This window comes from Clostridium sp. TJA020, assembly GCF_058310295.1.
In genome coordinates this window covers 57,672-141,645 of the sequence record NZ_JBZEFC010000007.1, presented here as the reverse complement: position 1 = coordinate 141,645, position 83,974 = coordinate 57,672, and the positions used below count along the sequence as shown (strand labels likewise).

Below are 83,974 nucleotides of genomic sequence, written 5' to 3'. Positions count from 1 at the left end.
TATCCTTTATATGGATCGAATTCCCAGTTACTTAATTCTCCAAGACCTACTGTATCTATATGAGCATCATAAGCAATTAGTTTTTTTCCAGTTCCCATATAACCTAAAACATTACCCATTCCATCTATTTCTACTTTATCAAATCCTAATGATTCCATTTCCTTTGCTATTCTTCTAATAACACCTTCTTCTCCAGCGCTTTCTCCTGGAATAGCTATTAAATCTCTCAAAAACTTTGTCATTTGAGGTTCGTATTCCTTTGATAATTTTTTAATTCTTTCGAAATCCATAATTTCTCCCCCTTATTCGTAAAAATCTTTATCTTTTTTTCTCACTTATTTATATCAGCAATATCTGTGCCAAGTTTTTTATTATAAAAAAGATTATAGTATATGTTTTAACACAAATTTTTACCTATTTTTTATTAAATTTATATATTTTATTTATAAAAAAAATGAAGATTATCAAATTGATAATCTCTTTCTCAATTTGATAATCTTCAAAAATCATTTTATAAGCCACTTTTATGGAAAAAATCACTTTTTTATCATTTTGATAATTAAAATTTCTAGCATTTGCTTTAAATTTTTATGTTAAACCATTTAAAAATAATATATTTTAAAATTTATATTCACTTTTTATTCTATTAGTGGTAAAATAAACCTGTTGTTTGATTCTCATTATTTGAGGATTATTTTCATTTTTACATTCTTTTATTTTTGTTTTAGTTTTAAGGTAACCTAGAATATTCTTCTAGGTTACCTTTTAATTTTATTGAATATTTTTATATAATATTATTTTAATGTACTACTCTCCTTGATAAATTTATTTTTTATTATTAAAATTAAACAAAACAATATTATAAAACTTAGGAAAAGAGGACATTAAAATGGAAGAACATTTAATTAATTATGATTCTTTAATGATTCTAGCTATCGTAGCTTTCTTCACGCCATTTTTAGTGGCAAAATTAAAAAAACTAAAAGTTCCTTATCAAGTTGGCGAAATATTTATAGGTATAATACTTGGTAAAAGTTTTTTAAACATAATACATCCAGATGTATGGATTATATTTTTATCTGATTTAGGTCTTGCTTATTTAATGTTTTTAAGTGGACTTGAAATAAACTTTGATGACTTAAAATTGGTTGAAGGTGAAACTTTAAAAGATTCCAAAATTTTTGTAAGTATAAAAATGTTTGTAATTTCAATTGTTATATCATTTATTTTATGTTTTATATTAAGATTTGTTGGAATATCTAACGGAAGATTATTTTTCACCTTCTTATTTACAGCAGCAGCTCCTGGGCTACTTGTTCCAATTTTAAAAAATAAACAAATTATAAGTAGTGAATTTGGTCAATCTTTATTGATTTTTGGTATTATAGCTGAATTTGTATGTTTAATAGGAATTTCATTTATTTCTTCAGTTTCTATTTATGGATTATCTTTAAAAAGCTTTGAATTTTTAATAATATTTTTAGCAGCTATATTTATATATTTACTTACTAAATTTATATTTAAAAAAAGAGATATTTCTTTAGTAGCATTTAAAAATTTACATTTAAGTGTTAGAGGTGCCTTTGTACTTGTTTTAGTACTTGTTGCAATATCTCAAAAAGCTGGTAGTGAAATAATACTTGGTTCATTTTTAGCTGGAATAATATTTTCTCTTTTAGCTGGAAAAGCAAAAGAAGAAATTTCTCACCAATTAGATGTTATTGGTTACGGATTTTTAATTCCAATATTTTTTATAATGGTTGGTGTAAATATAGATTTACATTCTATAATTGAAAACCCAAGTTCTATAGCTAAAATACCTGTATTTTTAATAATATTATTTTTAGTAAAATTAATACCTTCCTTATTACTTAAGAAAAAGTATGGTATAAGAAATGCTATAGCATCATCAATGATACTTACAGCACAACTTAGTTTAACTATAGTTGGATCTCAAATGGCTATGCAACTTGGTTATATTAATGAAGCAGATTATTCTGCATTTATAGTTACTACTGTTATTTCATGTATTATATTCCCTATATTATTTGAGAAACTTTTAATTTTAGATAAAAATACAGCTAAAACATCTGAAAAATCAGATAAAATAATAATACGTGAACTTGTTTTAAGTAGTGAATATTTTATAGGTAAATCACTTAAAGAATGTAAATTACCTATAGGATGTAGAATATTTTCTATTGTTAGAAATAACGAAGAAATTATGCCAAATGCAGATACTATTCTAAAAAAAGATGATATTATCATAATAGCTGGAATTAAAAATTCTGTTGAAGATACTTTAAATATGCTTACTGTTTGTGATCTTCATTTACCTGAAAATTAAAAGATAAGGAGTTTAAAAACTCCTTATCTTTTTTTATAAAATTTTATTTAAACTTAAATCCTTTAAAGCATTTTTTATATTTTCAATATTTTCTTCTAAACTACTTTGTACAGCTGCTGTTATAGCACCTTCAACAAGAGCACAATCTGTAATTTGAATTTTTTCTTTATCAAATTCTTCATCTAAAAAATCTATTGCCATTTCAGTATTCATATAAGCACTGCCTAAATCAAAAAGGATTAAAACACCATCTTCTGAATATACTTTTTTAATTCCTTCTGATATCTTTTCCATATCAGTACCTATTCTTCCATCAGAAGTACCACCAGCATCTATAATAGGAACATTAGGTGCCATTTGAGCAGCCATTTCTACTACCCCTTTTGCAATATTTTCACTATGTGATATTATAACTAATCCTACCATATATTATTAATCTTCCTCTCAAAACTTAATTTAAAATTTATAAAAAATTGTTTTGTAATTGTCTAATTCTCTTATATTTCTTCATATATAGTTTCTAATATATAATACATTGATGTTGCACCTGCATCTTGGTGTCCAATACTTCTATCTCCTAAATAGCTTGCTCTTCCTTTTGTAGCTTTTATTTCCTTTGTAAATTCAACACCTTTTTTTGCAGCATTCTTACCTTTTTCTAAAACAATCTTTGGATTGTCAGAGTTTTTTAATTCTTCTTCCATAGCTTTTATTGCAGGCTCTAAAGCATCTATCATTGTTTTTTCGCCTTCTACTGCTTTACCTCTTTGTTTAATTCCATCAAGAGCTGCCTTAAGAACATTTATAAAATCATATATATCAATATTATCTTTATTATTAACCATCATGGAACCTTTCATAAATGCAGTTCCATAAAGGGGTCCTGATGCCCCTCCTACATTAGATACTAATGCCATTCCAGTCTTTTTAAATATATTACCTATATTACTTCCATCATCATCTTTAAGTTTATCCACAACAGCATTAAATCCTTTGCTCATATTTAATCCGTGATCACCATCTCCTATAGCTGCATCAAGTTCTGTAAGATATTCTTTTTTTAAATCTATTTTTTCGTTTATTTTTCCTATTACTTCTATAACCCTTTTACCATTCATTTTTATTCCTCCATAAAACCTTCTATTATATATTTATCTTAAGTGTTTTTATAATATTTTCTAAAATACTTTAAATGCAGGTGTATCTGCTTTTGAATCTAAAAGTTCTTTTAACTCTTCATCAAGCTTTAATATTGATACTGAACATCCAGCCATTTCTAAAGAAGTCATATATTCACCTACAAGAGTTTTATAAACCTTAATTCCTTTTTCATTAAGCATTTCTCTAACTTTTTTATTAATTATATATAATTCCATAAGTGGTGTTCCAGAAAGTCCATTTACCATAACTGCAACTTCTGAATTTTTTTCTATAGGCATATCAGATAATATCTTATTTACTAACTGCTCAGCTATATTATCTGCTGATGAAATTTTTTCTCTATGTGTTCCTGGCTCACCATGAATACCCATTCCTATTTCAATTTCATCTTCTCCTAAAGTAAAATTTGCTTTTCCAGCAGCAGGAACTATACAAGATGTTAATGCCATTCCCATACTTCTTACATTTTTTATTACTTTCTCTGCAACATTTTTTACTTCCTTAAGACTTGCTCCCTTTTCAGCTTTTGCTCCAGCAATTTTATGAACAAAAATAGTTCCAGCAATTCCCCTTCTTCCTGCTGTGTAAAGACTATCTTCAACAGCAACATCATCATTTACAACAACATAATCAACATTTATTCCTTCCATTTCAGCCATTTCTTTTGCCATATCAAAATTCATAACATCACCAGTATAATTTTTTATTATAAGTAATGTTCCAGATCCATTATCTACAGCTTTTATAGCTTCATATACTTGATCTGGAGTTGGTGATGTAAATACAGCTCCACAAACTGCTGCATCAAGCATTCCATAACCTACATATCCCCCATGTGCAGGTTCATGACCACTTCCTCCTCCACTTACTAAAGCTACCTTTCCCTTGTCTTTAGAATTTTTTCTAACTAACACATCAAAACCATCTAATTTTTCTAAATAATCTTCATGCGCATAAACAATTCCTTGTAACATATCCTCTAAAACATTGCTTGGATCATTTATTAACTTTTTCATATATATTCTCCCCTTTTTATATATTATAAATTTTAATATTTAACTTTAAAAAATATTTTTAAATATAAAAACTATAAAATTTTTATTTTATCTATTAACCATTTTTCTTATTAAGCATTATATCTAATATTGTATTATCAACATTTTTAAGACCATTTTTTATTAACTTTTCTATACTCTCAATAGTTTTTTCTACATCTTGTGATACAATTCCATCATTTGATGTTGCAGTAATTCCATTCATAGCAAGATTTGCACATTGAATTGCTGCATTTGTACCAGTAGCTATTTTAAGAGCGCATGTTTGCTTAGCTCCATCACATATCATTCCTGAAACATCTGATAGCATATTATTTATACAATATTTTATATTTTGCAAGTTTCCTCCAAGTAAATATGTTATCCCACATGAAGCCCCTGTTGCACCTGCAATTCCTGCACCACAAAGTGGTGATAATCTTCCCATATGCTTTTTTATACGAATGGTTACCAAATTACTTAATACTAAAGCTCTTGCTAATTCTTCATCTGACTTTTTCAAAATATATGCCGTTTCTGCAACAGGCATAGAACAAGCTATTCCTTGATTTCCACTACCAGCTGTTGTCATAATAGGCATAGTACAACCATCCATTCTGGCATCTGATGCTGCTGCTGATGCTGCAATTATTTTATTTGATGCATCATTTGAAAATAAATTAAAATTTCCTTTTTCAATAATTTTATTTCCAACTTCTAACCCATATCCGCCTTTTAAACCTTCCGCTGAAACTTTACCATTCATCTTGGCACTTTCTAAAATAAATTTTATATCTTCAAACTTGCAATTTTTTGCAAAGTTATAAATTGACTCTATTTTAAATAAATTATAATCTTCATCTTCTTCATTATTTAAATTATCTATTTTCTTATCAAGTAATATTTCTTCATCTTTTTTTATTAAAGTTACATTTGTATGTATGTCCTCAATAACTACTACACACTTTGATTTTTCACCTATAACTTCTACTTCTATATAAAGACTTTTATCTGTATCTTTTTGTGTTATATTTATAATATTTTCTTTTACTATTTTATTAGCTTCTTCAAGCTCTTCTTTTTTAAAATTTGATAAAATAGTTAACTTTTTATAAGATTTTTTTATTACAACACCTAGTGCTGCTGCTATTTCTATACCAACTTGTCCAGTTCCAGGTATCCCAACTCCTAATGCATTTTTTATTACATTAGCACTTAATTTTATGTTTATAAATTTTATTTTTTCATCTAAATTTTCAGATGCTATAGAAGCTGCATAAGCTATAGCAATTGGTTCTGTACAACCTTCTGATGGTATAACTTCTCTCTTTAATGTTTTTATATATAGGTCTCTCATAAAATGCCCTCCAGTTAAAATTAGAAATTGGTCTTTTATATTTTTATTATATCATTATAATCTTAATTTTTGTAATCAATTACATTAATATTTTATTATAAACTTATAATATAAATAAAGTTTTACACCAAATTTTTTTTATATTTATAATTATTTTAATCATCACTGCAAACACACATAGAATTCATAATTTCAATTATTTCTTCCTTTGATAATGATTTATAATACTTATCATAATGGTCTTCTGAACAAAAACTTCCTATTTTATTTTCATATCCATTATCTTTAATCTCTTTTTTACAATATAAACATCTTTTCATATTAAAGTCCTCCCTTTCATGATATTACTTTAACATTTTTTATTTTAATTAATATACTACTTTAAGATATTGTTTACAATCTTAATAAAAAAAATATTTTTATAACCTTTATAGAATTTTATTTTATTAAAAATATATTATTAAATAACCTTAATTATTTTTTATTACAAAAACTCTACTAATTATCATTAGTAGAGTTTAATTTAATCATATAAAAATTATTTAATTTTATCTAAAACATATTGTTTATATTCATTAAAAGTCATATTTTCTATAGTTGCACCTTTATTAACTTTTCCACTTACAAAGTTATATTCTGCAGAACCATAATTAAAAGATGGACTTAAAACAGAAATACTTGATTCTGTTGTTCTATAAGTTACCTTATAACTTAACACTTCTTCACAGAAATTAAGTATTTCTAAATAATTTTTTATATATCCTGCACTTATCATTTTAACAACAAAAGAAAATAAGTTATATCCTCCAAGTAATTGTTTCATATTTCCACCATGCATATTAAATACTTTATCTGTGCTATAAAAGTACTTCATATCTCCAAATGTAAGTGTTTTAAATTCATTATTTATTTCTAATCTATCATCTTTTATTTCTTCTAAATCTTTTTCTATAGTTTCCCAAGGAATTGATTTTAATATTGCATTATTATTTATTGTTTGTGTAAAATTATCTATTGCATTATCTATATATTTATTTACGCTTATTACTTTTTCATCTATATATAAAGTGTATTTTCCATTTTCATATACTAAACTTATTTTATTATCCATATATTACCCTCACTTCTTATGTTACTTAATAATAATTATTATATAATATTAAACTATTTTAGTCCATAATTTATTTTAATTAATACCTTACTAAAATTTATTATATTAACTTATCTTCTTTTAATAACTTATATAAAGTTGGATTTAAATTAAACTCTTTCATTAAATTTTCCACTTCATTTAATGACTTAAGCTTTTTATCTTTTGATATATTAGACTTTGATGCTCTAATTAAAATATTTTTTGGTGAATGTGCTATATCAATAAATTCTAAAAGCTGAGTTTTATAACCTAAAGTTTCTAAAAGATTTCCTCTTACTGCATCTGTCATAAGTGCAGCTACCCTCTCTTGTATTATTCCATACTTTGTTAATATTTTTAAATTATCTGTTTCTATTTGACTATTAAACTCATGTTGGCAGCAAGGAACTGAAAATATCATTTTAGTATTCCACTTTATTGCATTATAAAGTGCATAATCTGTAGCTGTATCACAAGCATGTAATGTAATTACCATATCAACTTTATTATTATATTTAAATCCATTTATATCACCAAGTTCAAAGTGCAAATTAGTATAATTATATTTTTTAGCTATATCATTACACTTTTTAATAACATCTTTTTTAAGGTCTAATCCTATCATTTTTACATTTATATTTTTAATTTTTACGAAATAATAATAAAGTACAAATGTTAAATATGATTTACCACAACCAAAATCTAATATTGTAAGATCATTATATTCATTTTTCTTTATCTCATCATCAATTATTTCTATAAATCTATTTATTTGCTTATACTTATCATATTTTGATTTAACTGCTTTTCCTTCTTTAGTGAATATACCTAAATCTATTAAAGGTTCTATTATCATTCCTTCTTTAAGAATATAATTTTTTTCTTTATTATGTGATTTATTACATGATTCACATAACTTTTTATTATCAACTTTTTTCTTTCCTAAAAATACTTTTCCCTTTTTAGAAATCTTAATATTTATATTACAATTTTCACTAAAAGCATCAACTTGCTTATAATTTTCTTCTATTATTTCTAAAAGCTTACCTTCAAACTTATCTTTCTCAATATTTTCATGAAAAACTTGTTTATCTGTATATTTTTCTATTTGATAATATTCTTTATTGTTTTTTTCTTTTAATTCAATATTTATCTTTTTATATTCTATTTCTTTGTTCATCTTATTACTTATAACTATTTTAAAAGCTTTTTCATTTGTAATTTCTTTTATAGCTCTTTTTAATTCTTCCATTAAGTTCACACCTTACTTTTTGTTTTCTCTCTAAAATAAATTATGTCTATACATAATTAAATTTATTATATTAAAATAATACAACACTCTAAGAAAAAAATATATAAAAATAAAGTCTTATTATAAAACAAAAGATGCTGCAAAAAATTTATAGCATCTTTTTTAAAATTTATATCCAAAGCTTTTATTTCAATTTATTAATTAATTTTTTAGCATCTTTTTCGCATAAAGGTTTTGAAAATAAATATCCTTGTATATATTCAACATTCATTTCTTTTAATATGTGAAGTTGCTTGTATGTTTCAACTCCTTCTGCAACAACTTTAATTTCTAATGACTGTCCTATATCTACAGCTAACTTTACTAATTTTTTATAATCATCACTTTTACTCATATTTTGTATAAATTCTTTATCTATTTTTATACCCGATATAGGTAATTTAATTAAATAATTTAATGATGAGTATCCTTTTCCAAAGTCATCTAAATAAACCTTAACTCCAAATTTTTTTAACTTTTTAAGTTTCTTTATATTAAACTTTATATTTTTAATTAAAGTGTTTTCTGTAATCTCTATACCTAAAAGATTTGGATTTATATTTATTTCTTTTAATAAATTTTCAATTATATCTGTAAAATTTTCATACATTATTTGTATTTCCGAAATATTTACAGATACAATTATAGGATCTTCTCTATTTTTATTTATTTCCTTTGAAAATACTAATGCTTTTTTTAATATATATTTTCCAAATATATTTATCATATTAACTTGTTCTATATAACTGATTATTTTTTCAACAGGAACATTCTTAAATTTTTCATTATTCCATCTTAGTAAAGCTTCAAATCCTATTATTTTTTTATTATAAGTATATTGTGGCTGATAATATAATTCTAATTCATTATTTTTTAAAGCTCTTTTAAGTTCTCTCTCTATTTCTAATTTAAATAATCTTTCTTTCTCAAATTCTTTAGTGTAAAAGGCATATTGATTTTTACCTCTAATTTTAGCTTTATATAAAGCAAAATCTGCTTTTTTTAATAAATCTTCAATTTTATTATCTTTAATTTTATCCGTTAAAATTCCAAAGCTTGCTGATATTGAATTTATTTTTTCTCTTTTTCTAAACTGATAATTTAAAGTCTTTATAATTTCTTTAACCTTTTTTATTAAAAACTTTTCGTTAGTTACATCTTTATAAATAATTATAAATTCATCTCCACTAATTCGTGCTACAAAAGCATCATTACAAACCCGTTTAAATATATTAGAAATCAATACTAAAACTTTATCTCCCCAATAATGCCCAAAGGTATCGTTTACCTTTTTGAAATCATCAATATCTATGGAAATTAATGAAGCATACTCTGTATCTTTCTTAATTTTTTTTAAATATGTATATATACTTCGTCTATTATTTAATCCCGTAAGTGAATCAGTAAATATTAACTTTCTTAATTCATCACTATAACCTTCAAAATTAACTATATCCATGTAAATAACAACTATTCCTATGACATTATTTTTATTGTCCCAAACTGGAATTTTATGAACTTCTATTGTTCTCAATTCTCCATTTATTATTTTTTCTCTAATAAATTGAATATTATCCCTTTTATTAATAACCATTTTATCTTCTAATATTATTTTCTCTATGAGTTCTTTTTTAAATTCATATCTCCAATTTTGCCCAATAATATCCTCTCTTTTAATATTATAATAATTCAAAAAATTATCATTTACTTCAAGTATTGAACTATTATTATCTTTTAAGATAATAGCAAATGGTATATTTTTTATTATAATATTCAAATTATTTTTATCCTTTTTTACTTTATATAATTCTTGTAATATTTCAATATTTTCAATTCTCTCTAAATACTTTCTAGCCTCTTTAGAATTAATTATATTCTTTAGACTTTTTTTACTCATATACTAAATTTACATCTCCTTATTATATTTAATTAAATAATATTTTTAATTAAATAATAAAATATACAAAAATTACTAATCTATTTTATTTTCGTACTAATACATATATTAATCAAGTATATATTTTTAAATAATACATTAATAATAAAAGCGATAAAAACTAATATTAATAGTTTTTATCGCTTTTATTAATTATATATAAATATTTAAATTGTTGGGCATATCTAAAAAATTATAAAAAAAAACCACTCAAAATAAGAGTAGCCAAAATCTAAACTAAAATAAATATATTGTGTATTTACATATATTCTGAATTAAAAACAAAAAGTATGTTTACTTTTTGGCAACTGGCTAACATAGTTTTTAAAATAAAAACCTTAGTCCCTATAGCTTTGCGTCCTTAAATTTCTCTAAGTTTGCCTATTTATTTTTACTATTAAATAGTACTATATTTTTATAAGCTTTTCAAGTATTTATTTTAACTAACATTATTTTATTATTCCTAAATCAGTTCTGAAATAAGCTCCTTTAAAAATTATATTTTCTACATTTTTGTAAGCTTTATATCTTGCTTCTTCAATATTATTTCCTATTCCTAAAACAGATAAAACTCTTCCACCACTTGTAACTAAGTTACCACTTTCAAGTTTAGCTCCTGCAATAAACACTTTATCATCAACATTTCCAATACTTATATTATATCCAGTTTCGTATTCTAAAGGATATCCTTCTGACGCCATAACTACATTTATACAAGTTTCATCTGAAAATTCTATATTTAAACTTTCTAAATTTTCATTCATAGCTGAATATATTATATCTAAAAAATCACTTTTCATAAGAGCTAAAACTGATTGTGTTTCAGGATCTCCCATTCTTACATTATATTCTAAAAGTTTTACACCATCATTAGTTATCATTATCCCAAAGAATATTATTCCTTTAAAATTAAATCCTTCTTCTTTTATTCCTTCTAGTGTTTTATCCATAATATTTTCTTTAAAATCTCTTAATACCTCATCTGTAACATATGGATTAGGACAAATAACTCCCATTCCACCTGTATTTGGACCTCTATTTTCATCATATATTTGTTTATGATCTTTAGCTGATATAAATGGCACAATAGTATTACCATCAGTTATAGAAAGAATTGATGCTTCAATACCTTCTAAAAATTCTTCTATTACTACTTTTTTACCTGCTCCATTGAATACATCTAATACCATAAAATCTTCAATTGACTTTAAAGCTTCACATTTATTGTTACATATAACAACACCTTTTCCAGCTGCAACTCCATCTGCCTTAATTACTACTGGATATTTACAATTATTTAAATATTCTTTTGCCTTATACACATCATAAAATACATTATATTCTGCTGTTTTCACTCCATATTTTTTCATAAAGTCCTTTGAAAAAGCTTTGCTCCCCTCAAGCATTGCAGCAGCCTTATTAGGTCCAAAAATTTTTAATCCTTCTTCTTCAAATCTATCTACTATTCCATTTATAAGAGGCTCTTCTGGTCCAACTATAGTTAAATCTATATTATTTTCTTTTGAAAACTTTATTAGATTTTCTATATCAGTTATATTTACATTTTCACATTTATCCTCAATTGCAGTCCCCCCATTACCTGGAGCTACATATATTTTATTTACCTTTTTATTTTTTGATATTTTCCATGCTATTGCATGTTCTCTTCCACCTGAACCAACTAAAAGTATATTCATATTTTAAAACCCCTTTTACTATATTCTAAAAAGCTTTAATTAATGTTTAAAATGCCTAATACCTGTAAACACCATTGATATACCATGTTCATTACATGCATCTATAGATTCTTGATCTCTTAAAGAACCTCCTGGTTGTATTATTGCTTTTATTCCATACTTAGCTGCTTTATCTACAACATCTCTAAAAGGGAAAAATGCATCTGATGCCAAAATTGTTGCTCCCTTTCCTCTTCTTAGAGCATCTTCTGTTGGCCAAATTCTATTAACTTGTCCTCCCCCAATACCTAATGCAATTCCATCATGTGCTACTACAATAGCATTTGATTTAACATATTTTACAACCTTCATTCCAAATATTAAATCATTCATTTCTTCTGAAGTTGGTTTTACTTCTGTAACAACTTTTAATTCATTAAAAAGATTTTTATCTTCTTCTTGTACTAATATTCCTCCATCAACTGTAACCATATACTTATCATCTTTTGGAAGATTTTCGAATTCAAGAACTCTTAAATTTTTCTTTTGCTTTAATATTTCTAATGCATCATCATCATATTCTGGTGCAGCAATAACTTCTAAGAAAATTTTAATCATCTCTTCAGCTGTTCTCTTATCAACTTTTTTATTAAAAGCTACTATTCCTCCAAATATTGATGTAGGATCAACTTCATAAGCTTTAATATAAGCTTCGTAAGTATCTTTTCCAACTGCCACTCCACATGGTGTATTATGCTTTAATGCACAACATGATGGTTCATCAAATTCATTAGCACATTTCCAAGCTATATCTACATCTTTAAAATTGTTGTATGAGAGTTCTTTTCCGTTTAAAACATTAAATGTATTCATAGCTCCATCTAGCATAGTTGATTCATAAAAAGCAGCACTTTGATGAGAATTTTCACCGTATCTTAATTGTTGTTTTTTTCTAAACGAAACTGAAAGATATTCCGGATATTCTATATCATCTAATAAAAAGTTTGAAATTGCAGCATCATAAGCGCTCATTAAATTAAATACTCTTCCTGCTAATTTTTTTCTAAGTTTATAAGAAACATCATTATTTTTTTCCATTTCATCCATTACAATTTTATAATCATTTTTATCAGATATAACTACTACATCTTTAAAATTTTTAGCAGCGGCTCTAAGCATTGTTGGTCCGCCAATATCAATAAATTCTACTTTTTCATCAAACTCTAAATTTTCACGAACTTTTTCAAAAAATGGATATAAATTTACAACAACATAATCTATTGTACTTATTTCTTTTTTGTTTAGCGTATTCATATGTTCTTTATTTTCTCTTATTGCTAATATACCTGCATGTATATTAGGATGTAATGTTTTAACTCTTCCATCTAACATTTCTGGAAAATCAGTAATTTCATTAACTTCAATTACTGAAATTCCATTTTCCTTTAAATACTTATATGTTCCACCAGTTGATATTATTTCAACATTTCTATTGATTAAAAACTTTGCAAATTCTAATATTCCCTCTTTATCAAACACGCTAATTAAAGCTCTCTTTTTCATTAAATTATTCCTCTCCTTTTAAAATATTTACTTTACCCTCTTTAATTTTCACTTTTCCTTCGCTTATATATTTAATAGCTAAAGGAAGTAATTTATGTTCTTTCTTCAAAACTCTATTTTGAAGTATTTCTGGAGTATCATTAAAATAAACTTTAACAGCTTCTTGTAATATTATTTCTCCACCATCTATCTCATTATTTACAAAATGGACTGTACATCCAGATATCTTTACTCCACTTTGTATAACTTTTTTATGAACATTTAATCCATACATTCCCTCACCACAAAATGAAGGAATTAATGATGGATGTATATTTATTATTTTGTCTTTATATTCTTCTAATAATTTTCCTTCCAATATAGAAAGATATCCTGCAAGAACTATTAAATCAATTTCTTTCTTTTTTACTAATTCTAATATTTTATAAGAAACTTTATCTCCAAATTCTTTTTTAGATACAATAAACGTATCTATATTATGTTTTTTAGCCCTTTCTATTGCATATATACCTTCACGACTTCCTATAACCATCTCTATTTTACAATTCAAAAAACCATTTTCCACACTATCTATTATTGATTGAAGATTACTTCCACTTCCTGATGCCAGTATTGCTATTTTAAACAAATCCCTTCACCTCCAGAAGTTATACTTCCTATTTCATAAGCAACTTCTCCCATCTCTAATAAATCTCTTAAAATATTTTCAGTATCCTCTTTATCAATACAAATTACAAAACCTATTCCCATATTAAAGGTATTGTACATATGACTTTTTTCTACTCCACGATTAATTATTTCCTCAAATATTTTAGGTAATGGATAACTGTCAGTTTTTATAACAGCAGTTAATTCTCTTCCATTAAACATTCTAGGAATATTTTCTATAAAGCCACCACCAGTTATATGTGCCATACCTTTTATTTCATATTTTTCAAGAAGAGAAAGTATTGGTCTTACATATATTTTTGTTGGTTTAAGTAAAGTTTTCCATATAGACTGTCCATCAAAATTTTCATCTAAATCTTTAAATAATTTTCTAACTAATGAATATCCATTAGAGTGTATTCCTGATGATACAATTCCTATAAGACTGTCACCAGCTTTTATATTTTTTCCACTTATTATTTTGTCTTTCTCTACAATCCCAACAGCAAATCCTGCTATATCATATTCTCCATCTCTATAAAACCCTGGCATCTCAGCAGTTTCACCACCTATTAAAGAAGTATCAGATAACATACATCCTTCTGCAACTCCTTTTACTAAGTCAGATGAAACTCTAGAATCTAATTTTCCACAAGCAATATAATCTAAGAAAAATAATGGTTTTGCTCCATGACATAAAATATCATTTACACACATAGCTACACAGTCAATTCCAACAGTATCATATTTTTTAGTTTTAAAGGCTATATCAAGTTTAGTTCCAACTCCATCTGTTCCTGATACTAAAACAGGCTTTTTATATCCTTCAGGAAGTTCAAACATTCCAGCAAATGAACCTAAACCATTTAAAACTAATTCCCCCATAGTTTTATTTGCATATTCTTTTATAAGCTTAACTGATTTGTATCCTTCTTCAATATTTACTCCACTTTCTTTGTAAGTTATCATTGCTCAAACCCTACCTTTCAAGATTATCTTCTATATCTTCCATAGGTGCTGAAACTGGATAAATTCCATTAAAACATCCAACACAAAAATTTCTTCTTCCATTAAAACTATCATACATTCCTTCTAAACTTAAATATCCCAAATAATCACAACCAATATCATCTTTTATTTCTTCTAAAGATTTATTTGCGCCTATAAGTTCACTTCTATATGGAGTGTCTATTCCAAAATAACAAGGATATTTAACTACTGGTGAAGCAACTAAAAAATATACTTCCTTAGCTCCAGCCCTTCTTAATGATTCAATTAAATGTTTTGATGTTGTTCCTCTAACTATAGAATCATCTATAAGAACAACTCTTTTTCCTTTAACATTTACTTTTAAAGGATTAAGTTTTACAGCAACAGCTCTTTCTCTCATTTCTTGTGAAGGAGTTATAAAAGTTCTTCCTATATATCTGTTTTTAACAAATCCAATATTATAAGGTATATTAGAAGCCTTTGCATACCCCATAGCTGCTGGTATTCCTGAATCAGGAACTGCAATAACAACATCAGCTTCTAATTGATGCTCCTTATAAAGTTTTTCTCCTTGCTTAACTCTACAACTATAAACATCAAGACCATCCATTATAGAATCAGGTCTTGCAAAATATATATACTCAAATGAGCAAGTTTGACAAACAGTATTTTCTGAATATCTATAACTTTTAATTCCACTATTATCTATTATTATTATTTCACCTGGATTTACATCTCTTATAAATTCTGCCCCTACTGAATCTAATGCACAACTTTCTGAAGATAATATATAATTCTCTTTATATTTACCAATACATAAAGGCCTTATTCCATTTGGATCTCTAACTCCTATAAGCTTATCTTTTGTCATAATAACCATAGCGAAAGAACCTCTAACTGCTGATATAGCATTGATTACAGCTTTTTCTATACCTCTTTTTGCTCCTCTTGCTATAAGACTTGTAATAACTTCTGAATCTACTGAGGTATGAAAAACATGTCCACCATCTTCTAAAAGTTCTCTTATAACATTAGCATTTACTATATTTCCATTATGAGCTGTTGCTATTTGACCTAATTTTGTACTACTTAAAAGAGGCTGTGAATTTTCAATTGTTTTAGCTCCTGCAGTTGAATATCTAACATGACCTATTGCTATATTTCCTTTTTTTTCTCTTAAAAATTCTATATCATCATTTTTAAAAGCATCCGTGATTATTCCAAGCCCCTTATGTGCAATAATTTCCTCTCCATTTGCTACTGCAATTCCTGTGCTCTCTTGCCCTCTATGTTGAAGTGCATAAAGACCATAATAAGTTAATTCTGAAACATCTATCCCATCTTTTGAATAAACCCCAAATACTCCACACTCATCTTTAAATTTATCGTTTTGAGGATCTATAATATATTCTTCTCTAGAATTAATCATAAAATAATACCTCTCTTTTTTTAAAATTACCCTTTAATTCTATTTAATATTTCTTTGTATGCTTCCTCTACATTTCCTAAATCTCTTCTAAATCTATCTTTATCTAATTTTTCTCCTGTTGTTGCATCCCAAAATCTACATGTATCTGGTGAAATTTCATCAGCAAGTAAAATTTCTCCTTTTTCATCTCTTCCAAATTCTATTTTAAAATCTATTAAATTTATATTTTGTTTCTTAAAAAATTCTTTTAATAAGTCATTTATCTTATTTGTCATATCATAAATCTTATTAAGCTCTTCAAAAGTTGTAGCTCCAATTGCTACTGCATGATAATCATTTATAAGTGGATCTCCTAAAGAATCATCTTTATATGATAGTTCAAAAACTGTAGTTTTAAGATTAAATCCTTCTTCAATTCCTAATCTCTTTGCCATACTTCCAGCTGCCACATTTCTAACTATTACTTCAAGTGGAATTATAGAAACTCTTTTACAAAGCTGATCTCTATCATTTAATTTTTTTATAAAATGAGTCTTTATTCCAGATTCATTTAACATTTGAAAAATTTTTGATGTTATTGAATTATTTAAAATACCTTTGTTATTTATTTGAGATTTTTTTTCTCCATTAAAAGCTGTTGCATCATCTTTGTAATGAACTATAACTTCATTTTCATTTTTGCTTCTAAATATTTGTTTTGCCTTTCCTTCATATAACATTTCTAATTTTTCCATTATAAATCAACTCCTTTTGAATTTTCTTCTATAAACCTTTTTTTCATTCTTCTTCTAAAGTCAACTAAATCGTCTTTTGTATTAGGATATTTAAGTGAAAGCATTTGTACAGCAAGCATTCCTGCATTATAACTATTATTTATACCAACTGTTGCAACTGGTATTCCCTTTGGCATTTGAACGATTGATAGAAGTGCATCCATCCCCTCAAGTGCTGCCTTAACCGGAACTCCAATGACTGGAATTGTTGTATGACTTGCAATAACTCCAGGAAGATGTGCCGCTAGACCTGCTCCCGCAATAATTATTTCACACCCTTTATCTTCTATTTCTTTTAATGTTTCAATTAACTTTTCTGGTACTCTATGTGCTGATAAAATAAACGCTTCATATTCAACATTAAATTCTTTTAAAGCATTGGCAGCTCCTCTCATAATCTCTATATCTGATTTACTCCCAAAAAATATAGCTACTTTCATTTATAAAACACCTCTTTTATTTAAAATAATTTACTCCTGCTTTAAATATTTTTTGATCAAAGTTTCCTAATATATTTTTATAAAGATTTTCCCCAACTCTTTCTGAGTGCCCCATCTTACCAAAGATTCTTCCATCTTTACTTGTTATACCTTCAATTGCAAAAACTGAACCATTTGGATTAAATGGCATATCCATTGTAGGTTCTCCATTTAAATCAACATACTGAGTTGCAACTTGTCCATTATCTACAAGTTCTTTTATAAGATTTTCATTTGCTACAAATTTACCTTCACCATGAGATATTGGAATTTGATGAATATCTGAAACTTCTACTTCACTAAGCCAAGGAGACTTATTTGAAACTATTTTTGTATTTACTATAGTTGACATATGCCTATTTATATCGTTATAAGTTAATGTTGCTGAATCTTCATCTATATCTCTTATCTCCCCATAAGGAAGTAATCCTAATTTTATAAGTGCTTGAAAGCCGTTACAAATTCCTAAAATTAATCCATCTCTATTATTTAAAAAATTCATAACACTATTCTTTATTTTTTCATTTCTAAATATAGTTGCTATAAATTTAGCTGATCCATCTGGTTCATCTCCAGCTGAAAAACCTCCTGGTATCATTATTATTTGAGCTTTATCAATTTCTTCTTTCAATTTATCAATAGATTCTAATAACATCTCTTTATTTAAATTTCTTATAAGTACTTCAGTAACAATTGCTCCTTCTTTTTCAAAAGCTTTTTTGCAATCATACTCGCAGTTTGTACCAGGAAATACTGGAATTACAACTTTAGGATTTTTAATTTTAACTTTTGATGATTTTATTTTAAAATTATTTTTTTCTTCTATTTTTATACCGCTTATATCGCTATTTTTACTATTTATTTTTGATTTAAATACATTTTCTAACTTTTCTTCATATGCTTCTTGTAAATAATTCAAATTAAATTCTAAGTCATATTCGTTACATCTAATATAATTACTTTCTAATGTTTTACCTATTACTTTATAATTTGTTCCTTCAAAATCTTTCTCTATATTTATATCTTTTTTAACTTCTAAAATTAAACTTCCATAGTTAAAACCAAATAACTCATCTTTAGAAACATTACTAAATTCTACTCCAATTTTATTTCCTAATGCCATCTTTGTTATTCCTTCAGCCACTCCACCAAACTTAATTGAATATGCTGAAATTACTTTTTTATCACATATTAATTCATGTAATTTATTAAAATTATTTTTTAATATATTTATATTTAATGTTCCATCTTCTATTTTTTTAGATTTTAACATTATAATTGTTGAGTTTTTCTCCTTAAGCTCTGGTGAAATAATATTTTTAGCTTTCTCAACAGTTACTGCAAATGAAATAAGACTTGGTGGAACATCAATATTTTTAAAAGTTCCTGACATAGAATCTTTTCCACCTATTGCTGGAATTTCTAAATCTTTTTGTGCTTTAAATGCCCCAAGTAATGCACTAAATGGCTTTCCCCATCTTTCTTCATCATTTCCTAACTTCTCAAAATATTCTTGAAGCGTTAACCTTATTTTTTTATAGTCTCCACCCATAGCTACAACCTTTGTAACTGATTCTATTACAGAATAATATGCCATATGAAACGGACTCCAAGTTCCAAGATAAGGATTAAATCCATATGTCATAATTGATGCATCTTTACTTTCTCCATTTAACACTGGAATTTTTGCTGCCATTCCTTCTGCTGGAGTAATTTGATACTTCCCTCCAAGTGGCATAAGAACTGTATTTCCACCAATAGTTGAATCAAATCTTTCTATAAGCCCCTTTTTGCTACATACATTTAAACTTTTTAATACATTAATCCATTTTTCTTTTATATCTACATTTTCTACATCATATGGATATTCTTCTATTTTATTAATCTTTATATTAGTTTCTTGAGTTTTTCCATTTGTATCTAAAAAACTTCTTTTTATATCAACTATTATTTTACCTCTCCAAGTCATTTTAAGTCTTTCATCATCTGTAACTTCTGCAACAACTTTAGCTTCCAAATTTTCTTCTTCTGAAAGCTCTATAAACCTTTTAGCATTTTCCCTTTTTACTACAACAGCCATTCTTTCTTGTGATTCTGATATAGCAATTTCAGTTCCATCTAATCCTTCATATTTTTTTGTTACTTTATCTAAATCTATATTAATACCTCTACAAAGTTCCCCTATTGCAACCGCTACTCCACCAGCTCCAAAATCATTACACCTTTTAATCATTTTAGAAACTTCTTTATTTCTAAATAATCTTTGTATTTTTCTTTCAATTACTGGATTTCCTTTTTGCACTTCAGCACCTGAAGTTTCTATTGAATCTTCTGTATGTTCCTTTGAAGAACCAGTCGCCCCACCAATTCCATCTCTTCCAGTTCTTCCACCAACAAGTATTACTACATCAGAAGCATTTGGCGTTTCTCTAACAACATTTTCTTTTGGAGCCGCTGCAATTACTGCTCCAATTTCCATTCTCTTTGCCACATAATTTGGATGATATACCTCATCAACTTGACCTGTTGCAAGTCCTATTTGATTTCCATAAGAACTATATCCATTAGCTGCCCCTAGTGTTATAGTTCTTTGTGGAAGTTTACCTTTTAAAGTTTCTTGTATGCTAACTGTAGGATCAGAAGCTCCTGTAATTCTCATTGCTTGATATACATACGTTCTTCCAGATAAAGGATCCCTTATAGCTCCTCCAAGGCAAGTTGCTGCTCCTCCAAAAGGTTCTATTTCCGTTGGATGATTATGTGTTTCATTTTTAAACATTAAAAGATATTCTTCTATACCTTTATCAGTTTCAACATTTACTTTTATTGAGCAAGCATTTATTTCATCTGATAAATCTAAATCATCAAGTAATCCCTTAAGCTTAAGTTCCTTCATTGATAAAGTTGCTATATCCATAAGGCTTATTTTTCTATTTGTATTTTCACCATATACAAATTCTCTTGATTTTATGTAATTTTCATATGATTTTTTTATTGGGTTTGTATATTTACTTTCTTCTATTTGGATTTTTTTGATAGATGTTTCAAAGGTAGTATGTCTACAGTGATCAGACCAATAAGTATCTATTACTTTAATTTCAGTAATACTAGGATTTCTATTTTCTTCTTTAAAATAATCTCTAATCATAATTAAATCTTCAAAACTCATTGCAAGTCCTTGAGTTTTATGAAAATTTTTCAATTCATTATCCTTTTTAGTTATAAAATCATTCAATATTTCAATATCTTTAGGAATAATTATATTATTTACCAATTCATTTGAATATAAAGAAACTTCTCTAGAATCTACTGGATTTATATAATATTTTTTTATTTTTTCTATTTCATTCTTTGAAAGATTCCCTTTTAAAACAATAACTTTTGAAGATTTAACCTCTGAATTGTTATTAGATGTTAATAGCATTATACATTCTTTTGCAGAATCTGCACGTTGATCATATTGCCCTTGCAAATATTCAACACAAAAAGCAATCTCATCTTCTTTTAACTTTATAATATCTTCATAAACATTATCAACTGGTGGTTCTCTAAAAATAGTGTTTAATGCCTCTTTATAATAAATTTCTTCTAAACTTCCTATTACATATTTATTTAATACTCTTACATTAATTAAATTATCTACTTTTAAATTTTCCTTAAAATCTTTTAAAAGTATATTTGCCTCTATATCAAAGCCATCTTTTTTTTCAACAAATATTATTTTATTATTAACCATCTTATCCCTCCACCATATTTTTATTAATCCTTTTATAAATACCTCTTTTTGTAAATTCAGAATATCACTCCGTAGCAAAAAAGTCAACATTATTCATTTTATTTATTTTAATATTCGTATTATAATACGTATATTAATTTAATATATTCTTTTTAAAATACGTATTTAATACATTTTTTATTTTAAAATAAAAAAAAAGCTGGTGATATCACCAGCAAGTTTCAACCTACGTAACCTCCTCTTTATGTAGAAGGTCATTTTTATTATAAACAAATTTAAAATTATTTATGCTAATAAGATAATTTAAAATATATTTTTAATTATCTTTTTAATCCATGCAATAAATCCTGTTTCTTCTTCTTGATTATTTTCTTTAACTTCCTTTGTTTCTGGGGCCTTTATTTCATTTGTTTTCATAATGAATTTTACACTACCATCCATTTTATTATTTTTTCCTGTAAAAGTATCATATTCATTAGATAATTTTACAAGCTCATCTTTAACTTCAATTACATCTTCAACCTTTTCTGTTGCCTCTTCTCCTTTATTACTTAAAGTTTTTATTCCCTTTTCATTAAATTCCTTCATACCATTATTTAATTTTTGACTTCCATCAGCAAGTTGATTTACTCCATCCTCTAATTGTGGTAAACTCTTTATTAACTCTCTTGCTCTTTGTACATTTCCTTTTTCTAATGATGATCTAGTTATTCGAAGTATATCTTCACTATCTTTTAAATCCTGTTGCATTGAAAGTAACTTATTACCCAAATATTTTACTTCCTTAATATTTAATTCTCCATTTCCACTACTTAATACAGCCTTAATACTATCTATTGTTTTTTGTGAAGAATCTAAATCATTATAAAATTTATTTATACTTTCTATTAAATTTTTATTTTCTTTTATTCCATTAATCATTTTATTTATTGATTCTATATTATTTTTATTTAATTTTATATCTTCTGATAATAAATTTAAGTTATTCTTTAATCCTTCTATAGCTTTTATATCATTTTCATTTAAACTTAAAATACTATCTCCAATTCCTTTTATTATTTTTTGATTATTATTGTCTTTATAGCTTGAATAAAATTTCGCTATATTAGCTCTTGAGCTTTCATTTGAAAGAACACTACTAGTTGAATTTAATATTGGATCTAATTCTTTTAAATCCTTTATACTTGCCATAATGACTTTCATATTTTCTCCATATCCATTTATTTTTTTAGCATCTAATTGTATTTGATCTTTTGTAAAATCTTTTTCTGTTAGACTATTTATTACATTTTTTAATTGAGCCCCTTGACTTCCATAGACTCCATCAATATATTTATTCACCTTTGCTTTTGCTTCTGCTAATGGTATTTTATTTTGATTCATTTCACCAATAACCATTGATTTCATTATCAAATAACTTGATCCATAAACCTTCATATCTGATGCCATAGCATTCATATTTTTTAGATTTTCATTACTCAACATTTTTTGAATATTTTTTATTTTTGAATTTATATAACCTAAAAAATTATTAGCCTTTTTATCTAAGCTTCCACCTGGTGTTGAATTTATAGCCCCATCTAATACTTTTTCCATTGGTTCAATTGAATTCTTTGCTTTCCTTGCTGAATTTATTAAATTTTGACCTCTTTTTAAGTTTTGTCCACTTATAATATTTGTCATATTATTTAATTTTTTTAAAGTTTCAGGATTTATATTTTCATATCCCTCTTTTAACTTCGTTATATCATTTAAAAGCTTATTAAAGTTGTCATCTTTTGAAAGCCCTCTAAAAGTATTAATTGAAGCTTCTAAAAGCTTTTGGTTTTGTAATATTCCTTCTCCATCTTTTATTAAAGTATTAACTTTATTAACATTATCCTCTGTAAATAAAGATAATACTTCTTTTGTTTTTGCTGTGTTTATATTTTTTGCAAAATAAGCATCATCTATTAATTTATTTGCTTTTGATACCTGTTTATCTGAATTTATAATTCCAAGAGCTTCTTTTAGATTATTGTTATTTAATTGTCCCTTTCCTTTATCTAATTCTTTTTTAGCTTTAAGTAACCCTTCACTTAAGGTATTAGTTCCTTTAAGCAATTCATCTGATGCATCATTTAATTTATTTAAAGAATCTTTTATTTCATCTATTGAATCAGCAGCTTTTAATTTACTTAAATCAGGTAACTGTGTTGTTGCAGTTATCATTATAGGTCCAAGTTCAAAATTCTCTACATATCCTTCTATTACTAACTTATCTTCAAGATTTATTTCTAAATCTTTATCATTTAAATTTAAACTTTCTTTAAGACCTGGAAATGCAGCAAAGGCTACAATATTATTATTTCCTTCTGATATAATTGTTCCTGAATTTACTTTTAAATCTTTAAATTTATCAATAGGAAGTTTAACTATAGTTGCTGTAGTTAATGGTGTATATATCTTTCTTGTTTTTCCATTAATATTTACATTTTTTGATGATTTATTTTTAAATTCTAATTCTATCCTTATTTTTCCTGACTTACCTGCAATCTCATTTTCCTTAACCTTTTCATCATTAATAAAATAATTTATTTTTACATCAAGTGGAATTTCTTTATCAGTATTTCCGCTATAATAAAGATCACTTCCATTTACCTTCCACTTAAGCTTATCTCCATCCTTAATTGGCTTGTCATCGCCTTTTATATTTTCTATATTTTTAAGACTTGTCTCATCTTCTATATCTAAATTTCCTGAATCTGTGTGTATCCAGTTAGTAACTGTTGTTTTCTCTACCTTACCATCAGAACTTAGATTTACATATACACTTTCATCTTTGTTTATTTCACTAGCTCCCGCAATTGTACTTGTAGCCATAGAACCTATTATTGCTAATGCTATTACTTTTTTAGACATTGATTTATACATAAATATCTCCCCCTGACTTATAAATTTTAACCACGCCATTTTAATGATGTTTTGTTTATTATTCCTTCTGAAACTAATAATAAAGATGGTAATATTAAAAGAATTACTGCCATACTAATTAAAGCTCCTCTAGAAATTAAAAAACAAAGACTTCTAATTAATGACATATCTGATACCATTGCTACAGCTCCTGTTGCTCCAAAAAAAGTAAGTCCAGATGTAACAATAGATTTTGCTGATCCTTTTACCGCTATAAGTATAGCTTCATGTTTTTCATATCCCTTTCTAAGTTCTTCTCTAAACCTAGATGTCATTAAAATTGCGTAATCAACTGTTGCTCCAAGTTGTATTGTTCCAATTACTATACTAGCTACAAAAGGAATTTCATTTCCAGTATAATAAGGAATACCCATATTTATAAAAATAGCAAATTCTATAGCAGAAACTAAAAGTATTGGTACTGATATTGATTTAAATACTATTAGTATTATCAAGAATATTGCTATTATTGAATATACTGATACCATTTTAAAATCTCTATCTGAAGTTGTTATTAAATCCTTTGTAAGAGGTCCCTCACCAGCAACTAAAGCGCCTTTATCATAACTTTTAACGATATCTATAATTTCATCAATTTGTTTATTTTCTTCATCTTTTGCTGCCTTATATTCTGAATTTGCAAGTATAAGATTATATCCACCACTTTTAAATATCTCCCTTATATTTTTAGGAATAAATTCTTCTGGAACTGCTGGACCTATTAATTTGTCATAAGATATTACTGATGTTATTCCTTTAACATCCTCTATTTTCTTTGTTATTTCCTTAACCTTATATGGTTTTACATTTTCATTAACTAAAATAAAATGTGTTGTCATCATATTAAACTTATCTTTTAATTTATTTGTTGCTACTATAGATGGCATATCCTTTGGCAAAGTTTCATCTAAATTATAATAAACCTTTGCATTATTTGAACCATATATAGCTGGAACTAAAAGTATAAAAAATATTGCTATAAAAACTTTATAGTGAGTTGTTACAACTTTTGATAAATTATCAAAATTAGGAATTATAGTTTTATGTTTATATTTGTGAATTAATTTATCAAAAGTAAGGATTAATGCAGGTAATACTGTTACTGAACATATAACTCCAATTACAACACCCTTAGCCATAACTAAACCAATATCTCTTCCAAGAGTTAAGTCCATAGCACATAAAGCTAAGAAACCAGCTATTGTAGTTAATGATGATCCTGATATTGAAAGCATTGTTGTTTGAATTGCTTCTGCCATAGCTTGCTTTCTATTCTCAAACCTTGTAAGTTCTTCTTCATACCTATGCATTAAAAATATTGAGTAATCCATAGTAACTCCAAGTTGAAGTACAGCCGCCAAAGCTTTAGTTATATAGGAAATTTCACCAAATATTATATTAGTACCAAGATTAAATAGTATTCCAATTCCTATTGATACTAAAAATATTATAGGTACAAATGTAGATTCCATAGAAATTAATAAAACTACTAAAGAAATTATTACTGCCAATATTACATAAAACGGTGTTTCTTTATCAGCCAAATCTTTTGTATCTTTAAGAATCGCTGACATACCACTTAAAAAGCACTGGTTATTTGTTACTGATTTTATTTTTTCAATTGCATTTAATGTATTTTCTGATGCAACTGAATCATTATATTTTATAATGACCATAGTTGAATCACCATTAAACATTTGTTTTTTAACATCATCTGGTAACATATCTTTAGGAACTGATATGTCTAGTGCATCATCTATCCAAATAGCATTTTCTACACCTTCAATATTTTTAATTTTTTCCTTAAGTTTTACTACATCCTTATTTGGCATGCCTTCAATTATAAGCATTGAAGTTGCAGCATCTGAATAAACATCATCAAGTACTTTTTGACCCTTAGTAGAATCTAAATTCTGTGGTAAGTAACTTAAAATATCATAATTTATTTTCGTATTTATAAAACCAAAAATAGCTGGAATTATTAATACTGCAGTTACTATTAAAACTGTTTTTGTGTGATTAGAAATCCACTTCCCAAAATTCTTCAATATTATCCCCCCTTATATGACTATTAGTCATTTATTTTTATTATACCATTATATGTATTAACATCCAAATATTTTGATTAAAATTTTATAAAGTTTTAAATAAACTTAAAATTTCCATTTAAATTTTCTGTGAATTATAAATACTGTTTTAAATATTAAACTTATTGTATAATAACTTTATAATATTAAATTTTAAGTTTAATATTTAACTTGAAGTATCTATATTAGCTATATTGCTTTATAAAATTTATAAATTAATAATAGTAAATATAATAAATATTTTTAAAGGAGCGTTTTTATTGTTTGGTTATGTAACTCCTCTAAAACCAGAATTAAAAATTAGAGAATATAATCAATTTAAAAGTTATTATTGCGGAGTTTGTTTAAGCATTAAAAATCTTTATGGAAACATTCCTAGAGTATCTTTAAATTATGATATGACTTTCTTGGCACTACTTTTAGATGGATTAATGAATGAAAAATTAGATTTAAAATTAAAAAGATGTATGGCTCATCCTACAAAAAAAAAGCCAATTTTATTAAATAATACTGCGTTAAACTATGCAGCTACTATGAATGTAGCTTTAGTTTATTATAAATTATTAGATGATGTTTATGATGATAATTCATTAAAGAGTAAATTTTTCCTTAATATTATGAAACCTTATCATAAAAAATTTCCATCTTCTATAAAAAAAATAAACTTATCTATTGAGGAAAATTTAAAATACCTCACAAAACTTGAAAATGATAGAAACTTTGTTTCTATAGATGAAATATGTGACCCTTTCAGTAAAATTGTAGGTATTATTCTTAAAGAATTTCCTTATAAGTTTAAAGAAGATTCATTAACTTTAAGGGAAAATCTTTATACTTTTGGCTATTCTTTAGGTAAGTGGATATATTTAATAGATGCTTTAGATGATTTAGAAAAAGATATGAAAGAAAAAAAATTTAATCCAATAAATTTTTTATACAACAAAAATAACTTAACTTATGATGAATTACTAAAAGAAATAAAAAAAAGAATTGAATTTAATATTTTTAATTCAGCATATACTTGTAGAGAAATTTTATCTAAACTTCCTCTTAATAAAAATAGAGAGATTTTAGAAAATATAATTGACCTAGGTATGATGGATAAATACATTAATATAACAAATAAATGTAAGTGTAAAAAGAAAGGTAGTGAAATTTAAATGAATCCTTATGAAGTACTTGGCTTAAAAGAAGGAGCATCACAAGAGGAAATTAAAAGTGCATATAGAAAGCTTGTAAAACAATATCATCCAGATCAATATGGTGATAATCCCCTAAAAGATTTAGCACAAGAAAAGCTTACAGAAATAAATGCAGCTTATGATATGTTAACAAAAGGAAATAATAATTCAAGCTATAATACAAATAGTAATTATAACAATTCATCTTATAATAATCAAAGTAACAATGATATATATACTTTTCAAGAAATTAGAAGACTTATACAAAGTAGAAACATACCTTTAGCTGAAAATAAATTAAATTCAATATCTAACAGAAATGCTGAATGGAACTTCTTAATGGGAGTATGTCATCTTCAAAAAGGATGGTATGATTCAGCTGTTAATTATCTACAAACAGCTGTAAATATGGATCCTAATAACTTTGAATACAGTCAAGTATTAAATCAAATAAACATGAGAGCTAGTAATTATGGAAATCCATACAGAACATCTGGTGCAGGTAATGCAGATGCTTGCAATTGTTGTTTAAACCTTTGGTGTTTAGATAGTCTTTGTGAATGTTTTGGTGGCGATCTTATAGGTTGCTGTTAATAAGTTTTGGAGGCTTATTATTATGAAAAATTTAAAAGCTAAAGATTTAGCATTAGGTGGTATACTAACTTCATTAACTATAATTGTATTATTTATTAATATTCTTATACCAATAAATACTTTTGCTATTCTTACAATTTCATCTTGTTTTGTTCCTATAGCAATTATTAGAAGTAATGTACAGGTTGGAATCTTTGTTTATATAGCTTCATCTATAATAGGGTTCTTTTTAGTTCCATTAGATATAATGATTCCTTTTATACTTTACTTTGGAATTTATGGTTTAGTTAAGTTTTATATTGAAAAACTAAGAAATATGCCATTAGAAATATTATTAAAATTATCATTTTCAAATATAATGCTAATTTTAGGCTATATTTTATTCACAAAATTTATAGCACCTATAAATTTAAATATTCCTATATGGATTCTTATTATATTAGCTCAAATTGCATTTCTTATATTTGATTATGCCTTAACATTAATAATAACGTTTTATATTTCTAAATTTCATAATAAGTAAAAAAACAAAGCACTATTATTTTATAATAGTGCTTAATGTTATTCAAAAAATTTATATTTAATCATGTAAACTTCATTTTTAATTAATTGAATTTAATATTTTTTTAAGTATAATATCAATTACCTCTCCTAAAATTATTATTACAAATAATCTTGTATATACAAATAAAATATATGTTAAAATAACTAAACCGATTCCTGCATATCCAATTAATAAAATTGTGACTTTATTTAAAGAAATAGTACTATCCCTATTTAACTGATTTGATAAATTATCTATACTATCTATACATCCTTGAAATTTACCTTCAAAAAGAAATGCAATTACTCTATCAATAATAAATATACTCCAAAAAATAACGCTTAATTCATTTCTAAAAGCAAAAATATATATAAGCAACATAATTATACCTAATGTAGGTAATATATAATCCGCAACTATTTTTCTTAATTCTTCCATAATTAAATTCTCCTGTAACTTTAAATATTTTCGCTTATAATTATGATACCAATTATTTTGTATATATTGCAATAATTTAATCAAATATATAAAAAAAGATATACAATTTTGATTATTGTATATCTTTATAAAAATCATAATAACTTATAAAGCTGTTTTTCTAACAAAACACCTTCTTTAGCTTCATAGTCATATTTAATACTATATTCTATACACCCTTTTACAAAATCTGCTGAATTCTTAACTCCATCTTCTAATGTGTTTTTATTTAGTAATTCAGTACATAAAGTTGCTGTAAATATGTCACCTGTTCCTGGATAAGATTTTTCTAATCTTTCATGCTTTATAATGCTTAAATTTTCTCCTTCTAAAATAGCAATTCCTATTTTATCATTGCAAGGAACCGAAGTTATAACTATATTTTTAGCTCCAATTTTTCTTAAATCTTTTAAAATATCCTTTATATCTTCTTCTTGAAAATTTAAAAAATCTTTTTCTTTTCTTCCTGTCAAATATAGTGCTTCTGTAAAATTTGGTGTAATTAAATCACTATATTTTAAAATCCTCTTTAGCTTTTCTACATAATCATTATTAAACCCATTATAAAGAGTATTATTATCTCCAAATATAGTATCTAATATAACTAGTCCATCCTTTTTTTCTTTTAAAAATAATTCTACTTGTTCTATTTTTTCTTTATTAACTAAATAACCTATTAAAGTTAAATCAAAATTTATTTTATTTTTATTCATGTTCTCTAGTGATTGCTTAATAAAATTTTTACTATCGATTTTTGCTATACTTTTAAAACCACCTGTATGGCTTGATAATACTACAGTCGGAATAGGACAAACCTCTATTCCCCTAATACTCATTATAGGTAATATGTTTGTAATAGATGCTTTGCCAATAGAACATAGGCTGTGTATTACTAAAGCTCTATTTATAGGTTTCTTCAAAATTTATCTCTCCGTTCCGATTAATTCATTTGCTTTATAAATATTTTACTAGCTGATTTTATAGCTATTGATAAAGGTATTGCAATAGCTACTCCTATGGTAGTTGTTGTTATTGATGTTAGAAGTGATGTTACAGCTCCTTGCCATCCCTTAAATATTATCCAATTAAAAATAAAATATCCAACTAATGATACTATACCTCCAGATATAAAACCAATCATATTTTGTACTATATTTTTCCCCTCTTTACCATTCATAAAACAAATCTTACCTGCAACATATCCTGTTAATCCTTTAATTATAAACGTAGGAATTGTCCAAAGTACAAATGCAGGATTTAATGCATCCATAAGTGCACTACCTATAGCTGCAGGAATAAAAGCTTTTTCTCCAATTAATACTGCAACTATAAATATAACTGTTGTTCCTAGATGTATCATTGACATCCCAGCACCTATTGGAATTTCAATATGAATATAAGTTCCTAAAAATACTAAAGCTGAAAACATTGATAACATAACAAGCTTTTTAGTGCTCATTTTTTTCATTTTAACTTCCCCCCATTTATTTTTTAATCTTCTTTTATGTTATGCTTTTAAAGTATCAACTGTCAAATGTACCGATACATTATAATAAATAAATATTATAATTACCTATAAACTTATTTATTTCAAAAAAAAATAGGGCTGTAAAACAGCCCTTATATTTTAATATTATTTCATTAATTTTGTAATCTTCTTGCTAAGTAATAATAATACTATTCCAAGTACTATACATACTCCTGATATTGAACCAAATATTTCTAAAGGTCCTAATGTTTCTAATCTTGATGCTATAACACCAGCTAATAAATTTGCTACTCCTGTTGCAGCAAGCCATAATCCCATTAATAATGAAGCATACTTAATTGGTGCAAGTTTTGATACCATTGATAAACCAATTGGTGATAAACATAACTCTCCAACAGTATTACAGAAATATGTTAATACAACCCACCACATACTTGCTTTGGCTACTGGATTTTCAGCGCCTCCAATTGACATAACTGCTCCTACCATAAATAAGAAACCAATTCCTAATATTATCATACCCATTCCCATTTTAACTGGTATTGATAAATCACCTTTATCTCTATTAGCTAATCTAATCCATAACTTAGCTAATATTGGTGAAAGTATTAAAACAAAGATTGGGTTACATGATTGGAACCATGAAACTGGTATTGTCATTCCAAAAAGTTCTCTATTAGTTAATTTTTGAGTAAACATTGTTAATGAACTTCCTGCTTGCTCAAAGCCTGTCCAGAAGAAAATAACAAATGCTGCTAATATTATTATAGATAATACTCTTCTTTTTTCTTGCTTAGTTAAAGGTTCATTACTTGCCTTTTTATTTTCATTTTTAGCTTCTTCCTTATTAATTCCTCCAACATGAGATAAATATTTTGGTGAAAATACCATAAATATAATCGCACCTAGAACCATACCAATAGCAGCTGCTAAAAATCCATATTTAAATCCATAATGCATAACACCATTTGAAGTTGTTGCGAAGATATTTTCTGCTAATAATCCACATATTAAAGGTGCTATTAATGAACCTAAGTTTATTCCCATATAAAATATTGTAAATGCTGAATCCTTACGCTTATCACCTTTATCATAAAGTTGACCAACAACAGTTGATATATTAGGTTTAAAGAATCCATTACCAGCAATTAATAACGCTAATCCTATGTAAAGCCCTACTCTACTTCCATTAACAAATAATGAGAAGTTACCTATGGCCATAATAATTGCTCCAATTAATATAGCTTTCTTTTGTCCTAAAAAATTATCTGCAAGCCATCCTCCTATAATTGGAGTAAAATATGTGCATCCAGTATAAATAGCATATATAAAAGCCCCTGAACTTACACTATAACCTAAACCACCTTGTACAAGACTTACTGTTAAGTAAAGCATTAAAAGTGATCTTAATCCGTAATAACTAAATCTTTCCCACATTTCAGTTAGGAATAATAAGTAAAGACCTGCTGGATGTTTTAATCTACTTTTTGTAGCAGGTACATCTAATGTTGTCATAAAAATTCCCCTTTTCATTTATCTTTTGCTTCAATTTTGCAATTTGTTTTTGAAAACTTTCTTTAATCGATGATAAAATTATAGCATTTACAGAAAAATAATTCAAGTTATTTCTTCCTTTTATTTAATTCAATTAACTTTTTTATGAAATTTATATATTTTATAAGGGTATTTTTTATTAATTTAATAATAAAATATCATTTTTTTAATTTTTCTTTATTAATCCTTTAATTTTTTTATTGTATTTCCATACAGTACATTTGATTTTTTATGTAATACACTTGCAAGTTATAATAATATAAGATTCATTTTAGAGTTGATAATTGACACTTTATTAATAATAAATAAAAATTCAAACATAAATTTAATTTAAATTCTTCTGTTATACCTGAAATTTTCTTAAAATAATAAAAATAATTATTTTAGAATATTTACAAAAGAATATATAATTTTGTATTAATAAATTTAATTGTCTTTTTAATAAAATATAAATTTATTTCAAATAAAAAATTACAAGTATAAACTATAAATTAGAATATACTTGTAATTTAATATTCGTAAAATCATTTTATTTTTGATACTATTCTTAAAATATCACTCAAACTTATTTTATGTTTTGAATTTATCTTTTCTATATATTTTATTAATTCTTCATCTGTATTTTTATTAAAGATTTTTATATCCTCATTATTTAATTTTATATTTAACTTTGTATCCTCAAAATAATAAATTATACCCCTTACCTTAATATTATATCCTATTTCTTTTATGTACTCATTAATATTATTCATTTGCTTTTTTAATATAAATATAGGATTATTTATTTTTTTGAAACCAAATTTATTTTCTAGTTTCCACTTATTATCAAAATCATTTCCTCTTATAATTCCATTACCATTCCTACTATATATTATAAAAATCCCTTTATCATTTATACATAATGTATCAATATAATTTATTCCACTTTTTAAAGATATTTTTACATTATTTAATATATAATTCTTATTATCTAATCGCCTTAAAACAGCAGGTTCTATTTTAATATCTTTATTTTTCCGTTTATTTAAATCAATAAACCCATTTTTAAACTGTTGTTTTTTTAAATATTTATTTTTGGAATAACTATATGTTAATACTAAAGATATTAGTATTATAGTAAAATCATAATATTCATCTAAAATTTTATAAACATAAAAAAAGCTATCTATTACTTCAAATAATAATTTAACTATAAATATAAATATTATAAAAGTAATTATAATTGAAAATTTATTAAGTTCTACTTTTCTAACTAATTTTTCTTCTTTAATATTAGTAACATCTATTAGTATAGCCATTTATTTCACCTCATTACATAAATTAAAGGCTAGAAATTATTTCTAGCCCTTATTATTATGTACCAATATTAAAATTATTATATAAAATTATACTATTTTAATTATTCAACATGAGATGCTAAATCTTGAAGTTTTTCCAGTGCTAATGCTGCTCTTTCATCATCATCTACAAGAACAACTAAAAAATCTCCAGAAAGAATTTTTGTATTTCCTTTTGGTATAATTTCTTTTCCACCTCTCTTTATAGCAACTAAAAGACATCTATTTGGCCATTCTATATCTTTTATAAATTTACCTTCAACTTTACTTCCCATAAATACTGAAACCTCTAATAATGTTTTATTAACATAAGCCTTACATTCTTCACTATCACAATCTAAGTTACCACATTTTTTAAGTCGTCTTTCTAAAAGACTTTCATATATAGGTTCTGATTTTAATATATCAGAAGTAACATATGAAGCAATTACAACTACAGTAAGTGCTAATAAATGTTCAAATGATCCTGACATTTCAGTAATCAAAACAATTCCTGTTATAGGAGCTTTAACTATTGATGCAAAGTGTCCTGCCATAGCAAGTATTATAAAATTAATTATATATATTACCGGTATATTAGCTGCCTTACAAACAACTATTCCAAATATATTTCCAACTATTGCTCCTAATACTAACAATGGAAAGAATATTCCTCCAGGAGAATTAGAACCGAAACTTATAAATGTAAATAAGTATTTAACAATTAAAAATAAAAGTAACATCCAAATAGTGAATCCTCCATTTACAAGACTCATAATAAGAATATGTCCCCCACCTAAAAGAAGTGGTGCTGTAAGTCCAATTATTCCTGCACATATGAAAGGAATCATTACTTTTATTTGAACTGGAACATTTTTAAACTTACCATATATATCTTGTGTTTTAAGTATTCCTTTGCTAAAAATCGCACCAGTAATTCCTAATATAATTCCTAATAATATTAACGCCCAATAATATTTTAATGGAAATACTTTTACATCTGAAAAACCTAGAGCAGGTTCAATTCCTAAAAAATTTTTACACATAAAATCTGCTGCTATAGAGGCTGACATAGCTGAAAGTAAAACCAACGGAGAAAAATTTTTATGTACCTCTTCTAATGCAAATATAACTCCTGATAAAGGAGCATTAAAAGCTCCAGCAAGACCTGCACTTGCACCACTTGTTATTAAAAACTTATCTTCAATATTTATTCTTTTACATACCTTTGAGAAACCTTGCCCTATTGATGCCCCCATTTGAACTGATGGACCTTCACGACCTACTGATAATCCAGCAACTAATGCCATAGTTCCACCAACAAATTTAAAAACTAAAACTCTTAACCAATTAGCCTCAAGCCTTTTCATAAGTATGCCTTCTACCTGCGGTATACCACTACCTGATATCATAGGATCCTTTTTAACTAAACATCCAACTATAAATCCCATAATTCCTAAAACTACAAAAACTAAAATTATGTCTAATGGATTTCCTTTTGCATAAACGTAAAATTTAATTAGTAGAGGAGATAACTTTTCAACTAGCACTCTATTTGCAACAATTACTAATCCTGCAATTAATCCAATAAGTGCAGATTCCCATATTAATCTAATTTTCAAATTATTTCTATGGGGAAAAATTTCTTCTACTCCATCTTTATTTTTTTTCATTAATAATTCCCCCTTAAATACAGTCTATTTTTAATTATATATTTTATTTATAATAATAGAAAATTATATTAATCTCTTAAATTGCTACTTGGTATCATTTTATTTGATTTAATTTAATTAAATCTAAATTAACATATATTTCTTTAAATATCTCTTAATATCTATTATTATCCTCTAATTTCTAATATATATAATTTAATTTTTTGTAAACTAAAATATAAAGAGAGAGTATTTACCTCTCTCTTTATATTTTATAACTATTTTTTAAAATTTATATGGCTATTTCTTCTTTACTTTTAAGAATTTCTATTATCTTATTTGATTTCATTTCTAATATTCCACAATTCAAAACAATTTCCTTTGATTTATTATAATTATTAAAAATTTCTACTGCATTATCAAAATCATTAAAAACCTTCCAATAACCACATATTAAACATTTCTTTTTATTACATTCCATAAAATCAATAACATCATCTAATGGTATCCCTAAAAATATTCCAAGTTCATGAGGACAATGAATCTTTTCATATCTATAAACTAAAACATTTAATATATCTTTGATATTAAAATTTAAATTAATTGTATATCCTAATTTAATTAAAAACATTTTTATCTTTTTTGAACTTATAACTTTTTTTAATTTTTCCTCTGAATATATAAGTAATATAATAGCGTTTTCATCTTCTCTTAATACAATATAATCTAAGTCTATCTTATTCATAAAAGTTTTTTTATAATTTCTCCAAATTAAATATTCTTTACTTTTCTTTTTTAAAGTTATAGTTGAAGATGGCTTAAAGCCACTTACTACTGGTGCTAATAAAAATAACATATATTTATCAAAGTATTCAATATCACTAACATAATTTAATTTATCCATAAATAATTTAACTTTATTCCCCATCTTCAACTCTCCTTTTACTTACATTTCACCTATTCTTTTTCCAATTTCTATCAATTTATCCCTGTCGTCACCTTCTGGAAATTCTTTAACTATTACTTCTCTTTCTAATAACTCAGCTCCTGAACCTTCCATTCTTTCTTCCCAATTTGTCATAAACTCTCCATTTCCCCATCCGTATGAACCAAAAAGAACCATCTTCTTTCCTGATACTTCGCCTTCTATTAATTCTACAAATGGTTCCATTTCGCATTCTTCTATAACTTCAACTCCCATTGATGGTGAACCTAAAATTAAAACATCACAATTTTTAACATCATCTATTGATGCATTATCAACAGTTTTTAACTCTACACTTGCTCCTGAATCATTTAATCCTTCTGCAATTAATTTTGCCATTTCTTCTGTATTTCCTGTTCCTGACCAATAAATTATATTTGCTTTCATATAATTCTACCTCCTAATTGATATTGATTATCATTATTTAATGATATTTTATTCTATCCTTTATATATTGTCAATAGTTTAATTTTAAAAATAAAAAATCACTTCCATAAACATGAAAGTGATTTTTATATAAGTAATAATATTTATTATTTTGATATTCTTCTTCCTAACTCAACTAGCTTGTCTAAATCTTCTCCTTCTGGTTCTCCCTTTACAACTACACTTTTTTCTAAAAGTTCTGCTCCATTATCTTCCATTCTTTGTTCCCATTCATCCATGAAGGCTCCGCCTCCCCATCCATATGAACCAAAAAGAATCATTTTCTTTCCTGATACTTCTCCTTCTATTGATTCGATAAATGGTTCAACTTCTGTTTCTTCTAAATTTTCAGCTCCCATAGCTGGTGAGCCTAAAAGAACTATATCGCAATCTTTAATTTCATTTTCTGATGCAGAATCCATAGTAAATAAATTTACTTCTGCCCCATTTTCTTTTGCTCCACTAGCTATTAATTCAGCCATTTTCTTAGTGTTTCCTGTTGATGAATAATATATAACATTAATTTTCATAATATCTACCTCTTTCTAATTAATAATAATTATCTACTAATAATATACATTAATTATCCATTTCAGTCAATAGATTTTGGAAAATTTCTTATAATTTTACTCTGATTTATTTTAACTTACCATTTTCCATAATTAAAATCCTATCTGCAACGTTGTTTGCAAAATCAATATCATGTGTAATTATCATTATTGATATTCCATCTTCATTTAATTTTTTTATTATCTTAGATACTTCTATTGTTGTTTCAGGATCTAATGCAGATGTTGGCTCATCAAAGCATAATATTTTAGGGCTCATAGCTAATGCTCTTGCAATAGCAACTCTTTGTTTTTGTCCTCCTGAAAGTTCATTTGGATAACTATTTTCTTTTCCATTCATTGATAAATTATCAAGAAGTTTTAAAGCTATTGCTTTAGCTTTATCTTTGTCCATTTTTAAAACTTTAATAGGAGCTTCAATTATATTTTCAATAACAGTCATATGTGGAAATAGATTAAAATTTTGAAACACAACTCCTATGTCCTTTCTTATTTCTTTCAATAATTTACCTTCTGAATATTTTCCATCAGCAAAGAAAGTTTTATCATTTATAATAATTTTTCCATTATCACACTTTTCAAGACCTGTTACACATCTTAATAATGTTGTTTTTCCTTCTCCTGATTTTCCAACTACAACAACTGTTTCACCTTTTTTTATATGTAAGTCTAAATTTTCAAAAATATTATTATTTCCAAAGCTCTTTTTTATTCTTTCAACCTTTAACATAAAATCTTCTCCTTACTTATAATAATTGTACTTTTTTTCTAAAACTTTAAATATGTTAGTTAAGATTAAAACTAATAAAATATATACTATTCCTACAAGCAACAATGGTAATAATGATGCATATCTATTTGTAGCAATTTTTCCTACCATTAATATATCTTGAAGCCCTACTATATAAACTAATGATGTATCTTTTATAAGGGTTATAATTTCATTTCCTATGGCTGGAATAACCCTTTTAAATGCCTGTGGTAAAATTATTCTTTTATATATATTAAATTCTGAAAGTCCTAACATACTTGAAGCTTCAATTTGTCCTTCATCTATTGATTCAATTCCAGCTCTAAATATTTCTGTAAAATATGCTGCATAATTTAAAATAAAAGCAACTACTGCTGCATCAAATCTATTAAATTTTATTCCTATTAAAGGTAGTCCAAAAAATACAAATATAATCTGTAAAAGAAGTGGTGTTCCTCTCATAAGTAATATATAAGTATCTATAATACATCTACTAACTTTTGTTGCTTTCTCTCTAAAAATTGATATTAAAATACCAAAAGGAATCGAAATTAAAGCCGTTAAAATAAATATACTTAATGTAATTTTCAATCCATTTAATAACTGTGGTAATAATACTTCTATATTCATCTTAAAATTCTCCCTTTAATATAATATCTTTTCCAAACCATTTTTTTGATATTGCACTTGCTGTTCCATCTTTAATAACTTCTTTTAAACCTTTGTTTATTTCTTCTTTTAATTTTTCATCATTTTTCCTAATACCAACAGCAAAATATTCTTCACCAAAATTTTCATTTAATACTCTATATTTATTTGCTCCTCTAGCATTAATATAATACCTAGCCAGAACCTCATCTGCAACTACAGCATCAATTCTCTTTGCATCTAAATCCATAAGAGCATCATTATTAGATTGATATGCTATATAATTTTTTCTATTTAAACTATTTAAAAATTTCTTATCTTTTGATATTGCGTCTGCTGCACTTGAAGCTGATTGAACCCCAACATTTTTATCTTTTAAATCCTTTTTGTCTTCTATATTACTATTTTTTCTAACTATTATTACTTGTTTATCTGATATATAAGGAATGGAAAAATCAACTTGTTTTTCTCTTTCTTTAGTTATTGAATACCCACTCCATATTAAATCTATATCTTTATTTCTAAGTTCTGTTTCCTTAGTAGTCCAATCTATAGGTTGAAAGATTATTTGTTTATTTATTTTTTCTCCCACAGCTTTTGCAAGATCTATATCAAAACCAACAACTTTTCCAATATCATCTTTAAATCCCATTGGTACAAAAGTATCATCATATCCAATTATAATTTTGTTATTATATTCTGTTTTATCCTCTTTATTTAATAAGTTAACTATAAAAATTATACTTATAATTACTAATATCCAAATAAATATTTCTATAAAAATTTTCCTCATAAACTCCTCCTAAAACTTTTATTATTTAATACTTTAACACGCTAAATTATTAAAGTCAATATATAAAAATAAACTCCTAGAGTTATTTTTCTAGAAGTTTATTTATTAAGTAATTCTTTTAAAGTGCCACTAACTTGTTCCGTATGCCCAACAACTGTATCATTAACTTTTTTTTCTATATCTTTTGTATCTTTCTCTAATTCTTCTTTTATATCTTTATATTGAGTTGATACCTTTTTAGATTCATCTATTTTACTTTTAATTTCTAATGTTTCTGGTAATTCTAATTTTAAAGATATGTCTTTGCCTATTTCTTCTACGTTAATTTCTTCATTTTGAGCTACATCTGTTTTTATTTTATTATCTCCAGCACACCCTGCTAACATAAAAACAGATAATGTTAAGACCATAACTATTATAAATTTTTTCATTGTGTCCTCCTCGCTTAAGATGTTCTTAATTTGAGATATTTTAATTTTATGATTATATTTAATAAGTTTTCAATAACATTTAATTAAGTTTTACACAATGTTAATATAAAATCCCTAGAAATTCATATTTCTAGGGATTTTATTCTAATTATTACTATCTTTTAACATTTCTCCTATTGCAGCTATACTTCCAAGTGATGATAAAGTTTCATTTGGTAAAATAAGTTTATTAGCTGGATTATTGGCCATCTCTTTAAGAGCTTCAACTTGTTTTAAAGCAATTACTCTTTCATCAGTTCCTGACTCTATAATAGCAGAGTTTATTTTTCTAACAGCTTCTGATTCTGCCTTTGCTATTTCTTCTATTGCTTTTGCTTTACCTTCAGCTTCTAATAATTGAGATTCTTTTAAACCTTCTGCTCTTCTTATTTGAGCTTCCTTTTCAGCTTCAGCTTGTAATATTTTAGCTTGCTTTTCTCCTTCAGCCTTAGCAATCTGTGATTGTCTTAACCCTTCAGCTTGAAGTATCATAGCTCTCTTATCTCTTTCAGCCTTCATTTGTTTTTCCATAGCATTTTGAATTTCTGCTGGTGGAATTATATTTTTTATTTCTACTGATAATATTTTAATACCATATGCATCTGTAATTTCATCTATTATAGTAAGTAATTCTTGATTTATTTTATCTCTTCCTGATAAAACTTCATCTAATGACATATTACCTATTAAATTTCTTATATTTGTTGTTGCTGAATAAATTATACCAGCTTTAAAATCTTCTATATTATAAACTGCATCTTTAGCATTTAAAAGTTTATAGAAAATAACATTATCTACTGAAATATTAACATTGTCTTTTGTTATAACATTTTGAGGTGGTACATCAATTATTTGTTGTTTAGTTGAAACTTTCTTTCTTACAAAATCAGCAAAAGGAATAGTAACATGCCAACCTGGTTCTAATACTCTATGGAATTGCCCGAATCTTTCTACTACGTATAAATAACCTGTATTTACAATCTTTATTGATGATAAAATAACTGTTAGTATTAATAATACTAATATTATAGAAACTATTATAATTCCCATAATTATTCCTCCTTAAATCCTTTTATTTTAAATTTATTTCCCTCAATACCTGTAATTATAAATTTTTCACCCTTTTTTATTTCATTTCCTTCATTTATAGCAGACCAATATACTCCCCCAACTTTTATCATTGCTGTTTCTGCTATATTTTTTTCTGCTTCAAATTTCATTCCAATATAAGTTTCCTCCATAGTTTGATTTTTAGTTAAACAAACTTTAAATTTTTTCTTAGCCCAAGGATATCCAATTCCAATTGCTATAACACTAACTATACCAAATATAATTATTTGTGCTAAAAAACTTATACTAAAAAGATTAGCAAACATAGCTACTATTGCTCCAAGTCCTATCCATGAAAATAAAAAAGCACTAGTTGCTAAGTCTATTCCCACCATAATAATAGCAATTATTATCCAAAATATAGTCAAAGCCATTAATATCCCTCCTTTTTTTAATTATATGTTTTTTAAAGTTAAATATCCTTAGGAATATATAATTTAATTATAATTAAATTATATATTCCTTATTACGTTTTTTCAATTTATAACAAACCTCTTTAAATGTTATTAAATACTATTTAAAATATAATTCTAAATCATATCTTCTATTTTCATTGATTTTCTAATATTTTCATCTTATTATTGTTATATGTAAAGTAAAAACTAATATTAAATATTGAATATAAAATATATAACGGAGATGATAAATGTGGATTTTATAAAAATAGCATCAGCATGTCCTAAGACTAAAGTTGCTGATGTTAATTATAATGTTAGTCAAATTATAAAATGTATGAAACTTGCTAAAGAGAATTCTGCTAAAGCTATTGTTTTCCCTGAACTTAGCATAACTTCATATACATGTGGAGATCTTTTTCTTCAAGATAGATTAATAAATGAATCTTTAAAAGGACTCGTTGAAATAATGCTTGAAACTTCTAATACAGATATGATTACTATAGTTGGTGCTCCTATTTTAGATAATTGTACTCTTTATAATTGTGCTGTGGTTTTATTTAAAGGTAAAATTCTTGGAATAGTGCCAAAATCATATATACCAAACTATAGCGAATTTTACGAAAAAAGATGGTTTACTGAAGGTGTTTCTATTATAAATAGAACTATAAGTCTACCATTTCAACAAGATATACCATTTGGTACAGATCTTATATTTACTTGTGATAATCTTAGTTTTGGATGTGAAATATGTGAAGACTTATGGGTAACTATACCACCAAGCTCATACCTTTCTTTGTTAGGAGCAAATGTAATATTTAATCTTTCAGCTTCAAATGAATTAGTTTCTAAGGCAGATTACAGAAAAGATTTAATCAAAAATCAGAGTGCTCGTTCAATTTGCGCATATGTATACTCATCAGCTGGAGTATTTGAATCAACAACTGACCTTTTATTTAGTGGTCACTTACTAATATCTGAAAACGGAACTTTATTAAAAGAAAATAATAGATTCCAAAGAGATAATGAAATTATTTATGCAGATATAGATACTTTCAGATTAAAATCAGAAAGAATGAAAAATTTAAGCTTTAGAGATTCTTCAAAATTTACTCCATTTAAAGCAAGAAAAATATATTTTGATTTTGATTCAATAGAAAATAATAATTTCAATAGATTTATTGATAAACATCCATTTGTTCCTTCAAAAGAATCTGAGATGGAAGCTAGATGCAAAGAAATATTTAATATTCAGTCAGCAGCTTTAGCTAAACGACTAGAACATGTTAATTCAACTAAAACAGTTATAGGTATTTCTGGTGGATTAGATTCAACACTTGCATTACTTGTTATTGTTAAAACTTTTAAACTTTTAAATATTGATAATAAAAATATTATAGCTATTACAATGCCAGGATTTGGTACTACAGATAGAACATATAATAATGCTTTAACTTTATGTAAAGAACTTGGATGTGATTTACGTGAAATAAATATAGTTAAAGCTAGCCTTCAACATTTTGAAGATATAGGTCATGATAAAGCTATACATGATGTTACTTACGAAAATGTTCAAGCAAGAGAAAGAACTCAAATACTTATGGATTTAGCTAATAAAGAAGGTGCTATTTTAGTTGGTACTGGAGACCTTTCAGAACTTGCCCTTGGTTGGTGTACATATAATGGAGATCATATGTCAATGTACTCTGTTAATCCATCAATTCCAAAAACATTAGTTAGATATTTAGTAAATTATGTTGCTAATAATGAATCAACTGAAAAAATTAAAGAAACATTGATTGACATATTAAATACACCAGTTAGTCCTGAACTTCTTCCAAAGGATAAAACTACTGGTGAAATAACACAAAAAACAGAAGATATAGTTGGTCCATATGAATTACACGATTTCTTCCTTTATCACTTTATAAAACATGGCTCATCTAAAGAAAGAATATTATTTTTAGCTGAACATGCATTTAAAGATGATTATTCAAAAGAAACTATAGAAAAATGGCTTGATAAATTCTTATGGAGATTTTTCTCACAACAATTCAAAAGAAGTGCACTTCCTGACGGTCCAAAGGTTGGGACAATTTCTTTAAGTCCTCGTGGAGACTGGAGAATGCCATCTGATGCGTCAGTTAATTCTTTTAAATAAAAAAATATATTTTTAAATTATTTAACCTCTAAAAGTTATTCAAAAAAATAACTTTTAGAGGTTTATTTAAGTTATAAGTTTATTTTATTATATTTTCTTAAATTAATTTATTACTATTTATTTTTATACATATATTTATTATCTACAAACTACTTCTGCTAAAAGAGCTTGTATTTCATATATATTAACTCCCTTACTAAATTGTTTTTCTATAGGTTCTGCAATACCAGAAATCCAAATTTTCAATTCAGAATCTAAATCAAAATGACCTGATGATTCTACTGAAAAATGAGTTATACTTTTATAAGGTATACTATGATATTCTATCTTTTTCCCAGTAGCTCCTTGAACATCTATCATTATAAGCCTTTTATCAGTAAATATAAGTGTATCTCTTATAAGTTTATATGCTTTTTGTACAGTTTCACCATTCCAAAATAACTTTCCAAAATCTTTTATAACACTTTCTCTTGAAATCTCTGAAGCATTTCCTAATATTCCACCTAATAATCCCATATTAATTCATCCCCTTTAAATAATAAATTTATTCCTTTTCTCTAACTTCTTTTAACTTAGCATCTACTAATCTTATAAGTTCTTTTCTATCTTCTTCATCATTAACTACATCCATCTTATCCATGTCTATAATCAATACATCAGAAGCCTTATAGTAATTTTTAACCCAGCCATCATAATCTTTCCACAAGAACTCATAGTATTCCTTTAAATCATCATCTATTTCAAATTCTCTTCCCCTAAGCTTAATTCTATTTAACACTGTTTCAAATGAACCCTTTAAATATACCATTATATCAGGAGCCTTTTTTGGTAACTCCTCTAATTCTTGCATCATATTATGTAAAAGATTTTCATATATTGACATTTCAAGATCTGATATTCTACCAAGTTCCATGTTTTTCTTAGCAAAATACCAATCTTCATATATTGATCTATCTAAAACATTATTATTATGAACTAATGCATCCTTTATACTTTTAAACCTAGTATTTAAAAAATATAATTGTAAAAGAAATGGATACCTTTTCTTTTGAATTTCTTCTTCACTTTCACTATAAAATAAAGGTAATATAGGGTTATCATCTACACTTTCATAAAATACATCTGAATTAAAATGTTCTCCTAATATTTTTGATACTGAACTTTTTCCAAGTCCTATCATTCCTCCAACAACTATCAACATATCTCACCTGTCCTTATAAATTTATCCTTACAAATTCTCTATGTTATTAAGAATACAAATTTTATCTTTTTAAGTCAATGTTTTTCATATTATATATCTTTAATGTATTATTTTCATACATTTTTATCCATGGATATTATGTAATAGATTACTTATTTAAATATTCTAAACTTCCTTTACAATTGTATGTTTTATAAGATATACTTAGTAGGTTGATAAAAATTGTACGGTACAAATATAAATATTCAAATTTACAAACGAAGGGAAATTTAAATGAACGATTTAAAATTTAAAGATTTAAACTTAAAAGAAAGTATACTAAAGGCTATAGATGATTTAGGATACGAATCACCATCACCAATACAGGCTCAGAGTATACCACTAGCTACGGAAGGATATGATTTAATCGGGCAAGCTCAAACAGGAACTGGAAAAACTGCTGCTTTTGCTTGTTCAATACTTAATACTTTCGAAAAAACTAAAAATGTTGGAGCTTTAATTCTTACTCCTACAAGAGAGCTTGCTATACAAGTTTACGAGGAACTTAACAAGCTTACTAAATATGATAAAATAAAAGTATTACCTGTATATGGTGGTGACTCAATAACTAAGCAAATAAAAGCTTTAAGCCAACATGTTGATATAGTTGTTGGTACTCCAGGTAGAGTTCTTGACTTAATTAGAAGAAAGAAACTTAACTTAAGTAAAGCTAATTACTTAGTTTTAGATGAAGCTGATGAAATGCTTAATATGGGATTCATAGATGATATTGAAAGTGTTATAAATGAACTTCCAGAAGATCGTCAAACACTATTATTCTCAGCTACAATGCCACCTCAAATAAAAAAACTAGCTAATAAATATATGAAAAAAGATGCTAAACACATAGAAATCAAAAAAGTTGCTATGACAGTATCTAAAATTAAACAACATTATTTTGAAGTTAGTCCTAAAAATAAATTTGAAGCATTATGTAGAGTATTAGATTTCGATACACCTGAAATAGCTATAGTTTTCTGTAAAACAAAAAAAGGTGTTGATGAATTAGTTCAAGAAATGCAATCTAAGAACTATGTTGTTGAAGGAATGCACGGTGATATGTCTCAAGCACATAGAATGAAAACTTTAAAGAGATTTAAAGAAGGTTCATTAAACTACTTAGTTGCAACTGATGTAGCTGCAAGAGGAATAGATGTTGAAGGTGTTACACACGTTATAAACTATGACCTTACTCAAGATGTTGAAAGCTATGTTCATAGAATCGGAAGAACTGGTAGAGCAAACAGAGAAGGTACTGCTTATTCATTTGTTACTCCAAGAGAATCTAGAATGATGAGAGATATAAAAAGAGTAACTAAAGCTAATCTTATTGAAGGTACTATCCCTACTGTTGATCAAATAGTAGAGAAAAAATTATTTAATAAGTTCTCAAATATAGAGGGAATATTACAAAATAAAGCTTATAAGAAGTATTTACCTTTAGCTGAACAAATAGCAGAAAACTTTAATCCTGTAGATGCAATAGCAGCATTACTTAAAATGCAATTTGATAATGAAATGTCATTTGATTATAAAGAAAATGCTTTATCTACTCCAAAATCAGAAGATGTTAGATTATTCTTCTCAATTGGTAAAAGAGATAAATTAAATGCTAAAACATTAGTTAAATTTATTGTTGATAGAGCTAAAGTTAACGGTTCTAAAATAAATAAAATAGATATACTTGAAAACTTCTCATTTGTATCTGTTGAGCCTGATATATCAAAAAAAGTTATTACTAAATGTTCTGGTATAAAACTTAACGGTAGAAGAGTTAATATCGAAGTTGCTACAAAAAGAAAATAATATTTTAAGCGGTGATTTTTAATCATCGCTTTTTTAATTTTATTACAGTATTTATAAATAATTATATATTTAACTTTTTAAACTTATTTTTATAACCTAACTATATACTGATTTTTATAATATATTTATCTAGTTACTTTTCTTAGTCTTATATTTTGTTTTTACTTAATCCATTTATTTAATATAATTAAATATTAGAATTTTATTGAATCATTTTTTCATATTCATTATTAAAATAAAAAAAGAGTAGTTCTTAAAAATCTAACTACTCTCTTTCAACTCTTATATTCAATCATAAGTAAACCCTTTCTTTTCAATTTATCCTTTTGTAGATAATTTTTCTGATAATTCTTTAAGTTCAAACAAACTTAATTTTGAAAGGTTTCTTCTACTATACATATTATTATTTGTAGCTTGTTTTATTTTTGAAATAAATTTTTCTCTATAATTCATTTATCTTCCTCCCTTCTAAACCCATTATAAAATATATTATACATACTAATATATTATCGTCAATAAAAAAAGCGCCAGAAATTCTGACACTTTTTTCTAGCCTAAATATGCTGCAGCACTAAGTGCTGCTATATTACCTTCTCCAGCTGACTTTATATATTGATAAGGCTTTCCTACACAATCTCCAGCTGCAAAACAGCCTTTTATATTTGTTTTCATAAGTCTATCAACCTTTATATGTCCATCTTCAATCTCAAGTCCTGGTACAAGTTGAGCTGGTGGTACTGCATTTTTTAATACAAACACACCATCTGTTTCTATTTCTTTATCTCCATTTAAAATAACTTTAGAAACTTTATTATCTCCAACAATTTCAACTGGTCTATCATCTACTATTGTTATATTATCATTAAGATTATATTCCCCTTTATACATAGGTATAAAGAATACTTCACTTGCTAATTCACTTACAAAATTAGCTTCCTCTTCGCCTTCTTTTGTATAACTTATAATAGTTACCTTTTTACCTTTATAAAGAGGTGCATCGCACGTTGCACAATAACCTACTCCTCTTCCTAAAAATTCAGTTTCTCCTTTTAAAGGTCTAGTATATTCAATACCAGTTGCTAATATTATACTTTTAGCCTCATACATCTTTTGATTAACCATTAAAGTGAAATAATCACCCATAGCATAAATATTATTTACTCTTTCATTAGTTATAGAAATTTCCATTTTCTCTAAATGATTTTTAAATTCATTTAAAAGATCTTTTCCAGTTCCCTTAGAAAATCCTAAATAATTATTTACTTTTGGTGCTTTTTCTAATTTATCACTTAAGTTATCATTACCAAATATTATAAATGATTTATTTCTTATTTTAGCATTTAATGCTGCTGATAACCCGGCTGGTCCACTACCTATTATTGCGATATCATATCTTTCGCTCATCTTAAGCCTCTTATTTATTTCTTTCTATTAAAGATTTAATTTGCTCTTTTGGTAAAAATCCAACAACAGTATCTACAACTTTTCCATCTTTAAATACTTTTAATGTTGGAATACTTTGAATTCCATATTGATTAGCTACTGATGGACTTTCATCTACATCTACTTTTACAAATTTTATATCTATCATTTCTGATTCTAAATCTTCTAATATTGGAGCTACCATTTTACATGGTCCACACCAAGTTGCAAAAAAGTCAACTAAAACTAATTCTTTTGAGTTTAAAACTTCTTCATTAAAATTATTATCTCCTATATGTTTTGGCATACTTTTTCCTCCTCATCATACCCCTAAGGGGTATCATCTTTTTTTTCTTATAATACTCTTTTTTTCTACAATAGTCAATACTATTTTTAGCTATTTATTATTTATTATTCCAAAGAAAATTTATAAAAAAACTAGCCAGAATTATGACTAGTTCTATAATAATTTTATTATCTTTTCTTTATAGTTTTCTAAATCTTCTTCAAATACCCCTTTTACTTTTAATGGGGATTCACCTACCACTATAATTTTCCCTTGGAAATAAATACACTCATCAACATCATGAGTTACAAATATTATAATTCTTTTATCATTTTTAAATATTTCCTTAAACTCATGCATTATTAAGTATTTAGTTTTATAATCTAAAGATTTAAAGGGTTCATCCATAAGTATTAAATCTGAAGGCTTACCAAGCGCTCGTCCTATATTTATCCTTTGTTTCATACCACCACTTAAATTATCTGGATATAAATTTTTCCACTCTAATCCATCAATTTTTTTTAGTATTTCATTTATTTTTTCATCAAGCTCTTTTCCATTATAATAATTTATAAGTGATAATTTTAAATTCTCATATACTGTAAGCCATGGTATTAATCTATCTTCTTGAAATATATAGCTTACATTTTCTATATTTGATCCAATAACTTCTCCTTTATCAGCCTTTAAAAGACCTGAAATTATATTTAAAACTGTACTTTTTCCTTTTCCAGATTCTCCAATTAAACAATTAATTTTACTATTATCAAAGCAAAAATTAAAATTATCTAAAACTACTTTATCACTAAACTTTTTACTTATATTTTTTAATATAACTTTATCCATCTCTTTGCCACCTATAAAATTTTCCTGTCAAAAACCTATTAAAAAGATCAAATAAAATTGATATTATAGCTATAATAATTATCCAAGCAAATATACCTGGAGTATTAAAATTAACTTTTTCTAATTGAACAGCAGAACCTATTCCATATTTAGGTTGTCCATGAACTTCTCCAGCTATTACAACTTTAAAAGCCAAAGATATAGTTGGTACTAATATTTTTAATATATAGAATATTATATTAGGTATATATACCTTTCTTATTCTATATATTTTAGGAATTTCATATATTGTCATCATTTCTTCTAACTTTTTATCATTCTTAATTAATGTATTAACTATACCATCATAAAGTATAGGAAAAACTATGGCTATTCCAACAATAAATGGCGCATTATCTTTATCAAACCATATAAGAACTAAAACTACTAACACTAAAGTTGGTATTGTTTTTCCTATAGAATTTAGTGGCTTTAACATATTATTTATAAAGGGGTACATACTAGACAGTACCCCTATTATAATAGCTGCTAAAAGTGCTACAATAAAACTTATTATAGTTCTATAAAAGCTTGAAGCAACAATTAAAATAAAATCTTTTTGAATTATAATTTCTTTTAGTGATTTAATAACTTTCTGAAGTTTTGGAAGATAAATTTCATTATTAATATAAGTTGCAACTAATTGCCATATTATTACTAATAATACTCCACCTAATATAACTTGTAATTTAGTCTTCCATGTAAATTCCTTCATTTATAGCTTTTCCACCTACTGATTTTTTATCAAATTCATATAATTTTTTAAAGAATATATTATATTCATTTTTTGAATCATCAATTGATACATATTTTAAATTAGATTTTTCCATAGCTTTTCCTATTACATCTTTGTTAGTTGATACTCCTACTTCTGATGCAATTTGACCTATTGAATTTTTATTTTCTACTGCATACTCAACACTATCATCTAATTTGTCTAAAAATTCCTCTACAAATTCTTTATTATTCTTTATTAAATCTTCTTTTACTATTACAGTAGCTTGAGGAAATCCATATTTTGAATTGTTTTGTTTTTCCCATTCTTCATTTAAATTAAGAATTATGTTTAATTTTTTCTTAGCTAAAACACTGCTTAAGGCTGGTTCTGTAATTACTGCAAACTTAGCTTTTCCTGATAAAATAGTTGGTGCAAGTTCCTGAACACCATTTAAATAAGTAAATTCTAAGTCCTTATCTAAGTTAAAGCCTAATCCTTTTAATATATCTCTAGTTACTATATCAGGAGTAAGACCTTTTCCTATATTGTATATATTTTTTCCTTTTAGATCTTTTATATTTTTAATATTTTCTGTTGAAACTAAATAAAAAGAGCCCCATCCTGTTGTTGCTGCAATTTTATAACCTTTTTCTTTATTATATTGTATTGCTGCAAGATTTGAAGGAACTATTGCTATATCTGGTTCCCCTTTCATAACTGATGTTGATAAAGTTTCTGGTGTCTTCTCTATAGTATAAGTAACATTATATCCATCTTTTATTTTTGGATTATCTTTTATAAGTTTAGCTGCGCTAATAGCTGGTAATCCATCAGGAATAGCAACCTTTATTTCTTTAGTTTGTATTGGCTTTTCATCCTTAGCACTATTCTCACTTTTTCCACATCCAACTAATACAAAAATTGATAATACTGCTAATAACAATGCTGTAATTTTATTTTTCATATTATCTCCTCCTCACTTAATATTATTTGTTTTTAATATAAATAATATACTTATATTTTAGAAAACTTTTCACTTTAAGTTAAATTATATCAAAGTTTTATTGTTTACTCTATAAAATTACCATGTATTTATTTTCATTATTTTGATTACCATATATTTAGTAGCTATTTTTATTTAAAATCATAGTCTGTATTGAGGTGATAAAATGTATAAAAAAAGTATTGATTCCATATTAAAGGAATTCTCTACTGATAAAAATAATGGTTTATCAGATGAAGAAGCTAAAAGACGTTTAGAGAAAAATGGACCTAATAAACTATCTTCTAAAAAACCCAAGACACTTTTTAATATTTTTCTCTCACAAATAAAAGATGCAATGATATATATCCTTATAGGAGCCGCAATAATTTCTAGCTTAATGGGAGAATATAGCGATTCTATAATAATACTTATAGTTATATTTATTAATGCAATTATTGGTGTAATACAAGAATCTAAAGCTGAGAAAGCACTTTCTGCACTTAAGCAATTATCTACTCCTAAAGCACTAGTTAAACGTGATGGCAATATAATCGAAATCCCATCAGAAGAAGTTGTAGTTGGTGATATTGTAATAATAGATGCAGGGAGATATATCCCTTGTGATTTAAGGTTAATTCAAACTGCTAACTTAAAAATAGAAGAATCAGCTTTTACCGGTGAATCATTACCATCTAATAAAAATGCCGATAAATTATTTTCTGAAGATATACCTATTGGCGATAGAACTAATATGGCTTATATGTCTACTCTTGCTACATACGGAAGAGGTATTGGTGTTTGTGTATCTACAGGAATGAATACTGAAATTGGTAAGATTGCTAAAATGATAGATGATGAAGATGAAGAATTAACTCCTCTTCAAAAAAAATTATCTGGTCTTGGTAAAGTACTTGGAATTGCTGCTATTATTATTTGTTTACTGATTTTTGGAATTGGAATAATTCAAGGAAGAGATTTATTTGAAATGGCTTTAACAGCAATAAGCTTAGCTGTTGCAGCAATACCTGAAGGTCTTCCTGCAATTGTAGCAATAGTTCTTGCACTTGGAGTTCAACGAATGATTAAGCAAAATGCAATAATAAAAAAGTTACCAGCCGTTGAAACATTAGGCTCTGTAAATATTATTTGCTCAGATAAAACTGGTACTTTAACATTAAATAAAATGACTGTAAGAAAAATATTTGATAATTCCACATTAATGGATGTTTCATCAATAAATAATTTAAATGATAACTTAAATCTATTATTTGAAGCAATGGTTTTATGTAATGATGCAACATCATCAGATAAAGGAGCAACAGGTGACCCTACTGAAATAGCTCTTTTAGATGTAGGATTAAAATTTAATATTTTTAAAGATGATTTAAACTCAAAATATACTAGAGTTGATGAAGTTCCTTTTGATTCTGACAGAAAACTTATGAGTACAATTAATAAATATGAAGATAATTATAGAGTTCATACAAAAGGAGCAATAGATTCTTTATTTAAAGTTTGTAATAAAATTCTATTAAACGGTGAAATTAGAAACTTAACTGATGAACTTAAAAATGAATTACTAAATAAATCAAATCAAATGTCAGATGAGGCCTTGAGAGTTTTGGGTGCTGCTTATAAGGATATTCCTTCTAAAAGTATAGAAATTGATAGTATAGAAAAAGATTTAATATTTTTAGGACTAATGGGTATGATTGATCCTCCGAGAGAAGAAGTTAAAGATTCAATTTCTCTATGTAAAACTGCTGGTATAAGGACAATAATGATTACAGGAGACCATAAAAACACAGCTTATGCCATAGGAAAAGAACTTGGAATATCAAATGATTTTAATGAGTGCATTATGGGTAGTGAATTAGATACTATGTCTGATAAGGAACTTGAAACTAATATAAATAAGTACAGAATATTTGCTAGAGTATCACCAGAACATAAAGTAAAAATAGTTAAAGCTTTTAAAGCACATGGTAATATAGTTTCAATGACTGGTGATGGAGTAAATGATGCACCATCGTTAAAAGCTGCTGATATAGGCGTTGCTATGGGAATTACAGGAACTGATGTTGCTAAAGGTGCTGCTGATATGATATTAACAGATGATAATTTTACTACTATAGTAAATGCAGTAGAAGAAGGTAGAAATATATATGCAAATATAAAAAAATCTATATCATTCTTACTATCTTGTAACTTTGGAGAAATTATAGCATTATTTATTGCTATTCTGTTAAATTGGATAGCTCCACTTCAACCTATTCATATTTTGTGGGTTAATTTAATAACTGATAGTTTCCCTGCCCTATCACTTGGAGTAGATCCTTTAGATGATGATGTAATGAAAGATTCGCCACGAAATCCAAAAGAAAGTATTTTTACAAAAGATACAATAATTTCTTTAATTATAAATGGATTATCAATAGGTTTAGTTACATTAATAGCTTTTAAAATGGGACTTAATTACTATAAAAATTCAATAGTTCATGCTCAAACAATGGCATTTGTTGTACTTAGCGTATCACAACTTTTCTTATCTCTTTCAATGAGAAATAGCAGAAAGTCTATATTTGAAATTGGATTATTTAAAAATAAATATTTATTGCTTTCTATACTTCTAGGAATAGTTCTTCAAATAGCCATAATATCAATTCCTTTCCTAGCTTCTGTATTTAAAGTATATTCTTTGTCTATTAATGACTTTATTTTTGTATTTTTAATTTCTCTTGTACCTTTAGTAATTAATGAAATTGGAAAATTAATTTTACGTATTACAACTAAATAAAAAAGTGAGCAAAATTTTGCTCACTTTTTTTAATTCTTTAACTTAGTTCCTTCTGGAGTTTGTTCTATTAGACCTTCTTTCATTAATCCACCTAACGCCATCTTGAAATAATTTTTACTTGTCTTAAATATTTCTCTAATTTCTTCTGGATTAGACTTATCATTGTATGGCATAACTCCACCATTTTCATTTAAGTAGTCTAATATTAATTCTTTAATTTCTGATCTAGCATCTAATCTTTTTTTTCTAGTTGTAAGTCCAATTGTTCCATCTTCGTATATTCTTTTAACTCTAGCCTTAAGAACTTGACCTGGATATATTGTTTCTATATGCTCATTTCCTAATATTATTCCCCTATACTTTCCATTTACAGCAACTTTTATAGTTGTTGATGATCCTTTACCATATGATATAACTTCTACTTCATCATCAACATTAAATCCTTCTCCTTGATCTAAATAATCATCAACATCTGTAGTTGCTGCAAGTCTTCCTGTTTTATCTATATATGCATAAAAAAGATACTTCTTTCCAACTAATAGCTTAAATCTTTGCTCCTTCATTGGAATAAATAAATCTCTTTCTAATCCCATATTACAAAAAGCTCCAAAATCATTTTGATGAACTACTTCTAAATAAGCAACTTTCCCAACTTCAATTAATGGTTTTTTCATAGTTGCAACAGGTCTATTATTAGAATCCATATATGTAAATACTTCTACTTCATCTCCTAAATTAACTTCTACACCATTTAATAGTGCCTTAGGTAATAATATTTCATTTCCTTTTTCATCTTTTAAGAAAAATCCAAAATCTCTTTCCTTTGCAACTTCAAGCTTATTATATTCTCCTATTTTTATCATTTTTCCTCCTAAGTTAAATATATTCTTTACTAATTTCAATATAATGTTTGGCTGATTTTCTTATACTTTCTATTTCTTCTTCTGTTAATTTTCTTACTGCCTTTGCTGGTCTTCCCATAATAAGAACACCTTCTTCAAAAGTTTTATTTTGAGTTACAAGTGAGCCTGCTCCAACAATAGAATTCTTAGATATTTTAGCTCCATTTAAAATTATAGAATGCATTCCAATTAAAACATTATCTTCTATATTACAGCCATGTACTATAGCTCCATGACCAACAGTTACACCATTACCAATAGTAATTGAATAGCCTGGATCCCCATGTAAAACGCAATTTTCTTGAATATTAGTTCTATTTCCAATTTCTATTTTACTCATATCCCCTCTTAATCTAGCTCCAAACCAAATATTACAATCTTCTCCGATAGTAACATCTCCTATTATATCAGTGCTTTCTGATAAATAAGCACTTTCATTTATTTTAGGTTCAATTCCTTTAAAACTTTTTATCATAATATTCTCATCTCCATTTTAAACATTTATTTTATTTTATCATTTAAATAAATTATTGTCATTATTTTATCATCTATATCACTATATATAACTATAATCAATTTTAAAGGTATTAAATAATGGGAAAAAAATCATATAATATTTTAAATCCAAAACAGATTAATATATTTTATGGCATACCAAATGCTTATACATCTTACTCTACTGGTAAAGTATCACCTTATGAGGCATTTAATTATTGTTATCATAATAAACTAAATTTTTTAATTACTACAGATCAAAATAGCTTTTTTAAAGATGAACTTAAAAATTCTAACAAATGGCTATCCCTTCAAAAAATAAGTAATAAATTTTATAAAAAACATGAAAGTTTTATACCATTAATAGGTTTTGAAGCTAAAACCCTTCCTTACGGCGATATGTACATTGTTAATTCTAATTCCTATTTTTTAGGTGAAGTAAAAAATATAAATTTACTAATATTATGGATGCTTAGAAATCATGATGCATTTTTAATAATGAAAAATCCTATAAAAACAACTGTTTCATTGCCTTATAATTCTATTTTAAATAGCATAATAACTTCAGTCGAAGTTTGTAATGGTGAATTTGGTAAAAGATATATAAGAAGAGAAAAATATTATTTTATGCTTTTAGATAAAGGATGGAAGCTCGGGGCTGTAAATAGTCAAAATAATAAAACTTTAAATTTTGGAGACTTTGATAATTTAACTGGAGTTGTGTGTACAAAATTTAATAAAGAAAATTTAATAAATGCTTTTAGAAAAAGACATACATTTTCCTCAGAAAGTCGAAGCCTAAAACTTTATTTTTTTGCAAATAATACTTTTATGGGTGGAATAATAAATAAACCAATTTCTTCTTTAAAGTTTTCTATAATTTTAGAAGACCAATATTTTAAAATAGAAAAGATAGAAATAATAACAAACAAAGGTACTACTCTTCATTCAATAGATAATATAAAACTTCATAAAGTTAAATATCTTTATGAACATATTATTGAAAACTCTCAAAGCTGGTTCTTAATAAAAATATATCAAGAAAATAATAGGGTTGCTATAAGTTCCCCTATATTTATACAATAAAAAAATCCAAAGCCCTAACTTTGGATTTTTATTTTTTTAAATGTTTAGCTCTATTTGGCTTAGCCTTTGATTTAATAACTATTTTCTTTTCTATTTTAGGACCACCAGTTTGATGTATGTCCATAAACCATAAGAAAGCTACTATTATAATAACTGTTATACCTAAACCTACCCATTGGTTTTTCACAACACCTAACATTTGTACAATAAATAATACAATTGCTACAGCTAATGGTATAAACTTGTTTATACGAATTTTTGGAAATAAAAATTTCTTACAAAGAGCGTATACACCAAGTATTATTGCTATCATTACTACAATATATAATATTTGTAAAACTATATTTAGCATTTTGCTTGCCCTCCTATTTTTAACTATATAAATATCTTAATTTAATTTGCAAATCTTTTCAAGTATAAAGGTTAAAAGATTGCCTTTTTTCAATTTTATATTTAATCTATTTATAAACAGGTATTTTCTTATTAAAATAATAATATTCCTTTAAAATTTTAAACATTTATCATTTTTGCCTTTCTGAATTAAATGTTTTTTGATAAAATATAGTGTGACTATAGAGCAAATAAAAATTTATAGATTATTATCCAATGAGGTGGTTTAATGGCTGTAAATACACATTTACAATTAGATGATTTAGACTTACAAATATTAGATTTATTAATAAAAGATTGCAGAACACCATACCTAGAAATAGCTAGAATATGTCATGTAAGTGGTGGTACTATACACGTCAGAATGAAGAAAATGGAAGACATGGGTATAATAAAAGGAACTCGTATAATACTTAACCTTCCAAAACTTGGTTATGATGTTTGTTGTTTTGTTGGTATATATGTTGATAAAACATCTTCATTCGATACAGTTATAGATCAAATACAAAGCATAACAGAAGTTGTTGAACTTCATTTAACTACTGGTAATTATTCAATGTTCGCAAAATTATCATGTAAGAATATCGAAGATTTACAAAATATATTATTAAATAAAATTAATAATATATCAGGTATTCAAAGAACTGATACATTTATTTCTCTATCACAACCTATAGATAGAAATATAACTCTTTAAATTTTAGTATAATACTTCCTTAAATAGGTCAAAATATTATAGACAAAATTTATTTTGAAGGAAGTGTTTATTATGAAATTTCTTGATAGGTTAGCACTTTTATTAGTTATAATAGGTGCAATTAACTGGGGACTAATTGGATTCTTTCAATTTGATTTAGTAGCTGCATTATTTGGAGATATGTCTGCTATAAGTAGAATTATATATTCTTTAGTAGGTATTGCAGGACTTTATGCTATTTCTTTCTTTGCAAAAAGCAGATATATAAATGATTAATAAAAAATATATGAGAGGCTTTAAAGCCTCTCATATATTTTTTATCTAAATCCTAAAATCAAACCAACCTGATAAACTATAGTTGATACTATAAGTGCAACTAAAAACGTTCCTACAGCTGCAAATATAGTCCATTTCAATGAATTTGTCTCTCTCTTTATTGCTCCAAGTGCTGCAAGACACGGTGTAAATAAAAGTGTCATTACCATATATGACATTGCTGAAAGTGGTGTAAAATGTGCTGCTATTGCTGATGTAAGTTCTGCTCCTTCTGAAACTCCAGCATATAACATTCCTAGTGTCGCAACAACTGTTTCCTTAGCAATTATTCCTGAAAAAAGTGCTACTGAAGCCTGCCAAGTTGCAAAGCCTGCAAATGTATAAATTGGTGCTATAAAAGTTCCTATTCTACCTAAAATTGAAGCTTCTCCATATTGTTCAACTCCAAATGGAAGTACAGATAATACCCAAATAACTATAACTGCTGGAAAAATTATTACTCCTGCCTTTTTAGCAAAAGCACCACCTTTTTCCCATGTTAAAGTAAGTACATTCTTAATTGAGGGAACTCTATAACTTGGAAGTTCCATAACAAAATATGATGACTCACCTTTAAAAATAGTTTTACTTAATATTTTTCCACAAATTAATGCTATAATAATTCCTAATATATAAAGACTTACAAGTATAAGTGCTGCATGTGTTTGAAAAAAAGCATCAATAAATACTAAATATATTGGAAGTCTAGCTCCACAAGATACAAATGGATTTATAAGTATCGCAATCATTCTATCTTTCTTACTTTCTAAAGTCCTAGTTGCCATAATTCCTGGAACATTACAGCCAAATCCAATTATCATTGATATAAATGTTTTACCGTGAAGTCCTAATGATTTCATAATTCTATCCATTATATATGCAGCTCTCGCCATATAACCACTGTCTTCTAAAAACCCCATTAATAAATACATAACCATAATTAGTGGTAAAAAACTAAGAACTGCTCCAACTCCTGCAAATACACCATCATTAACAAATCCTGTTAAAAATTCTGGTGCCCCCAAAGCTTCAAGTTTTCCTACAACAATTTCTCCTAAATCTCCTATTAAACCTCCAACCCACTCTTGTAGAAAACCTCCAACTTTAAAAGTAATAGCATATAAAATATACATAATTACAGCAAATATAGGTATTCCTAAAAATTTATTTGTAACTATCTTATCAATTTTATCTGATAATGTTTTTTTAGAATTTTTTGGTTTATTTAAGATACCTTTAGTTATGTTGCTTATATAACTATATCTATCATCTACGATAGCCATTTCTGGATCTATTCCCTCTAATTCTGTATATTCATCAATCAACTTATCTGATAAAGTAATAATATCCTTATATCCCTTATCTTCTATATAATCTTTTATATAATTATCGTTTTCTAATAATTTTAAAGCTATCCAATCTGATTCATAATCAAATTTAATATCATTAAAACTAATTTTATCTTTTATAATATTTACCTTATTTGATAATTTATCATTTAACTTTAAAATATTTTTTTTATCTTTATTTAAATTAACTGAACTCTCTATTAATTCCTCTATCCCTATTTTTTTAGTTGCAACAGTTTCTACTACTGGTATACCTAATCTTTTAGATAATTCTTTTGAATCTATATTTATTCCCTTTTCTTTTGCATTGTCCATCATATTAAGAGCTAATACTACATTTGCTCCAAGTTCTAATAATTGAACTGTTAAATATAGATTTCTTTCTAAATTTGATGCATCTACAACATTAATAACCACATCTGGTTTCTCTTTTATAATATAATCTCTTGCAACTATTTCATCTTCTGAATATGCACCTAAACTATATGTTCCTGGTAAATCAACAACAGTATATTCCTTATTTTTATATTTTAATATACCCTCTTTCTTTTCTACAGTGACTCCTGGCCAATTTCCTATATGTTGTCTTGATTTTGTTAAAATATTAAATATACTGCTTTTACCACAATTAGGATTTCCCGCTAAAGCTATTTTCATTATTTATATCCCCCTAAAAATTATTCTACAATTATCTTTTGTGCCATTATCTTACTTACTGCAAATCTTGATTCATTTACTCCTAAAATCATATATTCTCCATCATTTTTTATTATTTCTATTAAACTTCCTTTATTTATTCCCATTTCATTAATTCTTTTACTAAATTTATCATTAAGTTTAACATCTTTTACTTTTACTTTTTTTCCTTCTTCCACAAATGTTATTGGAATCATATACATTCCCCCTTATATTAAAATAGCATCAGCTTCTTCTTTCCTTAAAGTTAACTTATATCCCCTAAGTGATACCTCAATAGGATCCCCAAGTGGAGCCTTTCCTGTTACTTCTATAGAAACTCCAGGTGTTACTCCCATATCCATAAGCCTTCTTTTTATTGAACTATCTTTGTTGATACCTTTAACTATTATTTTATCTCCTACATTTAAATTTCTTATCTTATCCATAAATCCACCTCATTTAACCTTATATTATTAGTTTTAAACCCTTATCTGTAACTTCCCATTTTATTATTGGATTAAGTGTCTTTTCATTGCATCCACAACTACAACCTTTACATTTCTCAGTTGTACAACTTTCTCTTTTTATGTATCCTCCACTTTCTAATTTCTTTTTATATTCACTTATAATTTCTTCACTTATATCCAATGCTTTAGATATTCCTTCAACTGAAAAATCATTATTTTTATACATATAATTAATTATCTCTTTAATCAAAAAAACACCTCCTTTTTTTGATAATGATTATCACTATTTATAATATATTTATCTTCCATTTATTTGTCAATTTCTAAAATTACCAGTATATTTTAATTATCCTTTAAATACTCCTGTTAAACTATAAATACTTTATAATTTATATCAATTGAAATTTATTATCATTTATTCAAATAAAAAAACTTAGACTATATAAAATAGCCTAAGTTTTTTCTTATAATTTATAATTTTTTAATTTCTTCAAATAGTTCTAAAGCTGCTTTTCTAGGACCCTCTTTTTCTTGTCCTTTAACACCAAGACAAGTTCTTATTTGACCTACTTTAACATTTGATTTAAACATTGCATCAAAATATTTATCTAATAATTCATTAGTTTCATCTTGTTTTTGAGCTGGTCCAAATGGATTTGCAAAATATGATTCAACCAATCCTGTTTCTGATGTAGTTCCTTTTGCCATTCTTGCACCAAATCTAAATACATTTATAGCTTCTTTAGGTGTTTTGAAATAGCTTATTGATTTTTTATCATCTTCTACCTTTTCGTAATTATTAGCATAATAGAATAAATCAACTTTATATCCTTCAATAATAGCATTATATGGAGCTACAGGAACAACTAATCTTGCATTTATTTTATCTGGATTCATAAATATACTTCTATCCATTTCTTTAAATGCATAACCTTGATCTAAGTCATCAAGTCTAACGAAAGCACCTATTTCTGTTCCATAACCATATATATCTCCGTCTTTAAGCTTAAATGTTCCCATATCATCAAATATTATAGTCATATCTGATATATATTCCTCACTTAAAGTTCTAAATGCTTCTAAGCTTTCTGATTTTCCTGCACCACTATCTCCCATTATTGCTACATTAGCTGTTTTTCCATCTTTTAATACTATATTTACCATAGCTCCATGTATTGGAAGATTTCCTCTTTTTATCATTATTAAATTATGAAGAGTTAATGTCATCTTTTTCATATAGCCAAAATAATCAATTTCATCTGAATAGCTTACATATCCAAGCATTATATCATTTTTCTCATCATCATAAAATACAGTTTTAGGCTTCTTGTCTTCACCTTTTCCACCAAATATATAAATCATATCAGGCTTTCTTCCTCTGCATTCTTCTTTTCTTGCCATTTCAAAAAGGTTACATAAAGTAACTCCATGTTCCATAAAATCTCTATGAAAATATATATAAGCTAAAAGTTCTCCAACCTTTGCCGGATAACAGAACCAATGGTCTTTACTCATTCTAGAGTACTTCAATGGATTTTGTTTTGTCTCACTAAACATTCCTGTTCTAGTATTTCTCTTAGGATAAGTTATAAATGGCGTTTCTAATAAAATACTATCTATAAATGGTATATCTTCTAAAACTTCATATCCTTTTGGAATTGGCCATATTATATCATTTATCATAATACAAGAGTTTCCACCTGCTGGTATTTGTCTAAATACTTTAGGTTGAACTCCTAAAACATTTTTTTCTACCTTTCTATAGAAACGCAATATTAATTTTGATAATCCATCATTGGCTTCAGTAAAACTTACTTGAGCTAATCCATTCTCCACTTTTCCTCCATGAATTAATGTATATCTTTCAAGTCTTCTCCAAAATAAATAAAATTCTTCTACAAATCTTATAAATTCTTCTTTCTTTTCTAATAGCCCTTTATATTCACATTTAAATTCATATATTTCTTCTACACTCATAACAGTTAGAAATTTTAGTATTTTAGATAAATTATCTCTTAATACGCTAGTTTCTCCACTATTTAACTCTGTCTTTAAATATCTATAACTTAATGAATTTTTTCTTTTAGCTACTCTTAAATAAGATTCTAATACTCTTCTGAAGCCTTCACTTTCCAATAAGTCTTCAAACGTCTTACAATATTTAGCAGTAAAATTAATAATAACTTTATCATTGCTTATCGAAAATTCTTTTTGCATATAATTGCCCCCTTTATGCAATTTTATCTACATAAAAATTGCATTTTTTTATAAATTCCATTAATTTAAACTCATTATAACATACTTTTTGAAATTTTGGGAATAAAAATTTTTCATTTTTTATTTAAATTCGACAAAATACAGATTTTTTCTAAATTTCAAGCAATATTTTTCGTGTGTTTTTATTCACTTATTATATTAACTAATACTGCATAAATTATGCATTATTTAAAATTTTGTTAAAAAAAGAGTTGTTTAAAACAACTCTTAACCTACTTTTATCATATTTTTTATAACTTCATTTCTAACTTTTTCTGTTAAACTTTTTTCTTCCTCTTTAGTTAATGAATCTGTATATATTGGTTTACCAAAAACAATAGTAACTTTTCCTGGAATAAACTTTCTATTATCTTCAAAACATTTTGATGTTCCATCAATTGAAAATGGAACTATAGGTGATTTTGCTTTAACAGCAAGTTTCATACTTCCTTTTTTAAATTCATGAACTTCACCATCTTTTGATCTTGTTCCTTCTGGAAATATAGCCATATTATGTCCTTTTTTTAAATATTCTACTCCTTTTGCTATAACTTTTATTGCATCTCTTGGATTAGACCTATCTAAAGCAACGCAATTCATATTTGCAACCCAAAATCCTAATACAGGAACCTTTAAAACTTCTTTTTTGGCAATAAAACCAACCTCTCTTTTACTTGCATGTTTAAGTACAGGTATATCTAAAATACTTTTATGATTTCCTATAAAGGTACATGTTTCTTTTGGTATGTTTTCATATCCCTTTACTTCTATATTCATTCCTGTCATTTTTATAGTAAATTCACTCCATTTTCTAAATACCTCTTGTCCATATTTAAAAGCTTCTTCCTCACCTTTTGTTTTATATATATGCTTAAACTTAATTCCTTTTAATCTAACAAAAAGCATATATATCCCATATTTAATAAATTTAAATATTTGCATAATTTCACCTCTTATAAAATTTATAAAAATATACATGTTTATTAAAATTTTTATATTATTTAATAAACTTATCCTTTATCATTATACAATATGATGATAAACTGATACAGTAAATATTAAGATTGGAGGAACAAAATGAAAAAATTATTAAAATCATCTCTTCTAATAATTATTTCTATGTTATCACTAACTCTGTTTGGATGTAAAGATTCTAATACTAACAATAAAACTTCAAATACATCTAATATGACTGTACATTATATAAATATCGGGCAAGGAGATGCTGAGCTTATACAAGTAAACGGTAAAAATATGCTTATTGACTCTGGTTCTAGAACGAATGAAAAAGATTTAATTTCTTATTTGGATAAGTTAAAAATTAAAAAATTAGATTATGTAATTGCAACTCATCCCCATGAAGATCACATAGGAAATATGGATAAAGTTATAGATAAATATGAAATTGGTAGCTTTTATTCACCAAAAATTACTCATACAACAAAAAGTTTTGAAAATATGATAAATTCTTTAAAGAAAAAAAATCTAAAAATAAATGTAATTAAAGAAGGTATCGATTCTATAGACTTAGGTAAAAATACTAAGGTTGAAATATTTTCTCCTAAAAGTGGGGGGTATGGAAAAGATACCAGCATGAATAATTACTCACCTATAATGAAAATAACTTATGGTAAGAATTCATTCTTATTTACTGGAGATGCTGAGAAACTTGAAGAAAATTATGTTTTAAATAAAAATTATAACTTAAAATCAGACGTTCTTAAATTAGGACATCACGGTTCTTCAACATCAACATCTTATAAATTTTTAGAAAAGGTTGACCCTTCAATAGGAATAATATCCTGTGGAATAGATAATAAATATGGTCATCCTCATAAAGAAACTTTAGCAAATTTAAAGAAGTTAAAGGTTAAAATTTACAGAACAGATAAAGATGGTACTATAGTATTAGAAAGTAATGGAAATAAAATAACAAAAATAAATTAATAAAAATAATAAAGAAAACACTTAATGTTATTTTAAGTGTTTTCTTTATTTTCTGTATTTATAATTTCTAAATTTTCCTCTATTTTTATATCTTGTTTAGTAATATCTTCTTCTAAATCTAATTCCTCATCTTCTATTTTTATATACTTTTTCCAATTAGTATATATGTAATAAAGATTTACAACGTCTTGTTCATTATAAAGAAGTATTTTTTCTATTTTTTCTTGTGGCATTCTTTTAACATAGTCGCTATCTTTCATAACTTTATGGAAAGTCTTAGCTAAGTTAGATCCACTTATAACCTCTCCTTGTCTATCTATATTAAATATCTTTTCTAGCTTTTTAAGCCCTATAGAGGTTTTCATATCCTTTTCATATGCTTTTTGAAGATCTATTGATATAAATTCTTCTTTAAAGTTATATGATATTTTATTTTTATTGAATAAGTAATTTATAACTGTAAAATCATTATTACCTGAAAAAGTAGATATTGCTTTTTTACCATTTTTCTTCATCTCTTCAAAATATCTTAATGCTAGATTCAATATATCAATACTTTCTCTCTTATTTTCTATCATATATTGAGTTACATAAAGAGCATTATTTTGTTTATTATATACACAAGCTCCAAAAACACCTATGCATTTAGGCTTCTTATAAACATAATGTTCTAAATCAAAGAAAATAATTTCTTCTGGTAAAATCTCTCCTTCTTCATATAAAAAATATTCTTTTTCAAATTTATCTACAGGTATAATGTTTTCCTTTATAATCACAGTATCACTCTTTCTTATTCAAATTGTATATTCCCTACATTAAGATTATACGTTACATCTTTTCTTTCTACAATAACATTTATCCTTTCTGATAACTCTTTATCTGATGTAACCTTTCTTAAAAGTTCTTTTGTTGGATTCATACAATATGGATTACCTACTTTACTAAGCATAGTATAGTCTCCTGCAGTATCTCCGTATGCATAACTTTTTTCTAAATCTATATCATATTTTTCTTGTAATTCTCTTATTGCTTTTTCTTTACTTTCACTATCCCACATTGGAATAACATCACCAGTATATTTACCTCTTTTATCCAATGTATATTCTGCACCTCTATAATCATTAAAACCATGCTTTAATGACATCTCTTTAACTAATTCAATAGGTGAACCAGAAACTGTTATAAGAATATGTCCTTGTTCTTTATGCCACTTAATTCTATCTCTTGTAAAAGTATATACTCTATCACCTTTTTGTTTTATAACTTTTTTAGCTATAAATTCTATCTGATGCTTACTTAATCCTTTTATAGCATCCATATATACATCTATCATTTTTAATAAATATGTATCATAATCTCCCTGTCTTCTATCCCATTTTTCAAAATCTTTTCTAACATCATTATACCATTTTTCAGGTTCAATAATCTCATATCTTATCATCTTCTTAAATACTTCTGTTATTAAACCTTCTCTATATAATGTTCCATCAATATCAAAAAAAGCTGCTATATTTTTAGCCATAATAAGACCTCCTTTTTCTTAAGTTATATATTTCTTTATATTATACATATAATTGTATCTTTTGCAAAACATCTCCTATTAATCATTTATTTTTTGTCTTACCAAAATTTTTATGTATATTATTTTTACATTAAACATTGACTTCTAAATCCATATAATGATATTATAATTATATGATAATGATTTTCATTGCGAGGTGTTATTTTATGGAATTAATAAATTTAAAACCAGGTGAACATGGTATTATAGAAAATATTTTAGGTGATAATAAATTAACAAAAAGATTATTAGCTTTAGGTTGTATAGAAGGAACTGAAGTAACTTTAAAAACTGTTGCTCCTCTTGGCGATCCATTAGTTATTAATTTTAGAGGATTTGATTTAGCTATTAGAAAAAAAGACGCTAAAAACATAATTTTATCAGCTTAATATGGTTTATTGACTTTAGGAGGGACAAACATGAAAACTATAGCATTGCTAGGGAACCCAAATGTCGGTAAAACTACTCTTTTTAATGCACTAACAGGCTCAAAACAATACGTTGGTAACTGGCCAGGTGTTACTGTTGAAAAAAAAGAAGGTTATTTTGATGACTTAAAAATAGTAGATTTACCAGGTATTTATGCAATGGATACTTTTTCTCACGAAGAAAAAGTTGCAAAAAAATTTTTAGAAGAAGATAATGTTGATGTTATATTAAACATTGTAGATGGATCTAATTTATCCAGAAATCTTTATTTAACGACTCAACTTAAGCAATTTAACAAGCCAATTGTACTTGCTATAAATATGATTGATGTAGTTAATAATAAAGGATATGAAATTGATTATAAAATTTTATCAAAAGAATTAGGAGTTACTGTAATACCAATTATAGCTGCTAAAGGTGAAGGTATTGATTTAATAAAAGAAACATTAAATAGTAACGACTTTATAAAAACTACTGATAATTCTAAGTTCAAATTTGAAAATGAAAAAGAAACATATACTTTTATAGAAAATATTTTACATAAATGTGTTAAAAAGAAAGATACAAATAAAAAAGATTTAACTGAAAAATTAGATAAAATATTCTTAAATCCATTTTTAGCTTATCCACTTTTTATATTAATAATGGCGTTCATGTTCCAATTCACATTTTCATGGGTTGGACAACCTATTTCAGATTTGCTAGATGGATTTTTAAATGACTCACTTATTCCATGGTTGCATACAGTTTTAGCTTCTACATCTCCATGGTTCCAATCTTTATTAGTAGACGGAATTGTTGGTGGTGTTGGTGGAATACTAGTTCTTCTTCCAGTAATACTTGCATTATTTATATGTATAACATTTTTAGAAGACAGTGGTTACATGGCAAGAGTTGCTTTCTTAATGGATAAATTCATGAGAAAAATGGGTCTTTCAGGTAAGGCATTTATTCCAATGATAGTTGGATTTGGATGTTCAGTTCCTGCTATAATGTCTGCAAGAACTCTTGAAAGCGAAAAAGATAGAAAGCTTACAGCACTTCTTGTACCACTTATGTCATGTAATGCTAGACTTCCTGTATATGCATTATTTGCTTCAGTATTTTTCACTGAACATAGAGGATTAGTTGTTGCTTCATTATACTTGCTTGGAGTTATTATAGCATTCTTAATTGGTATGCTATTTAAAAATACTATATTTAAAAAAGATGAAGAGCCATTTATAATCGAGTTACCTAATTATAAGGTTCCTCAACTTTCATCAATTGCAAAACAAACTTATGATAAAGGTAAAGGCTTTATAAAGAAAGCTGGTACTATAATTTTTGCTATGAGTGTAGTTATTTGGTTCTTATCAAACTTCAATTTACATGGAATGGTTGAAAGTGTTGATCAAAGTATACTTGAAGCTATAGGTTCATTTATAGCACCAATTTTTGCTCCTTTAGGATTTGGAAATTGGCAATCATCAGTATCATTACTTAGTGGACTTTTAGCAAAAGAAACTGTTGTTTCTTCAATGGAAGTAATATTCAATGGTGACTTAAAGCTTATTTTACCTCAATTCTTTACAGCAATTTCAGCATATTCATTCTTAATATTTACTTTATTATATGTACCTTGTGTATCAACTGTAGGTACTATGAAAAAAGAATATGGTACTAAATTTACTATCTTCTCTGTTATATATCAATTAGTTCTTGCTTGGGTTGTAGCATTTATATTCTACAATGTGGCTTCCCTATTTGTTTAAAGGTAAGGTGATATAAATGGAAATTATTGTAACAATAGGAATTGTAGCTGTAGCTGCATATATAATATATAAAAATGTAAAAAAATCCTCAAAGGGTGAATGTAATTGTGGTTCTTGCCATAAGAAATGCCCTTCTAGGAAAAATTAAAAAAAGCTGCTTATATAAGCAGCTTTTTTATTTTCTATAAAGAATCTATTAAATCATCTACATCTTCATGCTTTGATTTAAACTTATTAACTAATCTATCATAGTATATAGTTATTGTTGCTACTGTTGGTGATGCTAAAAGCATTCCTAAAGCTCCAAAAAATCCGCCTCCAATAGTTACACCAAGTATTATCCAAAAAGGGCCTATACCAACCTTATTACCAACTAATTTAGGCTCTAAATACCAAGCATCAAATTGTTGAACTGCTAATAAAAATATAAATACTATTATAGCTTTCATTGGAGATACAAAAACTTCTACTAATGCACATACAACCATACCAACAAATGGTCCAAAATAAGGAATCATGTTAGTAAATCCAACAAATATTGCAAGTAATATTGCATATGGAACTTTTATTATCATAAGACCAATAAGAGAAATAAATCCTATTATTGTTGAATCTATTGCTTTTACACCTATATATGTTCCAATCATTTGATTATATGTCTTAAATAAGTTAATTATAGCTATGCCCCATTTTTCTTTTAATACCATGATAACTATTAATTTTATTTGTTTTATAAAGTTTTCTTTATCTAATAACAAGTAAATTGATATTAAAAGTCCAAATCCAATTTGAATTACTCCTGTTGTTATACTTAAAAGAGAACCTACTGCACCTTCCAATGCTGTAATTGCAACTCCACCTACCTTGGATGAAATACTAGTTAAAGTTTTCAATACTCCTGCATCTTGCATAAGTGCATAAAACTTATCATTTTGAAGTGCATTATTAACCCAACCTTGTACAGTATTAACATAGTCAGGTATTTCTTTTGTTATTGATATTATACTATCTACTAAAGCTGGTATTCCGTAAAACCCTATTAAAAAAAGTACAATTAATATACATAAATAAGTAAGTCCTACAGCTGCACCTTTTTTTAATTTTAATTTCTTTTGAAAAAACTTCATTAAAGGATTTAAAATATAGGCAAATATTATTGCATAGAAAAACGGTGCCAATACAGATAATAACTTCTTAAAAATTGATAAATAAACATCATAATTATCAACAATCTTATAACCTATAATAGCTATAATAGCTATTATCAATACATTTTTATATATAGAGTTTCTTCTATTCATCTACTTCACCTCCATTTTTACTAACATTAAATATTTTAAATTATATCACATTTTATATTTAAAATTCTTAAATAAAAAGAAACTTTACATATATAGAAAACAATATTAAAACTATTTTAAATACTTTTATAAAAAAACTAGGAAACATATAATGAATCCTAGTTTCTTAATATTTATTACATTTTATCTACAACATCTATACCTAATAGAGCTAAGCCATTTTTAATAACTTGTAAACTTGCTTTAACTAAGCTAAGTCTTGCTTTCTTAAGCTCTTCATCTTCTAAATTTAATACTGAATGAGCATTATAGAATTTGTTAAATAATTTCGCTACATCTATTACATATCTTGTAATAACTGATGGTTCAAGTTTTTCTACTGCTGAGTGTATATTTTTCTTAAAGTTTTCTAATGCTTTTATTAATTCAAATTCTTCTTTTGAATTTAATTTGCTATAATCAACATTAGTTAAATCAATATCCCCAGCTCTTTCTAATATGCTATTTCCTCTTGCATATGAATATTGAACATATGGACCAGTTTCCCCTTCAAATGAAAGTATTTCTTTCCAATCAAATATAATATCTTTTTCTCTTGAATTTTTAAGATAAGTAAATACAACTGCTCCAATACCAATTTTCTTAGCAACTTCTTCTTTATTTTCTAAATCTGGATTTTTTTCATTTATAACTTCTAACGTTTTAGCTACAGCTTCATTTAATAATTCATCTAAAAGAATTACTTTACCTTTTCTTGTTGACATTCCACCATCTTTAAACTTAACTAATCCAAAGCCTACATGCACACAGTCATTAGCCCAATCCTTTCCAGCAAGTTCTAATACTTTAAAGAATTGTTTAAAGTGTAATGCTTGTGGTGTTCCAACTACATATATTGATTTATAGAAGTCATAAGTATTTTTTCTATAGTTTGCAGCTGCTAAGTCTCTTGTTGCATATATAGTAGCTCCATCACCTTTTAATATTATACATGGTGGCATATTATATTCATCAAGCATAACAACTTGAGCTCCATTACTCTCAGTAAGTAAATTTTTATCTCTTAATTCATCGATTATAACTTGCATCTTATCATTATAGAATGCTTCACCTGCTAATGAATCAAATTTTATTCCTAAAAGATCGTATACTCTATTAAACTCTTTTAAGCTTAATTCTCTAAATCTTTCCCAAAGTGCTGTTTCTTCTGGTTCACCATCTTCTAGTCTCTTAAAGTGCATTCTTCCTTCGTCAACTAATGCTGGATTTTTTTCTGCTTCATCATGGAATTTAACATATATTCTTAATAATTCTCCTATTGGATCTTTTTCTAAAGCTTCTTCATCAACCCATCTATTATAAGCAGCTATAAGTTTACCAAACTGAGTACCCCAGTCTCCTAAGTGATTTATTCCAACTACATTGTAGCCTTCTTCTTGGAATAACTTATAAAGTGAATTACCTATTGAAGTTGAAAAAAGGTGTCCTACGTGGAAAGGTTTTGCTATATTTGGTGATGAATATTCAACACATACAGTTTTTCCTTCTCCAATCTTTGAACTTCCATATTTATCGCCTTCTTTTAATACAGTTTCAATTGTAGATTTAGTGAATGCAGCCTTATCTACAAAGAAGTTAACATATGGTCCTAAATTTGTTATTTTTTCAAAACCTTCTTTATCTAAATTTGAAGCTAATTCTTCAGCTATCATATTTGGAGCTTTTCTCATAACCTTTGCTAATTGAAAGCAAGGAAAAGCATAATCTCCCATTTCTGGCTTTGGTGGTGTTTCTATAAGTTTTTTTATTGTTTCTACATCTAAATCTACATGTTTGCTAATTAATTCTGCTATTATTTGTTTGTAATCCATTTTCTAATCCTCCTTAATATTTTCCGTAAAATATAAAAACCGCCTCTTATATAAAATAAGAGACGGAATAATATCATAAATTTCCGCGGTACCACTCTTTTTGCACAAAGTAATGCCACTCTTTTTTGTTAACGCAAATGATTTAAATTTGCGGCACTCCCTACTCATTTCAGGCGCTTCTCCAAGGCTCTCTTCAAGTAATCTATCTATAAGGCTTACACCAAACTCCTTATTCGCTAAAAAGAATTAATTACCCTACTCTCCTCTTCATAGAATTTATATTTTACTTTCTTTCATTATATTATACATATATAATTGTAATAATGTCAACAAATAGTTAAATATTATTATATATAACATATAATAAAAAAATGTTGTATAATGTATACTATATAAATATTTAAATCTTATTTTTAAGGAGTTTATTATGAGAAGAATTGGTGTTATTGAAATAGGCGCTAACTCAGTTACTTTAACATTAAACGAAGTTGAAGACGATGGTTATTTTAGACCGATTGATGAACTAAATACATCAATTAGACTGTGCCAAGATTTAGTATATGGAGATAAGTTATCACCTGATAAATTAAATACTGCTTTATCAACTTTAAGAACATTTAAGTCTATGTGCAAAATATCATGTGCCGAAAAAATAATTGCTATTGCTACTGAAGATTATAGAAATGCTTCAAATAGCTCTATGTTATTTAAATTAATAAAGGATGAATTAGGTATAGATATAACTGTATTAGATATAGAAAAAGAAATATATTTTAATTTCTTAGGTGTTTCAAATACAACTTACTTCGATAATTATCTTTTAGTTGATATAGAAGGATTATCAACTCATTTAGCTTGGGTTAAAGATGGCGAAATTAAAAATTGTTATTCACTTCCTGTAGGTACTTTAAACCTTACATATGAATATGAATTACAAGATAGAATATTAAATAATAATATTGAAAATGCAAAAAGTAAAATTATATCATGCTTAAAAGAATGTACTTGGATTAAATATTGCGATTCCCCTTCTATAGTTGGTGTAGGTGGTACTATTAAATGCCTTAGTAAAATAGACAGGTCTAGAAAACGCTATCCCCTTGATATAGAACATAATTATAATTTAAATGATATAGATGTTCAAGAAATATATAACTTATTAAAATGCAAATGTCTAAAGCAACGTTATCAAGTTTATGGATTACCTAACGAACGTGCTGATATAATGGTTGCAGGACTTTGTATATTAAATAATATACAAAAGTATAGTGGAATTACAAATCTAGTAACTTCATCTAAAGGACTTAGCGAAGGTATTATGTATAAATATATAGATGAACATTATGACTATGAAAAAGATATGCTTACATTTAGTTTAAAAGGAATAATGAATAAACTTAATATAAATAAAAATCATGCAAAAAATGTTTATAACCTTGCAATGAATTTATTCGAAAATTTAAGACCAATTCATAAACTAAATGATAATTATAAAAAAATATTAAAAACTGCAGCATTATTACATGATTGTGGTATAAGCATAGATTATTATAATCATCATAAGCATAGCTTTTATGTTATATTAAATTCATCTATAAATGGTCTAAGCCATAAAGATTTATTGATAAGTGCTACTGTTGCTGCATCTCATAGAAATAATTCTTATCATATTCCTTATCCACAATTTAGTTCTATTATAAATAGAATAGATATTAATGCAATAGAATATTTAGGTTCTATAATAAAAATTTCTGAAAGTTTAGATAGAAGCTTAGGTGGGGCTGTTAAAGAATTAATCGTAGATATTTTACCTGAAACAGTTGTAATTAAATTAAAATCACCATTAGATTTAGAATTAGAAATTCGACAAGCAATGAGAAGCTCATATTCATTCAAACAAATATATGGAAAAGATTTATCAATTGAAAAAATAGATTAATGAAAAACAGTTAGCAATTAAAACATTGCTAACTGTTTTTTAAAAAAATAATCCAAATATACTTCCTACAATACTTGATAATAAATTCATTATTAGATTTGCTGGTATTTTAATTATAGGGCCAGCTAAAAATATTACTGCTAAAAATATTACAAATTGATATCTATATATACTATCTGATATTTTATAAAAATGTTTAGGACTTATATCTCTAAGTATACTAAATCCATCTAAACCTGGTAATGGCAATAAATTAAAAACAAATAATATTACATTTATTCCTACTATTTGTGATGCCATACTAAATAAAACTGAAAATAATGTTCCTTCTAATACTCCTGAAGTTCCTAAAATAAATATTAACGTATAAAGGACCATTCCAAAGAATGCTACTATTAAATTTGCAATAGGACCAGCTAAGCTTACCTTCAAATCATCTTTATAATAATTTTTAAAAGCTGATGGATTAACTTGTACAGGTTTAGCCCAACCTATTCCGAAAAATAATATACATAAAGTACCTATAGGATCTAAGTGAGCAATTGGATTTAAAGTAAGTCTCCCCTGAAATCTTGGTGTTTTATCCCCAAGTCTATCTGCCATTTTAGCATGAGCATATTCATGAAAAGTAAATCCTATAAGTATAGCAGGTAACATTAATATTTTACCTAATAAAAATTCCATTTAAAATTCTCCTTTTCCATTTTATAGTATTATAACATAAAACACAGCTTTTAAAAATAAGCTGTGTTTTGTTTATTATAAAGTTATTTTATTAATTTTATATATGTTTTTGTGTATTTGATACTTTATCTGAATTCTGATCGTTTGTTCCATTTCCTAAGCCTGATTCGTTTCCTGAATTAGGCTTATTTCCTGATTCTACATTACTACCTGATCCTGTATTGTTATTATTATTATGATTTGTATTATTTCCAGGATTCTTATCTGTATTTGTTTGATTATTACTATTAGTATTACCACTTCCTGAAGTTGAACCACTTGATGGTTTCTTATTTGGAGTTGTTCCGGAATTAGTATTTCCTGAAGTTGAACCACTTGATGGTTTATTATTTGTGTTTGAATTTGTACTTGGCTTTTTGTTGTGATTTATTGAACTATTTGAATTCCCACTTCCACTACCAGTATTATTATTTGGTTTTATTTCTGTTTTTGAATTACTAATAGGTGGAATGTAATCTTCATCTTTTTCTTGAAGTGGACCATTATCTTTAATATGCTCTTCATTAGCTCCCATATATTGTTCAAGTTTAGATTTCCACTTTTCTATATTATAACTATCTTTTGTTGGCTTTTTATTATTAAATATAAAATCATCCATAATCTTTGAACATTGTTCTTTATCTATAATTAAAACCCAACCTTTATCTTTATAAAGTCCTCCCCATGAAATATCGTCACTTACAGGGATTCTTAATTGTTCAAATGTAAGGCTTGGAAACTTAGAAACAGTGTATGCATAATTTAATATCATCGCTGGTTCTATATTTGTTTTTACATATGGTAATAACTCACCCATAACTGATGGATATTTAATAACACTTAAATCCTTAAATTTCTGTGTTACTAAATCTATTACCCTTCTTTGCCTTTCTGTTCTTTCATAGTCCCCATCTCCAACTTTTCTTATTCTAGCATAAGCTAAAGCCTGTTGACCATCTAAATGTTGCATTCCTGGTTTTTCTATTTTTGGAGATTTAACCTTTTCGTATTCTCCAATAAACTTATTTAATTCTTTTATTTCATAATCGTGTACATCTACATCAATACCTCCAACAGCGTTAATTATTGATGTAAAACCATTAAAGTTAACCATTACATATTTATTTAATGATAAATTAAAATTTTCCTTTATTGTCTTCATTAATAAATCTGGTCCACCAAATGCTAATGCAGCATTTATTTTTTGCTCTCCATGTCCCGGTATGTTTACTAAAGTATCTCTCATAATTGAAGTAAGTTTTAATTTTTTATTATTATTATCAATTGTTGCAATAATAATAGCATCTGCTCTTGCAGCCTCATTTAATTTACGAGCATCAGTTCCTATAAGTAATATATTTGTTATTCCTGGTTGCTCCTCATAAGTCACTTCTTCTCCACTAGTATTTCCTTGATATATATGACCTCTTATATACATATAAGTTCCACCAATACCTAGAATAATAAGAAGAAAGACAATTCCAACTGAAAGCAATATTTTTTTCTTTTTAGACATTTTCTTTTTTTCAGTAGAATTTGTTTTTTTCTTATCTCCCTTTTGTTGCATATTTTACCTCCCTAATAAATTTAAGAATTTTTATTAAACATAATTTTTATTAAATTAACATTTTGTTAAATTCAGTTAACTAATAACATTATAATAGACTTTTTGACATAAAACCAGTATATTCGAACTTATAAAATTACAAATTCATTACATTTTATATATTTTTATTACATTTTAAGTTATTTTTTATTATTTTGGCCACTTTTTGTCTATAATATAGATTATTAATAAAATTTTCTTGGAGGAAATTATGAAGAAAAAAATATTAGATTTATTAATGTCTAATAATGAATATATGTCTGGTGAATATATAAGCAACCTTTTAGGTGTATCTAGAAATTCTATATGGAAACATATAAATGCTCTAAAAAAAGAAGGCTACTTAATAGATGCTATAAGAAATAAAGGATATAAATTAATAAAATCTCCTGATATATTAGATATTAAAACTATAAATAAGCTACTAGAAACAAATTTTTTAGGTAAGAATTTATTACACTATAAAGAAACGACCTCTACAAATTTAATTGCAAAAAAACTAATACAAGAAAATTGCAAAGATGGAACAGTTATTGTAGCTGAAACTCAAACTAATGGTATTGGCAGATTTAATAGAAGTTGGCAATCTCCATTAGGAGGACTTTGGTTCTCAATGATACTTAAACCAAGCATCTCTCCAAATGACGGAAATAAAATAACATTAATAGCTGTTGCTTCTATGATAAAAGTTTTAAATAACCTTAATATAAATTGTAAAATAAAATGGCCAAATGATATTTATATAAATAATAAAAAGCTTTGTGGAATATTGACTACAATGAATGCTGATATGGATAAAGTAAATTATATTATAGTTGGACTAGGACTTAATATAAATATTGATAAAAAAGATTTTATAAATGATTTAAATACCGCTACATCTTTATTATTAGAAACAGGTAATGAATTTAATAAATCTCAAATATTAGCATATTTCTTAAATACTTTTGAATACTATTATAATAAATTTGTAGATGATGATGATTTATCTGAAGTAATTTATATATGTAAAAATTATTCTATGCTAATTAATAAAAAGGCAACTTTAATAACATTAAGAAAAGAAGAGACCGTAACATGTCTTGGAATAGATGACTTAGGTGAACTTATAATAAAAGATTCTAAAGGAAACATAAAAAAAGTTTTAAGTGGAGAAATAACATTTAATAAATAAAAAAGATTGCTATTATAGCAATCTTTTTTATTTATAATAAGTCTATTCCATTTTCACTACAAATTCTATAATTTTTATCATCCCAAACTGATGATTGAACTTCACCAATATGCGCTTTTCTTAAAAAGTACATACATATTCTTGACTGTCCAATTCCTCCACCAATAGTTTGAGGTAATTCCCCATTTAATAATGATTTATGAAAATCTAGTTCTTTTCTTTCTTCGCATCCTGCTTCATTTAACTGACGTTCTAAAGACTCTTCATTTACTCTTATTCCCATTGATGATAATTCAATAGCACTATCTAATACATTATTCCAAAATAATATATCACCATTTAATTTCCAATCATCATAATCTGGTGCTCTACCATCATGCTTTTCACCAGAATTTAACTTATCTCCTATTTGCATTATAAAGACTGCCCCTTTATCCTTACATATAGCATTTTCTCTTTCTTTAGGTGATAAATCTTTATACATATCTTCTAATTCTTGTGATGTTACAAAAAATATTTCTTCTGGTAATTCTTCTTCAATGTCTAAAAGATTTTCCTTAACATACTTTTCTGTATCTTTAAATACACTATATATTTTTTTAACTATACCTTTTAAAAAGTCTAAATTTCTATCTTCTTTATTAATTATAAGTTCCCAATCCCATTGGTCTACATAAATTGAATGTATATTATCTAACTCTTCATCTCTTCTTATAGCATTCATATCTGCATATAGACCTTTTCCAACTGGAAATTTATATCTATGTAAGCTCATTCTTTTCCATTTAGCAAGTGAATGTACTATTTCAACATCTTGATTAGTTGCTAAAACATCAAATTTAACTGGTCTTTCTACTCCATTTAAATTATCATTTAATCCTGACTTTACATCAACAAAAAGTGGTGCAGAAACCCTTATTAAATTTAACTTATCAGCTAAATTTTTTTCAAAGAAATCCTTAATACTTTTTATATGTACTTCTGTTTCAATTAGTGTTGTTTTACTTCTATAATCTTCTGGAATTATTACTCCTTCTACTTTCATGAATAGCCCTCCTTTGATTTTAAATATTATTATATACAAAAAAAACAAAAAAATAAAGTACTCTTTTAAATTAAAGAGTACTTTGTTGTTAATTTTTAAATGTGACACTTATTTAAGTGTGATTTTAATATTTCAGCAGACTTTTTAAGCTTTTCTTCTTCGGATTTAGCTAAAGGTATTTCTATTATTTCTTTAGCCCCTTTTCTATTAACTATAGTTGGTATAGCTAAATACATATCATCTATTCCATATTGTCCTTCAAACAATGAACCAACTGTTAATATACTATTTTCATCTCTAAATATAGCCTCAACTATTCTGTTTACTGCAAGTGCTACTGCAAAATATGTTGCCTTTTTTCTATTTATTATTTCATAAGCAGCATTTTTAACATCTTCTTCTATTACCTTCTTTGTATCTTCATCCCAAGCAAGATCTGTTTGTTTAGCATAAATATCAAAGTCTTCTCCACCAATTCTTCCATTACTCCAAGTTACAACTTCACTGTCACCATGCTCACCAACTACATAACAATGAATATTGCTGTTATTTACACTAAAATATTTACCTAAAACATACTTTAATCTTGATGTATCTAAAACTGTACCTGAACCAATTACTCTTTCTTTTGGGAATCCTGATAACTTATAAGTTATATAAGTTAATACATCAACTGGATTTGACACTACTAAAAGTATGGCATTTGGACTAAGCTTAGCTAGTTCTGGAACAAACCCTTTAAATATTTTGTAATTTTTATCTATAATATCTAATCTAGTTTCTCCTTCTTTTGGTCCAACTCCTGCAGTAATTATAACTATATCTGAATTTTTTGTTTCTTCTAATGAACCTGCATATATATTAACTGGCTTAACAAATGATGTACCATGAACTAAATCCATTACTTCTCCCATTGCCTTATCCATATTTATATCATAAATACAAATATCTGTTGCTATACCACTATTCATTAGTGCATATGCTGTTGTAGCTCCTACAAATCCAGCTCCGATTATAGATACTTTTCTTTTTCCTTCTACTAGCATGTTTTATCACTCCTAATTAATTTATATTTAATCTCATATTATCTTTCTCTTTTTCTACTCTTTATATTCCATATTATACTATAATTAATAATCACTTTCAATTAATTCTTAGTATTTTAATATGATTTATTTTTTATTTTATTGTTAATAGATATGTTATATAATAATTATTATACTCAAAGAGACTTAGGAGGATATCTTAAAATGAAACTGTTATTTTTCGATACAGAAACAACTAGCATACGCCCAGGACATATATGTCAGCTAAGCTATATAATCGTTGATACAAGTACAAAACCTCAAAAAACAGAAGGTAAAAACTTTTTCTTTACAGTAGATGAAATGGATCCAAATGCAGAAGAAGTTCATGGTTTTTCTTTAGAAAAATTATATGAACTATCAAATGGAATGTATTTTGAAGATGTTGTTGGAGAGTTTATAGATGATTTTATGGATGCTGACTTTGTAATAGGCCATAATGTTAATTTCGATGTAAAATTTTTACACAGCGAACTTATATTTTTAGGTGCTAATTATGAACCTAAAAGAACGTTCTGCACAATGGATTATTATAGAGATATATGTAAAATTTTAAAACCTAATGGAACATATAAAAATCCAAAACTTGAAGAGGTTATTTCTTACTTAAATATAACAAAAGATCAAATAGAATCTAAAGCTAAACAACTATTTGGAGGAAGTGGAGACTATCATGATGCTAGATTTGATACAGCAGCAACTTATTTAGTAGTTATTGAAGGGTTAAAGAAAAAACTTATTCCTCATGGTTATTTTACTAAAATAGCAAATTCTAATTAATAAAATTTAAAGGTATATAGTAATATTTGTATTTCTATATACCTTTAACTAATTTATTCATTTATTATATCATAATATTTTTTTATTAATTCTTTATCCATTGCTTCTACACCTTCTAATGGATATTTAATATTAAGTTTCTCATACTTATTTACTCCAAGTAAGTGATAAGGTAAAAGCTCTACTTTTTCAACATTATTAAATTCTTTAATAAATTCTTTAAATCGTCTTATATGTTCTTCTCCATCAGTAAGTCCAGGTACAACTACATGTCTTAACCATATTTTTGTTCTATTTCTTTTCATGGCTTCTATAAACTTAAGTGACTCGTCTATATTAACTAATGTTACATTTTTATATCCTTCCTCAGTAATATCTTTTACATCAAAAAGAACTAAATCAGTATATTTTAATATCTCATCATACATTCCAATACCAGATCCTGCAGTATCAATACATGTATGAATACCTTCTTTCTTACAAAGTTTTAAGGCTTCTATTAGAAATTCTGGTTGTCTTAAAGGTTCTCCCCCTGAAAAAGTTACTCCACCATTTGATGTATCAAAATATGCTTTATACCTTTTTATCTTTTTAACTAATTCTTCTGGTGTAACCTTTTCTCCTACTCCATATTCCCAAGTATCAGGATTATGACAATACTTACATCTTAATGAACATCCTTGCATAAATACAACAACTCTTATTCCTGGTCCATCAACAAGCCCCATAGTTTCCATTGAGTGAATTAATCCTGTTGTCATTATGTGTACCTCCTAATTTATAATTTTAAATAAACAATTTATTATACTAACTTATTTATTTAAAATTATAATACATATCCTCTGCTAAATATATTAGCAGAGGATACTTTTAAGTTAAATTACATTACATTTTTGAATGGAATGTTCTGTTTATAACATCTAATTGTTGCTCTCTAGTAAGCTTAATGAAGTTTACAGCATATCCTGATACTCTTATAGTTAATTGTGGATATTCTTCTGGTCTTTCCATTGCATCTAATAAAGTTTCTCTATTAAATACATTAACATTTAAGTGATGAGCTCTTTGTCCAAAATATCCATCCATTAAGTTACTTAAATTTGATATTCTTTCTTCAGGTGATTTTCCTAAAGCATCTGGAATTATTGAGAAAGTATTTGAAATTCCATCTTGTGAATGCTCATATGGAAGTTTAGCAACTGAATTTAATGATGCAAGTGATCCACTTGAATCTCTTCCATGCATTGGATTAGCTCCTGGTGCAAATGGCTCACCAGCTTTTCTTCCACATGGAGTTGTACCTGTTTTCTTACCATATACTACGTTTGATGTTATAGTTAAAATTGATTGAGTGTGATATGCATTTCTATAAGTTTTGTTCTTTCTGATTTTATCCATCATATTCTTAACAAGATATACAGCTATTTTATCAACTCTATCATCATCATTACCGTATTTAGGGAAATCTCCTTCAACTTCAAAATCTACAGCTATTCCTTCTTCATTTCTTATTGGTTTTACCTTAGCATATTTAATAGCTGACAATGAATCAGCACATACTGATAAACCAGCTATACCACAAGCCATTGTTCTAAATACATCTCTGTCATGTAAAGCCATTTGTAATGATTCATATGAATACTTATCATGCATATAGTGAATGCAATTTAATGTATTTACATAAAGATTTGCAAGCCAATCTGTCATTACATCAAACTTTTCCATTACTTCATTATAATCTAAATATTCACTAGTTATTGGCTCTAATTTAGGTCCTACTTGTACTCCTGATTTCTCATCTTTACCTCCATTTATTGTGTAAAGTAAAGTCTTAGCTAAGTTAACTCTAGCACCAAAGAATTGCATTTGCTTTCCAACTCTCATTGCTGATACACAACAAGCTATAGCATAATCATCTCCCCAATACTCTCTCATTAAATCATCATTTTCATATTGCACTGAACTTGTATCAATTGAAACTTTTGAACAGAAATCTTTAAAGTTTTGTGGTAGTTTAGTTGACCATAAAACTGTTAGATTTGGCTCTGGTGATGGTCCTAAAGTATAAAGTGTATTAAGTACTCTAAATGAGTTTTTAGTAACTAATGTTCTTCCATCTATACCCATACCTGCAATTGATTCAGTAACCCAAGTTGGATCTCCTGAAAATAAATCATTATATTCTGGAGTTCTTAGGAACTTAACTAATCTTAGCTTCATAACGAAATGATCCATAATCTCTTGAGCTTCTTCTTCTGTTATAACTCCTGAGTTTAAATCTCTTTCTATATATATATCTAAAAATGTTGATGTTCTTCCAAGTGACATTGCTGCACCATTTTGTTGCTTAATTGCTGCTAAGTATCCAAAGTATAACCATTGAACAGCTTCTCTTGCATTACTAGCTGGTACTGATATGTCTAATCCATAACTTAAAGCCATAGATTTAAGCTCTTTTAATGCATTTATTTGATCTGTTATTTCTTCTCTTAATTGAATAATATCAGAATCAATTGTTCCTACTTCTAAACTCTTTTTTTGTTCTATCTTGTCTTCTATTAATCTATCAACACCGTATAGCGCAACTCTTCTGTAATCCCCTATAATTCTTCCTCTACCATAAGCATCTGGAAGTCCAGTAACTATACCATATTTTCTAGCTAATTTCATTTCATCTGTATATACATCAAACACACCTTGATTATGTGTCTTTCTATACTTTGTAAATATTTCAGATATTTTTGGATCTACTTCATATCCATAAGCTTTAGCTGCATTTTCAGCCATTCTTATACCACCTTGTGGCATAACAGCTCTTTTAAGAGGAGAATCTGTTTGTACTCCAACAATCTTTTCGATTGCTTTATCTATATATCCTGGCTCGTAAGCATCGATACCTGATACTGTTTTAGTGTCAACGTCTAAAACCCCATTTTCTCTTTCTTTTTTAAATAATTCACTAACTTCATTCCATAATTTTTTAGTATCTTCTGTAGCTCCTGCTAAGAATGAAGAATCTCCTTCATATGGAGTGTAGTTATTTTGTATGAAATTTCTAACGTCTATTTGTTCTTTCCAGCTTCCATCTTTAAAGCCTTCCCATTGATTAAACACTATACGTCGCCTCCCTTTCAATTAATAATATATTTAGATTATATATGATAAAAATTTAACAGTCAATAATTATTTTCAACTGATATAAATTCTCATAATATATTTCTTCCTCCACTTTTTATTTTAAATTAAAAAGGACTAAATGTAAATTTTTTTTTAACATAAAGTCCTTTTGATTAACAAATTTTAGTATTTTGTTATTTATTATTTATTTTTTATTATTAGCGCCATACTTCTTATAATAATCATTTATTCGTTCTAACATCTCATCATCAATTAATATATTTCCATTTATCTCTCGATTATATAAATATTTTATAACTTCCTCCATAGTAACTATTGCACATGTTTTAAAATTAAATTTTTCTCTAATCTCTTTTAAAGCAGATGCTTCTCCTTGCCCTCTTTCCATTCTGTCTACAGAAATTATAAGTCCCTCTACTTTTATATTACCTTGTTCCTTTAAAATAGGCATTGTTTCATATATTGACGTACCTGCTGTTGTTACATCTTCTACTATTAAAACTTTATCTCCATCTTTTAATTTTGCTCCAAGAAGTATTCCCTTATCTCCATGATCTTTCACTTCTTTTCTGTTTGAACAATAATCTACGTCTATATTGTAAAGCTCTGATAAAGCTATTGATGTTGTTACTGTTAAAGGAATTCCTTTATAAGCAGGTCCAAATAAAACAGTATAATCATTATCAAAATTTTCCTTTATAGCCTTTGCATAAAACTCTCCAAGTCGTTTTAATTGACTTCCTTTTTTATAGTTTCCAGTGTTAACAAAAAATGGAGTTTTTCTTCCGCTTTTAGTTACAAAATCTCCAAAAGTAAGCACACCGCACTCTACCATAAATTCAATAAACTCTTTTTTATATTCTTTCATATTGAAAACCTCCAAAATTTCGTTAATTTTTAGACAATTCCGATAATTTCATTTATATCCTTTATACCTTCTTTTAAAAGAAAATCTTCTATTCCTTGAACTATTTCTTTTCCAGCTAATGGATTATTAAAATTAACCGTTCCTATTTGTATGGCCCTTGCACCAGCCATCATAAATTCTATCGCATCCTCTGCAGTACTTATTCCACCAAGTCCTATAACAGGTATATTTACAGCTTTTGATACTTCATGAACCATTCTTAAAGCTATTGGC

Annotated in this window: 79 protein-coding genes, 1 pseudogene, 1 riboswitch and 1 other annotated feature (1 of these 82 running past the window's edge); of the genes and pseudogenes, 17 read left to right on the top strand and 63 right to left on the bottom strand. The window is 26.3% G+C overall.

Annotation, left to right across the window (positions count from 1 at the left end):
• Positions 1-290: pseudogene (locus tag AC4FQ1_RS11155) on the bottom strand (YgeY family selenium metabolism-linked hydrolase); the annotation flags it as partial.
• 599 nt (positions 291-889) lie between these two features.
• On the opposite strand from AC4FQ1_RS11155, the gene AC4FQ1_RS11150 reads away from it, so the two are divergent.
• The gene (locus AC4FQ1_RS11150) at positions 890-2,347 is read left to right on the top strand and encodes a cation:proton antiporter (RefSeq protein ID WP_491147522.1); all 1,458 of its coding nucleotides are present in this window, start codon (positions 890-892) and stop codon (positions 2,345-2,347) included.
• 33 nt (positions 2,348-2,380) lie between these two features.
• Here AC4FQ1_RS11150 and dhaM read toward each other — a convergent pair whose 3' ends face one another.
• The 18 genes from dhaM to AC4FQ1_RS11060 form a co-directional block, all read right to left on the bottom strand.
• A complete protein-coding gene (dhaM, locus tag AC4FQ1_RS11145; protein WP_303129255.1) occupies positions 2,381-2,773 on the bottom strand; it encodes a dihydroxyacetone kinase phosphoryl donor subunit DhaM in 393 nt (130 codons plus the stop codon).
• 71 nt (positions 2,774-2,844) lie between these two features.
• Positions 2,845-3,465 (bottom strand): dihydroxyacetone kinase subunit DhaL, encoded by a 621-nt coding sequence (dhaL, locus tag AC4FQ1_RS11140; protein WP_491147523.1) that lies wholly within the window; start codon positions 3,463-3,465, stop codon positions 2,845-2,847.
• Positions 3,466-3,525: 60 nt separating this feature from the next.
• Complete coding sequence (gene dhaK / locus AC4FQ1_RS11135; protein WP_491147524.1) at positions 3,526-4,524, bottom strand: dihydroxyacetone kinase subunit DhaK; 999 nt, start codon at positions 4,522-4,524, stop codon at positions 3,526-3,528.
• A gap of 94 nt (positions 4,525-4,618) precedes the next feature.
• Positions 4,619-5,899, bottom strand: coding sequence for an L-cysteine desulfidase family protein (locus AC4FQ1_RS11130; RefSeq protein ID WP_491147526.1), 1,281 nt, complete (start codon positions 5,897-5,899; stop codon positions 4,619-4,621).
• Positions 5,900-6,054: 155 nt separating this feature from the next.
• Positions 6,055-6,219 carry a hypothetical protein gene (locus AC4FQ1_RS11125; RefSeq protein WP_303129263.1) on the bottom strand — a complete coding sequence of 55 codons (165 nt, stop codon included), beginning with the start codon at positions 6,217-6,219 and terminating at the stop codon, positions 6,055-6,057.
• Positions 6,220-6,437: 218 nt separating this feature from the next.
• Positions 6,438-7,010 (bottom strand): hypothetical protein, encoded by a 573-nt coding sequence (locus AC4FQ1_RS11120; RefSeq protein ID WP_303129265.1) that lies wholly within the window; start codon positions 7,008-7,010, stop codon positions 6,438-6,440.
• Positions 7,011-7,110: 100 nt separating this feature from the next.
• Positions 7,111-8,283 carry a class I SAM-dependent methyltransferase gene (locus AC4FQ1_RS11115; protein WP_491169684.1) on the bottom strand — a complete coding sequence of 391 codons (1,173 nt, stop codon included), beginning with the start codon at positions 8,281-8,283 and terminating at the stop codon, positions 7,111-7,113.
• 184 nt (positions 8,284-8,467) lie between these two features.
• Positions 8,468-10,219, bottom strand: a complete 1,752-nt coding sequence (locus AC4FQ1_RS11110; RefSeq protein ID WP_491147531.1) for a sensor domain-containing protein — start codon at positions 10,217-10,219, stop codon at positions 8,468-8,470.
• Between the two features lie 339 nt (positions 10,220-10,558).
• A riboswitch (cyclic di-GMP riboswitch) is annotated at positions 10,559-10,650 on the bottom strand.
• 57 nt (positions 10,651-10,707) lie between these two features.
• Entirely contained in the window at positions 10,708-11,955 is a 1,248-nt protein-coding gene (purD, locus tag AC4FQ1_RS11105; RefSeq protein ID WP_491169683.1) for a phosphoribosylamine--glycine ligase, read from the bottom strand.
• A gap of 39 nt (positions 11,956-11,994) precedes the next feature.
• Positions 11,995-13,497: a bifunctional phosphoribosylaminoimidazolecarboxamide formyltransferase/IMP cyclohydrolase gene (purH, locus tag AC4FQ1_RS11100; RefSeq protein WP_491169682.1), complete on the bottom strand. Its 1,503-nt coding sequence runs from the start codon at positions 13,495-13,497 to the stop codon at positions 11,995-11,997.
• Positions 13,498-13,501: 4 nt separating this feature from the next.
• Positions 13,502-14,125: a phosphoribosylglycinamide formyltransferase gene (gene purN / locus AC4FQ1_RS11095; RefSeq protein ID WP_491169681.1), complete on the bottom strand. Its 624-nt coding sequence runs from the start codon at positions 14,123-14,125 to the stop codon at positions 13,502-13,504.
• Positions 14,113-15,114, bottom strand: coding sequence for a phosphoribosylformylglycinamidine cyclo-ligase (gene purM / locus AC4FQ1_RS11090; RefSeq protein WP_491169680.1), 1,002 nt, complete (start codon positions 15,112-15,114; stop codon positions 14,113-14,115). Before purM ends, purN begins: the two co-directional genes overlap by 13 nt.
• 10 nt (positions 15,115-15,124) lie before the next feature.
• Positions 15,125-16,564, bottom strand: coding sequence for an amidophosphoribosyltransferase (purF, locus tag AC4FQ1_RS11085; protein WP_491169679.1), 1,440 nt, complete (start codon positions 16,562-16,564; stop codon positions 15,125-15,127).
• A 26-nt stretch (positions 16,565-16,590) separates the two neighbouring features.
• Positions 16,591-17,298, bottom strand: a complete 708-nt coding sequence (purC, locus tag AC4FQ1_RS11080; RefSeq protein WP_491169678.1) for a phosphoribosylaminoimidazolesuccinocarboxamide synthase — start codon at positions 17,296-17,298, stop codon at positions 16,591-16,593.
• Entirely contained in the window at positions 17,298-17,777 is a 480-nt protein-coding gene (gene purE, locus AC4FQ1_RS11075) for a 5-(carboxyamino)imidazole ribonucleotide mutase (protein ID WP_491169677.1), read from the bottom strand. Before purE ends, purC begins: the two co-directional genes overlap by 1 nt.
• Before the next feature lie 16 nt (positions 17,778-17,793).
• Positions 17,794-21,552 carry a phosphoribosylformylglycinamidine synthase gene (locus AC4FQ1_RS11070; protein ID WP_491169676.1) on the bottom strand — a complete coding sequence of 1,253 codons (3,759 nt, stop codon included), beginning with the start codon at positions 21,550-21,552 and terminating at the stop codon, positions 17,794-17,796.
• Positions 21,553-21,855: 303 nt separating this feature from the next.
• Positions 21,856-24,465 carry a hypothetical protein gene (locus tag AC4FQ1_RS11065; protein WP_491169675.1) on the bottom strand — a complete coding sequence of 870 codons (2,610 nt, stop codon included), beginning with the start codon at positions 24,463-24,465 and terminating at the stop codon, positions 21,856-21,858.
• A 26-nt stretch (positions 24,466-24,491) separates the two neighbouring features.
• On the bottom strand, positions 24,492-26,552 hold the full coding sequence (locus AC4FQ1_RS11060; RefSeq protein WP_303129283.1) for an efflux RND transporter permease subunit: 2,061 nt from the start codon (positions 26,550-26,552) through the stop codon (positions 24,492-24,494).
• Positions 26,553-26,851: 299 nt separating this feature from the next.
• On the opposite strand from AC4FQ1_RS11060, the gene AC4FQ1_RS11055 reads away from it, so the two are divergent.
• From AC4FQ1_RS11055 to AC4FQ1_RS11045, 3 genes are read left to right on the top strand one after another with little or no spacing between them, the layout of a single operon-like run.
• Entirely contained in the window at positions 26,852-27,751 is a 900-nt protein-coding gene (locus AC4FQ1_RS11055; RefSeq protein WP_491169674.1) for a DUF5685 family protein, read from the top strand.
• Positions 27,752-28,366 (top strand): J domain-containing protein, encoded by a 615-nt coding sequence (locus AC4FQ1_RS11050; RefSeq protein ID WP_491169673.1) that lies wholly within the window; start codon positions 27,752-27,754, stop codon positions 28,364-28,366.
• Between the two features lie 22 nt (positions 28,367-28,388).
• A complete protein-coding gene (locus tag AC4FQ1_RS11045; RefSeq protein ID WP_491147551.1) occupies positions 28,389-28,889 on the top strand; it encodes a hypothetical protein in 501 nt (166 codons plus the stop codon).
• 78 nt (positions 28,890-28,967) lie between these two features.
• On the opposite strand, the gene AC4FQ1_RS11040 is transcribed toward AC4FQ1_RS11045, so the two are convergent.
• From AC4FQ1_RS11040 to AC4FQ1_RS10970, 15 genes are all read right to left on the bottom strand, one after another.
• Positions 28,968-29,348, bottom strand: a complete 381-nt coding sequence (locus AC4FQ1_RS11040; RefSeq protein ID WP_491147553.1) for a hypothetical protein — start codon at positions 29,346-29,348, stop codon at positions 28,968-28,970.
• Between the two features lie 134 nt (positions 29,349-29,482).
• Complete coding sequence (locus tag AC4FQ1_RS11035) at positions 29,483-30,307, bottom strand: pyridoxamine kinase (RefSeq protein WP_491169672.1); 825 nt, start codon at positions 30,305-30,307, stop codon at positions 29,483-29,485.
• Positions 30,308-30,327: 20 nt separating this feature from the next.
• A complete protein-coding gene (locus tag AC4FQ1_RS11030) occupies positions 30,328-30,855 on the bottom strand; it encodes an ECF transporter S component (RefSeq protein WP_303129292.1) in 528 nt (175 codons plus the stop codon).
• Positions 30,856-31,020: 165 nt separating this feature from the next.
• Positions 31,021-32,391, bottom strand: a complete 1,371-nt coding sequence (locus AC4FQ1_RS11025) for a peptide MFS transporter (RefSeq protein ID WP_303129294.1) — start codon at positions 32,389-32,391, stop codon at positions 31,021-31,023.
• Positions 32,392-32,954: 563 nt separating this feature from the next.
• A complete protein-coding gene (locus AC4FQ1_RS11020) occupies positions 32,955-33,728 on the bottom strand; it encodes a nuclease-related domain-containing protein (RefSeq protein ID WP_491169671.1) in 774 nt (257 codons plus the stop codon).
• Positions 33,729-33,829: 101 nt separating this feature from the next.
• A complete protein-coding gene (locus AC4FQ1_RS11015) occupies positions 33,830-35,419 on the bottom strand; it encodes a ClC family H(+)/Cl(-) exchange transporter (protein ID WP_303129297.1) in 1,590 nt (529 codons plus the stop codon).
• Positions 35,420-35,690: 271 nt separating this feature from the next.
• Positions 35,691-36,326: a DUF3793 family protein gene (locus AC4FQ1_RS11010; RefSeq protein ID WP_491147560.1), complete on the bottom strand. Its 636-nt coding sequence runs from the start codon at positions 36,324-36,326 to the stop codon at positions 35,691-35,693.
• An 18-nt stretch (positions 36,327-36,344) separates the two neighbouring features.
• Positions 36,345-36,770 (bottom strand): flavodoxin, encoded by a 426-nt coding sequence (locus AC4FQ1_RS11005; RefSeq protein WP_491169670.1) that lies wholly within the window; start codon positions 36,768-36,770, stop codon positions 36,345-36,347.
• A 146-nt stretch (positions 36,771-36,916) separates the two neighbouring features.
• Positions 36,917-37,339, bottom strand: coding sequence for a flavodoxin (locus tag AC4FQ1_RS11000; RefSeq protein ID WP_491169669.1), 423 nt, complete (start codon positions 37,337-37,339; stop codon positions 36,917-36,919).
• Positions 37,340-37,445: 106 nt separating this feature from the next.
• Positions 37,446-38,108 carry an amino acid ABC transporter ATP-binding protein gene (locus AC4FQ1_RS10995; RefSeq protein WP_491169668.1) on the bottom strand — a complete coding sequence of 221 codons (663 nt, stop codon included), beginning with the start codon at positions 38,106-38,108 and terminating at the stop codon, positions 37,446-37,448.
• Positions 38,109-38,120: 12 nt separating this feature from the next.
• On the bottom strand, positions 38,121-38,759 hold the full coding sequence (locus tag AC4FQ1_RS10990; RefSeq protein ID WP_491169667.1) for an amino acid ABC transporter permease: 639 nt from the start codon (positions 38,757-38,759) through the stop codon (positions 38,121-38,123).
• Between the two features lies 1 nt (position 38,760).
• Complete coding sequence (locus AC4FQ1_RS10985) at positions 38,761-39,570, bottom strand: amino acid ABC transporter substrate-binding protein (protein ID WP_491169666.1); 810 nt, start codon at positions 39,568-39,570, stop codon at positions 38,761-38,763.
• Positions 39,571-39,668: 98 nt separating this feature from the next.
• Positions 39,669-40,001 carry a hypothetical protein gene (locus AC4FQ1_RS10980; protein WP_491147572.1) on the bottom strand — a complete coding sequence of 111 codons (333 nt, stop codon included), beginning with the start codon at positions 39,999-40,001 and terminating at the stop codon, positions 39,669-39,671.
• A 144-nt stretch (positions 40,002-40,145) separates the two neighbouring features.
• Entirely contained in the window at positions 40,146-41,090 is a 945-nt protein-coding gene (locus AC4FQ1_RS10975) for an SPFH domain-containing protein (protein ID WP_491147574.1), read from the bottom strand.
• 2 nt (positions 41,091-41,092) lie between these two features.
• Entirely contained in the window at positions 41,093-41,524 is a 432-nt protein-coding gene (locus AC4FQ1_RS10970) for an NfeD family protein (RefSeq protein ID WP_303128818.1), read from the bottom strand.
• Positions 41,525-41,798: 274 nt separating this feature from the next.
• Between AC4FQ1_RS10970 and AC4FQ1_RS10965 the strand changes: the two genes are divergently transcribed.
• Positions 41,799-43,706, top strand: a complete 1,908-nt coding sequence (locus tag AC4FQ1_RS10965) for an NAD(+) synthase (RefSeq protein WP_491169665.1) — start codon at positions 41,799-41,801, stop codon at positions 43,704-43,706.
• 138 nt (positions 43,707-43,844) lie between these two features.
• Here AC4FQ1_RS10965 and AC4FQ1_RS10960 read toward each other — a convergent pair whose 3' ends face one another.
• Positions 43,845-44,222 (bottom strand): PH domain-containing protein, encoded by a 378-nt coding sequence (locus AC4FQ1_RS10960; RefSeq protein WP_303128822.1) that lies wholly within the window; start codon positions 44,220-44,222, stop codon positions 43,845-43,847.
• Positions 44,223-44,250: 28 nt separating this feature from the next.
• On the bottom strand, positions 44,251-44,907 hold the full coding sequence (locus AC4FQ1_RS10955; protein ID WP_491169664.1) for a deoxynucleoside kinase: 657 nt from the start codon (positions 44,905-44,907) through the stop codon (positions 44,251-44,253).
• 273 nt (positions 44,908-45,180) lie between these two features.
• On the opposite strand from AC4FQ1_RS10955, the gene AC4FQ1_RS10950 reads away from it, so the two are divergent.
• Entirely contained in the window at positions 45,181-46,752 is a 1,572-nt protein-coding gene (locus AC4FQ1_RS10950; protein ID WP_303128825.1) for a DEAD/DEAH box helicase, read from the top strand.
• A gap of 318 nt (positions 46,753-47,070) precedes the next feature.
• Here the strand turns inward: AC4FQ1_RS10950 and AC4FQ1_RS10945 are convergent, their stop codons facing one another.
• The 6 genes from AC4FQ1_RS10945 to AC4FQ1_RS10920 form a co-directional block, all read right to left on the bottom strand.
• Positions 47,071-47,205, bottom strand: coding sequence for a hypothetical protein (locus AC4FQ1_RS10945; RefSeq protein ID WP_303128827.1), 135 nt, complete (start codon positions 47,203-47,205; stop codon positions 47,071-47,073).
• Between the two features lie 96 nt (positions 47,206-47,301).
• Positions 47,302-48,156 carry an NAD(P)/FAD-dependent oxidoreductase gene (locus AC4FQ1_RS10940; protein WP_491169663.1) on the bottom strand — a complete coding sequence of 285 codons (855 nt, stop codon included), beginning with the start codon at positions 48,154-48,156 and terminating at the stop codon, positions 47,302-47,304.
• Positions 48,157-48,166: 10 nt separating this feature from the next.
• Complete coding sequence (trxA, locus tag AC4FQ1_RS10935; protein ID WP_303128829.1) at positions 48,167-48,481, bottom strand: thioredoxin; 315 nt, start codon at positions 48,479-48,481, stop codon at positions 48,167-48,169.
• A gap of 153 nt (positions 48,482-48,634) precedes the next feature.
• Positions 48,635-49,306: an ABC transporter ATP-binding protein gene (locus AC4FQ1_RS10930; RefSeq protein ID WP_303128831.1), complete on the bottom strand. Its 672-nt coding sequence runs from the start codon at positions 49,304-49,306 to the stop codon at positions 48,635-48,637.
• Positions 49,299-50,060 carry an ABC transporter permease gene (locus AC4FQ1_RS10925; RefSeq protein WP_491169662.1) on the bottom strand — a complete coding sequence of 254 codons (762 nt, stop codon included), beginning with the start codon at positions 50,058-50,060 and terminating at the stop codon, positions 49,299-49,301. Before AC4FQ1_RS10925 ends, AC4FQ1_RS10930 begins: the two co-directional genes overlap by 8 nt.
• Positions 50,035-51,027, bottom strand: coding sequence for an ABC transporter substrate-binding protein (locus AC4FQ1_RS10920; protein ID WP_303128835.1), 993 nt, complete (start codon positions 51,025-51,027; stop codon positions 50,035-50,037). The genes AC4FQ1_RS10925 and AC4FQ1_RS10920 overlap by 26 nt, the downstream gene beginning before the upstream one ends.
• 205 nt (positions 51,028-51,232) lie before the next feature.
• Between AC4FQ1_RS10920 and AC4FQ1_RS10915 the strand changes: the two genes are divergently transcribed.
• Entirely contained in the window at positions 51,233-53,845 is a 2,613-nt protein-coding gene (locus tag AC4FQ1_RS10915) for a calcium-translocating P-type ATPase, PMCA-type (protein ID WP_491169661.1), read from the top strand.
• A 29-nt stretch (positions 53,846-53,874) separates the two neighbouring features.
• Here the strand turns inward: AC4FQ1_RS10915 and AC4FQ1_RS10910 are convergent, their stop codons facing one another.
• Together AC4FQ1_RS10910 and AC4FQ1_RS10905 are read right to left on the bottom strand one after the other, a co-directional pair.
• Entirely contained in the window at positions 53,875-54,708 is an 834-nt protein-coding gene (locus AC4FQ1_RS10910) for a CvfB family protein (RefSeq protein ID WP_491169660.1), read from the bottom strand.
• Between the two features lie 13 nt (positions 54,709-54,721).
• Positions 54,722-55,222 (bottom strand): gamma carbonic anhydrase family protein, encoded by a 501-nt coding sequence (locus AC4FQ1_RS10905; RefSeq protein ID WP_303128840.1) that lies wholly within the window; start codon positions 55,220-55,222, stop codon positions 54,722-54,724.
• Between the two features lie 119 nt (positions 55,223-55,341).
• Here AC4FQ1_RS10905 and AC4FQ1_RS10900 point away from each other — a divergent pair, with 119 nt between their 5' ends.
• On the top strand, positions 55,342-56,328 hold the full coding sequence (locus AC4FQ1_RS10900) for a histidinol phosphatase (RefSeq protein ID WP_491169659.1): 987 nt from the start codon (positions 55,342-55,344) through the stop codon (positions 56,326-56,328).
• Between the two features lie 28 nt (positions 56,329-56,356).
• Here AC4FQ1_RS10900 and AC4FQ1_RS10895 read toward each other — a convergent pair whose 3' ends face one another.
• The gene (locus tag AC4FQ1_RS10895) at positions 56,357-56,680 is read right to left on the bottom strand and encodes a hypothetical protein (protein WP_491147596.1); all 324 of its coding nucleotides are present in this window, start codon (positions 56,678-56,680) and stop codon (positions 56,357-56,359) included.
• 267 nt (positions 56,681-56,947) lie between these two features.
• Between AC4FQ1_RS10895 and AC4FQ1_RS10890 the strand changes: the two genes are divergently transcribed.
• Entirely contained in the window at positions 56,948-57,415 is a 468-nt protein-coding gene (locus tag AC4FQ1_RS10890; RefSeq protein ID WP_303128844.1) for an Lrp/AsnC ligand binding domain-containing protein, read from the top strand.
• A 72-nt stretch (positions 57,416-57,487) separates the two neighbouring features.
• Positions 57,488-57,691 carry a DUF378 domain-containing protein gene (locus tag AC4FQ1_RS10885; protein WP_303128846.1) on the top strand — a complete coding sequence of 68 codons (204 nt, stop codon included), beginning with the start codon at positions 57,488-57,490 and terminating at the stop codon, positions 57,689-57,691.
• A 41-nt stretch (positions 57,692-57,732) separates the two neighbouring features.
• Here AC4FQ1_RS10885 and feoB (AC4FQ1_RS10880) read toward each other — a convergent pair whose 3' ends face one another.
• The 6 genes from feoB (AC4FQ1_RS10880) to AC4FQ1_RS10855 all read right to left on the bottom strand — a co-directional run bounded on the left by feoB (AC4FQ1_RS10880) (position 57,733) and on the right by AC4FQ1_RS10855 (position 63,422).
• Positions 57,733-59,739 (bottom strand): ferrous iron transport protein B, encoded by a 2,007-nt coding sequence (gene feoB / locus AC4FQ1_RS10880; RefSeq protein WP_491169686.1) that lies wholly within the window; start codon positions 59,737-59,739, stop codon positions 57,733-57,735.
• A 17-nt stretch (positions 59,740-59,756) separates the two neighbouring features.
• Complete coding sequence (locus AC4FQ1_RS10875) at positions 59,757-59,972, bottom strand: FeoA family protein (protein WP_303128849.1); 216 nt, start codon at positions 59,970-59,972, stop codon at positions 59,757-59,759.
• Between the two features lie 12 nt (positions 59,973-59,984).
• Complete coding sequence (locus AC4FQ1_RS10870; protein WP_303128851.1) at positions 59,985-60,203, bottom strand: FeoA family protein; 219 nt, start codon at positions 60,201-60,203, stop codon at positions 59,985-59,987.
• Positions 60,204-60,222: 19 nt separating this feature from the next.
• The gene (locus tag AC4FQ1_RS10865) at positions 60,223-60,474 is read right to left on the bottom strand and encodes a FeoC-like transcriptional regulator (RefSeq protein WP_491147602.1); all 252 of its coding nucleotides are present in this window, start codon (positions 60,472-60,474) and stop codon (positions 60,223-60,225) included.
• Between the two features lie 221 nt (positions 60,475-60,695).
• Positions 60,696-62,441: a phosphoenolpyruvate carboxykinase gene (locus AC4FQ1_RS10860; protein ID WP_491169658.1), complete on the bottom strand. Its 1,746-nt coding sequence runs from the start codon at positions 62,439-62,441 to the stop codon at positions 60,696-60,698.
• 267 nt (positions 62,442-62,708) lie between these two features.
• On the bottom strand, positions 62,709-63,422 hold the full coding sequence (locus tag AC4FQ1_RS10855; protein WP_491169657.1) for a lysophospholipid acyltransferase family protein: 714 nt from the start codon (positions 63,420-63,422) through the stop codon (positions 62,709-62,711).
• A 135-nt stretch (positions 63,423-63,557) separates the two neighbouring features.
• Here AC4FQ1_RS10855 and AC4FQ1_RS10850 point away from each other — a divergent pair, with 135 nt between their 5' ends.
• A complete protein-coding gene (locus tag AC4FQ1_RS10850) occupies positions 63,558-64,427 on the top strand; it encodes a ComEC/Rec2 family competence protein (protein WP_303128856.1) in 870 nt (289 codons plus the stop codon).
• Positions 64,428-64,459: 32 nt separating this feature from the next.
• Here AC4FQ1_RS10850 and AC4FQ1_RS10845 read toward each other — a convergent pair whose 3' ends face one another.
• Both AC4FQ1_RS10845 and AC4FQ1_RS10840 read right to left on the bottom strand, forming a co-directional pair.
• The gene (locus AC4FQ1_RS10845) at positions 64,460-65,203 is read right to left on the bottom strand and encodes a ribonuclease H-like domain-containing protein (RefSeq protein ID WP_491169656.1); all 744 of its coding nucleotides are present in this window, start codon (positions 65,201-65,203) and stop codon (positions 64,460-64,462) included.
• Positions 65,204-65,217: 14 nt separating this feature from the next.
• A complete protein-coding gene (locus AC4FQ1_RS10840) occupies positions 65,218-65,949 on the bottom strand; it encodes an HAD-IB family hydrolase (protein WP_303128859.1) in 732 nt (243 codons plus the stop codon).
• A gap of 206 nt (positions 65,950-66,155) precedes the next feature.
• On the opposite strand from AC4FQ1_RS10840, the gene AC4FQ1_RS10835 reads away from it, so the two are divergent.
• The 3 genes from AC4FQ1_RS10835 to AC4FQ1_RS10825 are packed head-to-tail and all read left to right on the top strand — an operon-like array spanning position 66,156 to position 68,319.
• Positions 66,156-66,377: a FeoA family protein gene (locus AC4FQ1_RS10835; RefSeq protein ID WP_303128860.1), complete on the top strand. Its 222-nt coding sequence runs from the start codon at positions 66,156-66,158 to the stop codon at positions 66,375-66,377.
• A gap of 30 nt (positions 66,378-66,407) precedes the next feature.
• Positions 66,408-68,171, top strand: coding sequence for a ferrous iron transport protein B (feoB, locus tag AC4FQ1_RS10830; RefSeq protein ID WP_303128863.1), 1,764 nt, complete (start codon positions 66,408-66,410; stop codon positions 68,169-68,171).
• A 16-nt stretch (positions 68,172-68,187) separates the two neighbouring features.
• On the top strand, positions 68,188-68,319 hold the full coding sequence (locus AC4FQ1_RS10825) for a FeoB-associated Cys-rich membrane protein (RefSeq protein WP_491147611.1): 132 nt from the start codon (positions 68,188-68,190) through the stop codon (positions 68,317-68,319).
• A gap of 34 nt (positions 68,320-68,353) precedes the next feature.
• On the opposite strand, the gene AC4FQ1_RS10820 is transcribed toward AC4FQ1_RS10825, so the two are convergent.
• A complete protein-coding gene (locus AC4FQ1_RS10820; protein ID WP_491169655.1) occupies positions 68,354-69,472 on the bottom strand; it encodes an AI-2E family transporter in 1,119 nt (372 codons plus the stop codon).
• Between the two features lie 176 nt (positions 69,473-69,648).
• Complete coding sequence (gene argS / locus AC4FQ1_RS10815; RefSeq protein WP_303128868.1) at positions 69,649-71,343, bottom strand: arginine--tRNA ligase; 1,695 nt, start codon at positions 71,341-71,343, stop codon at positions 69,649-69,651.
• 55 nt (positions 71,344-71,398) lie between these two features.
• Positions 71,399-71,623, bottom strand: a binding site (T-box leader).
• A 147-nt stretch (positions 71,624-71,770) separates the two neighbouring features.
• Here argS and AC4FQ1_RS10810 point away from each other — a divergent pair.
• On the top strand, positions 71,771-73,282 hold the full coding sequence (locus AC4FQ1_RS10810; protein ID WP_303128870.1) for a Ppx/GppA phosphatase family protein: 1,512 nt from the start codon (positions 71,771-71,773) through the stop codon (positions 73,280-73,282).
• A 39-nt stretch (positions 73,283-73,321) separates the two neighbouring features.
• On the opposite strand, the gene AC4FQ1_RS10805 is transcribed toward AC4FQ1_RS10810, so the two are convergent.
• The gene (locus AC4FQ1_RS10805) at positions 73,322-73,966 is read right to left on the bottom strand and encodes a site-2 protease family protein (protein ID WP_303128871.1); all 645 of its coding nucleotides are present in this window, start codon (positions 73,964-73,966) and stop codon (positions 73,322-73,324) included.
• A gap of 97 nt (positions 73,967-74,063) precedes the next feature.
• Positions 74,064-75,572 carry an LCP family protein gene (locus AC4FQ1_RS10800; RefSeq protein WP_491169654.1) on the bottom strand — a complete coding sequence of 503 codons (1,509 nt, stop codon included), beginning with the start codon at positions 75,570-75,572 and terminating at the stop codon, positions 74,064-74,066.
• 250 nt (positions 75,573-75,822) lie between these two features.
• Between AC4FQ1_RS10800 and AC4FQ1_RS10795 the strand changes: the two genes are divergently transcribed.
• Positions 75,823-76,785: a biotin--[acetyl-CoA-carboxylase] ligase gene (locus tag AC4FQ1_RS10795; RefSeq protein WP_491169653.1), complete on the top strand. Its 963-nt coding sequence runs from the start codon at positions 75,823-75,825 to the stop codon at positions 76,783-76,785.
• Positions 76,786-76,816: 31 nt separating this feature from the next.
• On the opposite strand, the gene asnA is transcribed toward AC4FQ1_RS10795, so the two are convergent.
• Entirely contained in the window at positions 76,817-77,830 is a 1,014-nt protein-coding gene (gene asnA, locus AC4FQ1_RS10790) for an aspartate--ammonia ligase (protein ID WP_491169652.1), read from the bottom strand.
• Between the two features lie 95 nt (positions 77,831-77,925).
• Positions 77,926-78,876 carry an L-lactate dehydrogenase gene (locus AC4FQ1_RS10785; protein ID WP_303128878.1) on the bottom strand — a complete coding sequence of 317 codons (951 nt, stop codon included), beginning with the start codon at positions 78,874-78,876 and terminating at the stop codon, positions 77,926-77,928.
• A 204-nt stretch (positions 78,877-79,080) separates the two neighbouring features.
• Between AC4FQ1_RS10785 and AC4FQ1_RS10780 the strand changes: the two genes are divergently transcribed.
• A complete protein-coding gene (locus AC4FQ1_RS10780) occupies positions 79,081-79,695 on the top strand; it encodes a 3'-5' exonuclease (protein WP_491169651.1) in 615 nt (204 codons plus the stop codon).
• Positions 79,696-79,748: 53 nt separating this feature from the next.
• Here the strand turns inward: AC4FQ1_RS10780 and pflA are convergent, their stop codons facing one another.
• From pflA to AC4FQ1_RS10760, 4 genes are all read right to left on the bottom strand, one after another.
• A complete protein-coding gene (gene pflA, locus AC4FQ1_RS10775) occupies positions 79,749-80,456 on the bottom strand; it encodes a pyruvate formate-lyase-activating protein (protein WP_303128880.1) in 708 nt (235 codons plus the stop codon).
• A 124-nt stretch (positions 80,457-80,580) separates the two neighbouring features.
• The gene (pflB, locus tag AC4FQ1_RS10770) at positions 80,581-82,809 is read right to left on the bottom strand and encodes a formate C-acetyltransferase (protein ID WP_491169650.1); all 2,229 of its coding nucleotides are present in this window, start codon (positions 82,807-82,809) and stop codon (positions 80,581-80,583) included.
• Between the two features lie 208 nt (positions 82,810-83,017).
• Complete coding sequence (gene pyrE / locus AC4FQ1_RS10765; protein ID WP_491147623.1) at positions 83,018-83,701, bottom strand: orotate phosphoribosyltransferase; 684 nt, start codon at positions 83,699-83,701, stop codon at positions 83,018-83,020.
• 29 nt (positions 83,702-83,730) lie between these two features.
• Positions 83,731-83,974 carry the 3' portion of a dihydroorotate dehydrogenase gene (locus AC4FQ1_RS10760; RefSeq protein WP_491169649.1) on the bottom strand. Its footprint extends 653 nt past the window's final position, so 244 of the gene's 897 nt are visible here — the last part of the coding sequence; its start codon lies beyond the right edge, outside the window; the stop codon is at positions 83,731-83,733.

Coding starts and splice junctions, on each gene's coding strand:
- purC (WP_491169678.1), bottom strand. CDS start 17,298: ATGGAAAAATTAGAAATGTTATATGAAGGAAAGGCAAAACAAATATTT.
- AC4FQ1_RS10975 (WP_491147574.1), bottom strand. CDS start 41,090: ATGGGAATTATAATAGTTTCTATAATATTAGTATTATTAATACTAACA.
- AC4FQ1_RS10950 (WP_303128825.1), top strand. CDS start 45,181: ATGAACGATTTAAAATTTAAAGATTTAAACTTAAAAGAAAGTATACTA.
- AC4FQ1_RS10855 (WP_491169657.1), bottom strand. CDS start 63,422: ATGCAAATATTTAAATTTATTAAATATGGGATATATATGCTTTTTGTT.
- AC4FQ1_RS10970 (WP_303128818.1), bottom strand. CDS start 41,524: ATGGCTTTGACTATATTTTGGATAATAATTGCTATTATTATGGTGGGA.
- AC4FQ1_RS10785 (WP_303128878.1), bottom strand. CDS start 78,876: ATGCTAGTAGAAGGAAAAAGAAAAGTATCTATAATCGGAGCTGGATTT.
- AC4FQ1_RS11065 (WP_491169675.1), bottom strand. CDS start 24,465: ATGTATAAATCAATGTCTAAAAAAGTAATAGCATTAGCAATAATAGGT.
- AC4FQ1_RS10805 (WP_303128871.1), bottom strand. CDS start 73,966: ATGGAATTTTTATTAGGTAAAATATTAATGTTACCTGCTATACTTATA.
- AC4FQ1_RS10850 (WP_303128856.1), top strand. CDS start 63,558: ATGAAAAAATTATTAAAATCATCTCTTCTAATAATTATTTCTATGTTA.
- AC4FQ1_RS10980 (WP_491147572.1), bottom strand. CDS start 40,001: ATGAAAAAATTTATAATAGTTATGGTCTTAACATTATCTGTTTTTATG.
- AC4FQ1_RS10780 (WP_491169651.1), top strand. CDS start 79,081: ATGAAACTGTTATTTTTCGATACAGAAACAACTAGCATACGCCCAGGA.
- purD (WP_491169683.1), bottom strand. CDS start 11,955: ATGAATATACTTTTAGTTGGTTCAGGTGGAAGAGAACATGCAATAGCA.
- AC4FQ1_RS11125 (WP_303129263.1), bottom strand. CDS start 6,219: ATGAAAAGATGTTTATATTGTAAAAAAGAGATTAAAGATAATGGATAT.
- AC4FQ1_RS10870 (WP_303128851.1), bottom strand. CDS start 60,203: ATGGATAAGATAAGAAATTTAAATGTAGGAGATAAAATAATAGTTAAA.
- AC4FQ1_RS10820 (WP_491169655.1), bottom strand. CDS start 69,472: ATGAATAGAAGAAACTCTATATATAAAAATGTATTGATAATAGCTATT.
- purF (WP_491169679.1), bottom strand. CDS start 16,564: ATGATTAATTCTAGAGAAGAATATATTATAGATCCTCAAAACGATAAA.
- AC4FQ1_RS11015 (WP_303129297.1), bottom strand. CDS start 35,419: ATGAAAAAAAATAAAGATGGAGTAGAAGAAATTTTTCCCCATAGAAAT.
- AC4FQ1_RS10945 (WP_303128827.1), bottom strand. CDS start 47,205: ATGAATTATAGAGAAAAATTTATTTCAAAAATAAAACAAGCTACAAAT.
- dhaK (WP_491147524.1), bottom strand. CDS start 4,524: ATGAAAAAGTTAATAAATGATCCAAGCAATGTTTTAGAGGATATGTTA.
- AC4FQ1_RS10960 (WP_303128822.1), bottom strand. CDS start 44,222: ATGGGATTATTAGGTGGAATATTAGGAAATGCTTCAGAGATTTCAAGA.
- AC4FQ1_RS10810 (WP_303128870.1), top strand. CDS start 71,771: ATGAGAAGAATTGGTGTTATTGAAATAGGCGCTAACTCAGTTACTTTA.
- AC4FQ1_RS11020 (WP_491169671.1), bottom strand. CDS start 33,728: ATGGCTATACTAATAGATGTTACTAATATTAAAGAAGAAAAATTAGTT.
- AC4FQ1_RS10995 (WP_491169668.1), bottom strand. CDS start 38,108: ATGTTAAAGGTTGAAAGAATAAAAAAGAGCTTTGGAAATAATAATATT.
- AC4FQ1_RS11070 (WP_491169676.1), bottom strand. CDS start 21,552: ATGGTTAATAATAAAATAATATTTGTTGAAAAAAAAGATGGCTTTGAT.
- AC4FQ1_RS10990 (WP_491169667.1), bottom strand. CDS start 38,759: ATGAATATAGAAGTATTATTACCACAGTTATTAAATGGATTGAAAATT.
- dhaL (WP_491147523.1), bottom strand. CDS start 3,465: ATGAATGGTAAAAGGGTTATAGAAGTAATAGGAAAAATAAACGAAAAA.
- AC4FQ1_RS11110 (WP_491147531.1), bottom strand. CDS start 10,219: ATGAGTAAAAAAAGTCTAAAGAATATAATTAATTCTAAAGAGGCTAGA.
- AC4FQ1_RS11150 (WP_491147522.1), top strand. CDS start 890: ATGGAAGAACATTTAATTAATTATGATTCTTTAATGATTCTAGCTATC.
- AC4FQ1_RS10895 (WP_491147596.1), bottom strand. CDS start 56,680: ATGCTAAATATAGTTTTACAAATATTATATATTGTAGTAATGATAGCA.
- AC4FQ1_RS10885 (WP_303128846.1), top strand. CDS start 57,488: ATGAAATTTCTTGATAGGTTAGCACTTTTATTAGTTATAATAGGTGCA.
- AC4FQ1_RS11000 (WP_491169669.1), bottom strand. CDS start 37,339: ATGAAAATTAATGTTATATATTATTCATCAACAGGAAACACTAAGAAA.
- AC4FQ1_RS11025 (WP_303129294.1), bottom strand. CDS start 32,391: ATGACAACATTAGATGTACCTGCTACAAAAAGTAGATTAAAACATCCA.
- AC4FQ1_RS10920 (WP_303128835.1), bottom strand. CDS start 51,027: ATGAAAAATAAAATTACAGCATTGTTATTAGCAGTATTATCAATTTTT.
- trxA (WP_303128829.1), bottom strand. CDS start 48,481: ATGCCAAAACATATAGGAGATAATAATTTTAATGAAGAAGTTTTAAAC.
- AC4FQ1_RS10940 (WP_491169663.1), bottom strand. CDS start 48,156: ATGAGCGAAAGATATGATATCGCAATAATAGGTAGTGGACCAGCCGGG.
- purE (WP_491169677.1), bottom strand. CDS start 17,777: ATGAAAGTAGCTATATTTTTTGGGAGTAAATCAGATATAGAGATTATG.
- AC4FQ1_RS11050 (WP_491169673.1), top strand. CDS start 27,752: ATGAATCCTTATGAAGTACTTGGCTTAAAAGAAGGAGCATCACAAGAG.
- pflA (WP_303128880.1), bottom strand. CDS start 80,456: ATGACAACAGGATTAATTCACTCAATGGAAACTATGGGGCTTGTTGAT.
- AC4FQ1_RS11045 (WP_491147551.1), top strand. CDS start 28,389: ATGAAAAATTTAAAAGCTAAAGATTTAGCATTAGGTGGTATACTAACT.
- AC4FQ1_RS11130 (WP_491147526.1), bottom strand. CDS start 5,899: ATGAGAGACCTATATATAAAAACATTAAAGAGAGAAGTTATACCATCA.
- AC4FQ1_RS10835 (WP_303128860.1), top strand. CDS start 66,156: ATGGAATTAATAAATTTAAAACCAGGTGAACATGGTATTATAGAAAAT.
- purM (WP_491169680.1), bottom strand. CDS start 15,114: ATGATAACTTACAAAGAAAGTGGAGTAAATATTGAAGAAGGATACAAA.
- AC4FQ1_RS10800 (WP_491169654.1), bottom strand. CDS start 75,572: ATGCAACAAAAGGGAGATAAGAAAAAAACAAATTCTACTGAAAAAAAG.
- AC4FQ1_RS10905 (WP_303128840.1), bottom strand. CDS start 55,222: ATGATAAAAAGTTTTAAAGGAATTGAACCTAAAATAAATGAAAGTGCT.
- AC4FQ1_RS11030 (WP_303129292.1), bottom strand. CDS start 30,855: ATGAAAAAAATGAGCACTAAAAAGCTTGTTATGTTATCAATGTTTTCA.
- AC4FQ1_RS10930 (WP_303128831.1), bottom strand. CDS start 49,306: ATGGATAAAGTTATATTAAAAAATATAAGTAAAAAGTTTAGTGATAAA.
- AC4FQ1_RS10795 (WP_491169653.1), top strand. CDS start 75,823: ATGAAGAAAAAAATATTAGATTTATTAATGTCTAATAATGAATATATG.
- AC4FQ1_RS10890 (WP_303128844.1), top strand. CDS start 56,948: ATGGCTGTAAATACACATTTACAATTAGATGATTTAGACTTACAAATA.
- AC4FQ1_RS10900 (WP_491169659.1), top strand. CDS start 55,342: ATGGGAAAAAAATCATATAATATTTTAAATCCAAAACAGATTAATATA.
- AC4FQ1_RS11005 (WP_491169670.1), bottom strand. CDS start 36,770: ATGAAAGCAAATATAATTTATTGGTCAGGAACAGGAAATACAGAAGAA.
- AC4FQ1_RS10925 (WP_491169662.1), bottom strand. CDS start 50,060: ATGAAGGAATTTACATGGAAGACTAAATTACAAGTTATATTAGGTGGA.
- AC4FQ1_RS11040 (WP_491147553.1), bottom strand. CDS start 29,348: ATGGAAGAATTAAGAAAAATAGTTGCGGATTATATATTACCTACATTA.
- AC4FQ1_RS11120 (WP_303129265.1), bottom strand. CDS start 7,010: ATGGATAATAAAATAAGTTTAGTATATGAAAATGGAAAATACACTTTA.
- AC4FQ1_RS10985 (WP_491169666.1), bottom strand. CDS start 39,570: ATGAGGAAAATTTTTATAGAAATATTTATTTGGATATTAGTAATTATA.
- pyrE (WP_491147623.1), bottom strand. CDS start 83,701: ATGAAAGAATATAAAAAAGAGTTTATTGAATTTATGGTAGAGTGCGGT.
- AC4FQ1_RS10840 (WP_303128859.1), bottom strand. CDS start 65,949: ATGGCTAAAAATATAGCAGCTTTTTTTGATATTGATGGAACATTATAT.
- argS (WP_303128868.1), bottom strand. CDS start 71,343: ATGGATTACAAACAAATAATAGCAGAATTAATTAGCAAACATGTAGAT.
- AC4FQ1_RS11115 (WP_491169684.1), bottom strand. CDS start 8,283: ATGGAAGAATTAAAAAGAGCTATAAAAGAAATTACAAATGAAAAAGCT.
- AC4FQ1_RS10860 (WP_491169658.1), bottom strand. CDS start 62,441: ATGCAAAAAGAATTTTCGATAAGCAATGATAAAGTTATTATTAATTTT.
- asnA (WP_491169652.1), bottom strand. CDS start 77,830: ATGAAAGTAGAAGGAGTAATAATTCCAGAAGATTATAGAAGTAAAACA.
- AC4FQ1_RS10875 (WP_303128849.1), bottom strand. CDS start 59,972: ATGATTCCAATAACATTTGTGGAAGAAGGAAAAAAAGTAAAAGTAAAA.
- AC4FQ1_RS10955 (WP_491169664.1), bottom strand. CDS start 44,907: ATGTTGATAGTTGTTGGAGGAATGATAGGACTTGGAAAAAGTTCAGTA.
- purH (WP_491169682.1), bottom strand. CDS start 13,497: ATGAAAAAGAGAGCTTTAATTAGCGTGTTTGATAAAGAGGGAATATTA.
- AC4FQ1_RS11010 (WP_491147560.1), bottom strand. CDS start 36,326: ATGGGGAATAAAGTTAAATTATTTATGGATAAATTAAATTATGTTAGT.
- AC4FQ1_RS10910 (WP_491169660.1), bottom strand. CDS start 54,708: ATGATAAAAATAGGAGAATATAATAAGCTTGAAGTTGCAAAGGAAAGA.
- AC4FQ1_RS10915 (WP_491169661.1), top strand. CDS start 51,233: ATGTATAAAAAAAGTATTGATTCCATATTAAAGGAATTCTCTACTGAT.
- feoB (WP_303128863.1), top strand. CDS start 66,408: ATGAAAACTATAGCATTGCTAGGGAACCCAAATGTCGGTAAAACTACT.
- AC4FQ1_RS10825 (WP_491147611.1), top strand. CDS start 68,188: ATGGAAATTATTGTAACAATAGGAATTGTAGCTGTAGCTGCATATATA.
- dhaM (WP_303129255.1), bottom strand. CDS start 2,773: ATGGTAGGATTAGTTATAATATCACATAGTGAAAATATTGCAAAAGGG.